Origin of the sequence: Kribbella kalugense, assembly GCF_004365875.1 — a bacterium.
GTDB lineage: Bacteria > Actinomycetota > Actinomycetes > Propionibacteriales > Kribbellaceae > Kribbella > Kribbella kalugense.
In genome coordinates this window covers 1-114,220 of sequence record NZ_SODF01000004.1, presented here as the reverse complement: position 1 = coordinate 114,220, position 114,220 = coordinate 1, and the positions used below count along the sequence as shown (strand labels likewise).

Genomic DNA, 114,220 nt, shown 5'->3' with positions numbered 1-114,220 from the left:
TCCGGAGTGGGCGGTCGGTCCGGGGCAGGTGCCGGGCCGGGTCTTCGGCCATACGACGGGCGCCGAGCTCGACGGCATCGCGTCGTACCTCTCGGGGCTGGTGCAGGCGAATGATCTGCCGGAGAAGGTGTTCGTGTTCCACCAGCTGTCGACGAAGATCGTCAGCAATGAACAGGCTCTGAAGAAGCATCCGGGAGTGGTGACGATCAAGTCCGTGGACGGTATCGGTGCGCGTACCGACAAGCTCAAGACCTGGGCAAAGCTGACGACCAAGCTGCCGCCGGCGGTCCACGCCGGCTTCAAACTCTTCTACACCGAGGACACCCGCCATGGTCCGCTGATGACGCCACCACAGGTGCTGGCGCTGAAACCCCGACCCGAATTCGTGGTGTACGAATGATCTCGATCGCTTTCGCCAACGTCGCGGGTGGCCGCATGGTCGACGACGTCGGCTACGTGGACGCCGACCGTACGGCGGACTTCGGGCAGGCGCTGGCGGGGTTGCGTCCGGATGTGCTGATCGTGACCGAGCTCGATCCCGACGGCGATCAGCTCGAGCGACTCGCGGCGGCGGCGATGCCTGGTCGGAAGGCTCACCTCCTCCGGCACTCGTTCTCGGACTCGCATATCCCCGGAGTGGAGCACCTCGGTGTGGGGATCGCGTCGCAGTACCCGCTGACCGAGCTCGAGCGGATCGACCTGCCGAACCCGCCGATCGACTTCCTGCACTGGCGGACGGGCAAGCCGATGGACGCGCATCCGAAGGGTTTTCTGGTCGCGCGGGGTGACTTCGGGGCGCTCGGCGAGGTCGACATCGTCGGCGGGCAGGTGTGTCCGCTGCACATGTTCCGCAGCGCTTCAGGTGTCCCGTACACGTATCGGGAGGGTCCTGGGCAGGAGTACGGCGAGCAGCTGACGGCCTACCTGCGTCAAGAGCTGGCGGCGCGAGGTGTACGACGGGCCGTCGTCGCGGGCGATCTGAACATGCCGAATCCGCGCGAGGTCTTCGGGAGGCTTGATCTGGTCGACGGGTTCGGCGACCCGCCACCCGCGACGACACCCGACGGTCGCTCGATCGATCGCCTCTTCTCCACCCGCGACCTGGTCACCCGGGAGGTCGAGGTGCTCCAGTTGCCCGGGGCAGACCACTACCCGGTCGTCTGCCGGGTCGCTCGCCGGCAAGCCGACGTACCGGCGATCGGCCGGATCCGCGAGCAGGATCTGGCTAGACCCGGCGGCCAGTTGCGAAGCGGTGGCGGCCGGCGAGGTCCAGCTGGTCGCGGACCTCGGTGAACTGGCCGGTGGCGGTGAAGACGGCGGGGGCGGATTCGCCTTGTACGTCGGCGTGTTCGCAGGCGAACCAGGCGCCGGGTTTGAGCAGTCGGGCTCCGGTCGCGGCGACGACCTTGATCTCGTCGAGGCCGTCGTCACCGGACCACAGGGCGAGGGCCGGGTCGTGGTCGCGGACCTCGGTGGTGACGGATTCCCAAGCAGTCAAAGGGATGTACGGCGGGTTGGAGATCACCGCGTCGACCTGACCGTCGAACTCGGGCAGGCAGCCGTCGATGTCGCCCTCGTGCAGGGTGGCACCGGTGCCGGCCAGGTTGCGCCGGGCCCAGACACAGGCCTCGGGCGAGAGCTCGACGGCGTGGACGGTGCTGTCGGGCCGCTCAGTGGCGATTGCGCCGGCGATGGCGCCTGAGCCGGAGCAGAGGTCTACGACGAGCGGGGCTTTGACCGTGGCGATGCGGTCGAGGATCCAGCCGACCATCACTTCGGTTTCCGGACGCGGTACGAAGACGCCGGGGCCGACCGCGAGTTCGCGGTAGCGGAAGGCGGCGGTGCCGGTGAGGTGCTGCAGGGGTTCGCGGGCAGCACGGCGCGCGATCAACTCGTCGTACCGAAGCCGCTGGTCGGCCGTGGGGTCGGCGAGGTGCAGCCGCGTCGACCCGGTGACGAACGCCAGCAGTTCGGCGGCGTCGTAGTCCGGCGAGGCAACACCCGCCGCAGCCAGCCGAGCAGCCGCCCCGGCGACCAACGCCCGCACTCCCCCAACCCCAGCCGAGCCCTCTTCTACTCCCCCGTCCCCGAGCGAAGCGAGGGGGCGGGGTTCTTCTTTGTTCATTGGGACTCGACGGCCTCGAGGCGGGCGGTGAGGTCGGCGTCGGTCAGGGCCTGGATGACCGGCTCGAGTTCGCCGCTGAGGACCTGGTCGAGGTTGTGGGCCTTGTAGCCGACGCGGTGGTCGGAGAAGCGGTTCTCCGGGAAGTTGTAGGTGCGGACCCGCTCCGACCGGTCGACGGTCCGGATCTGCAGCCGGCGAGCGTCTGACGCCTCCTGATCGGCCGCCTCCTGGGCCGCGGCGAGCAGGCGGGAACGCAGCACCCGCATGGCCTGTTCGCGGTTCTGCAGCTGGGACTTCTCGTTCTGCATCGAGACCACGATGCCGGTCGGGAGGTGGGTGATCCGGACCGCGGAGTCGGTCGTGTTGACGCTCTGACCGCCCGGACCGGACGAGCGGAACACGTCGATCCGCAGGTCGTTCGGGTCGATCTCGACGTCGACGTCCTCGGCCTCCGGCAGCACGAGTACGCCGGCCGCGGAGGTGTGGATCCGGCCCTGCGACTCGGTCACCGGCACCCGCTGGACCCGGTGCACGCCGCCCTCGAACTTCAGCTTCGCGTACGGCGCCTCGCCGGGCTCCGGCGTACCTTTCGCCTTCACCGCGACCGTGATCGACTTGTACCCACCGAGGTCGGACTCGGCCGAGTCGAGGACCTCGGTCTTCCAGTGCTGCGACTCGGCGTACTTCAGGTACATCTTCAGCAGGTCGCCCGCGAACAGCGCGGACTCGTCGCCGCCCTCACCCGCCTTGATCTCGAGGATCGCGTCCTTGTCGTCGTTGGGGTCACGCGGCACCAGCAGCGTCTGGAGCCTCTCGGCCAGCTCATCCCGACGGGCGGTCAGCTTGGTGGCCTCCTCGGCGAACGCCGGGTCCTCGTGCGCCAGCTCGCGCGCGGCCTCGATGTCGCCGGCGGTCTGCAGCCATTCGTCGTACGTGCGCACCACCGGAGCGAGCGCGGCGTACCGCTTGCCGACCCGGCGGGCGTTGGCCTGGTCGGAGTGCAGCTCCGGATCCGACATCTGTCGCTCCAGCTCGGCGTACTCGGCCTTGAGTGTCTCAACTGCCTCGAACATCGTGCACTCCTCCCTTCAAGAACCTGGCTGACAACACAAACCGCGCGCCGGTCGCCGCAAACATGCGGGACCGGCGCGCGGTAGGAAAGCTACTTCTTGGCGTACCGCTTCTCGAAGCGGGCGACCCGGCCACCGGTGTCGAGGATCTTCTGCTTACCGGTGTAGAAGGGGTGGCACTGCGAGCACACGTCGGCGTGAATCACGCCGTTCTCCGCGGTCGAGCGCGTGCTGAACGAGGCGCCACAGGTGCAGGTCACCGTGGTCTCCACGTACGTCGGGTGGATGTCGCTCTTCAAAACAGTCTCCTAGGTTCAGGTGCCCCGGGTCGCCCGCGGGCGCGAACGTGAACCGGAACCGACCAACCAGTTTGCCACCCGAGGGCGGCAAACTGGTAATCGAGGCGTCAGTTGCCGTTGTCGGTGCTGTGGCCGGTGCTGGTCGACGGGGTGGTCTTGTTGACCTGGAGCAGGAACTCGATGTTCGACTTGCTCTCCTTGAGCTTGCCGATCAGCAGTTCGAGCGCCGCCTGGCCGTCCAGGGCGGACAGGACCCGGCGGAGCTTCCACACCACCTGCGTCTCGTCCTTCGACATCAGCAGTTCCTCGCGGCGGGTACCGGAGGCGATCACGTCGATGGCCGGGAAGATCCGGCGGTCGGCGAACTCGCGGCGGAGCCGGAGCTCCATGTTGCCGGTGCCCTTGAACTCCTCGAAGATCACCTCGTCCATCTTCGAGCCGGTTTCGATCAGCGCGGTGGCGAGGATGGTCAGCGAGCCGCCGTCCTCGATGTTCCGGGCCGCACCGAAGAACCGCTTCGGCGGGTACAGCGCGGACGAGTCCACACCACCGGACAGGATCCGGCCGCTGGCCGGCGCCGCGATGTTGTACGCACGGCCCAGCCGGGTGATCGAGTCGAGCAGTACGACGACGTCGTGGCCGAGCTCGACCAGCCGCTTGGCCCGCTCGATCGCCAACTCCGCGACCGTGGTGTGGTCGTCGGCCGGCCGGTCGAACGTCGAGGCGATGACCTCGCCCTTGACCGTCCGCTGCATGTCGGTGACCTCTTCGGGCCGCTCGTCCACCAGCACGACCATCAGGTGTACTTCGGGGTTGTTCGTGGTGATCGCGTTCGCGAGCGCCTGCAGCACCATCGTCTTACCGGCCTTCGGCGGCGAAACAATCAGGCCACGCTGACCCTTGCCGATCGGGCTGACGATGTCGACGATCCGGGTGGTCAGGATCCCCGGCTCGGTCTCCAGCCGGAGCCGCTCGGTCGCGTACAGCGGGGTGAGCTTGTTGAAGTCCTGCCGCTGCTTGGCGATCTCCGGGTCGGCACCGTTCACGGTGTCGATCCGGACCAGCGGGTTGAACTTCTCCTTGCGCTCGCCCTCCTGCGGCTGCTTCACCGCACCGGTGATCGCGTCACCCTTGCGGAGGCCGTACCGCTTCACCATCGACAGGGCGACGTACACGTCGTTCGGGCCGGGCAGGTAGCCGCTGGTCCGGACGAACGCGTAGTTGTCCAGTACGTCGAGGATGCCGGCAGCCGGGACGAGTACGTCGTCCTCGCTGATCGTCGGCTCGGCGTCGAAGCGCTCGCCACGACCGCGGTTGCGGTTGCTGTCCCGGCCACTGTCGCGGCCGTCACGGCCACCGTCACGAACACTGTCACGACCGGTGTCGCGACCGCCGTCGCGGCTGCTGGTCGGGGTGTCCCGGTTGTTACGGTCGCGGTCACGACCCCGGCGACGCCTGCGCCGGCCGTCGCCGTCCTCGCCCCGGTCGCTGTTGCGATCGTTGTTGCGGTCGTTAGTCCGGTCAGCGTTGCGGTCGCTGGCGCGGTCGCCCTGGTCCTGGCGGTTCCGCTGGTCGGCCGGGTTCTCGCGGTTGTTGCGGTCGCGGTTGCCCTGGCCGTCGCGCTGACCGTCCCGGTTGTTGTCCCGGGTCTGGGTGTTGCGGTCGCGGTTCTGGTCGCGGTTGTTGCTGTCCCGGTTCCGCTCCCGGGTCCGGAGCTGGCTGTCGCCACGGTCCTCGGTGGAGCTCTCGGCCCGCTCGGCGACGCCGTTCTGCGCGGCGGCCGGCGCCTCGACGACAGCGGTCGCCGGAGCCGTCACCTCAGGAGCAGCGCCGTTCTGCGACGCGCCGTCCTGCGGCGTTTCGTTCTGAGTGTCTTTCTGGGCCGCGGCGCGGGTCCGGCGGCTGCCGCCCTCGCGCTTGGCCGGCGCCTCTACAGCCTTGTCCGCGGTCTTGGCCGCAGTCTTGGCCACCGGCGCCTCGGCAGCTTCGTCGAGCGTCGGCTGAGTCGCCTTCGCCCGGGAACCGCCGGTCGAGCCGCCCGCGGCTCCGGCGGTGGACCCGCCGGTCTGGGCGGCCTTGATCGCCTCGATCAGCTGGCCCTTGCGCAGAGCGCCGGTGCCTTTGATGCCGAGCGTCCCGGCGAGCTGCTTGAGCTCGGGGAGCAGCATGCCTTCGAGGCCGCCGCCAGCTTTCCGGCGACGCGGCGCGGCGGTGGCCGCGGCGTCTCCGCTGGAGGCTTCAACAGTTTCTGTCACGTGAGGTCCTTCCCACACGGATCGTCGATGTCCGACACGGCTCATCGACCAGTTTCAATCGCCCACGACCGCACAACGGGCACGTGGGGTACGAGAGGCTCTCGCTCGATCTGAGTCCCCCAGGACATCTCCGACGCAGGCGGCGCAAGGTCACATCCACAGGAGGGTCGCCACACAACACAGGGTGCCGGGAGCACAGCCCGGATCGTGACGAGAGTTCACCGATCACCTGGAGGGGATCGGGTGAGTCCGAGACTAGCACCACTATGGGTCGTCCGGATGACTCGAGGGGTACAACGCGTGTCAGAGCCGAACGATTCCCGAAATCAGCCGGATTCCATCGACCAGACCTGTACGCCGACTGGATCGATCGCCAGTTCGTACTTCGTCCAGCCGTCCGGCGGGTCCGGCGTACCCCGGAAGAAAGTGCTCTGACCTGCGCTCTTGCTGTCATGACCACCCAGCACGGCGACCGTCGGACCGGCGCCGCTGACGATCGCGGCCAGCCCGCTCCCCCGCAGTTTGTGCACCAGCGCGAGGCTCTCGGGCATCGCCGGTTCGCGGTACTCCTGGTGCAACCGATCTTCGGTCGCGGTCAGCAGCAACTCGGGCCGGCCGGTCATCGCCGCAACGAGCAACGCGGCCTTGCCTGCGTTCGCCGCCGCATCGATGTGGGAAACAACGCTCGGCAGCAGTCCGCGCGCCTCCTTGGTCAGCACGCGATTGTCCGGTACATAAGCAACCGCAGCCAATCCGTCCGCCGGTTCCAACCGCAGCGCACGGCCCCGCCCTTCAATCGACTCGGCGCCTTCCATCCAAGCGATTGTGAAGCCACCGAGCGCAGCAGCCGCGACGTTGTCGGGATGCCCTTCGAGCTCGTTCGCCAGTACGACGAGGCGCTCCCGATCGATCGGTTCGTCGGCCAACGCGTACGCCGCCGCAAGCCCTCCGACGATCGCAGCAGACGACGAACCGAGCCCACGACCATGCGGAATCCGGTTCTCACACCGCAAGGTGAATCCGGGCACCGGAGCACCCAAAGCCTCGAGGCCGGCCCGGATCGCCTGCACCACCAGATGCGTCTCGTCCAGCGGTACTTCGCCTTCGCCGAATCCGCTCACCTGCACCGTGACGCCCGTCCCGCCAGGCGTCACCACCAGGTCGTCGTACAACGCGAGCGCGAGGCCGAAGGCGTCGAAGCCCGGGCCGAGGTTGGCGCTCGTCGCGGGAACGCGGACCCGGACCTGATCACATGCCTTGTGGTCTCCCATGGCCCGACCCGTCAGGCGAGGCCGGCGACGCGGGCGACGGCGTCGGTATCGGGCGGTGTGACCGGTGACTCATCGACGGTGCTGTGCTCGAGCGCGGTGTCGATGTCCTTCAAGCCGTGGCCGGTGACGGTGATGACGATGGTCGAGCCGCCGGGCAGCCAGCCCTGCGCCTTGGCGTGCAGCAGACCGGCGACCCCAGCAGCCGAGGCCGGCTCGACGAAGACGCCTTCGCGGGCGGCGAGCTCACGCTGTGCGGTCAGGATCTGCTCGTCGGTGACCATCTCGATCCGGCCGCCGGACTCGTCCCGCGCGGCCTCGGCCAGCGTCCAGGACGCCGGGTTCCCGACCCGGATCGCGGTCGCCGCGGTGTCCGGCTTCTCGACGATCGCACCGCGCACGATCGGCGCCGCGCCTTCGGCCTGGAAACCCCACATGTGCGGAGTCCGGGTCGCGAGCTTGTCCTTGGCGTACTCCTGATATCCCTTCCAGTACGCCGCGATGTTGCCCGCGTTGCCGACCGGGAGGACATGCAGATCGGGCGCATCGCCGAGCGCGTCGCACACCTCGAAGGCCGCGGTCTTCTGCCCTTCCAGGCGGACCGGGTTCACCGAGTTCACCAGGGCGACCGGGTAGTGCTTGCCGAGCTCGCGGACGATCCGCAGACAGTCGTCGAACCCGCCGTCGATCTGCACCAGCTTGGCGCCGTGCACGACCGCCTGGGCCAGTTTGCCCTTCGCGATCCGGCCGGCCGGGATCAGCACGAGCGGGGTCAGCCCGGCACGAACGGCGTACGCCGCTGCTGACGCCGAGGTGTTGCCCGTCGAGGCGCAGACGACTGCCTTGTCGCCGGCCTGGGCGGCGAGCGAGATCGCCACCGTCATGCCGCGGTCCTTGAACGAGCCGGTCGGGTTGTTGCCCTCGACCTTGAGCCAGACCTCGCAACCGGTCTGCTCGCTCAGCCACTGCGCGGCCACCAGCGGCGTACCGCCCTCGCCGAGCGTGACGACCGGGGTGTCGGCCGACACCGGCAACCGGTCACGGTATTCCTCGATCACGCCACGCCACTGGTGAACCATTGAATTACTCGCCTTCTACCCGCATCACACTGCTGACTTCCCGAACGGTGTCCATGTCGCGCAGGGACTCCACGGTCGCGGACAACGCGGCGTCGGTCGCGGTGTGGGTGACCACCACCAACTGCGCATCACTGCCACGGCCTTCCTGGCGGACGGTCTGGATCGACACGTCGTGCTCCGCGAAGGCCAAGGCAACCGCCGCCAGCACACCGGCCTTGTCGGCCACGTCCAGCGACACGTGGTAGCGGGTCATCGCGTCGCCCATCGGCCGCACGGCCCGCTGGGTGTACGACGACTCGCCGACCCCCGGCACGCCCTTGAGCCGGTTGCGCGCGGCGGAGACCAGATCCCCGAGGACGGCACTGGCCGTCGGGGCGCCGCCGGCACCACGACCATAGAACATCAGCCGTCCGGCTGCCTTGCTTTCGACGAAAACCGCGTTGTACGCGTCCCGAACACTGGCCAACGGATGCGTGACCGGAATCATCGCCGGATACACCCGGGCGCTGACCGAGTCGGTGGCCTCGTCCAGCTCGCAGATCGCCAGCGACTTCACCACACAGCCCATCTCGCGAGCCGACGCGATGTCGGTCGCGGTCACCTCGGTGATGCCCTCGCGGTGTACGTCGGCGATCGAGACCCGGGTGTGGAATGCCAGGCTGGCCAGCAGCGCGGCCTTCGCGGCCGCGTCGAAACCCTCGATGTCCGCGGTCGGGTCGGCCTCGGCGTACCCGAGGGCCTGAGCCTCCTCGAGCGCCTCGTCGAAGCCGGCGCCGGTGGTGTCCATCTTGTCGAGGATGAAGTTCGTCGTGCCGTTGACGATGCCCATCACCCGGATCACGTCGTCACCGGCGAGCGACTCGCGCAGCGGCCGCAGGATCGGGATCGCGCCGGCCACCGCGGCCTCGAAGTACAGGTCGCGCTCGTACTTCTCCGCGGCCGCGAACAGCGTCGGACCGTCCTCGGCCAGCAACGCCTTGTTCGCCGTGACGACGGAGGCGCCGTGCTCGAGCGCGGTCAGGATCAGGCTGCGGGCAGGCTCGAGGCCGCCGATCACCTCGATCACCAGATCCAGGTCGCCGCGCGAAACCAGCGCCTGCGCGTCGGTCGTGATCAGGGCCGGGTCGACGGCGATGTCGCGCTCCCGGCCGGCCCGTCGTACCGCGATGCCGGCGATCTCCAGCCGGGCGCCGACACGGGCCGCCAGATGGTCCGCCTGCTCGGTCAGGATCCGCACCACCTCGGTGCCGACCACGCCACAACCGAGCAGGCCTACCTTCAGAGGTTTGTCGTCCTTCATTCGTCAACCCCCATGTCCAGTGCCAGCAGGTCGTCCTCGGTCTCGCGGCGTACGACGACGCGCGTCCGACCGTCCTTGACCGCGATCACCGGTGGCCGCGGCACGTGGTTGTAGTTGCTCGCCATCGACCGGCAGTACGCGCCGGTGCCCGGTACGGCGATCAGGTCACCGGGCTGCACGTCGGACGGGAGGAACTCGTCCTTCACGATGATGTCGCCGGCTTCGCAGTGCTTACCGACGACGCGGGCCAGGGTCGGCTCGGTGTCGGAGTACCGGTTGGCGAGCGTGCAGGAGTAGTCGGCGTCGTACAGCGCGGCGCGGATGTTGTCGCTCATGCCGCCGTCGACGGACACGTAGGTCCGGGCGGCGCCGGCGTCCAGCTCGACCTCCTTGACCGTGCCGACCGAGTAGATCGTGCACATCGCCGGGCCGACGATCGCGCGGCCGGGCTCGATCGAGACCTTGGGTACGTCGACCTGGAACGCGCGGCACTCGTGCTCGACGATCTTGCCCATCTCGGTGGCCAGCTGCGCCGGGTCGGACGGATCGTCCTGAGTGGTGTACGCGATCCCGAATCCACCGCCGAGGTCGAGCTCGGGCATGTCCACGCCGAGCTCTTCGGAAACCGTTGCGTGCAAGGCGATCACGCGCTTCGCGGCCACCTCGAACCCGGACGAGTCGAAGATCTGCGAGCCGATATGCGAGTGCAGGCCGAGCAGCTCGAGCTCGGGCGCTTCGTTGACCCGGGCAACGGCTTCGAAGGCCGCGCCGGAGGTGATCGAGAAGCCGAACTTCTGGTCCTCGTGCGCGGTCGCGATATAGGCGTGGGTGTGCGCCTCGACGCCCGCAGTGACCCGGATCATCACCGGCGCCACGACGTTACGCTCGGCCGCGAGCTCGATCAGCCGGCTGATCTCGTACTGCGAGTCGACGACGATCCGGCCGACACCGGCGTCGAGCGCGCGGGCCAGCTCGGACTCGGACTTGTTGTTGCCGTGGAACCCCAATCGCTTCGGGTCCGCGCCGGCCCGCAGCGCGACGGCGAGCTCTCCCCCGCTGCAGATGTCGAGATTCAGGCCCTCCTCCATCACCCAGCGGACGATCGTCGTACTGAGAAAGGCCTTGCCGGCGTAGTAGACGTCGAAGTCCTTGAAGGCGTGCTTGAACGCGCGCGCCCGGATCCGGAAGTCCTCCTCGTCCAGCACGTACGCCGGGCTGCCGTGCTCGGCGACCAGCTCCCGCAGGTCGACACCGCCGACCTCGAGGGCGCCTTCGGCGTTCTTCTTCGCCGTGTGCGACCACAGCGAGGTGACCAGGTCGTTGGGGTCCCGCGGCGCGCGCAGCCACGGCGGAGCCTTGTGGCCGATGTCGGCGTGCAGCGCGCCCGCCTCGTGCGCCCTCACATCCGCTCCGGTGCGGAGACGCCGAGCAGGTCGAGCCCGTTGGCGAGCACGGTCCGGGTCGCGGAGACCAGGGTCAGGCGAGCCTTGTGCACCGGCTCCACCTCCTCGTCGCCGCGCGGCAGCACGCGGCAGCTGTCGTAGAACTTGTGGAACGCGGACGCCGTGTCCTCCAGGTACCGCGCGATCCGGTGCGGCTCGCGCAACTCGGCGGCGGTGGCGACGACCCGCGGGAACTCGGCCAGCGCACGGAGCAGGTCGCCCTCACGCTCGTGGCTGAGCAGACCCGGATCGAACTCGTCCAGCTTGATGCCGAGCTCGTCGGCGTTCCGCAGGATCGAGGCCAGCCGGGCGTGCGCGTACTGGACGTAGTACACCGGGTTCTCACTGGCCTGGCGGGTCATCTCCTCGATGTCCAGCGTCAGCGGGGAGTCGGTCGGGTAGCGGCAGAGCGTGTAGCGCAGCGCGTCGACGCCGCCCTCCTCGACCAGCTCGGCGAGCGTGACGATGGTGCCGGCCCGCTTGGACAGCTTCATCTCCTCGCCGCCCTTGAGGATCTTGACCAGCTGGCCGATCAGGACCTCGATGTTGTGCGCGGGATCGTCACCGGCGCAGGCCGCGATCGCCTTCAGCCGGTTCACGTACCCGTGGTGGTCGGCGCCGAGCATGTAGACACAGGTCTCGAAACCACGGTCGCGCTTGTTCACGTAGTACGCCGCGTCGGAGGCGAAGTACGTCGGCTCGCCGTTCGAGCGGATCAGGACCCGGTCCTTGTCATCGGTGAAGTCCGTCGTCCGCATCCAGAGCGCGTCGTCCGCCTCGTAGAGGTGGCCCTGCTCGCGGAGCTTCTGGATCGCGTGGCCGACGCCGTCCTGCTCGTGCAGGCTGCGCTCGGAGAACCAGACGTCGAACTTGGTCCGGAAGTGCTCCAGCTGGGCCTGCTGCTCCTTGAGCTGACGCTCGTACCCCGCCTCGCGGAACGCGATCGCCTGCTCGTCGTCCGGCAGCTCGGTGATGCCCGGCACCTCGGCGACGATCTGCTTGGCCAGGTCGAGGATGTACTCCCCGTGGTACCCGTCCTCGGGGATCGGCTCGTCGTGCGCCGCGGCCTTCAGGCTGGCGCCGAACTTGTCCATCTGGTTGCCGCGGTCGTTGATGTAGAACTCGCGGGTGACGCTCGCCCCGGCCGCGGTCAGCACCCGGGCCAGCGCGTCGCCGACGGCGGCCCACCGGGTGTGGCCGAGGTGCAGCGGGCCGGTCGGGTTGGCCGAGATGAACTCGACGTTGATCGTCCGGCCCTGCAGGCTGTCGGTGGTGCCGTACTTCGGGCCCGCGTCGAGGATCGACTGGGCGACCTTGCCCTGCGCGTCCGCGGCGACCCGGAGGTTGATGAAACCGGGGCCGGCGATCTCGACGGCGGTGATGGCCTCGTCGTCGCGCAGCTTGGCGGCCAGCAGCTCGGCGAACTGGCGCGGATTCAGCCCGGCGCGCTTGCCGAGCTGCATGGCGACGTTGGTCGCGTAGTCCCCGTGCTCGGGGTTCTTGGGGCGCTCGACCTTCAGCTCGCGCGGCAGCCCGCCCTCGACGGTGATGGCGCCGTCGTCGGCGAGCGCGGCCAGGGCCTGCAGGATCTTCTCAGCGAGCTGTTCCGGGGTCACCGGTTCAGCCTAATGGCCACAGCCCCAAACCCTTGACCCGCTATCCACAGCCCGGTACGCGGTCAGCTCTGCACACTCACCGTGATGTGGCTGTTGCGGACGAGTGGGGTGTTCCAGGGGGCGGGTTGGGTGTTGACGGTGATCTTCAGGTTCTTGCAGGCTCCGGCGAGGCAGTTGGCGTCGTACCGGAGGCCCCAGAGGGTGAAGAACTGGGCCAGCGTCGGGTGTTCGGAGGTGGTTTTGGCCTCGACCCAGATCACGCCGTCGGTGGTGTGGGTGTGTACGGCGGCCTGCTCGGCGCGGAGCTTGTCGATGCCGATGCCGGCCGGGACCTGGACCGGCTTGCCGTCGACCGTGACCGCGAGGTTCACGGTGTACGGCGACTGGCCGGAGAAGTCGAGCGGGAGTCGTTCGAAGCCCGCCTTGTCGATGTACGAGACCGCGTCCCGCGGCGCGGCCCAAGGCGGCGCACCCGTCCGCAACTCGGCGGCCGCGGGCGGCGCGGGACCGACCTGGCAGCCGGCGGCGACAGTGCTTGTGACGAGCAGTGTTGCCGCCGTCACGGCCGCCCGGCGCCACCTACTTGCTCTCATGCACAGCAGGTTGCCACGTGGCGCCACGGCGGCCGACGACCGGGGTCAGCCCTCCGAGGGCATCAGGATCCAGAGGACGATGTAGATCAGGAACTGCGGGCCGGGCAGGAGGCAGCTGACCACGAAGATCAGACGCATCGTGTTCGACGAGATACCGAACCGGCGAGCCAGTCCGGAGCAGACACCGCCGATCCAGCGATCACGTGACGGGCGAACCAGAGAGCTAGCCATGAGTACCGTTTCCTTTCCACAGTTGGACTTACCTCCACTATGACGTCACCACACGTGATGTCGATCCCGCCGCACCGCTGTTCCAGGGTCCGCTCAGGGGTCCCCCGGGCGCCGCTCTCGGTGACGCACCGGACGCCTGCCCCAATTCGGGAAATCCGATGACTTCCTGCTACTGTTCTGCACGTTCCTGAGCCCCCGTAGCTCAGGGGATAGAGCACCGCCCTCCGGAGGCGGGTGCGCAGGTTCGAATCCTGCCGGGGGCGCCTTTCGAAGCCGGACCTGATGGTCCGGCTTTTGTCGTTTCAGAGGCCGGCGGCTGCGCGGCAGTAGTCCCACATCTCAAGGCGGGCGGCTGCTGTTTCCCGGGTGTGGTTCAGGTAATGGGTGGGGCGGATCTTGCGGTCGTGCCAGAACTGGCCGGTCGGAGGTGGCGGCTCGGTCGCGGCCAGCCAGAGCGTCGTGTCGACGCCCTCTTCCGGCGATCTGAGCAGCGGGCGGGTGAGTTTGCTGAAGCCCGGTAGAGAGGTCATCAGGCCGGGCGTTTCCGACCAGCCGGGATGCATGGTGCCCACGAAGGTCGGGGCCAGCTGATCGGCCAGCAGTGGGGTCAGGGAGACCTGGATGCGCTTGGTTCGCGCGTACGCGGTGGCGGCCTTGTAGGGCGCGTCGCGGTACTCGGGGTCGGTCGGGAGGGGCTGGGTGTACATGCCTCCGGAGGCGATGAAGATCACTCGGCCTGTGGGGTGGAGGAGGTCCGTGAGGAGGAGGGGGCCGAGGACGTGGGTGGCGAGGGTGAGTTCGTGGCCTTGGGCGGACTCGGTGCGCTTGGGGGGCATCACGCCGGCGTTGTGGATGAGGGCGTGGACGGGTTCGGTCAGTTGGGTGGCGTAGCGGCGTACGGCGTCCAGGTCGGAGATGTCGCATTCGTCGACGACGAAGGTGCCGTTCGGGAACTCGCCGCGTAGCTCGGCCAGGGCACCTTCGGCCTTGCCCTTGTTGCGGACGACCAGATGGACAGTGGCGCCCAGGCGGGCGAGGCCGGCGGCGGTCGCTTTGCCCAGGCCGCTGCCGGCACCGGTGACGACAGCCGTCTTGCCTGCCAGGGCGTCGGCGCGCGGGTCGCCGGCGGGCCACGATCTCCTCCGGAGCCGGTAGCCGAGTTTCGTGTAACCGGGAACGACGGCGCGGTCGAGGGCAGAGTCCAGGGCGGAGATCATCCGCCGAGCTTCCCCAGAGCATTGCGCAGACCGGCCTCGGCTTCGTCGCCCAGGCGCTCGAACGGCCTGCGCAGGAAGGGTTCCGCGAGCCGAGCCAGACCCTTGAAGCGGAACTCGGCGCGATAGCTGACCTGGGTGAGCTCCCCAGTCCTGCGCAGCGTCATCGTGTCGCGGGCAACGACAGTGCGGTTCTCGCCGCGCAGGACCACGCGGTCGGGACGGGTGAGCTGCTCGGTCACATAGGTCAGCTCGGTCTCGCGCCCGGAGAACCGGGAGCTGTTCTGGTACGTCGTACCCACGCCGCCGTCGCCCGACGTCAAGGTGGTGCGGATCGTTCCGGGGTCCCACTCCTCCGTGGTGCGGAAGTCAGCCAGGTAGTCGAAGACGCGCTCGGGCGTAGCCGCAACGGATACTTCACGTTCGATGACGATCATCAGGTCCTCCTCGGCTTGCTCGGCAGCGTGGCCCAGCGTTCTGCGGCGCTGACCGGGTCGTCGGCGGCGTACTCGGCTCCGACAGCGGTTGCGAGGTCGGCGGACGCGCCTGGACCGGCCAGCGTCAGGGCCTGGCTTCGGGCGAGGGTGACGAGGTCGGGCCGGATCGAGTCGAAGCGTGCCGGGTCGGAGGCGGCGAGCACGACCAGGTCCGGCCCGAGCGCCTCGGCCGCCCGTTCGATGTCGGCCATCGGTGAGTCGGCGCCGAGGAAGACCACTCGGCAGCCCGAGCGTCGCAGTACCAGACCGAACGACAGCAGCGCGATGTCGTGCAGCTCGCCCGGCGGGCAGGCCAGCAGCACCTGCGGACCGCTGCCACCACCCCAACCGGGCGCCAGAGCGGCCAGCCGGGAACGGATCACGTTGCTGGCGAAATGTTCCTGGCCGACGGTCACCTCACCACGACTCCAGCGGTCGCCCAGCTCGTGCAGGTACGGGATCAGGACGTCGCGGATCACCGCCTCCACGCTCAACGCACCGAAAAGCTGATCCAGCACGACATGCGCGGACCGCTCGTCGAGCGCGTCAAGGGCGGCACTGAGGTTGGTGGAACCACCGGCCTGGGCCACCCGCACAGCAGCCGGATCGGGAGCCGTCATCGGGCCGGCGGGCTCGGCCAGCACAGCACGAGCCGCCTCGGCTGCTGACAGCCCTCCGGCGAGATACGTCCGCATCCGCAACACCCGGCGTACGTCGTCATCGGTGTACAGCCGGAAGCCGCCGGACGAGCGCGTCGGGGACAGCAGTCCGTAACGGGTCTCCCAGGCGCGCAGGACGTGCTCACTGACACCGGCCCGCTTGCTCAGCGCACCGATCCGCAGCCCGGCCGGCATCGAAGTCTGCATGACCACACTCTACAGACATTAGACAGACCTTTGACAGAGGCACAACGGTCTGCCTAATCTCTAGACAAACCTTAGACAGCCAGGAGACCGCCCATGACCGAGTCCGTAGCCGTGATCGGTGCCGGCGTGTCCGGCCTGACCGCGGCCTACCTGCTGGCCCGGCGGTACGACGTCACGCTCTTCGAGGCCGAGCCGCGTCTCGGTGGACACGCGCACACCCACGACGTCACGGACCCGGCCGGACGCCGGCTCGCGATCGACACCGGCTTCATCGTCCACAACACCCGCACCTATCCCCTGCTGCGGCGGCTGTTCGGTGAGCTCGGCGTGCGGACCCAGCCGACCGAGATGAGCATGAGCATCAGCGACCCGGCCTCCGGTCTGGAGTTCGCCGGCGGCCGCGGCCTGACCGGGGTCTTCGCCCAGCGCCGCCGGCTCGGCGACCCGCGTTTCCTCCGCCTGCTGACCGAGGTACGCCGTTTTCACCGCCGGGCGGCCGCGTACGTGGCACGGACCGGCGACGACGACGTCGCGACCTTCGGCGAGTTCCTCGAGGCCGAGCGGTTCAGCCCGGCCTTCGTCCGGCTGTACGCCGTACCGGTCGTGTCCTGCGTGTGGTCGTGCGGCGGCGCGTCGGCGTTGACGTATCCGGCCCGCTACCTGTTCCGGTTCCTCGACCACCACGGCATGCTCTCGATCGGCGGCTCGCCGCAGTGGATGACCGTCAGCGGCGGCTCCCGGCAGTACGTCGACGCGATCGCGCAACGCCTCGACGCGATCCGCGCGGGGCTGCCGGTCCGGGCGGTGCAACGACACCCCGACGGCGTCTCCGTGACCGTTGCTGACGGCAACAGCATGGACTTCGACCGGGTGCTGCTGGCGACCCACGCCGACCAGGCGCTGGAGCTGCTCGCGGACGCCTCGCCGGCCGAGAAGGGCGTGCTCGGGCCGTTCGAGTACGGCCGCAACGAGACCGTGCTGCATACCGACGTGTCGTTGCTCCCGACAACGAAGAACGCCCGCGCGTCCTGGAACTACGTCGTACGCCGCGGTGCACCGCTGACGACGTACTGGATGAACCGGTTGCAGGGCCTGGAGACCGAGGAGCCGTACCTGGTCACGCTGAACGGCGCCGAGACGGTCGATCCCGCGAAGGTGATCGCCCGGATGGACTACGAGCACCCGATCTACACCCCCGCGACGGTCGCCGCGCAGAGCAGGCTGGCGACGCTGAACACCGGCCGGGTCGCGTTCGCGGGGGCGTATCACGGCTGGGGCTTCCACGAGGACGGATGCCGGGCCGGCGTCGCGGCGGCCGCATCCTTCGGTGTGCACTGGTGACCGGTCAGCTCCCCGCGCTCCCGGCGATCGTGACCGGCGTCGTCCGGCACGGCCGGTCGATCCCGATCCGGCACGCCTTCCGGCAGCGGGTCTACCAGTGGCTGGTCGACCTCGACGACCTGCCCCGACTGCCGTGGTACCTGCGCCCGCTTGCTCGCTTCGACGTCCGCGACCACCTCGGTGGCCGCGGTCCGACCATCAAGGCCGAGCTGCAGCGCTATCTGTCGAGCCGCGGCATCGACTTCGACGGCCAGGTCCTGATGCTCGCCAACGCGCGCGTGTTCGGCCAGGTCTTCGACCCGATCACCGTCTTCTGGTGCCTCGGCAGCCCGTACGTCGTTGCCGAGGTGCACAACACGTACGGCGAACGTCACGCGTACCTGCTCACGCCGGACGCGAACGGCGCGGCCGAGACCGCCAAGGAGCTGTACGTCTCGCCGTTCAACGACGTGTCCGGTGACTACCGGCTCCGGTTCGCGCTGGACCGCGACCGCGTCCGCGTTCAGGTGAGCCTGTCCCGGGCCGGGCGGACGACGTTCGGCGCGAGCTTCGACGGCGTACCGCGACCGGCTACCCGCCGCGCGGTCCTGACCGCCGCCGTACGGAGGCCGCTGATGCCGCAGCGGGTGTCGGCGCTGATCCGGCTGCACGGAGTGTGGCTGTGGGCGCGCGGACTGCCGGTGGTCAGACGACCTGCACACACACCACAGGAAGGACTCAGATGCGCGTCCGGGCCCGAATCACCCGGCTGATCGTCGACCGGATCCTCGACCAGGTCGCGGTCCGCGCCGTGTACCCGGACAGTACGGTCCGTGGCGGAGGCGGCCGGGACGCGCCGGTACTGCGGATCATCCGGCCGGGCGCGATGTTCGAGCGGCTCGCGCACAACCCGAAGATCGGTCTCGGAGAGGCCTACATGGCAGGCGACTGGGCAGCCGCCGACGGGACCGATCTCGGCGAGCTGCTCACGCCGTTCGCAGCCCAGCTCACTCAGCTCCTGCCGCAGTGGCTGCTGCGCTTCCGTCGGGTCGTCGAAGAGCGCATCCCGGCCCGGCAGCGCAATACGGTCACCGGTGCGCGCGACAACGTCAGTGCGCACTACGACCTCAGCAACGCTTTGTTCGCAGCGTTCCTCGACCCTGGCATGACGTACAGCTCCGCCTTGTTCGACCCCGACGTACCGCTGTCAGGTCAAGATCTCGAAGCGGCACAGACCCGCAAGGTGGAGCGGATCCTCGACCAGGCCGACGTGGGCCCCGGTAGTCGAGTGCTCGAGATCGGAATCGGCTGGGGCACGTTGGCCATCGCTGCGGCTCGCCGCGGCGCCCACGTCACCGGCATCACCCTGTCGACCGAGCAGCTCCAGCTGGCCCGCAGGCGGATCGACGACGCAGGACTGACCGACCGCGTCGACCTGCGGTTGCAGGACTACCGCGCGGTGACCGGCTCGTACGACGCGATCGTCAGCGTCGAGATGGTCGAGGCGGTCGGCGAGGAGTACTGGCCGGACTACTTCCGCAAGTTGGACCAGCTGCTGGCGCCGGGCGGATCGATCGCGATCCAGGCGATCCTGATGGACCACGACCGGATGCGGGCCACCAGGAAGTCGTACGGCTGGATCCAGAAGTACATCTTTCCGGGTGGGCTGATCCCGTCCCGGACCGCGATCGACGAAGGGCTGGCGCAGTACACCTCGTTGACGGTCGACGACGACCACCGGTTCGGTGCGGACTACGCCGAGACGCTGCGCCGGTGGCGACGCCAGTTCGCCGCGAACTGGCAGGTCGTCCGGGCGCAGGGTTTCGACGAGACGTTCCGCCGGACCTGGGAGTACTACCTGGCCTACAGCGAAGCCGGCTTCGCCTCCGGCTACCTAGACGTCGCCCAACTGAGGGTCAGGCCTGGAAAGCCTCACGGAGGAGCGACAGAGCCTTCGCGCATTCCTGGTCGAGGGAACCGTGCCGGTCGGACTGAAGCCAGAAGACGACAGCCACGCGCATCGCGTCGGTGACGGCGTGGGTCAGGACATTCGCGCGCAGTTCCGCGTCCCGGGTTCTGGGTCTGCCGGCCAGGAGTGCCTCGACGAAGTGTTCCTGGCCGCCGCGCCACACCAGTTGGAACATGCGCGCCTGAAGCGCCGGTACTGCCTGGACCAACCGATAGGCGCGCATCGTCCGCGCCGGGTCGCCGGCGGTCAGGCCGGCGAGCATCGCGCGGGCCACGAAGTCCACATCTGTCTCGTCCGGGTGGCGTTCGGCCAGTGCCTGTCGCGTCGCGTCCCCGGCGTTCGGGCCGCCGAGGAGCACGTCCTCCTTCGCCGGGAAGTAGCGGTAGAACGTTCGCGGCGAGACGTCCGCGGCCGCCGCGATGTCCTCGACCAGAACCGCGTCGTACCCCTTCGACTCGAACAGCCGCAGCGCGGCGTCGATGATCGCATCCTCGGTTCGCCTCTTCTTGCGCTCACGCAGGCCGGTCTCGGGATCGCTGGTCACGCTGATCAGGCTAGCTCATGCCGACAGAACTGCCGAACGGCAGGATTGCCAAATGGCAGATCTGCCAATAAGGTCCTGTGCCATGAACCTCGAAGACACCATGAACCAGTACTGGCAGGCCTACAGCCGCCACGACCTCGCAACCGTTCTCGCCTACATGTCCGAGGACGTGGTCATCCAGTTCCCGACGAGCGATCAGCCGAGCCGGGGCAAGGATCACATCCGGCCGGTCTGGTCGATGCTGTTCAGTACGGTGATCCCGGACGTCCACCAAGAGGTCGCGACGACCGTGATCCAAGGCGACACGGCCGCCTGCGAGTTCGTCGAGACCGGCACACTCCACCTTCCGCAAGATGTGGCCGGCCGGCCTTACACGATGGAAATGGCCTCGTTCTTCCACTTCGACGACACCGGCTTCATCGACAGGATCCGTTCGTACTGGGACACCGGGAGCTTCGCCGAACAGATCGGGATCGACATCAGCGTCATCCGCTCCATGCAGTCACGCGCGCACACGACCGCCTGACAGCAAACTCGGAGCGGCTCAGCGTTGGAAGCGGTACGTCTTGCTGTCGAAGGCTATGCAGGCGCTCGGGGACATGATGACGACGCGGAGGGTGGCGTCGGGCTCGTAGTAGTCGATGCCTTCTACCTCGAAGTTGCCGGAGCAGGCGCTCTGTAGCGGGAGTTGGCCGAGTGAGGTGACGTGGCCGGTCACGTCACCGGCGCCTACGGGTACGGATAGATCCACCTGCAGCAGCGGTTTCGTCGTACCGAAGAGGGTGCCGTCCGGGTCGTCGGACGAGCAGAGCAGCTGGGTTGCGGTGACGAAGTCGCAGCCCTGGACGTCGCGGACCTGGTGGTCCAGCCGGATCGCGGAGGCATAGGGCAGGTTCTGGGTCGGGTCCGTCGCGGCGACTCCGGGCATCGGGAAGACCAGGAGCCGGTCCATCGTTCCCCACTCACCGTTGACCAGCCAGTGGGCGTCCGGCGACACGGCGGCGAAGCTGTTGTTGTTGGCCTCCCAGGACTCCAGGGCGTGCGTGTAGTTCGCCCAGGTGCCCGACGGCGACTGCACCCGGAACAGCTTCCCGCCACGGTCGTCACGCTGGTACGGCTCGACGTACCAGCCCTGCCCGGCGCCGGGGTCACCAACGTGGTTCCAGCCGCGGGTCAACAGGTCGGCAGGAATGGTGCCGACACCCGTGTAGCGGTACTGCGTGCTGCCGTCGCGGGTGACGGTCGCGAGTCCTTGGCTTTCGTCGAGCGGACGGGCGTTGTCCGACCCGACGACGTTCCAGCCGGTAACGGCCTGAGCCTGGATGGGTATGAGCAGGGCGGCGAGAGCCACCACGAAGATGATCCCCAGTTTGCGCATTCACTGGTTGTAGCAGGTCAGGAACCCTCTGCCACCACCGGAGAGCTGAAATTTGTTCGATCTTCCCCGGGGGTTCGACCGAAGGCCTTGTGGTACTCGCGGGTGAAATGGGCCGGGCTGGTGTAGCCGACCTGGTACGCGACATCGGCCGCGGTGGTGGCCTGGGTCCGGAGCAGGATCCTGGCCTCCTGGAGGCGGATCTGCTTCTGGAACTGGATCGGGGTCATCGAGGTCGCGGCGCGGAAGTGGCGGTGGAAGGTCGACTCGCTCATGCCCGCCAGTTCAGCCAGGTCGGCCACCCGGACCGGTTCGTTGTGGTGCCGGCGGATCCAGCGGATCGCCTTCGAGATATGGGCCAGCATGCCGTCGGCCAGACCGATCTGCCGGACCAGAGCACCCTGTTCGCCGGTCAGCAGACGCCACAGGATCTCTCGCCGGATCCCGGGCGCCAGCACCCGTACGTCGTCCGGCCGGTCGGCGATCCGCAGCAGTCGTACGACGGGATCCAGCAACTCGGGTGTCGCATCGCTCACCACCAGACCGCCGTACTGCGGTGGCAGGGCCGGCGTCTCGAGCAGGAGTGGCGCGATATCCACCGGATCGAGTCGGAGGCTGACCACGGCGAACGGCTCGTCCCGGCTCGCCTTCAGCGCCTGGCCGATCACCGGAAGATCCAGTGAGCTGACGAGAAACTGCCCGGCGCTGTACTCGTACGCGACACCGTTCAGCAAGGTCCGTTTGACGCCCGAGGCCACGACTGTGACCGCAGGCCGCATCAGGCCGGCGGTGGGCTCACTCGGCTCGTCCGCGCGGCTGATCTGCACCCCGTCGATCAAGCGCTGGGTACGCCCGCGCCGTCCCACGGCGTACCGAATGATCAGGGATTGGAGCTCGTCCAGCAGGTCCACTCCCCCAGTGGACACAGGTCGGCAGGATCGCGCAAGCCGACGCCAGCATCAGGCTCACGCTCCGGCGCCCGGCGGTGCTGTGATCGAAGTACCGACCAGAAAGGCATCAACCCCATGCAACGCAGAATCCTCGGCGCCACCGGCATTTCCGTCAGCGACGTCGCCCTCGGCGCGATGATGTTCGGCGCGATGGGCAACCCGGACCACGAGGACTCGGTCCGGATCATCCACCGCGCCCTCGACGCCGGCATCAACCTGATCGACACGGCCGACGTGTACTCCGCCGGCGAGTCCGAGGAGATCGTCGGTACGGCGATCCGCGGCCGGCGCGACGACGTCGTACTGGCGAGCAAGTTCGGCCTGCCGATGGGTGCGGATCCGAATCAGAGCGGCGCCTCCCGCCGGTGGATCATGCAGTCGGTCGAGAACAGCCTGCGCCGGCTCGGGACCGACCACCTCGATCTGTACCAGCTGCACCGGCCGGACCACGACACCGATCCCGGCGAGACGTTGTCCGCGCTGTCCGATCTCGTGCAGGCGGGGAAGGTCCGGGCGTTCGGCTCGTCGATGTTCCCGGCGGAGACGATCGTCGAGGCGCAACGGGCCGCCGAGCGCCGCGGCACGCACCGGTTCCTGACCGAACAGACCATGTACTCGATCCTGACGCGCCGGCCGGAGGCGTCCGTCTTCCCAGTGACTCAGCGGCACGGCCTCGGCGTGCTGACCTTCAGCCCACTGAACAGCGGTTGGCTGTCCGGCCGGGCGAACCTGGCGTCATCGCATCGGGCGTCGACGCGGCCGGGCCATTACGACCCCTCGACCCCGACCGGTCAGGCCAAGACCGAGGCGGTGGCAAAGCTCACCGCACTGGCTGCGGAAGCCGGGATGACTCTGCCGCACCTGGCAATCGCGTTCGTCCGCGCGCATCCGGCCGTGACGTCCGTGCTGATCGGTCCGCGTACGCAGGAGCAACTCGACAGCCTGTTGCCTGCCGCCGAGCTTGAGCTGTCCGGCGACATCCTCGACCGGATCGACGAGATCGTTGCACCAGGCACCGAACTGGACCCGGCCGACAACTACGCCGCCACGCCACCCGCGATCGCAGACGCCCGCCTCCGTCGCCGCTGACGGCTAGTCGTCAGGTACGGCGATGAAGGAGACGACCACGCGGTCCTTGCCCGGGGCGTCCTGGAGATGGGGTTCGAGTACGGCGTTGACGCCCTGCTGGATGCGGTCCAGGTCGTCGGCGTCGACGTACAGGGCGACCTGGGAGTAGCCGAGCTGGTTGACCCGGGTCTTGAAGTCGCCGCGGTCGACGGCTCGATCGAAGTCGGCGGCCAGGCCGGTGAGCATCATCAGGAAGGCCTGACGGTGCTGCTCCGGCGTCATCGCCCGCGCCTCGCGCTCGTCGATCCGGCCGACCTTGGTCTGGTCCAGGGTGAGCGTGCGTTCCGTCGTACCGCGGACCTTTCGCTCGCGGACCACGGTCAGGTAGCCGGCGTCGATCAGGGCGGCAACGTGCCGGTAGAGCGTGGTGGTGGGGACGTCCGGGAGGTCGCGTTTCAGGTCGGTTGTGGTCACTTCGCGGCCCAGCACGCGCTGGGTGATGCGCCAGCGGATCGGGTGCAACAGGACGTCCAGCACCGGGGTCGGCGACTCCGCCATCGGCTCTCCATCAGGGATCTTTCAGGGTATCCATTGATACCAATGCTGGTAATAATAGCGGCATCGGAAGCATTCCAACTCGAGGAGACGTTGACGTGTCGCTCACCCGTCGTACCGTGCTCAAAGCCGCGGCGGCCGCCGTACCGGTGGCCGCTTTACCCACTCTGCCCGCAACCGCCACCACCTCCCGTGAGCCCGCGTCGATCGGCCGGCTGGCGGACAAGATCGAGGCGGGGATGACGAAGTACGCGATCCCCGGTGTCGGGCTCGGCGTCTGGTACCGCGGCCGTGAATATGTCCGTGGCTTCGGCGTGACGAACGTGGACCAGCCGGCTCCGGTGACCGCCGACACCGTGTTCCGGATCGGCTCGACTACCAAGACCTTCACCGGTACGGCGATCATGCGGCTGGTCGAGCGTGGACTGATCAGTCTGGACCGGCCCGTGCGCGCGTACCTGCCGGACTTCCAGACGAGCGACCCGTCGGTCGCCAAGCGGGTCACCGTCCGCCAGTTGCTGAACCACTCCCCCGGTTGGCTGGGCGACTACCTCCAGGACTTCGGCGACGGCGAGGACGCATTGGCGCAGTACGTCGCCGGGCTGGCCAAGGTCCCGCAACTGACCCCGCTCGGGAAGGTGTTCGCGTACAACAACGCCGCGATCGGCGTGGCCGGCCGGATCGTCGAGGTCGTCACCGGGAAGCCGTACGAGATCGCGGCCCGCGAGCTGGTCGTCGATCCGCTCGGACTGGAGCACAGCCGGTTCTTCCGGAGCGAGCTCGGCGGGTTCAGCGTCGCCGCCTCGCACAACGTCATCGACGGCAAGGCGGTGGTCGAGCCGTCCTTCGACCGGATCCCGCGCAGCCTGGCCTCGATCGGCGGCCTGATCTCGAGCCCTCGCGACCAGCTCCGGTACGCGCGGTACCACCTTGGCCACAAGGGTTTCCCACACCTGCTCAGCGACCGGGCGCGGCTCGCGATGCGGTCCCACCCCGGCCCGGGTGGCACGCTGTTCGTCGAGCTGAACGGTGTCGGCGTCACCTGGCACCTGCGGCCGACGGCGGAGGGCCCGACCGTCGTACAGCACGGCGGCGACTGGTCCGGGCAGCACTCCGGCTTCCTGATGGTTCCGGAGCGGGACTTCGCCATCACCTTGCTGACCAACTCCGAAGGCGGTCCGGCGTTGGTGGCCGAGCTGTTCGCGGACGACTGGGCGCTGCGTGAGTTCGCCGACGTCGGCAACCTGCCCGCCGTACCGCGTCAGCTCCCGCCTCAGCAACTGGCTGCGTACGAGGGCTCCTATGTGTCCCAGCAGATCGGCCTCGACGGTACGTCGGGCGAGTTCGGGCTCGACCTGGTCGCCGAGGACGGCGAGCTGGTCGCCAGCCTGGAGGGCGAGGTCGCGCTCCGTCTGCCCTTTTACCGCAGGGATTACGTCCTCGCCCTCGACCCATCCGGCCGGCCCACCCACACCCGCGCCAACTTCGTCCGCGGCGCCGACGGCCGAGTCGAGTGGTTCCGGTACGGCGGCCGCCTGTTCCGTCACCATCCCGCCGGCAAAACCGTCCGCGCAGCAAACCTGCACCAGCGCTTGCTCTAGGCGGTCTCGATCATCCAGAGGTGGCCGTCGGGGTCGGTGAACGTCGCCATATAGGCCCAGGGTTTGCGGGTCGGCTCGGTGACCAGCTTGGCCCCGGCGGCCACCGCCTTGGTGACCACGGCGCCGACGGCCTCCTCGGTGTCGGCGTGGACGGTGAGGATGCACTCGCTGGTGCCTGGCGGGGCGGCCGGCTGGTCGCCGAGCACCCAGCCGAAGCCGCCGGTCGGAATCAGCATCATGGTGACGCCGTCCGCCAGCGCGAACTGCAGTGGTTCGGGGATGCCGTCGTCGCCCAGCTCGTCCCCTACCGGCGTCAGACCGAGCGCCTCCTGGAAGAAGGCGTACGACCGCGCGCGGTCCTCGATCGGGAGGCTGATGATCATCGGGTCACTCCAGCGGTGAATCGTCCGGCGGCAGCGCCGGACAGGTGGTCGGGTGGGAGGGTGCGATCGCTCAGTACGAGGAGGAGGTCCTGGGCCTTGCCTGTCAGGGGTACGCCGGTCCCGTAGGTCCAATCGAGGTCGGTGGCCTGGAGCTGGATGCCGGTGAGGTCCACGCCGAAGTACTTGAGCTGGCGTGGATTCAGCTTGTCGAGGATGACGTGCAGTCGCTCGGCGGGCACCTGACGATCGATGCCTAGTGCAACGGTCACGTCGAGGCCGTGGATCACGTCGTGGGACAAGGCGCCTTCATACCCGCCGCCCGGTGGCTTCCACGGGTGGTTGACGTTCTGGCGGAGACAGTCGACCAGCTCCACCGAAGACAGTGCTGACGCGTCCAGTCTGGCCTGCCGGTCGGCGTACCGGTCGAACTTGCCGCCGGACCGGATCAGACCGAGCACGAACCGCGGCGGGGAGATCCGGTACGGCATGGTGATGTGGGCAACCAACTCCCGGACCCGCCAGCCGCTACACAGCGTCTCCCGGTCCCAGTCGTCCTCCGACAGCCCGGCCAGCAGGTCCGCCAGCTCGGTCCGCTCGCCTGCCACGGCGCTTCTAATGTCCGTCATACCCCACCGACGAACGCCTCAGCCCCGGACGGACACCTCCTGCAACCTTTTCTCGAGGTACAGGCGCTCGGCGTCGGTGGTGGCCAGGGTGAGGGCTTCTTTGTACGCCGTTGTTGCCTCAGGCCAGCGGGCCAGTCGGCGGAGGAAGTCGGCTCTGGTGGCCGGGAGGAGGTGGTAGTCGGCCAGCGGGCCTTCGGCCAGCTCGTCGACGATGCGTAGGCCGACTGCGGGTCCGTCGGCCATGCCGATGGCTACGGCGCGGTTGAGACTGACAACCGCGGTCTGCGGGAGCTGGGCGTACAGTCCGGCGATCTGCGGCCAGTCCGTGTCCGCAGCGGTCGCGGCGGTCGCGTGGCAGGCGGCGATGGCGGCCTGAACCTGGTACGGGCCTGCACCGCCACTGCTGAGGGCTGAGTCGAGCAAGTCGACGCCCTCGGCGATCTGTTGGTGGTCCCAGCGGCTGCGGTCCTGGTCGTCGAGAGTGACTAGGGCACCGTCGTCAGCGACTCGCGTGTGACGGCGGGCGTCGTGCAGGAGCATCAGCGCGAGCAGTCCGGCGGCCTCCGGCTCGGCTGGCATGAGCTGGACGAGCAGTCGGGCCAGTCTGATCGCTTCACCGCTCAGATTGCTTCGGGCAACGTCGGAGTACCCCTCGTTGAAGAGGAGGTACAGCACCGCGAGTACGGCGGGGGTCCGCTGCGGCAGGAGATGCGCGGGCGGGACGCGGTACGGGATGCCGGCGTGCTGGATCTTCTGCTTGGCCCGGGTCAGCCGCTTCGACATGGTCGTCTCCGGGACCAGAAACGCCCGCGCGATCTCCGCCGTACTCAGACCGGCCAGCGTCCGCAGCGTCAGCGCCACCCGCGCCTCCATCGCCAACGCGGGATGGCAGCAGGTGAACATCAACCGCAGCCGGTCATCAGGTACGTCGTACTGCACATCGGGCTCTTGCCCGATAGCCGCCAGCTCCCTGAGCTTGGCGGCACCGACCGCCTCCCGGCGCAGCCAGTCGATCGCGCGGTTCCGTGCGGTCGTGGTCAGCCAGGCACCCGGTTTGTCCGGTACGCCGTCACTTGGCCACTTCTGCAGGGCCGCGGCGAACGCCTCCTGTGCGCACTCCTCCGCCAGCTCCCAGTCGCCGGTCAGCCGGATCAGTGTGGCGACTACCTGGCCCCACTCCTGCCGGTAGATCTCCTCAAAGGTCAACCGGGGTCTCCAGCAACGGCCGGATCTCGATGGTGCCGTACCCGGCCGCGGGGTGCTTGGCGGCGATCTCGATCGCCTCGTCCAGGTCGGCGCAGTCGATCAGCACGAAACCGCCGATCTGCTCCTTCGTCTCGGCGAACGGCCCGTCGGTGAGCATGAGCTCGTCGTCACGTACCCGGACCGTCGTGGCCTCCGTCGGCGGCCGCAGCCCGGCCCCGCCCTCGACCACACCGCGGCGTTCCATCTCCTCGGACCAGCCGCCGCACCCGTCGTTCGCGTGCGACTCGTCCCCACAGATCATCAGCAGGTACTTCACCCCGCCATCCTCCCAGGTCTAGCGTCGATTGCACGGAAACCTTTGGGGAGGAACTGCGATGACCGGTCGGATTGTGCACTTCGAGGTGCCGTACGACGGGACATCGACGCGGCCTGGAAGACCATCGAGAGCCTCGGCGGCGAGCGCGTCGGCGAGAAGGCGGCGGTCGGCGACATGGGCTTCGCGGCCTACTTCAAGGACACCGAAGGCAACGTTCTCGGCCTCTGGCAATCAGCCTGACGTCCGGACGTTACCGGAGGCTCCTACACTGCGAGGTGTGTTGGCTCCGGTGGCGTCCTCGGGAGGACTGAATGCCTGACCGTACTCAGACCATTGCGTATCCGGCCCCCGGATCGCGGCCGTCGCGACGGGATCCGGAGCCGCTGGCGCCGCACGTGATCGTGCTGTTCGGCGCCACCGGCGACCTGGCCAAGCGCAAGCTGCTGCCGGGGCTGGCCTATCTGCAGCAGTCCCGGTTCGCGCCGGACGTCCGGATCATCGGTACGGCGACCGAGGACCTGACCTCGGACGAGTTCCGGGACCGGGCCAAGAAGGCGGTCGAGAAGTTCGGCACCCACAAGATGAGCGACGAGGAGTGGGCCCAGTTCGCCGAGCGGCTCGAGTACGTGCCGGTGACGGCCGGTCCCGAGGCGCTGGCAGCCGCGGTCAAGGCGGCCGAGGAGCTGCTCGGCCCCGACGCCCGGCGGCTGCACTACCTGTCCGTGCCCCCGAAGGCCGCGCAGGCTGTGATCGCGATGCTGCGCGACGCCGGCCTGGTCGAGCGCGCCCGGGTGGTGATGGAGAAGCCGTTCGGCGACGACCTGGCCAGCGCGATCGAGCTGAACGACTTCGTGCACGAGACCTTCGACGAGGCGCAGATCTTCCGGATCGACCACTTCCTCGGCAAGGAAGCCGCGCTGAACATCCTCGCGTTCCGGTTCGCGAACGGCCTGTTCGAGCCGATCTGGAACCGGAACTTCATCGACCACGTGCAGATCGACATCCCGGAGTCGCTCGGGCTGGACCAGCGGGCCACCTTCTACGAGCCGACCGGCGCGTTCAAGGACATGGTCGTCACGCACCTGATGCAGGTGATGTCGTTCGTCGCGATGGAGCCGCCGACCGCCCTGGAGCCGCGGGCGATCTCGGAGGAGAAGAACAAGGTCTTCCGGTCGATGCTGCCGATCAACCCGGCCGACGCGGTCCGCGGTCAGTACCTCGGCTACCGGCACGAGGAGGGCGTCGCGCCGGACTCCGACACCGAGACGTTCATCGCGCTGAAGGTCGAGATCGACAACTGGCGCTGGGCCGGCGTGCCGTTCTTCCTGCGCACCGGCAAGCGGATGGCCGAGGGGCAGCGGATTATCTCGATCGCCTTCAAGGAGGCGCCGAAGACGATGTTCCCGTCCGGCTCCGGCGTCGGCTCCGAAGGCCCGGACCACCTGACCTTCGACCTGGCCGACTCGTCCCGGGTGTCGCTGTCGTTCTACGGCAAGCGGCCCGGCCCCGGCATGCGGCTGGAGAAGCTCTCGATGCAGTTCTCCACCCAGGAGACCGGCAGCGCGGCCGACGTACTGGAAGCGTACGAGCGGTTGATCCTGGACGCGATGCGCGGTGACCACACCCTGTTCACCACCGCCGAGGGCATCGAATCGCTGTGGGACCGCTCGGCCCCGCTGCTCGAGGACCCGCCGCCCGCGAAGAGCTACCAGCCCGGCACCTGGGGCCCGAACGCGATCCACCAACTGATCGCTCCCCGCGCCTGGCGGCTCCCGTTCGAACGCGAGTGGCGAGAGGCCAAGCAGTAGTGCGCGAGATCGCCGTCATCGGGATCGGCGCGGGTGATCCGGAGCAGGTGACGATGCAGGCTGTGTCGGCGCTTCAGCGGGTCGACGTGTTCTTCGTACTGGACAAGGGCGAGGTCAAGCAGGAGCTGGTCGATCTGCGATCGGAGATCCTGCGGCGGTACGCGGAGGACTACCGGGTGGTCGTCGGCCAGGACCCGGAGCGGGATCGGACCACCACGGCGTACGTCGAAGCTGTCGACGACTGGCGACGCCGCCGGGCCGATGTGATCGCGGCGTTGATCGCGTCGGAATTGGGCGAGGATCAGGTCGGGGGGTTCCTGGTCTGGGGCGATCCGTCGCTGTACGACAGCACGTTGGCGATCCTCGACGACATCCTGGCGCGGGGTGAGCTGGCATTCGAGGTCGAAGTGATCCCGGGGATCAGCAGCGTGTCGACGCTGGCGGCTCGGCATCGGGTCGGTCTCAATCAGGTTGGTCGCCCGATCCAGATCACCACCGGACGACGGCTCGCTGCCGGCTGGCCGGAGGGAGTGGACGACGTGGTCGTGATGCTCGACGCACAGACGGCGTTCACCGAACACCTCGACCAGGACGCAGACATCTACTGGGGCGCGTACCTAGGCACCCCCGACGAAATCCTGATCTCCGGTCCACTGCGCGAGGTCGCCGCCGAAATCGAAAAAGTCCGCGCCGAAGCCCGCGACCGCAAGGGCTGGATCATGGACACGTACTTGCTCCGCAGGAAGCGCTGGGAAGCTTAGTTCCGCGCAGCTAAGGAGCAGAGAACCGAGCGACACAGGTGCCGGGTTTCGTACTCTGTCCCAGGTCGGTGACAGGATTGTCTTCATGGCTGACTCTCTCCTCGATCGCGCGATCTACTCGTATCCGGACGTAGACCGCCTTGTCGGCCTGCGCTCGGGGACCGCCCGGCGCTGGCTGGAGGGGTACGAGCGTGGCGGCCGGTTCTACGAGCCAGTACTGCGTGCGGAGCCGACCGGTGACGACGCTGTGACCTGGGGCGAGATGGTCGAGGCTCGACTTCTCGCGGAGTTCCGCAGCCGAGACGTGCCTGTGCAGCGGCTTCGCCCAGCGATCAACCGGCTCCGCACAGAGTTCGGCCGCTATCCCCTCGCACATGCCCGCCCGTTCCTCGATGTCGACGGCCGCGAGCTGGTACGAATCGTGCAGGAGCAGGTCGGGCTGGAGCGTCAACTACAGCTCGTGGTGGTCCGCAACGGACAACTGGTGCTCGCCGAGTCCGCGGAGCGGTTCAGCACAGCCGTCGAGTACGTCGGCGACATCGTCGGCCGGCTGAAGCCGGACGTCCGCACTCCCGACGTACTGATGGATCCGCGTCGTTCCTTCGGACAGCCCTCCGTCCGCAACGTGCGTACCGAGTCCCTTGCAGAGGACTTCCGGGCCGGCACAACCCGCGAGGAGCTCTCCGATCTCTACGATCTGAGTCCCGAGCAGGTCGACGGGGCCATCCGCTTCGAGCTGATCGCTGGTAGCGAGCGCGCCGCCTGATGAACGCCGGTCTCGGCCCGGTGTACTTCACCGACGAGAACACGCTAGGGCTCGGCAAACTACTCCGTCGCAGTGGACGCGAAGACATCGTCTATCCCGGACACGAGGAGCTTGCCGACATACCGCTCGGCACCCTGGACCTTGACTGGATGCCTGTCGTCGCCCGGCTCAAACTGATTGTGCTGACGCGAGACCGGCGGATTCGTACCCGGCCCGCTGAGTTACGTGCGTACTCGGAGTTGGGCATCCGTTCGGTCTGGATCGGCGCCAAGCAGGATCTCGGTCCTCGCGATCAATTCGACGTGTTCCTGAAGCACGAGGCGCGGCTCCAGCGCGAGATCATCAAGCGAGGGGCCGGCCCCTGGGCGCTCGCGATGAGCGCGTCCGGGGTGAGGCCGCTGTACCTGCGCGGCCAGTCGTGAGCCGTGCGTAGCAGTTAGACCAAAGGTGTAGGCGGCCTGGACTTCGGGCCGAAGCGGGGATGCGGGGAGCTGGGCGACGCTCCTGGCATGAAGAAAATCTTGGTGAGTTTGGCGGCCGCCGTGGCGCCGGTGGGGCTGTTGGTAGGCCTGGCCGGACCTGGTGAGGCGGCGCAGCAGAATGTCGTGCGGACCGACAGCGGGCTGGTGGCGAGCAAGGCGGTTGGGGATGCCTTGGTGTACGACGGGATTCCGTACGCCGCCCCGCCGGTTGGCTCGTTGCGGTGGAAGGCGCCGCAGCCGGCGAAGGCGTGGAGCGGGGTGCGGGAGTCGACGCTGGCCAGCCCATGTCCGCAGCAGGACAACCCGGAGGCGCCGGGCGGATCGTCTACCGAGGACTGTCTGTACGTGAACGTGACGACGCCCGCCAAGCCGTCGGCGGAACCGCGTGCGGTGGTGGTGTGGATTCCCGGCGGCGGGTTCTTCTCCGGTGCCGGCAACAGTTATGAGGCGTCGAAGTTCGCCGGCCGCGGCGATGTGGTCGTGGTGACGGTCAACTACCGCCTCGGCATCTTCGGCTTCTTCGGGTATCCGGGCCTGCCGGGATCGGGCACCTACGGCATCCAGGACCAGCAGGCTGCTCTCCGCTGGGTGCAGCGCAATGCCCGCGCGTTCGGCGGCGATCCGCGCAACGTCACGGTCGCGGGTGAGTCCGCCGGTGGCATGAGCGTCTGCGCGCAGCTGACCTCTCCGACCGCGACCGGCCTGTTCGCGAAGGCGATCATGCAGAGCGGCTCCTGTGCGTTCAACTGGGCCGACAACAGCCAGTACCCCGGTCAGGCTGCGGATTCCCCGTGGATCCCGGCCGGCACGGTCCAGGCCAACGGCAAGGAGTACGCCGACGACAACAAGGCCAAGCTGGCCTGCAAGCCGGGCCAGTCCATGCTCGACTGCCTCCGCGCCGCGAAGTCCGACGTACTCGTCGACGACACGCTGAACTTCACCCAGGTGGGGTACGGCGGGACTGCCGTCGTACCGCTGTCGCCTGCTCGCGCCATGAAGGCCGGACTGTTCCACCGGGTGCCGATCATCTCCGGGAACAACCACGACGAGGCGAACGGCTGGCTGGCCGCGTTCGGCGACATCAAGGACTACCCGCAGCTCGTCAAGAACATGGTCGGCGCGCAGAAGGCCCCGCAGGTGCTGCAGCACTACCCGCAGGCTCGGTATGACTCGCCCGCTGCAGCATGGGGAGCTGTCACCACGGACCGGATCTGGTCGTGCACGCAGGTCGCGACGGACCAGCAGGCGGCCGCGAAGGTGCCGGTGTACTCGTACGAGTTCGCGGACAAGCACTCGCCGATCGCAGCACCCGGACTGGGCGCGGCCCACGCCATGGAGCTGCCGTACCTGTTCCGGCTCGGTGGGTACGACTTCCCGATGTCGGAGACGCAGCAGAAGCTGTCGGACCAGATGATCGACTACTGGACGGCGTTCGCCCGGACCGGTAACCCGAACGGCCCGGACCGGCCGCACTGGTCGCCGACTGGAGCTCAGGCGGTCAAGGGCTTGTCACTGGCTCCGACCGACCAGGGTGGGATCCAGCCGGTCAACCTCACTGCTGAGCATCAGTGTGGGTTCTGGGCTGGTCTGTAGACCGCCCGCCCCACAGCCGCATGACGACAGGCGAGACGAGCAGTAGCAGCAGCGCGTAGAAGCCCACTCCGGGAACGAGGGCTGCCAGCAGAAAGGCAACCAGGGTCAACCCGGTCAGCAGCAGGGAGCCGTTGAGTTCCCGCTGGCTGACCGGGTCGTCCGGTTTCTCGAGCTCCTTGTGTCCGTGGATCATCCAGGTGATCGCGGACTGGCAGACGCTGAGCGCAAGGATCGTGCCGGCGTACAGCCCGGCAGTGAACCGGCCGGTGTCGAAGGCGCCGATGATCTCGGTCGGGAACGGCAGTACGACGATCGTGAGCAGCCAGAGCAGGTTCAGCCGCATCATCGCCGACGTGTACGCGCGGACGTGCTCGAACAGCCGGTGGTGGCCCAGCCAGAAGTTCGCGATCACCACGAAGCTGAGCAGGAACGTGAAGATCTCCTGCCGGTGGTCGGCGATCACACTGACCGCGTCGCCTCCTTCGGCCTTCACCTCCGGCACCAGGTCGACCAACGGCAGCACCAGCAGCGTGATAGCGATCGCGACGACCGCATCGGTAAACAACACCAGCCGGTCAGGATCTCTCGACGTACTCACGGCCGAAAGAGTAGCGGTCACCGGTCCCAGCCAGAACGAATCCCACTCCCACCAGCCACCCACACCGCCCCTACCCGCGCGGATCTCAGGCCCACTTTGTGCACCAGTGCCGCACTGTCAGCGACAAATGGTGCGGCTTTGGTGCACAAAGTGGCGCGGTTCGGGTGGCGCGGCTTGCGCCGCGTGAGCGCGACTTGGCCGCGGTCCTCGGCGGGCCGGTCGACGTACTCGCGGCGTACCAGGCGGAGGCTGGTCCGGTCAGTCCGCGGGCTGCGGCGCTGGAGCTGTTCGACGTCTGGTGGTCGCTGGCCGAGATCGCCGAGTACGTGCAGCTGTTCCGGCAGCCGCACGCGGATTCTCTGGACAGCAAGGAGTCCTGGCAGAACCTGACGGAGTACGTGCCCGGGTAGTACCGATCGCGGAAATACGACGCCTTGCTTGGCCGGTACCGCGGTGTCGCAAAACCGCGAGTCTGAGGTGGTCGCGGGCGGTTGCCTGGTTCTTATGACTCTTCTGGAAACCCGTGCGCCGACCGTCCGGTGGTTCGGCGTGGTCGCGGTGACGCTGGGGATCTTCGTGATCGTGACCACGGAGATCCTTCCGATCGGTCTCCTCACGCCGATCGGTTCCGACTTCGCTCTCACCCCGGGCCGCACCGGCTGGCTGATGACAACGCCCGGCCTGGTCGCCGCGGTCGCCGCACCGGTCGTCACACTCGTCACTGCGCGGCTGGACCGACGCCTGATGCTCTGCGCCCTCATGGTCCTGCTGGCCATCGCCGGCTTCCTCGCAGTGGCCGCACCGGTCTTCTGGCTCGAGCTGGTGGCCAGATTCCTGGTCGGACTGACTATCGGCGGATTCTGGTCGATCGGCGCCGGCCTGGCGGGCCGACTGGTCCCGGACCGCTGGGCACCGCGAGCCACAGCCGTCATCTTCGCCGCAGTCCCACTCGGCTCGGTGCTCGGCGTACCAGCAGGCACGTTCGTTGGTGAGCTCGCCGGCTGGCGTACGTCGTTCGCCGCCCTCGGAGTACTCGCCCTGCTGGCGCTCGCCGCACTGCGCACCACCGTGCCCCCACTCCCGCCACTGAAGGTCACCCGAGCCGCCGTACTCCGAGATGCCCTCCGAGGCAGCCGCAACGCGGTAGTAGTCACCTGTCTGATCGTCACGGCCCAGTTCGCCACCTACACCTACGTGACGCCCTTCCTGCGCGACGTCGTACGCCCGGAGCTGATCGGCCTGTTCCTGCTCGTCTACGGAGTCGCAGGTCTGATCGGCAACCTCATCGCGGGTACGACGGCCGCCCGCAACCTCACCGCGACCTTCGCCACCTGCGCCGCCTTGATCGCCGCCGCGACCCTGCTGATGCCGGTCGTCGGCCGCAGTACGACGGGAGCCTTGCTGCTGCTCGTGGTCTGGGGACTCGGGTACGGCGGCGTGCCGGTGTGCTCGATGAGCATGTTCGCCAAGGCCGCACCGCAGTCGCGAGAGGCGGCGACCGTTTGGTTCACCTCCTCGTTCCAGGCGGTGTTGTCGATCGGCGCGCTGCTCGGCGGGCTCGTGGTGGACGCGTGGTCGGTGCCGGTGGCGATGGTGGCCGGCGGCGGGTGCGCAGTACTGGCAGTCGTGGTGCTGCTGTGGTCCAGAACACAGGAGGTTCCGGGCACGTAGCATCGCGGTTGTGGCGCGGACCGAGACCGATCGATGCCCTGGTGTGCTGGCCGTGCACCAGGCGGCTGACGGCGGTCTCGCACGGGTCCGGCTGCCAGGTGGACGGCTGAGCAGCGCCCAGCTCGACGTACTGCGGGTTGCTGCCGCCGAACTGGGTGATGGCCGGCTGGAACTCACGTCCCGCGGGAACGTGCAGATACGCGGGCTAAAGGCGGACGGGCCGCAGGAGCTGTCGGACCGGTTGTACAGCGCCGGTCTGCTGCCGTCGATCACCCACGAGCGAGTCCGCAACATCCTGGCGTCGCCGCTCTCCGGTCTGGACCAGGAGTCGCGGTACGACGTCCTGCCGGTGGCTGCTGCTCTTGACCGGGCGCTGTGTGGCCGTCCGGCGCTGGCGGAACTGCCGGGGCGGTTTCTGTTCGCGCTGGACGATGGGCGTGGGGATCTGGCGGACGTGCGGGCAGATGTGGCCGTACGGGCGCTGGATGAGCGGAGTGCCGTGCTGAGCCTCGGTGGTCGGGGTGTGCGGGTGGGGTGGGCCGATGTGCCGGAGCTGATGTTGGCCGCGGCTGAGGCGTTCCTGGCGGTGCGTGATCAGGAGTGGCGGATCGCTGAGGTTGGCGCGGACCGCGTGCTTGAGCGGCTCGGGGTGCGGGCGGATGAGGTCGCGGACACCAGCAGTACGAGGATGGCGGCTGGTGTGCATGGGTCGGCGCTGGTGGTCACAGTTCCGTTGGGGAGCGTGACGCAGGATCAGGCAGCTGTGCTGGCGCAGGGTGGCGATGAGGTCCGCATCACGCCGTGGCGGTCAGTCGTGGTGCCGGTCGGAGCAACCGGCCTGGAAGAGGTCGGGCTGGTCACACAGCCGGACTCGGTCTGGGAAGGTGTGACGGCGTGCGCGGGTCAGCCGGGATGCGCGAAGGCGCTGGCGGACGTCCGCACGGACGCAACCCGTCTGAATGTAGTTCGAGGTGGCAGGCGGGTGCATTGGTCGGGGTGTGAGCGGCGGTGCGGGAAGCCGGCCGGTGCGTTTGTCGATGTGGTTGCGGTAGGCAACGGATATCTGGTGGACGGGGAACGGCTGTGAGCTATGAGTACGTGCGCGACGGCGCGGAGATCTACCGGCGGTCGTTCGCGACGATCCGGGCCGAGGCGGAGCTGGACGGACTACCGGCCGACGTGGCGCAGGTCGCCGTACGGATGATCCACGCCTGCGGGATGACCGATCTGGTCGCCGACCTGGCCTGGTCGCCGAACGTGGTCAAGAACGCGCGGGCCGCACTGCAAGGCGGTGCACCGATCCTGTGTGACGCGCAGATGGTCGCGGCCGGCATCACCCGGCGCCGGCTTCCCGCGGACAACGAGGTGATCTGCACGCTGCAGGACCCACGGACCGTCGGGCTCGCGCAGGAGTTGCAGACCACGAGGAGCGCGGCGGCGGTCGAGCTGTGGGGCGAGCGTCTCGACGGAGCGGTTGTTGCTATCGGCAACGCTCCGACGACGTTGTTCCATCTCCTCGACGTGCTTGCCACGGGTGGCCCTCGACCGGCGGCGGTGCTCGGGATCCCGGTCGGGTTCATCGGCGCGGCCGAGTCCAAGGAGGCGCTCGCCGCGAATCAACTGGGCCTGGAGTACATGGTCGTCCGCGGACGACGCGGTGGAAGCGCGATCACCGCAGCCGCGATCAACGCAATCGCCAGCGAGGAGGAGTAAATGCGCGAGCCAGGAGCAGGTGCGGCGGGTGCGGGCAGCGGGCGGTTGTGGGGTGTTGGGTTGGGGCCTGGAGATCCTGAGTTGGTGACTGTGAAGGCGGCGAGGTTGATCGGCGCCGCTGACGTGATCGCGTTCCACAGTGCGCGGCACGGACGGAGCATCGCGCGGTCGGTCGCAGCGCCGTACCTGACCCCAGGACAGCTCGAAGAGCACCTCGTCTACCCGCTCACCACCGAGACGACCGATCACCCCGGCGGCTACCAGGGTGCGATGGACGACTTCTACGCCGACTGCGCCGCCCGGCTCGCCGCGCACCTCGACGCCGGCCGGGACGTCGTCGTACTCGCGGAAGGCGATCCGCTCTTCTACGGCTCCTACATGCACATGCACAAACGGCTGGCGGACAAGTACCTGTGCGAGGTCGTCCCCGGCGTGACATCGGTCAGCGCGGCCGCCGCCGTACTCGGCCGGCCGCTGTGCGAACGCGACGAGATCCTCACTGTCCTCCCCGGCACCCTCCCACCGGACGTGCTCGCGGACCGCCTCCGCTCCACCGACGCGGCCGCCGTGATGAAGCTCGGCCGCACGTTCGCCAACGTGCGAGAGGCCTTCGAGCTCGCAGGCCGCGCCGACGAGGCCTGGTACGTCGAACGCGCGACCACCGAGGCCCAGCGGACGGCCCCGCTCAACGAGGTCGACCCAGACGAGGTCCCGTACTTCTCCCTGGCCCTCCTCCCGAGCCCGATGAACACCACCTTCACTCCCCCAGCGACCAAAACGGCCACCGAAGGCTCCGTCACGGTCGTCGGCCTCGGACCGGCCGGGCCGGAGTGGATGACGCCCGAGGTCCGGGCCGCGATCGCCGGCGCGGACGACGTGATCGGCTACACCACGTACGTCGACCGGCTGCCGGACCGGGCCCGCCAGCGCAAGCACGGGTCGGACAACCGGGTCGAGTCCGAGCGGGCCGCGTTCGCCCTCGACTTAGCCCGTAAGGGCTCGTCAGTGGTCGTCGTCTCCTCCGGTGACCCGGGTGTGTTCGCGATGGCCAGTGCGGTCACGGAGGTCGCCTCCGAGCCGGAGTACGCCGATATCGCCGTACGCGTGCTGCCCGGTATGACTGCCGCCCAGGCCGTGGCCAGCCGGGTCGGAGCGCCGCTCGGGCACGACTACTGCGTCCTGTCGTTGTCGGACCGGCTCAAGCCGTGGGACGTGATCGCTCAGCGGCTGACCGCGGCGGCCACGGCCGATCTGGCGATCGCGATCTACAACCCGGCCTCGAAGTCCCGCACCTGGCAGGTGGCCGCGACCCGCGACCTGCTGCTCGAACACCGCTCCCCGGACACGCCCGTCGTGATCGGCCGAGACGTGGGCGGCCCGGCGGAGACGATCACGGTGACAACACTCGCCGAACTCGACGCCCAAACCGTTGACATGCGGTGCCTGCTCCTGATCGGCTCGTCACAGACGCGTACCGTGTCCCGCCCCGACGGACCACTGGTCTTCACTCCCCGCCGCTACCCGGCGACGGAGAGTGACCCGACTCCAGGAGCCGGTTAAATCCGCGCACCTGCCGTGTCAGGCGCCGTACGAGCGGGTAGGGACGATGCGGAACGCCGACCAGTGAGGAGCCAGCGGACATGAGCCAGCAGTACCCCGGCGACCTAGGCAACACCGCCACCATCACCACGCCCGCCGGCGAGGACACCACCACGCAGCGGTACGAGGAGGCTCGCGCGGCCGCAAGCCGGGCGATGAGCACGATCTCGATCCCGCAGCCGCCCGGTGCGGGTCCCGCGGAGCCTGAGGTCGCCCCGGAGCTCCTGTCGTACCGCGGGTTCAAGTTCGGCGCGGCGTTCTTCGGCTGGCTGATCGCGATCGCGATGTCGGTCCTGCTGCTGGCGGCTGTGTCCGCGGCCGCCTTCGGGACCGCGCAGGTCCTCGACTACACCACCAGCGACGCGAAGGCGCAGCCTGGCGCTGCGTCGATCACCGCAGCCGGGGTCGCCATCCTGATGCTGACGATCGCGTTCTACACCGGCGGGTACGTCGCCGGCCGGCTGGTCCGCTTCGACGGCGGACGGCAGGGCTTCGGGGTGTGGATGATCGCGGTCCTGGTCGGGTTGGTCGCGGGCGGCACCGGCTGGCTGCTGGACAACCAGTACGACGTGCTCAGCGACATCAACCGGCCGGACGTGGCGCTGACCAACAACACGCTCGCACTCGGCGGGATCGTCGCGGCCGCCGCACTACTCCTCCTCACGCTGCTCGCGGCCATCCTGGGCGGCAAGAACGGCCGGCGCTACCACGACCGGATCGACCAGCTGGTCGACTAGGGGTTTTGCTGCCGGGTACCGGATGGCTGCCACGGGGCTGTCTGGTGAGGAGAGAGTGCAATGACCCAGCAGCATGAGGAAGACACGCGTATCGAGCGGCTCGACCCGTCCGAGATGCCACCGAAGCGGGAGCATGTCGAGGCCAAGCACGCCGACGACGTGCGGCGGGAGCAGGTCGACGCGTCGTTCCGCGGGTTCAAGGGCGGAGCGGCCTTCTTCGGCTGGATCGTCGCGATCGGACTGATCGCGCTGCTCACCGGGATCGTCGGCGCCATCGCGGCCGCCGTCGACTACGCCCTCACGATCGACTGGAACAACGAGGCCGGCACGATCGGCATCGCTTCCGCCGCGGTCCTGCTGGCGATCCTGCTGATCGCGTACTACAACGGCGGGTACGTCGCCGGCCGGCTGGCCCGCTTCGACGGTGCCCGGCAGGGGTTCGGTGTCTGGATGATCGGAGTCGTCGTGACCGCGGTGGTCGCGGGTCTCGCGGCGCTCGCCGGTTCGCAGTACGACGTGCTGGATCGGGTCGATCTGCCGTCGGTTCCGCTCGATGACAGGACGCTGACGACGGGCGGGATGGTCACGCTGATCGCGGCTGTGGTGATCACTCTGATCGCCGCACTGATCGGCGGGAAGGCCGGTCAGAGGTACCACAAGCGGGTCGACGCCAGCGCCGGCTGAACGGGTCCTGCTACGGCGCTGTGCTAAAACAGGCAGTAACCAAAGGGGCCCTCGTGGACCAGTTAAAACTCGGCGTCATCGGCCGTTCCCGCAAGGAGAACGAGCATCGTCTGCCGATCCATCCGCACCACTTCGAGCGGATCGACGAGGATCTGCGCCAGCACATCTACCTCGAGACCGGGTACGGCGGACAGTTCGGGATCTCGGACCGGAAGCTGGCCGAATCGGTCGCCGGCGTCGTCGACCGGGACGAGTTGATCGCTGTCGCGGATGTCGTCGTACTGCCCAAGCCGCAGCCCGAGGACCTGGCCGAGCTCCGGACCGGCCAGGTGCTCTGGGGCTGGCCGCACTGCGTCCAGGACGACAAGGTCACCCAGATCGCGATCGACCGGCGGCTCACGTTGATCGCGTTCGAGGCGATGAACCACTGGACCGCTGACGGCCGGTTCAGCCTGCATGTTTTCCACAAGAACAACGAGCTCGCCGGGTACTGCTCCGTGCTGCACGCGCTCGAGCTGATCGGCTCGACCGGCGACTACGGGCGTCGGCTGCGGGCGGTCGTGATCGGGTTCGGCGCGACCGCTCGAGGAGCCGTGACCGCGTTGAACGCGCATGGGATCCACGACGTCGACGTCCTCACGGGCCGTGACGTGGCCGCTGTCGGTTCACCGATCCACTCGGCCCGGATGGTGCAGTACGACCAGGACGAGGTCGAGCCCGGCGCCGCTCTCGATCCGCGCCGCAGCCACGCGCTGCTGGAGGACGGGCGGGTCCCGCTGGCCGGGTTCCTGACCGAGCACGACATCATCGTGAACTGCGTACTGCAGGATCCGGACGCGCCGCTCACCTTCCTGATCGAGGAGGACCTGGCGCTGCTCGAGCCGGGCAGCCTGATCGTCGACGTCTCCTGCGACCTCGGTATGGGGTTCAGCTGGGCCCGACCGACCGGGTTCGACGACCCGACGTTCGTGGTCGGCGACCACATCACGTACTACGGCGTCGACCACACTCCGTCGTTCCTGTGGAACTCGGCGACCTGGGAGCTCAGCGAGGCGCTGCTGCCGTTCATCCGGCCGGTCCTCGAAGGGCCCGCCTCCTGGCACGCCGACGCCACCCTCAAGCGAGCGATCGAGATCGAGGGCGGCACCATCCGCAACCCCGGCATCCTCTCGTTCCAGGGCCGCTCCCCCGACTATCCCCACCTGCGGCTCTAACCGGATCGGTCCGATCCGGACTCCGGGTCAGGGTGGCCGCCAGACCGATCGACCGCCAGGCTGAGCGGTATGACCCGGACCGCGCTCGTCGTCGGAGGCACCAGTGGGATAGGTGCGGCCACGGTACGGCGACTTGCCGCCGACGGGCTGCACGTCGTCGCGGCCGGCCTCGGTGCGGGCGAGTCGGAGGTCGAGCTCGATCTCCGCACCCCGCAGGCTCTCGAGGATCTGATTGGCTCGCTCGACCGGCTCGACGTACTGGTCAATACGGCCGGCATCATCAAGCGCGGCGACGAGCACCGGCCGGAGGTGTTCCGCGAGGTCGTGGAGATCAATCTGACCGGCGCGATGCGGGCAGCCGAGGCGGCGCACGACCTGCTCGCGGCGAGCCGGGGCTGCATCGTCAACGTGGCGTCGATGCTGAGCTACTTCGGTGGTCCGCTCGTTCCGGCGTACAGCGCGTCCAAAGGCGGGATCGTCCAGCTGACGAAGTCGCTGGCGGTCGCGTGGGCAGCGGACGGCATCCGGGTGAACGCGGTCGCACCCGGCTGGATCGCCACCGACCTGACCGCGGCACTGCAAGCCGATCCGGCAGCCTCCGAGCGGATTCTCTCCCGTACGCCGATGGCCCGCTGGGGCACGCCTGACGAGGTCGCCGGCGTGATCGCCTTCCTGGCCGGCCCGGACGCGGGCTTCGTCACCGGCACCGTCGTACCCGTCGACGGCGGCTACCTGAGCATGTAAGGAGAACTCGATGATCCCGGTTTCGGCAGGTGTGCCCGCGGAGATCGCCGTCCAGGCGGTCCCGGACGACGACCGGTTGTGGGTACAGCAGGCGCCGGACGTGTGGTTCCGGCCGCTGATGCTGAACACGGTCACCGGCCAGTGGTGCAACCTGCTCAAGGTGACCCGGTCCGGCATCGTGTCGCGGCACCGGCATCCGAGCGCGGTCTTCGGCTATGTGATCAAGGGCAAATGGCAGTACGACGAACACGGGTGGGTCGCGGAGGCCGGGTCGTTCGTGTACGAGCCGCCCGGCGAGATCCACACCCTCCGCGTCCCGGAGGACTGCACCGAGATGATCACGTTCTTCAACATCTCCGGCGCGATGATCTACGTCGACGAGGCCGGCAACCAGATCGGCTACGAAGACACCTTCACCAAGATCCAACTCTGCCGAGACCACTACGCCGCCAACGGACTGGGCGCCGACTACGTGGATCAGTTCATCCGCTGACTTGCCGCACCGCTTCGATCACCTGCTCCAACGACGGCGAGTGGCCGCGATCGCGGCGGGTGAACAGGCCGACCTGACGATCAACCCCGGCGTCGTGAATTGGGACGAGCTTCACCCCTTCGAGGTTGGCGGTGGTGACCGCCAGCTGGTTGGTCACGCCGACCCCGAGGCCGTGGCGGACCAGGGAGAGCAGGGTCTGCGGCTGGTTGGTGCGGAAGGCGGACTCAGGGTTGAGACCGGCTGACGCGAAGGCCAGATGGGACTCGAACTGGCGCGGACCGTCGGCCTCGCCGATGGAGATCAGCGGGAGCTCGGCGAGCTGTTCGAGACCGACGGACCCGGCGCCGGCCAGCGGATGCTTGTCCGGGAAGACGGCAACGAGCGGTTCGCGCCAGAGCACCTCGTGGACCAGGGACTCGTCCGTCACGAGTGGGTGGACCGGGCGGATCGCGAGGTCGATGTCGCCGCGGACCAGCGCGCTCTCGAGGTCGACACTCGGCCCCTCCACGAGCAGGAGTCTGATGTCGTCCGGGAGCCGGCGTACGACGCGAGGGAACAGCCACGCGGCCGCGCTCGGGTAGACGCCGAACCGGACCTCTCCCCCGGCGTTCAGGCTCTGCACAGTCCGCAGGATCTCCTCGGCACGCGGGAGCAGCGCGCGACCTTCCGGGGTCAGGCTGGTGGTTTGGCCGCGGTCGAAGAGTTGTACGCCGAGAGCGCGCTCCAGCTCGGCCACGTGCTCGCTGATCCGCGACTGCCCCCGGTATACGGACTTGCCTGCCGCCGAGAACCCGCCGTACCGGGCGACGGCGACGAAGCTGACGATCCAGTCCATCCTGAAGCCGTACGCCGCGGTGAGGTCCATGGACGTCACGGTAGCGGGAAGAGTCGGGCCGGGGTTGGCGTTGTTGGTGGTGTGCTCGAGGTAGCGGTGATCGGTGCGGGACAGGCGGGGTTGTCGGCTGCGTACCACCTGGTGCGGCTCGGATTCACGCCGTACGACGAGGTCGTCGTACTGGACCGGAACCCGGCGCCGGGTGGGGCCTGGCAGCATCGGTGGGACTCGTTGACGATGCACGATGTGCATGGAATCGCGAACCTGCCTGGAGTCCCGGTGCCGTCCAGCGCGGGCGCCGAGCAGGCTAATGACTTCGTCCCGGCATACTTCGCGGACTACGAGAAGCGGTTCGAATTGCCGGTCGTGCGGCCGGTGTCCGTCGAGAGCGTTCATCAGATCGACGAGGGTTTCGAGCTGCAGACGTCGGCCGGCGTGTACTCCGCGGCTGCGTTGGTGAACGCCACCGGGACCTGGGACCGGCCGTTCATCCCCTGGTATCCGGGGATCGAGACTTTCAAGGGCCGGCAACTGCACACCGCCGAGTACCGCGGCGCCGCTGAGCTCGCCGGACAGCACGTGCTCGTCGTCGGCGGAGGTGCGTCAGCGGTGCAACTGCTGGCCGAGATCTCCGCTGTCGCGACGACGACGTGGGTGACCCGGCGGCCGCCGGAATGGCGGACGGACGAGGACTTCACCCCGGAGTACGGACGGCAGGTCGTGGCTCGCGTCGAGGAGCGGGTCCGGGCCGGACTGCCACCGCGGAGCGTGGTCAGCGTGACCGGCCTCCATCTGCGTCCGCAAGAGCAGGCCGCTGCCGAGCGCGGCGTCTACACCCGCCACCCGATGTTCTCCCGGATCACCCCTGACGGCGTCGAGTGGCCGGACGGCCGGCATGAACACTTCGACGCCATCCTCTGGGCGACCGGCTTCCGCGCCGACCTCGCTCATCTGGCCCCGCTCCACCTGCGCGAATCCTCCGGCGGCATCCGTATGAACGGCACCGCCACCGCGGCCGACGACCGGATCCACCTGGTCGGCTACGGCCCCTCCGCCAGCACCATCGGCGCCAACCGGGCCGGGTTCACCGCTGCCCGGGCGCTGCGTGATCTCCTCAATCCCGTGGCGGCCTGAGTACGGTGGACCCCATCAGCATCAGCGGCTTCGGATCTGTGGAGGTAGCGATGACTCAGGAACCGTTCGACACGTCGGAGGAGTCCCACCGGGATCGCCGCGAGCACGGTGGCGGCGACGCGCTGCGCCCCGACGACGACGCGCTCGCCCGCCGCACCGAAGAGGAGCGGGTCGAGGCCGGTATCGACGCTTACGACCCCGACGAGGTCCCGCCGGCCACCGACGTACCGGCTTCGGACGACGTGACCGACACCGAGGAGTACCGGGAGGAAGAGGCGGAGATCAAGCGCCAGACGGAGGAGAGCGAGCTCTACCCGCTGACCGATCGCCACCCGTTCCCACCGTCCCACTACGACAAGTCCTGATCAGCGCAGGACGAGGGTCAGCAGCTCGGTGCCCAGGGTCGTCAGGACGTCGTTGTTGAGACGGTAGGCAACGAAGCGGCCCTGGCGTTCGGCGGTGACCAGACCGGCTCGGGTCAGGGCGCGGAGGTGGCGGGTGACCTGCGTGGGGTGAAGGCCCCAGAGTGCGGCGATCTCACCGGCGGTGCGGGGCTCGCTGGCCACGGCTCGGCAGACCTGGAGGCGGTCGGGCGACGCGAGTGCGTCGAGACGGGCGCGGATCTGCTGGGCCGTGGGTACGGCGGCGGCGCGGCCGGCGACGGGATAGATGATCGTGATCGGCTCGCCGGGGATCTCGCCGACGAACAGGTGCGGCGCGATGTAGTTGCTCGGGACAAGCAACAGCGACCGGGTGCTGATGTCGATCCGCTTGCTCTGCACCTTCTGTACGACGATGCTGTCCGCGTCGCGTTGGTCGATCGAGCTGTCCAACGAGCGCAGCATCGCCCCGGCACCGTCACGGATCGCCAGGTCGCGGTCGTGTCGACCACGGGCGGCCAGCGCGTCACGTGACGACTCCCAGACCACGCTGAACCACTCCTGCCAGCAGGCGTCCAGCAGGTCGGCAAAACGACGTACCGGGTCGGCAGGGTCTGTTAGCAGTGATTCGACCAGTGCGGCGACGGACCGGCCGCGACTGCGTGCCCAGTGCAGTACGGCGTCCTTGTCGACGGATCGGCTGTTCAGCGGACGACCGTGCAACGGGCGGACGAGCTCGGCGGCCACATCCTCCGGCGGGCGTGATCGGAGTACCGCCAGCTCGTCTGACCACGACGGCATGCCAGTCGAGGCGGTCGTCGCGAAGAAGCGTGCCCGGACCGCACGTACGGTCCAGGACCACTGCGCGAGCTCCGAACGCAGGTCAGCCGACAGCGGCACGGAAGCTGCCCAGTCGACCCGGTCATGGTGCGCCGGCTCGGCCAGTACGTGTAGGGCCGAGCCGAGCTCGATCAGTGGCGACGCCACATGCCGGATCCGCTCCGGCTCAAGCCGACCGACCCCGGCAAGGACAGTCGGCATTCAGTCCTTCAGTTTGAATTGGAGGTCGGTGTCCCAGTCATTCATGTCGGGGACCTCGCGGGGGTCGGACAGGTAGATCTCGAGTCGCGCGGTCCAGTGGTCGCCGTTGGCATCCCACTCGACGCCCTGCTGCTTACCCCAGTCCAGCAGCGCGCCGGTGGCAGCCATCAGGCCGTCGGGGTGACCGTGGTGGTGGGCGATCGCGTACCGGCCGGCCGGGAGTACGCCGGTGACGATCTCGCCCTCGCCGGAGTGCAGGTCGTCGACCGGGAACCCGATCTCCATCACCAGCTCGCCCTCCATGTCGATCACGTCGTACTTGAAGAACGGCGCGTCGTTCGGGGCGATCTCCTTGGCGGCGAGCCAGTCGATCACCTCCCGCATCCGGTCCGCGAACGCGCCGATCCCGCTCATCGGCACCTTGCCCCGCAGCGCGACGTACGGACGTTCGCCAATCTCCACGATCTCCGGCATCGATCCTCCCAAGTCGGTGTTGGGGCTCAACTTACCTTCAGGACTGGCGCGGGCGGTCGGCTGAGCGTGTACTGAGAGTAGGGGGTGGCGGTCATGCTGAAGGTTCTCGTCGGGGCTCTTGCACTCATGGTCATCGGTACGTCGGCCCACGCGGAGCCGACGACGCCGATCACCTACAACGCCGGGACCACCGCGACCCGGTTCACCGGTCTGGCGTTCGACACGTGTACGGCGCCGACGCTGGCCCAGATGACCGCCTGGAAGGCATCGCCGTACAAGGCGGTCGGCATCTACTTCGGTGGCGTGAACCGGACCTGCGCCCAGCCGCAGCTGACCCCGGCCTGGGTCAACGCCGTCACCGCGATGGGGTGGCGACTCGTCCCGATCTATCTAGGTCTGCAAGCCCCCTGCGGCACGCGGAAGTACAGAATGTCCACGACAGCGTCCAACCGGGAAGCGGTGCGGGAGGCGGACGACGCGGTTGCCAAGGCGAAGGCACTCGGTCTCCTCCCGGGCAGTGGGCTCTACAACGACATGGAGAACTACGACAACACCAACGCCGTCTGCCGTTCCGCCGTACTGCACTACCTGTCCGCGTGGACCAAGGAGCTGCACCTGCAGCGCTACCTGTCCGGTGTGTACGCAAACCTGAGCTCAGGGGCACCTGACCTCGCGGCGGCTTACAACTCCCCGTCGTACGCACGGCCGGATGCACTGTGGATCGCGCGCTGGGACAACAGCAGCGTGCTCACCGGGTGGGCTGGTGTCCCCAACACGTTCTGGGCGGTCGGGCAGCGCGGCAAGCAGTACAGGGGCGACCACACCGAGACGTACGGCGGCGTGACGCTCAACATCGACAACGACCGCTTCGACGCACCGGTCGCGTCCGTGGCCTACAGCTACACGGTCCGTACGACGATCCATTCGTACAGCGGCCCGTCGACGGCGTACCCGGTCCGGTCGACCATCGCCGCCAACGCCGGCGTCCGCCTTGTCTGCCAGACGTTCGGACCGAAGATCGGCACCTCGGCGGTCTGGGACAAGCTGATCGACGGCACGTACGTCACCGACTACTACGTGCGTACCCCGAGCAAGCCCGGGTACAGCGCGCCTCTTCCGGGGTGCAGTTTCCCCTTCCAGACAACGATTAGCGGCCTGAGTCGGCGACACGGTCCGGGTGCGTCCTATGCGGCGTACCCGAGCACGTTGCCGGCCGGCTCGCTGGCCTGGGTTACCTGCCAGCAAGCCGGCTCGAAGGTCGGCACAACCGCGGTCTGGGACCGGCTGAGTGACGGCAGCTACGTCACCGACTACTACGTCGCCACCGCGAGCAATACGACGTACACCGCACCGATCCGCCGCTGCTGACGACTACTGCGCCCAAGGCGGCTGTACTGCGGTCCCGTCCGCCATGTAACCCGTGAAGCCAGCCGTGATGGCCACGTGCAGCTCCGCCTTGCCCTCGCCGAGGTTGGTCAGCGAGATCGGCTCACCAGCCTGCACGACGACCGCGTCGCCCGGGCCGAGCTTCTCGCCGTCCGGAGTGATCTGCACAGAGCCGCTGAGCACCATGAACACCTCGTCCCGGTCGAGCGTGTGCGGCGCGTCGCCGCCGTGACCGGGGTCGACCGTGAGCTTCCACGTGCACAGCCCGGCCGAACCCCGGCTCGGCGCGGCCATCCCGGTGAACTCGACCCCGGGCAGCTGGAACCGCGGCGCGTCGGCCGCGTGAATGACCTGCATCTCGTCCCCCACTCATTTAGACAAGCTGACTTGACCAAGTCAGCTTGTCTATCATGACTGTCATGACGCGATCGGGCAAGCCGGATATCGGGATCCTGTTACTGCTGGCGGACCAGGAGTTCGTCCGCGACCTGCGCGAGCACATCGCCGCACTGGGGTACGCCGACCAGGGCCGGTCGGACGGATTCGTACTGCGGACGCTCGGCGCCGGACCGACCACGATCACCGGACTCGCCGAGCGGCTCGAGATCACCAAGCAGGGCGCCGCTCAGATCGTCGACGACATGGAGCGCCGAGGGTACGTCGAACGTCGCCCCGACCCCACCGACGCACGGGCCCGCCTACTGCACCTGACCGCCCAGGGCACGGCCGCACTCTCCGCAGCGCGCAGATTCCATCAGGCCTACGAACGCCGCCTGCGCAAACGATTCGGCGACGAGGCGATCGACACCCTGCGCGACGTACTGACCCACATGGCCGGCGAAGCCCAGGTCAGCACGCCGCACTTCCGGGCGCTGATGTTCTAGTGCCGGCGAGTGGCCGACAGGATCGGGCTGGGGAGGATCGTGTACCCGATTTGGGCAGAAATCCGCCCCAACCTCGCCCCGCCGAGGTGCTGGAGCGTCGCGGCGTACCGCCAGGCCATCACAACCGCCTCCAGCCAGTCACGGCCCCGCCTGGCCAGCTCCCAAGCACTGCATTGTGGTGGCCTGCACGTCCGCATCCAGCCTTCACGTGATGGGAGCTCGCCAGATCGCTGGTCGGTTCCGTGCGTTTCGCACCCCTCTGCTCTGTACCAGTTCTAGTCAGCAGGGGGTGGAGGTGAGGCGGACTCGGTAGACCGGGGTCAGGTTGATCCAGTGGTGCTGGCCGTCGGCCGGGACGCATCCGAGTTGGTTGCCGCCGGCGTTGTCGTACCGCGCTGCCGCGCCGCCGGTCTGCCTGTTGAGGAACGCACCGGTGCCGACCCAGTTGCTCACCGTGTAGGTGCGGTAGGCAATGAATTTGAAGACGTAGTACCCGGCGCCGTAAGGCACGCTGACACAGGCGTACTGCGACGGGCAGGGTGTGGCCGCGCCCCCTGGCACATACACATACTCGACGGTCGGCGACGTGGTCGGCACAGCAGCCGCAGCGCGCGGCTGGGCCGTGGGAACCGGCCCAGCCGACGCCGCGGGAGCGACGCCGATGCACAGCGCCAGTAGTGCCGGCACTGCACCGGCCGCCGCCAGGATCTTGCGTGTCATTCGTTCCTCCTCGATTGGTGTACGAGCGGTAGGAGCCCGCCTCGAGGACGAAAGGTTGCTTTCTAGCTGAAGTACTGGGGGAAGAGGTCGTTCGTCGGGTAGGTCTTCACGCCGTTGGCGGCCGTCCACAGCGCTGCGTCGATGTCGCCGTAGGACTTGCCGCTGGCGTCGTCGCGGCGGTTGAACAGAGCCGCCCAGCTCATCCCGCCGGCGGTCCGGACCACGATGGTGAAGGTGCCGGGCAGGCTGCCGGTGTGCCAGGTGTTGCGGCCGGTGCCGCCGGTGACCGGGCGGACCTGCCAGCCGAGGCCGTAGTACCAGCCGTCGGAGTTCACGCCGGTCGAGGGCTTCGACCAGAACTTGCTCAGCGAGGTGCTGTTCAGCACGCTCGTCGGTGCGTCGAACATCTTCGCCCAGCGGACCAGGTCCGGCGCGCTGGAGATCCAGCCGCCGTTCGCGTCGTGCAGCCGCATGCTGAACGAGCCGTACGGCGCGGCGACGGTCTTCCCCGACATGTCCAGCACGGTCGGCGCGGTGTACTGCGACTCGTACGACGTCTCACCGGAGTGCTTCGCGATCGTGTAGCCCTGCGTCATCCGGGTGATCTTCAACGGAGCGAGCAGCTTCTGCTGCACGTACGTGGCGTACGGCAGACCGGTGACCTTCTCGATCACGCGGCCGGCCAGCAGGTAGCCGAAGTTCGAGTAGGCAACCTTGGTGCCCGGGTTGAAGTCCAGCTTCTGCCCGGCCATGTACTTGATCACGTCGGCGTGCTGCAGCTCCATCGGTACGCCGAGGGTCCGGGAGATGGTCGCGTCCTTGGCGAGCGGGTCGCCGGAGACGTCGCGATCCCAGCCGCCGAGGTGCTGCAACACCTTCCACAGCGTGATCGTCGACCAGCGCGCGTCCCGGGTCAGACCGGTCGCCGGGGTGATGTCGATGATGTCGGCGACCGGTGTCGACAGGCTGAGCTTGCCGTCCTGCACCAGCTTCACGATCGCGGCCGCGGTGAACGACTTGGTCAGGCTAGCGATCCGGAACAGCGAGGTCGGCTGGACGGTCAGCGCGGTCGACGTACTGTAGCCGCGGGCAAGCACCAGGCGACCCTTGTAGGTGACGGCGAGCTGACCGGCGGTCACGCCGCGGGCCTGCATGAAGGCCTTCATCTGGTTGTCGAAACCGGCGAGCGCGGGGACCGTGGTGCCGGTGGTCTTCCAGGTGGCGGCGGCATCGGCCGAGCGGCCCAGGACAGTCCCGACCCCGGTTCCGACGGCCGCGACCCCTCCGGTCGCGATGGCAAGCTTGCCGAGATTCCGGCGCGACAGCTCCACGAACGTTTTCTCCTTCAGCAAACAACTTCTGGGCAGGGGTTTACAACGAAGGAGAGTCTTGCACCCGAAGAGGTCTACTCGACCACGGATGCGTACGAGATCACGCCGCGACGGATCTGGTCGACGACGGAGCGCGCCGTCTTGCGCAGCGGAGTGGCGCCGGCCGCGTCCGCGATCTGCTCGGTCAGGTCGATGAGCTGCTTGACCCAGCGAACGAAGTCACCCGCGGCCAGGTCCGACTCGTAGAGCACCTCCGCCAGCGATGCACCCGACGCCCAGCGGAACGCGGGCCAGCAGAAGTTCAGGTCCATCGACCGCAGGAAGTCGACCCGCATGTCCCGCTCCAGCGCCGACAGATCCCGCCAGATCACACCCATCCGCTCCAGCGCTTCCCGTACGTCGCCACGCGGCAACCGCGGTGACGTCGGCTCGTCCTTCGACCGCGACTCGTAGACCAATGCGGCCAGGCAAGCAGCCAGCTCGGGCACCGTCAGCTCGTCGAAAACTCCTTGCCGCAGGCACTCAGCTGCGACCAGGTCGAGCTCGGTATAGATCCGGGCCAACTTGTCGCCGGCCTCGGTCGTCTTGTCGCCGTCCAGGTAGTGCAGCGCGTCCAGCACCTGGCAGACCCGGTCGAACTGGCGGGCGATCGTATTCGTCCGCTGCTCGATCTTCCGCTGCACGTCCCGGTTCTCCCGGTCGAGCCGGAAGTACCGCTCGGCCCAGCGGGCGTGGTCCTCGCGGTCCGAACAGCCGTGGCACGGGTGCGCGCGCAACTGCGCCCGCATCTCCTGCAGCTCGGGATCGTCCGCATGGCTGATGACGTCCTTGCCGCGAGTCCACGACGGCGGGCCGTCCTCGCCGAGCAGGTCGGTCCGGTTCCGCAGTACCTGGGCCAGCTCGCGGCGCTGCTGCGGGTTGCGCGGGTTGAACTTGCGCGGGATCCGCAGCGAGCCGATCGCCTCGACCGGGGTCGGGAAGTCGACCATCGACAGCTTCCGCACCTGCCGGTCCAGCGTCAGCACGGTCGGCCGCGGACCTTCGCGCTCCGACCGCATGCCCGGGTCGAGCACCAGCGCCCAGCCCGCGCTCCGGCCGGCCGGGATCCGGATGATGTCCCCGGTCTTGAGCTTCTCGATCGACTCCTGCGCCTCGACCCGGCGGTCCAGCTTGCGCCGCTTCGAACCGGAGGACTCCCGGTCACTGATCCGCCGGCGCAGGGCGGCGTACTCGAGGAAGTCGCCGAGGTGGCACTCGATCGACTCCTTGTACCCCTCCAGCGCCTCGGTGTTGCGCTGCACCTGCCGCGCCAGCCCGACCACGGCCTGGTCGGACTGGAACTGCGCGAACGACAGCTCGAGCATGTCCCGCGCCCTGGTCCGCCCGACCTGGCGGACCAGGTTGACGGCCATGTTGTACGACGGGGAGAACGACGACCGCAGCGGATAGGTCCGAGTGCTGGCCAGGCCGGCGACCTCGCGCGGATCGAAACCGGGCTGCCAGAGCACGACCGCGTGCCCCTCGACGTCGATGCCGCGCCGCCCGGCCCGGCCTGTCAGCTGGGTGTACTCCCCCGGCGTGATGTCGACGTGCGCCTCGCCGTTCCACTTGGACAACTTCTCCAGCACGACCGTGCGGGCCGGCATGTTGATGCCCAAGGCAAGCGTCTCGGTGGCGAACACGACCTTGATCAGGCCGCGCGCGAACAGCTCCTCGACGACCTCCTTGAACGCGGCCAGCATGCCCGCGTGGTGCGCCGCGATCCCCCGACTCAGCGCCTCGGCGAAGTCGTGGTACCCGAGCACGCCCAGGTCCTCGTCCGGCAGGTCCGCGGTCCGCTCGGCGACCACCCGCTTGATCTCGTCCCGCTCGGACGGCTTGGTCAGCCGCAGACCGGACCGCAGGCACTGCACGACCGCGTCCTCACAGCCCTTGCGGGAGAAGATGAAGAAGATTGCCGGCAGCAACGCACCGGCGTCCAGCTCCTCGACCACATCCGAGCGGTACGGCGTGAAGTGGGACCGCGACGGCCGTCCCTTCGGCAGATCGCGTCGCCGCCGGGGTTTGCGCGAGTCGTCCCGGAAGATCCGGTTGTCGTCCCGCGCGATCCGGACCAACTGCGGGTTGACCAGGTCCTTGACGTCGGCCTTGACCGGTCCGTTGGCCTTGGCCGGGTTGCCTGATTTGGTAGGGGCACCGACACGTGCGGTCGGCGCCTCGCCGGCGAACAGGTCGTGCAGCCGCTTGCCCACCATCACGTGCTGGAACAGCGGCACCGGCCGCTTCTCCTCCAGCACGACGACGGTGTTGCCGCGGACCGTCTCCAGCCAGTCGCCGAACTCCTCGGCGTTGCTCACGGTCGCCGACAGCGAGACGACCGAGACCGAGTCCGCCAGGTGGATCAGCACCTCTTCCCAGACCGCGCCCCGGGCCCGGTCCGCGAGGTAGTGCACCTCGTCCATCACGACGTACGAAAGGCCGAGCAGCGTCTGCGATCCGGCGTACAGCATGTTCCGGAGGACCTCGGTGGTCATCACCACGATCGGGGCCTCGGAGTTGACCGAGTTGTCGCCGGTGAGCAAGCCGACCTTGTCCGCGCCGTACCGGCTGACCAGGTCGCCGTACTTCTGGTTGCTCAGCGCCTTGATCGGCGTGGTGTAGAAGCACTTCTGGCCGCGCTGCAGGGCCAGGTGGACGGCGAACTCGCCGACCAGCGTCTTCCCGGAGCCGGTAGGCGCGGCGACCAGCACCTGGTGCCCGTCCTCGAGGGCGGCACAAGCGCGCAACTGGAAGTCGTCCAGCTCGAAGTCGTAGAGCCCGCGGAATTCCTTGACGGCGGGGTGCTCTCCATCCGAGCGGAACACGGCGTATCTCTCGGACGGGGTACTCATACACCACAGGCTATGCGACGCCACCTACAAACTTTGTGCCGACCAGCGGATACCAAAGATTGATCCGACGGAAGGATTGCCTTCCTAGAGTCGCAGCGTGACCACTTGTCGTGTTCGAAGCTTGGGTACCTCTTCGACTTCGGTACGACGATGAACCCGGCGCAGACCACGCTGTCGCACCAGATGCTGCAGTACTGGACGAACGCAGGTCAGTCTCAGCCGGCTGCACCACTGCGGGTTTTGGCCGCAGCTAACCGGGTCTTGATGAACGTCGCCGCGTGATCGAGTGCTTCGTCGGCCTCGGGCAGGAGACCGGCGAAGTACTGGTACACGTGCGGTGCCCCGGCGACCACGTCGAGGCTGACGTCCACGTCCTGCTCGGCCGCCCGTGCGACCAACCGGAGCGAGTCGTCGAGCAGGACCTCCGCCGTACCGACCTGGACGAGCAGCGGCGGCAGGCCCTTCAGGTTCGCGAGGACCGGGCTGGCCAGCTCGTTCCTCGGGTCCGCGCCACCCATGTAGTGCTCCGCCGACTCGGCCATGTTGGCGCGACTGAACAGCGGGTCGTCGTCGCCGCGCCCGTCCATACTCGGACTGGTCAGCGCGAGGTCGGTCCAGGGCGACAACAGGACCGCCCCGGCCGGTTGCGGCAGCCCTTCGGCCCTGGCCGCGACCATCGTCGCCACTCCGAGCCCACCACCCGCCGAATCACCAGCGATGACAACGTTCTGGCCACTCTCGACCAGCTCTTTGTACGCCGCCAACGCGTCGTGGACCGCGGCCGGGAAGCGATGCTCAGGCGCCAGCCGATAGTCGAGCGAGATCGCCGGAACGCCACTGCGGCGGGACAGCGGCGCGGCCAGGTTGGCCCCGGTCCGGGCGGACCCGACGACGTACGAACCGCCGTGCAGATAGAGGATGACCCCCTCTGCGTCTGCACCCTTGACGCGCACGTCCAGGGCCGGCACGCCGCCCAGCGTCCGATCCGCGAGCGTCACATCGTCCCCGAGCGGGCGACTCGCGAACAGCTCGTCGAAGCCGGCGCGCTGCTCCTGCGGCGTCCGCCCGAGCTCGGCCTTCTGCATCATGCCGCGAACGGCGGCACGTTCTTCAGCGCTCATGGTTGGGTCTCCTGGTGATAGATTCCGAGGAATATAGTTCTCTCCAACTACATTCCGAGGAATCTAATTCCGTGACTGATCTCACAGCATTGTTCACGGACCTGGTCCGGTTGGAAACCCGGCTCTACAACGTTCTCGACGCCCGGCTGAAGGCGGAGCACGAGCTCCCGCTCGGTCAGTTCGAGTTTCTGAGGTTCATCGAGGCGCACGGCACCACCCGGGTCTTCGACCTGGCCCGGGCGATGGCGATCACCGTCGGCGCGACCAGCAAGGCCGTCGACCGACTCGAGTCCGCCGGCCGAGTACGCCGTACCGCAAACCCCGACGACCGCCGCTCGTCGCTGGTCGCACTCACTCCGGACGGCGAGCACGCGTTGACCGCGGCCAAGCCGACCGTCGAGGCTGAGCTGAACACCTGGGTCGGATCGATCCTCCCAACCGAAGTCCTCGACCAACTAGCCACGAGCCTGTCGATGCTCAGACAGCGCGCGGAGTCCGACTCGCGCACTGACCGCCGCGAGGTGTTCAAGACATGACGCAGCCGGGCTCTCTTTCCTGGTGGTCCGAGAGAGCCCGGCTGCGTGTCCGGTGCTGACTAGCTGATGTGGTACGGGTCGCCGTACACCTTCCAGTCCAGCGGTGTGTTCAGGTTGAGGTTGCCGTTGCGGACGAAGACCCGCTGCGCGGTGTCGACGCGGCTGGTGTCGCTGTGCGCCTCCTCCTGCTTCATCGCCCAGACCCGGGCGTCGAGGAAGGCGTTCAGGTAGGTGGTCTCGTTGCCGCCCTGCGCCGGCGGCTTGGCGTGGGTCAGGGCCCGCTTGCGGATCCCGCCGAAGCTGGTGGAGTCGTTGCCGGGGCCGTGCATGACGATCGCGTCGTAGTAGCAGAACTGGCCCAGCGTGCCGATGCCGTCGGACTTGCCCTGGGCCACCGCCGGGTTGAAGTAGACGCGGTCGCGCTCGTCGTTCTGGCAACCCTGGAAGACGGTGTCCTTGGCGGCGGTCTTCCAGTCCTTGGTGTAGTTCGGGTCGAGGCCGTCGTGCGAGTCGCTGCCGTTCACGTCGCGCAGCGCCGGCAGGTACTTCTGCAGCACGTTGCCCGGCTTGCGGTCGGCGTACAGCTCGACCAGCTCGAGCATGTCGCCGGTGCCGGAGCAGAACCCGATGATGCCGGCTGTGTAGCCACGACCGTCGTCGATGTCCTCGATGTACTTGTACTGCGCCTTCCAGTCCAGCGACGAGTTCTCCGCGCTGCAGACGATCTCCATCGCGATCTCCTTCTTCGCGGGATCGTCCAGACCGGTCGCCTGGACGGCGGCGTCGGCGTGCGGGGCGTAGCGGGAAACGGCGATGCCGGTCGGGACGGCTGCGAGCGACAGTCCGAGCAGCAGTGCGGTCCGGCGGGTGGGGCGATTCTCCATGACTCCTCCGAGGGGCGTCCGAGGAAACTAACTGTTAGGAAGCTTTCCTATCAGAGGGAGAGCGGAAAAGAGAATAGCTCGGACGTTAATGTTTCTCAGCCGAAGACGGTCAGCGCACCGGGCGCGATGCCGATGTCGACCGGGAGCAGTCCGAGCGGCTCACCATCGGCGTACGCCGTGATGCCGGGCGACTCGATCCGGACCGAGCGGCCGCGCAGCGTCCGCACCGCCGGGTGACCCACGTGGGTGCCCTTGGCGAGCTTCGGGAACATCTGCAGCAGGGTCAGCCGGGACACCGGCTGGATGATCGTCACGTCCAGCAGCCCGTCGTCGAGCTCGGCGCCGGCGCAGATCTGCAGTCCCCCGCCGTACATCGGGCCGGTGCCGACCGCGACCAGCATGGCGCTGGTCTCGATCTGGTCGCCGTCGACGGTCACGACGTACTCCAGTGGCTGGAAGGTGCGCAGCTCGGCCAGGGTCGCGACCGTGTAGCGGGCGTTGCCCTTCGGCCAGGTCATCGCGTTGGCGCGCTTGTTGACGAGCGAGTCGAAGCCACCGGCCACGACCGTGGTGATGAACTCGTCCTTCGCGGTGGCGAGGTCGATCGTGCGGGTCCGGCCGGCAATGACGAGGTCGGCTGCGGCGGCCGGGTCCTTCAGCGGTACGCCGAGACCGCGGGCGAAGTCGTTACCGGTGCCGGCCGGGATCACGCCGAACGGCATCCCGGAGTTCGCCAGCGCCTGGGCGCCGAGGTGGATCGTGCCGTCGCCGCCGATCAGCGTGACCGCGTCCGCACCGGACGCGACCACCTCGGTCGAGATCCGCCCGACGTCCTCGGCGCAGGTTGTCTCGTACACGTCGACGGTCAGCCCGGCGTCGGTCAGCCGTTGGCGGACCGCCGGCGCGATCCGGGCACCAAGGCCCCGGCCGGAGGTCGGATTCACCACCAGCGCGATGCGTCTACTCAAAACTCAGTCCGCCAGCAGCTCTTCGTTGTTCCGCGAACGACGCTTGTCGTTGATCCGCGCGATCACTTCGGCGGCGAAGAACAGCAGGCACATCGGGATCGCGAGCAGGCACATCGTGAACGGATCACCGGACGGCGTCGCGACCGCGGCGAACACGAAGATCACCAAGATGATGTACGGCCGGAACTTGGCCAGGGCTTTGGCCGGCACGACGCCGACCATGTTCAGCAGGACGACGACCAGCGGGATCAGGAACGCGATGCCGAACACCAGCATCGTGCGGATCACGAAGTCCAGGTACGTCGGCAGTTCGATCAGGTTCTGGATGTCGAGCGGGGTGAAGCTGATCAGGATCGCGATGCCCTTCGGCAGCGTCCAGTACGCCACCGCCATACCGGTGGCGAACAGCGGGGCCGCGATCGCGGAGAAGATGTACGCCCACTTCCGCTCGTTGCGGTGCAGACCCGGCGCGACGAAGGCCCAGAGCTGGTAGAGCCAGACCGGGCTGGCCAGCACCAGGCCGAAGAGCGCGGAGATCTTGATCCGGAAGGTGAGCGCGTCACCGACACCCGGGAAGGTCAGGATCGGCTCCTTGCCCTGCTGCCGGGCCAGGTCACCGACACTGGTGTGGAACGGCTGGGTGAGGAACTTGAACGCGTCGTTGTACAAGATCCAGCCGAGCACAGTGCACACCACGATCGCGAGCACGGCGATGAGCAACCGGTTACGGAGCTCGACAATGTGCTCACGCAGGGTCATCCGACCCTCGGGGTCTTTCGGGCGGCGGTCCTCTTTGTCCTTCCGTCGCCCGAACTTCACCATCGACACAGGTCGGCGGTTCGGCTCAGTTGGCCGTGTGCGTCGGCGGCAGGCCGTCGCCCGGCGCCTGGCCGTTCACCTGGTTCGGCTGGGCGGCCTGCGGGGCCGGCTGCTGTGCCGGGGGCTGCGAGGCCTCCTGGGACAGCTCGCCGTCCTTCTTCTTCGGGCCGACCTCTTCTTCCCAGATCTTCTTCGACTTGCCGAGCTGCTTCACCAGCGCCGGCAGCTTGGCCGATCCGAACAGCAGCACGACGATCGCGAGGATGACGAGCCACTCTGCGCCTTGGGGCATACCGAGGAGCGGTGCTGCCATGTCGATCTCCCTTTCCAACATCAAACACTGCCAACATCAACTCGGGGCTCGAGTCTGAGTTCGTGGCCGAATACTACGCCGGAGCGTGCGCATCCTCACGGGCCTGTCCGGACCCGGCCTGGGACTGCGCTGCGTCCAGCTTGGACTGGGCGGCGACCAACTCACGCGTCAGTGCCTTGCCCTGGCCCCACAACTTCTTCGCGAGCAGGGCGAGGACGAGCAGCCACACCGCCACCACCGCGAGGAAGAGCAGGAACCAGTACATACCCAGGAGCCTAACCGCTTCCCGGCTATGACCCACGCCTGCGGTGCGTCTCGATGGACAACGCTGCCGGAACGTGATGGTAAAACCGAGTGTCCCGCAGGCGCGGTGCAGCGCGGGGACGCTAACGGATTGGGGTCAGGGATGGTGCGGATCGGGGTCGAGGAGCGGCGGGCACGGCTCGGGCGGCGGCATCGGCTCGGGACCGGCTGCCAGGCGGCCGACCCGGTCGAAGCGGCCGCGTCGATGGTCGCGCTGCACGCCACCGATCCGGCCACGGTCCACCTGAGTGTTGCCGCGAGGGTACCAGGGAGTGACGTTGCGGGCACAGAGCGTGCTCTGTACGACGATCGTTCTTTGATCCGGATGCTGGGCATGCGGCGGACGGTTTTCGTCGTACCCACGCCGTTTGCGCCGGTTGTGCAGGCTGCGTGTACGGATGACATTGCGGTGAAGCAGCGGAGGCTGTTGGTCAAGCACCTGACCGAGGCCGGGGTCGCGGAGGACGCGGAGGCGTGCGGGCAGTGGCTGGCGGCGGTCGAGGAGTCGACGGCGACCGCGCTGGCGTTGCGGGGCTCGGCGACGGCGCAGGAGCTGTCCGCTGACGAGCCACGACTACGGACGCGGCTGAGTATGGCGGTCGGGAAGACGTACGCCGCTCAGCCTTACGTAACGAGCCGCGTGCTGTTCCAGCTGTCCGCTGAGGGACGGATTGTGCGCGGGCGGCCGCTCGGCACGTGGTTGAGCGGCCAGCACCAATGGTCGCCTTCGGTGGACTGGCTGCCCGGTGGGCTCGGTGACAGGCCGGTGGCGGACGAGGCGCGGGTAACGCTCGCGCGGGCCTGGTTGTCGTCGTTCGGTCCGGGTACGGCGGCTGACCTGCAGTGGTGGGCCGGGTGGACGGCTGGCCAGACGAAGAAGGCGCTGGCGGCAGTCGAAGCGGTCGCGGTCGACCTGGACGGACAGGTGGGCTACGTACTGCCTGGCGACGAAGCACCCGAAGTCCCTGTCGAGCCGTGGGTCGCGTTCCTGCCCGGCCTCGACCCGACGCCGATGGGCTGGAAGGAACGCGACTGGTTCCTCGGTCCGCACAAGTCCAAGGTCTTCGACAACACCGGCAACATCGGCCCAACTATCTGGGCGGACGGCCGCATCATCGGCGGCTGGGGCCAACCCGAGTCCGGCGAGGTTCGCTACCAACTCCTCGAAGACGTAGGCAGCGACACCACAGCCCTGGTCGACTCCGAAGCAGCCCGCTGGACCACCTGGCTAGCCGGCGTCCGCGTCACCCCCCGCTTCCGCTCCCCCTTGGAGAAGCAGCTCAGCCAGGGCTAAACGTCGTACGCCGACAGTGCTTCGCGCGCTGTGGCAGCGATTTGGGTGGTGAGGTTGGGGGGATCGAGGACTGTGGCGGCGCCGCCTAGGCGGAGGACCAGGCGTTGGAGCCAGGAGGTGTCGGCGACGCGGAGCTTGACGATCAGGGAGCCCTCGGGGCCTTCTTCGACGGACTCGTTGGGGTAGTACTCGGCTACCCAGCGGGCTGGCGGGGCGAGCCTCAGGGTGGCCAGGAGGTCTCGCTCGGAGGGCTGGAACATGCCGTTCGACAGGTCTCGCGGCGTGGCCTCGGGCGGGGGCTCGCTGGGCAGTTCCAGGAGTTTGACGGCGGCGATGCGGTCCAGGCGGAAGAGGCGGACGTCCTCGGCCAGGCGGCACCAGGCCTCGAGGTAGCTGCGGCCGTCGGACACGACCAGCCGCATCGGGTCCACGTCGCGCTCGGTGGTCTCGTCGCGCGACGGTACGTCGTACGTCAGGTGGAGCCGCCGCTTCGTGGCCAGACCGCGGTTGACGGTCTCGGCGATCTCCGGTGCGGCCGGCTCTACGTGGACGTGTGCGGCAGCACCCTCGCTCGCCGCCGCGGCCTCCCCCGCTGCCTGCTCCAGCTTGGCGATCGCCCGGTCGACCGCGTCCCGGTCCTGACCGCCCGTCACTTCGCGCAGCGTGCGCAGCGCGGTCAGCAGTGCCAGCGCTTCGGCAGCCGCCAGCCGCAGCGGTCGCGCCAGGTAGTCCGCGTTGTTGATGTGGATGACGCCGTCGCCCTCGGCCGCCTCGATGTCGATCTCGATCAGATCGCCCATCTGCGCACCGGGCAGCCCGCAGAACCACAGCACCTTCAGGTCCGCGATGATCTGCTTCGGCCGTACGCCGAACTCCTTGGCCACATCGTCGACCCGCGCACCGTCGTTCTCCCGCAGGTACGGCACCAGGGCGAGCAGCCGCTGCACCTGATCACGCGCGTTACTCATCCGGCCACCGTTCGCAACCGCCAGAGCACTCCGTCCAGCACGTCCCCTGGACCTTCGACCACGGCATCCGGGCCGTACGAAGCGATCTCCTCGGCAAGCACCGACGAGTCGGCGTACGGGACGTGCAACAGGTCCCAGCCGTCCTCGTAGGGCTCGATCGCGTTCGCCCGCCGACGCAGGCTGACACACGACCCGGTCCGCGCCCGCACCTTCGCCTCGGACGTCGGCCGCGGCGGCGCCAGCTCGGTCACGAGCGACCGAAGGTCCGTCCCGACCGGCACCGTGAACGCGGCCGGTTCCCCGATCGTCCGTACGTCGCCACCGATCCGCGACATCCGGAACATCCTGGTTGCCTGACGGTCCCTGTCCCGGCCGACGACGTACCAACGGCCGTGCCAGGAGACGATGCCCCACGGCTCGAGTGTCCGGTTGGTCGGCTCCGACGCGCCACTGCGGACGTGCTGGAACCGGACCGCCTGCCGCGCTACCACAGCCGACCAGAGTGGGTCGAAGGCCGGCTCCGACGCCCCGACGTGCGGCTCGATCGCGCTTAGTGCGGACTGGTCGGTCTGGATCCCGGCCGCCTTCAGCTTCAGCACCGCCGACGTGGTCGCCTCGGACAGACCCGCGTGCTGCCAGACCCGGGCGGCGACGCCGAGCACGGCAGCTTCGTCCGGCTCCAGGTGTACTTCGGGCAGCTCGAAGACGTCCCGGCGGATCCGGTACCCGACCTCGTCGGAGAAGAACTTGTCGATCGTGCCCATCTCGATCGGGATGCCGAGGTCGCGCAGCTCGTCCTTGTCCCGCTCGAACATCTTCTCGAAGGCGTCGTCGGTCTGGCCCGCGTACCCCTCGACGACCTCGCGGATGCGTTCCTTCGTCACATAGGTGCGCGCGACCAGCAGGCAGATGACCACATTGAGCAGTCGCTCACTCTTCCGCGCCGACACCCGACCACCTTACGGCCTCAGGGCGTCAAAACCCGCCTTACCGCACCGAAACTTCGAACACGGGTTCGACGCGCTAAGGTCGCTGCGTGATTCGCTGGCGGGACGGTGTGGTGGCGCAGGTCGGGCGGAGCTGGGCCGGCGCGGTTGAGCTGAGTGTGACGGTCGGTGCGCAGACTGTGCGCGCCCTGGCCTACCCAGACCTGGTTGGTACGCCGGTTGTCGGCGACCGCGTGCTGCTCAACGTCGGCGCGCTGGACCGCGGCCTGGGCACAGGTGGGTACGCGTTGGTGATCGCCGTACCGGACCGGCTGCCGGAGGACCCACCGGAGCGCGGGCACCTGGTGAAAGCCCGGTACACCCCGCTGCAGGCGATGGTGCTCGGTGCGGACGAGCAGGACTCCCCCGACCACGACGTACTACGGGACGCGGACGACCTGTTCGGGACGCCAGTGGTCGTTGCGGATCTGCACTCTGCACTGCCGGCTGTGCTGGCGGGCATTTACGAGGCCCGGCCGACCACGCGGGTCGTTTACGTGATGACGGACGGCGGTGCTTTGCCGCTGGCGTTCTCGCGGAGTGTGGCGACGCTGCGGGACGCTGGTTGGCTTGGCGGCACAGTGACCGTCGGCCAGGCGTACGGCGGGGACCGCGAGGCAGTAACCGTCCACACCGGGTTGTTGACGGCTGTCCAGGTCCTGGCGGCGGAGGTGGTCGTCATTACCCAAGGGCCGGGCAATCTGGGTACGGGAACCCGCTGGGGCTTCTCTGGCGTGCAGTCAGGTGAGGCGGTCAACGCGATCGGCACCCTGGGCGGCCGGGCCGTCGCGTCGCTCCGGATCTCCGAGGCCGACCCGCGACCGCGCCACCGCGGCATCTCGCACCACAGCCTGACCGCGTACGGCCGGGTGGCGCTCCAGCCGGCCGATGTCGTCGTACCGGATCTGCCGGGCGACTTCGGTGACGCCGTACGCGATGCGGCCGAGCCGCTGAAGGCTCGGCACCGGGTGGTGCGCGTCGGCGTGGACGGGTTGTACGACGCGATGCGGGCAGCGCCGGTCAAGCTGTCGACGATGGGGCGCGGTCTGGACGAGGACCGCGCGTACTTCGAGGCTGCGGCCGCGGCGGGCCGGCACGCGGCGGGTCTGGTGGATGTACCACCACCCGGAGTGGGGACGCAGTACTCCTGATCCAGCGGCTCTTCGCGGCCACGCTGGAAGCATGAGAACGATTAGTCGGGTCGAAGCACCGCTGACTGCCCGGTCGGCGACGATGTTGTGGTTGCTGGCGGTGGGCGCCGGGGTCGTGGAGACCGTGGTCCAGGTCGGGCTCGCGCTGGCGAACGACGCCTCGACGTCCGCGATCGCCGGGCAGATAGCAGTTCGCGCGGTGATCTACGGCGCGCTGTTCGTGATCATCGACCGGTACTTCCGGCGCGGCGTGCGCTGGTCGCGCTACCTGCTGGCCGGCGTACTCGGAACAGTCGGCGTGGTCTCGCTCGTCACCGAACCGATCGGCTGGCTGATCGACAACGGCGACTTCACCACGATCGACTGGTCGGTCAGCTTCGTCACCATCGCCGTACTCCGCACCGTGCACCTCACCGCGGTGATCAGCGCGGTGTACTTCACCTTCCACCGCGACACGGCCCGCTGGTTCAACGCCGAAGGCCGGTCTCCCAGGTAAGAGAGACCGGCCTTCGATGCGGAGCTGTGACTACTGGCCCGTCTGCTTCGGGGCCGGGAAGGAGTTCAGGATGTCGATGACGGCGAAGGCGTTGACCGTCTTGCCGGCCTGGTCCTTCGACGCCGGGAGCTCGACCAGGACGCGGCTGCCGACCGGGATACCGGCGAGGCCGTCGAGCGCGCCGGTCTGGCCGGTCGAGCTCGGACCCACCTGGAGCTGGTCGGTCGGGGCGGCGGGCTGCGCCGGGCTCTGCGCCGTGGCGGGCTGGCCCTCCCACGTGCTGGCCTGCTTCTTGCCGGTGTAGTCGTAGACGACGTACCGGCCGATCAGCTGGCTGGCCTTCTCGATCGGCTTGCCCTTGCCGAGTGCGAACACGACCGGCTTGCCCGGCTTCGCCGGCGGCTTGGTGCCGGCCGCGACCGTTACCTTCGGCTCGGCGTTCAGCGCGCCGCTGACGGTGATCTTGGTCGGCGTCGACGGGGTGACCGGGTTCGCGTCCAGCGGGGTGTCGTTGGCGGCCTCGCCGACCAGGTCGACGACGAAGATCAGCGTGTCGTCGCCCTTGATGCCGGCGTCGGTGTTGCCCTGCTCCTTGTAGCCCTTGTCGGACGGGACCGAGAGCAGCACGCGGCTGCCGATCTTCTTGCCGACCAGGCCCTCGTCCCAGCCGCCGATGACGCTGCCGACCCCGATCGGGAACGACGACGGCGCACCGCGGTCGTAGGAGTTGTCGAAGACCTTGCCGTCGCGCCAGATCTGGCCGAGGTAGTTCGCGGTGAGCAGCTCACCCTTCTTCACCTCGGGCCCGTCGCCCTCCTTGAGGACCTCGGTCACCAGCTGCTTCTCCGGGTCACCGTCGCGGTGGGTGACGGTCGGCTTCTGACCGAAGTCGGCGGTCACCTTGACACCGGCGGCCCCGAACTCGGGCTTCTTCTCGGAGCCACAGGCCACCAGGGAGAACCCCAGGGCCGCGACAACGCCCAGACTCAACAACTTGCGCACGAAACCAGCACCTCGAACATCCCGGCGCGGGTCGGCGCCGATCGACTCCGGTCAACAACTCGGCCAACCCTAGCTTGCGGGTTCAAAGGTGAGGCCGGCTGGCTGCGTCACCGTTGAATCACACCACGTACAGTCACGGCGCTCAGAACCCGACGGCGTTGTGCGGCTGGCGATCCGTTCGCAGGAGCGCATCCAGCCGAGACGCTGCACCGGACTGGTGCTCTGCGATCCGTCCGGCGTACGCCAGCTCACTTGCCCGGACACCGCCCAGGTAGAGCGATCCCAGCTCACCGATGCCGAGGCTGACGTCCGCCTGCTGATCGACTGCAGTGCAGGTGGCTCCGTCGGGTCCTGCGTCCAGCCGCCAGCGACCGGAACCGAACAGGTCGTCCGACACGTCCAGCACGAGCGAATCGGTCGCTGCGTACGTGCGGGCCTCCAGAGCACGCGGTACGTCGAGGATCCGCAGCCAAAGGTTGTCCCGGGTGCGCGTGAGCTTCAGCGCCCGCGGATTGGTCAGCATCCACCGCAACGGCTCGTCGACCGGCCGCCGTGCAGCAACGACTCGCTTGGTGAGGTCGAAGTCCAGCAGCAACCCCCACAACGCCCGGTAGGCATCGGACGTCAGCGCTTCAAACGCCTCCACCTGCAGTACGCCGGCCTGCTCCGGATCGGGCGACCAAGGCAACCGGAAGATCGCGGCACCGTCCACCGCACCCGCAGCGTCGCGATGCACCAGGTGATGCGCCGGCCCCGACCCGTCCGCCGGCAACCCACCGGACGCGAGACCGTCCCACTTGCCTGGCAACGGACTGATCTCTCCCACTCGCTCGGCCCGCACCTGCTCATGCAGCACCGGCCAGACCTCCGCCGCGACCGCACCGTCCACCAACTCGAGCTCTCCCGGATCGGTGAACTCGGACCGGAAGGAGACGTCGGTACGGCGAACTTCCCACCGGTGCTGGAACGTCGCGGGCGAGAACCCGTACCGCCCGTAGATCGTCCCCTCGCTCGCACTCAACCCGACCAGGAACTCACCCCGTTCCCGGCAGTCGGTCAGCATCGCGGACATGATCTTCCGCAGCAGTCCACGCCGGCGGTACGTCGGTAGTACTGCCGTGGACGTGACTCCGCCCAGCGCCAACTGACGTCCGCCCGGCACGGTGACCTGCACGGACACGATCGCCGATCCGCCGGCGATCTTGCCGTCCACGAACGCCGCCTGCGGCCGGAACCAGTCCGCTTGCAACTCCTCGGCGTACCGCTGGAGGTCGGTGGCTGCCGGCGGTACCTGCGGTGGCCAGGCGGCCGTACCGGCGTACCAGGCCGACGGCTCGGGCTCCTCCTGCAGAAAGCCGTTCACATACGGCAGGACGCGCAGGTACTCCTGGGACTCAGCCGCGGTGATCGGCCGGATTTCAATTGCCATGCGCCCTTTCTAAGCAGCGCACAGCAACCAGGCACCTGATTTAGCCAGGAACTACATGCTGGCGATGAGCTTCTCTACTCGCTCGTCATGCGACTTGAACGGGTCTTTGCAGAGGACAGTCCGCTGAGCCTGGTCGTTGAGCTTCAGGTGGACCCAGTCGACGGTGAAGTCGCGGCGGCGCTCCTGCGCCCGCTTGATGAACTCGCCGCGCAGCCGCGCCCGCGTGGTCTGCGGCGGCACCGACTTGGCCTCGAAGACCCGCAGGTCGTCGACGACCCGGGTGACCGCACCCCGGCGCTCGAGCAAGTAATACAGCCCGCGCGGCCGGTGGATGTCGTGGTACGCGAGGTCGAGCTGCGCCACTCGCGGGCTGGCCAGACCGAGGTTGTTCTGCGACCGGTAGCGCTCGATCAGCCGGTACTTGATCACCCAGTCGATCTCGCGCTCGATCCCGGTCAGGTCACCGGACTCGATCGCCTTCAGCGTCCGCTCCCACAGCGACAGCGCCCGCTCGACAGCCGGCGTACCGAGCTCGCGGCGGTCGACGAAGTCGCGGGCCTTGTTCAGATACTCACCCTGGATGTCGAGGGCGCTCGCCTCGCGGCCGTTCGCCAACCGGACCTCGCGGCGGCCGGTCATGTCGTGGCTGATCTCGCGGATCGCCCGGATCGGGTTGTCCAGGGTCAGGTCGCGCATCACGATGCCGGCCTCGATCATCCGCAGGACCAGATCGGTGCTGGCCACCTTCAGCAGCATCGTGGTCTCGGACATGTTCGAGTCGCCGACGATCACGTGCAGCCGGCGGAACCGCTCGGCGTCCGCGTGCGGCTCGTCGCGGGTGTTGATGATCGGCCGGGACCGCGTCGTCGCGCTGGAGACGCCCTCCCAGATGTGCTCGGCCCGCTGCGACACGGAGTACACCGCGCCGCGCGGCGTCTGCAGCACCTTGCCGGCGCCGCAGATCAGCTGGCGGGTGACCAGGAACGGGATCAGTACGTCGGCCAGCTTGGCGAAGTCGCCGTGCCGCGAGACCAGGTAGTTCTCGTGGCAGCCGTAGCTGTTGCCGGCCGAGTCGGTGTTGTTCTTGAACAGGTAGACGTCGCCGAAGATGCCTTCGTCGTGCAGGCGCTTCTGCGCGTCGACCAGCAGTCCCTCGAGGATCCGCTCACCGGCCTTGTCGTGTGCGATCAGGTCGGTGACCGAGTCGCACTCGCCGGTCGCATACTCCGGGTGGGAGCCAACGTCGAGGTAGAGCCGGGCCCCGTTGCGGAGGAAGACGTTGCTGCTCCGCCCCCAGGACACGACCCGCCGAAACAGGTACCGCGCCACCTCGTCCGGGGTCAGTCGCCGCTGCCCGCGGAACGTACAGGTCACGCCGTACTCGTTCTCCAGACCGAAGATTCGCCGGTTCACATCTCCCACACTACGGCGCGGTTCCGACAAGCGGGCCAGATCTCAGGCGCGCCGTATCGCGGCGTTATCCCTTTGATGCACCTACGCGGCGCAACAATCGAGTCTCCGCCCGCATCGATCCAGTGGAGGCAACGGCCTCCGACGACGCGAGAAGGGCACACCAGATGACCAAGAACAGGCGAGCGCTGGGCGCGATCGCCGTCGGGGCGCTCGCGGCGGGCACGCTGGTCAGCGCACCCGCGGGGGCGGCTCCGGCGAGCACGACCAGCCAGTCCGCGGCCTGCTCTCTGCGACTGGGCTCGATCACGCCCGGTGGCGACCTCACCCAGCAGAAGATCACCGCGACCCCGTCGGCCGGTGCCCGGCAGGTCGGCCCGAAAGACCTGTATGCGGACGGTCGGGCCCACCTGCCCACCGCCGTACGCACCGAACTCGTCGTACCGGCCGGCGAGGAACGCACCGGTCTGGCGGTCGTCGGTGTGCGGATGTACGGCACCAGCTACATCACCGACGGCACCGGGACGGAAATCAACGCCGGGACTCTCAAGCAGACCCTGATCGGCGGCGGCTGGGACGACCTGCACAAGTACGTCGAGCTCAGCCGGTACTCCGCTTCGGGCGTCAGCCGATCGAACGTCTACTCGTTGATCAACCAGTTCACCGACGGCCTGATCGCTCGCTGGACGGTCACTCCGAGCGGCTGGAAGTACTACACGACGTTCAGCGGGTTCAAGGCCGTGAATACGATGGTGCTGATCGGTCAGGGCAAGGCGTACGACACGTTCCTGGCCACCACCAACGGCGGCGCGCTGTACACGGTCCAGGTGCCCACGGGCTCCGGGAAGCCGGTGGTGACGAAGGTACGCACGTCGACCTGGCAGAGCTTCGAGACCCTGATCGCGGAGAAGTGCGGTAACAACGGCACCCTGCTGCTCGGCATCGACAAGAACACCGGCGCGGGCTACCTGTACGCCGTCGGCCACGCTGCCGGCGCTGCCACGGTCATCAAGGGCCTCGGCAAGGTCCCGACCACCTTCCCGGCCACCGACTCGTACTTCCGCTACTACGACGCCGGCACCCACCTCACCGGCGCCTGATACTGGTCTACCAGGTCTTTCGAGAAGCCCTAGCCTTTCGGCCATGAAGAGACTTCGGATCGCGGCGGGCACGGTTTGCGCCGCGATGGTGGCAGCGGCCGTAGTGCCCGGAACGGCGCACGCCGCACTCGTCCAGGCGAGTGCGGCCTGCAGCCTCACCCTGGGCACGGTGACTGTGCAGGGCGACCACAAGTTCCAGACGATCACCGCGACGTCACCGGTGACGGCCGGCCAGCCGGTCGTGAGGCCGAAGGGGCTGTTCCCGGTGGACCAGGTGCGGCTGGCGAGTTCGTTGGGTTGGGAGCCGGACCCGCCGGCGGCCATGATCAGCCGCGGCTACGTGACGATCGTGAACGACCTCTACAGCTTCAGCTACGCCATCGACAACAGCACCGGTGAGCTGGACCCCGGGTCGTACCAGAAGACGAAGGTGGGCGGTGGCTGGATCCACCAGACCTATCTGGAGCAGTCGACGTTCTACGGGCCCAACCGAACCCGCACCAACACCTATGCCCTGCAGGGTGACGTCGTCACGCGCTGGACCGTGGAGGGATCGGCCTGGCGCAACAAGGCGACGTACAGCGGGTTCTCGGCGGTGAAGACGATGGTGCTGATCAGCCAGACCGCCGGCTACGACACCTTCTTGGCCAACACCCGGGGCGGGGCGCTCTACACGATCCGGATCCCGGTGACGGGGGCGCCGGTGGTCAAGAAGGTCCGCACGTCTACCTGGCAGACGTTCGAGACGCTGATCGCCGACAGGTGCGGCAAGCAGAGCACCCTGCTCCTCGGCATCGACAAGGACACCCGAACCGCCTACCTGTACGCCGTCAGCCACGCCAACGGAACGGCAACAGTCATCAAGGGCCTCGGCAAGGTGGGCAACCAGCTCGTCGCGCCCGAGGACAAAACGTACTTCCGATACTTCGCCGGCAGCTCCGAGGCCGACGACCTTCTCTACGGGGAGTGAACAGAATGAAGAAACGTGCAGCTGGGCTGCTGGGGGTAGTGATGGCTGCCGGGGCGCTGGTTCAGGCCGCACCGGCGCATGCCGGGACTACGGACGTGCCGTTCTGTCAGATGGTGCTGGGCTCGACCACAGCTGGTGGCGACCTCATCCTTCGCGGACTGTACGGCGTGGTGCCCCCGGGTGCCAGCACGAGCACCTGGGGTGGCAAGGACCTGATGCCGGACAACCAGCTCCGGGTGGCAAGTGGGATCGGTATCCAGGTCAACGCCGCGCAGACCGCGGAGAGCCGGCGGCAGTACGTCGTACTGAACTCCACCCTGAACCTGCTGACGTACGACGTGAAGGACCTCAGCGGCGACGTCGATCCGGCGTCGGTGAAGCGGACTCCGGTCGGTGGCGGCTGGGGCGACGTACGGTACCTGGAGAACTCCCGGTACAACGTCGGCAACAAGCTCGTCCGCAACAGCGCGTACGCCGTACTCGGTGACACCATCCTGCGCTGGACCGTCGACGGCACCTCGTTCACCCGGAAGGCGACGTACACCGGCTTCAGTGCGGTCAAGACGATGGCGCTGATCAGCCAGACCGCCACCTACGACACCTTCCTCGCCAACACCCGCGCCGGAGCGCTCTACACGATCCGCATCCCGGTGACCGGCAAGCCGGTGGTCAAGGTGGTACGGCGGTCCACCTGGCAGGGGTTCGAGGCGCTGGTCGCCAACCAGTGCCACGGCACCGGAACGATCCTGCTGGGCATCGACAAGGAGACCGGAGCGCCGTACCTGTACACGCTCAGCCACGCCAATGGAGAGGCGACCGTGATCACGGCTCTCGGCAAGGTGCCGCGCACGTTCGCCGAGGTCGCCTACTCGCGGTTCTACGAGGACACCGCCGACTACGAGCAGCTGTCCGGCGAGTGAGCCCGATTGTCTGGTGAATTTCCGGTGACACACTGGATGGACCAGGAGATCGAAGGGTAGGACGTGAGCCGGACCCGAGTGGCTATCGCGGACGACGACGTCCTGCTGCGCGAGGGTCTGGCCAGCCTGCTCGACCGGTCCGGGTTCGCCGTGCTCGGTACGGCGGGCAACGGACCGGACCTGCTCGAGCTGGTACGCCGCGAGGTGCCGGATCTCGTCATCGTCGACATCCGGATGCCGCCCGGCGAGTCGACCGAGGGCCTGGACGCGGCCGACATCATCCGCCGGGAGCACCCGGAGACCGCCGTACTGTTGCTGTCGGCCCATGTCGAGGTGGAGCACGCTCTCCAGCTCATGGCCGCCGGCCAGGGCGTGGGCTATCTGCTCAAGAGCCGGGTGACGGACGTCGACGAGTTCCTCGAGAGTCTGCGCCGGGTCGCCCGCGGCGGATCGGTGGTCGACCCGGGCCTGGTCCGGGAGCTGGTCGACGCCCGGCGCCGGCACGACCCGCTGGCCGCCCTCAGCGAACGCGAACGCGAGGTTCTGTCGCTGGTCGCCGAGGGCCGGTCGAACGCCGGTGTGGCCCGGCGGCTGTGGGTCGCCGAGGGAACCGTCGAGAAGCACGTCCGCAGCATTCTGAGCAAGCTCGACCTGCCGGAGACCGACGACGACCATCGCCGCGTGCTTGCCGTCCTCACTTACCTGGACGGCGCGCGACGGCCAGCGACATGATCGGCGGAGTCGCCCGGCGAGTAGTACTCGCAAGTGGGCTGCTGATGGTGCTGGTCGGCTCCGGATTCGTGGTCCTGCTCTTCTCAGTGCAAGGTCTGCGTACGTCGGAACACCAGGGCCAGCACACGGCCGCCGTGCTCACCAGTGCGCACCAGGTGGAGCGTCTGGTCGCCGACCTGGCCACAGGTCAGCGCGACTTCGTCATCACCGGTCAGGAGAAGTTCCTGCAGCCGTGGCAGACGGCGCAGGCACAACTGCCGGTCCAGACCAACGCATTGCAGCAACTGGTTGCCAGCAGCCCCGACGAGCTCACCCGGGCCGAGGCGGTCAGCCAGAGCGTCACGTCGTACCTGCACGACTACTCGATGCCGGAGATCCGGGCTGCGCGTAGCGACCCGGACTCGGCTCGATCCGAGGCGGCCGTTGCGGAAGGCGCCCAGCGGGTCACCCAGATCCGCTCTGTGCTCGACCAGCTGATCAGTTCGGAGCAACAGTTGTCGGTGACCGAGCAGCGGCACTCGGACTCGGTCGCCGATCAGGCAGTCGTAGCGGCGACGACCGGGCTCGCTGGTTCGGTGATTCTCGTGCTGGGCTTCACGATCTACCTGACCCGCTCGATCGTCCGGCCGGTGCGGAAGACGGCTGAGATGGCGAATCGGCTGGCCGCCGGCGACCTCGACGTACGCGTGCCGGAGACGGCGGTCGGCGAGATTCGCACGCTGGAGCGGACGTTCAACACGATGGCGGCGTCGCTTGGTGCGGCCAGTGCCGACGTGGCCGCATCCAGGGCGCGCATCGTGCGGTCGGCGGACGAGACGCGTCGCCGGATCGAACGCGATCTGCACGACGGGATCCAGCAACGGCTCGTCTCACTCGCTCTCGACGTACGGGCGTTCCAGGCGACCCCGAACGCCCCCGCCGAGGAGCTGGACAAGGTGACCGACGGACTGTCGGCAACGCTGGACGAACTGCGAGAGATTGCCCGAGGCATCCATCCCGCGATCCTGTCGGAGGGCGGCATCGGCCCGGCGCTCAGGATGCTGGCCCGCCGGTCCACGGTCCCGGCAGAGGTGGAGGTCAGCTTCACCACCCGGCTCCCGGCGCCGATCGAAGCCGCGACGTACTACGTGGTGTCCGAGGCGCTGACCAATGCCGCGAAGCATTCCGGTGCGTCGGTCGTGGTCGTCGACGCGGACATCGCGGACGGCCGGCTGCGGTTGTCCGTTCGCGACGACGGTCGTGGTGGCGCCGACCCGGCGGGCGGTTCCGGGCTGATCGGACTCGACGACCGGGTCCAGGCACTCGGCGGCACGTTGGTTGTCGAAAGCCCGGCCGACGCAGGTACGACGCTCTCCGTGTCGCTCCCAATCTCCTTGTAGTACAGGCAGCAGGCATGCGAGCGACCTCGGACGCCTGCCATGCTTGACCCATGCGGTGCCTGATCGTCGACGACAGCCGGCGCTTCCTCGAGGCGGCGCGTGGCCTGCTGCTACGCGAGGGCGTCAACGTCGTCGGTACGGCGTCCTCGGCCACCGAAGCCGCTGCTCTGATCAAGGAACTGCGGCCGGACGTCGTACTCGTCGACATCGACCTCGGTGGCGAGAGTGGCTTCGAGTTGATCGCACAGCTGCGGTCCGCCGGCTCGCCGCCGCCGATGATCCTGATCTCCACGCACGCCGAACAGGACTACGCCGATCTGATCGCCGAAAGCCCCGCCATCGGATTCGTTCCGAAGACGGGGCTCTCGGCGGCTGCGATCCAGACCCTGCTGGACCGGGTTTGATCAGGTTGAGCGTCCGTGCCGGACCACGGCGTCGAAGCCGGCGGCCAGCAACAACACTGCTCCGGTGACGACCCATTCGTAGCCGGACGAGTTCGAGCCCTGGATCAGGTCGCTCATGCCGTTGATGATCACCGCGACCACGAGTCCCCCGAGTACGGCGTCGATCATCCGGCCGCGTCCGCCGAACAACGACGTACCGCCGATGACTGCCGCGCCGACGGCCAGCAGCAGCGTGTTTCCGGCGCCCGCGTTCGACTGCACCGACTGCAGCAGCGACGCGGCGACGACACCGGAGATGGCTGCCATACCGGAACAGATGACGAACACCGAGATCCGGATCCGCGAGACGACGACGCCGGCTCGACGGGCGGCCTCCTCGTTGCCACCAACGGCGTACACATGCCGTCCGTAGCGGGTGCGGCTGAGGGTGAAGTGCCAGATCACGAACAGCAGAACGAGCAGGACGACTGCCCACGGCTCGCCCTGTGCCTTGCTGCTGAAGAAGGCGTTGGTGATCAGGTTGCGGTTGAGACCCATCTCGTAGGTGAACGCGCTGCCGAGCAGGGCGACCCCGATCACCTTCGCCACGATCACGGCGATCGGCGTCGCGGCCAGGCCACTCTGCTGTCGTCCGCGCGCGTCGATCAGCTTGATCGCGGCGTACCCGGCGACGAAGATCCCGAGCAGGGTCCAGCCCAGCCACAGCGGTACGAAGCTGTTCTCCAAGGAAATCAACGGCGAACCGGTCGGCAGGATGACCGAACCCTGACCACCGATCAGGATCAGCGTCAGCCCCTGGAACGCCAGGAACGTCGCCAGCGTGATCACGAACGACGGAATGCCGGCCCGCGCCCGCAGCCAGCCCATCACGAACCCGATCACCAGCCCGGCCACGAGGCCGCCGAGTACGCCGACCCACCAGGACTGCCCGTGTCGCAGCAACAGCACGGCCATGATCGCCGAGCAGAGTCCACCGGTCGTCCCGGCGGACAGGTCGATCTCGCCGAGTAGCAGAACGAAGACCAGCCCCATCGCCATCACGATGATCGGAGCGGCCTGGATCACCAGCGCCTCGAGGTTGTAGGCGCTCAGGAAGCCCTGGTGCACAATCGCGAAGAAGGCGGTGATCACCACCAGGCCGACGATCGCCGGCGCTGATCCGAGTTCACCGCCTCGCAGCCTCGCCACGTACTCGCGGATGTAGACGCGCAACGCGCCCGGCCCCCGCACCGGTGTCTCTTCGGCGACGGCCGGTTCAGTCTTCGCGGTCACTGTGCCGCTCCCCTCGACTCGGCCGGCAGACCCAGCGCTCCGGACCGGCCGCTGGTGATCAGCTCGACGACCTGCGTCTGGCTCACGTCCTGCCGCCGTACCTGCGCGGCCATCCGGCCCAGGAACAGGACGGCGATCGAGTCGGCGACCTGCATGACGTCGTTCATGTTGTGGGAGACCAGTACGACGGCCACGCCGCGATCGGCAAGCCGCCGTACCAGGTCCAGCACCTGCTCGGTCTGCGCGACGCCGAGGGCCGCTGTCGGCTCGTCGAGGATGACGATCTTCGAGCTCCACAGCACCGACTTCGCGATCGCGACGGTCTGCCGCTGGCCGCCGGACAGGTTGGCGACCCGTTGCCGGACCGACCGAACCGTCCGGACCCCCAACGAACTCAGGGTCTGCGCGGCCAGCTTCTCCATCGTGTTCTCGTCCAGCGTACGCAGCCGGTTGACCCGCTCACGGCCGAGGAACATGTTGCCGACGACATCGAGATTGTCGGCCAGGGCCAGATCCTGGTGGACGATCTCGATGCCGAGCCGGGCCGCGTCCCGCGGTTCGTGCAGCTGCTGCGGCGTACCGTCTACGAGGATCTCGCCGGTGTCGACGCGGTGGATCCCACCGATGCATTTGACCAGGGTGGACTTGCCCGCCCCGTTGTCGCCGACGAGGGCAGTCACGTCGCCGGCCTCGGCGCTGAAGTCCACCCCCGACAGCGCCACGACCGGACCGAACGACTTGCCGACGTCCTTCAGTTCAAGGGTTTTCACGGGGTCTTGATGCCGTTCTCGCTACACAGCTTCACCAGCGCCGGCGTCGGGCACACTGAGGCAGCGGTCTCGTACCCGTCCGTCACCGGCAGCGCCACGTTCTTCTTGGTAATGACGGTCGGATCCGCCAGGTACGACGGAACCTCGCGAGCGTTGGTCGGGTCCTTGATCGTTGCCGGGGCGGTCGGCTTCTGACCGGACAGGATCTGGCCGGCCAGCTTGATCGCGACATCGGCCTCACCGGCGACCGGCTTGTAGATCGTGAAGCACTGGGTGCCGGCCATCACGTTGTCCAGACCGCCTGCGGTCGCGTCCTGTCCGGACACTGCGACCTTGCCGGCCAGGCTCTGCGACTTCAGCACGTTGATGACGGACTGCGCCATGGTGTCGTTGGCAACCATCACCGCGTTCAGGTTCGGGTGCCGGCCGAGCATCGTGGTGAACACGGTCTGCGCGGTCGCCGGGTCCCAGTTGCCGGTCTGCTCGCCGAGCTTCGTCCAGCCTGCCTGCTTCGACAGCACCGAGTTGTAGCCCTGGGCAAACAACGTCGCGTTGTTGTCCGTCGGCGCGCCGTCGATGTCGACGTACCCGACGGCGCTCTTGCCCGCCACCTGCGGACAGGCGGCCAACGCGGTGCCCTGGTCCTCGCCGACCTTGACGTTGTCGTACGAGACGTAGTACTCCGCCGTACCGCCCGTGGTCAGCCGGTCGTAGTCGATCGTGACCACGTTGTGCTGCTTGGCCAGCGACTCGATCGCCTTGCCGGAACCGGAGTCGAGGTTCGTCACCAGGAGTACCCCGACACCTTGGTTGATCAGCGCCTGCGCCTGTGACTCCATCGTCGTCGCGCTGGCGTTGGCGTTGTCGATGTAGCAGGTGAGCTTGTTCGCCGCGCATTGCTTGCGCAGCTCGTTGGGATCGGCCGAGACCCAGCGAGGCGAGGACGCCGTGTCCGGGAGCAGCACGCCGACCTTCGTGTTCGCCGGCGGCGCACTGCTGCTCGCCGAGGATTTGTTGTTGTTGCCACAGGCAACAAGGCTGGCCAGCAGGGTCAACGTGACTCCGGTCAGCGCGACAGCTTTTGATGGTGTTCGCATCGTGCGTCCTTAGGATCGCCGCAGGGATTCTCTCTTGCCAGCATGCGATCCGGGCCGCTCCACGTCGTCGCAGCAGGCACCCAACTCGGTTGCCTGCCAGTGGGTACCCCGACTACCGGCTGGCTGGGGGTCCGGACGGCGGACAGCTTCACTGGATCACGAGACCGGGGCGGGCCATGGTTTTGGGTATGGCCACATCTGCAGCAGTACCCTCCGCACGGCAGAGCCGGCCGGGCCTGAAGCGCGACATCGGCTTCGTCGGCCTGATCTGGGCCTCGGAGGGATCGATCATCGGCTCCGGCTGGTTGTTCGGCGCCCAAGGCGCCCTGTCCGTCGCCGGCCCCGCGGCGATCATCTCCTGGGTCATCGGCGGCGTCGCGATCCTGATCCTGGCGCTGGTGCACGCCGAACTGGGTGCGATGTACCCGGTCTCCGGCGGCACCGCCCGCTTCCCGCACTACGCGTTCGGCGGCGCTGCCGGTGCGTCGTTCGGCTGGTTCTCCTGGCTGCAGGCGGCCACCGTGGCACCGATCGAGGTGCTGGCGATGATCACCTACGGCCAGCACTACTCGTTCGCCAGCGGCTGGCTGAAGACCAAGAACGGCCAGCACATCCTCACCACGAGCGGGATCGTGGTGGCGGTCCTGCTGATGGCCGCGGTCACCGCGATCAACTTCCTCAGCATCCGGCTGCTCGCCCGGACCAACAGCGCGGCGACCTGGTGGAAGGTCGGCATCCCGCTGTTCACGATTTTCGCGCTCGCGATCGTGCAGTTCCACGGCAGCAACTTCACCGCGGCGAACGGCTTCAACCCGTACGGCGCCAAGGGCATCCTGTCCGCGGTCTCGACCAGCGGCATCATCTTCGCGCTACTCGGATTCGAACAGGCCGACCAGCTGGCCGGCGAGAGCAGCAACCCCCGGCGCGACATCCCGCGGGCGGTGATCGGGTCGATCGTGATCGGCGCGATCATCTACATCCTGCTGCAGATCGCGTTCATCGCAGCGCTGCCCAAAGACCAGATCCAGGGCACGTGGGCGAACGCGGCGTACACGACGATGACCGGACCGTTCGCGCAGGTCGCGACGTTGCTGAGTATGGGGTGGCTGGCAACGATCCTGTACATCGACGCGGTGGTCTCGCCTGCCGGGACAGGCCTGATCTACATCACCGGCAGCTCACGGGTGTCGTACGGGCTGAGCCGCAACGGCTATGTGCCGTCGGTGTTCGAGAAGACCAACCACCGCGGCGTACCGTGGGTCGGGCTGATCACCGCGTTCATCATCGGGTGCATCTGCTTCCTGCCGTTCCCGAGCTGGCGTTCGCTGGTCGGGTTGATCACCAGCGCCAGCGTGCTGATGTACGCCGGTGCGCCGTTGTCGCTCGGGGTGTTCCGCCGACGGCTGCCGGACGCGCACCGCCCGTACCGGTTGCCCGGGGCAACTTGGCTGTCACCGCTCGCGTTCGTGGTCGCGAACCTGCTGATCCTGTGGTCCGGGTGGATGACGGACTGGAAGCTCGGCATCGCGATCCTGATCGGGTACGTGATCCTGATCGGCAACCGGGTCTTCAAACTGAACCCGATCATGCCGCAGCTCGACCTACGGGCTGCGCAGTGGCTGCCGGTGTACCTGGTCGGGATGGGCCTGATCGTCTACCTGAGCGACTTCGGCCCGCTGAAGCACCCGTGGTTCCCACTCTGGTGGGACATCCTCGTCGTCGCAGTCTTCAGCCTGGCCATCTACTTCTGGGCACTAGCGGTCGCCCTACCAACCGAACAGATCCAACGCATGGTCGACCAGGTCGTAGTACCAGAAGAAGCCAACCTGGGCTGAGGATGTGTACCGAAGAACGGGTAGTAGTGGTCGTCAGCGGACTGCGCTGAGCGTTGAGTCAGCCGGCGGACCGGACCTCTACCCGTTCGTCGGTACGGGTTAGAGCTCCACCAGATCCAGGAGTTGGCCGAGTTCTTTGGGGTTGAGGTCGCGGACTTCGCCGGTGTGGAGGTTGCCGCGGCGGACCGGGCCGACGGCGGTGCGGGTCAGGCGCTTGACCGGGTGACCGACCGCGTCGAACATCCGGCGGACGATGCGGTTGCGGCCCTCGTGCAGGCTCATCTCGACCAGCGTGCGGCCGGGGACGGTGGAAACGATCTTCACCGTGTCCGCCTGCGCGGGGCCGTCCTCGAGACGGACTCCGTCGAGAAGGTTGCGCAGTACCCCTGGTTTGACGTTGCCTTCGACCTCGGCGACGTACGTCTTGGAGACCTCGTACGACGGATGCGCCAGCCGGTGGGCGAACTCACCGTCGTTGGTGAGCAGCAACAACCCTTCGGTGTCGGTGTCGAGCCGGCCGATGTGGAACAGCCGCTCCGACCGGTCCTGCACGTAGTCGGTGATGCACGGCCGCCCTTCCGGGTCGGACATCGTGCTCACCACGCCGCGCGGTTTGTTGAGGACGAGGTACACGTTCGCACTCACCGGCGGGATCCGCTCCCCGTCGACCCGGATGACCGCGGTCTCCGGATCCACGCGTACGCCGAACTCCGTCACCACCCGCCCGTCGACCTCGACCCGCCCCTCCTCGATCAGCAACTCGGCATTCCGCCGAGAAGCCACCCCCGCCCGAGCCAAGACCTTCTGCAACCGAACCCCACCGTCATCCCCCATCCCGCACCCCACCCAACCGAACGTCCTCCACGCCAACCCCGTCCTCCATCAACCCACCCACATCAACCGCCGAGGACGCACCACCAGAAGCCTCCGAGACAGACACCCCATCCGCCTCACCGTCCTCGACTTCCTCGACGTCCTCCGCCGACCCTGCGTCCTCTGCCAGCTCGGCGGTCTCCGCCGACCCGAAGTCCTCCGCGTCTTCGGCGTCTTCGGCGTCCTCCGCCGACCCGACGTCCTCTGCCGACTCGGTCGTCTCCGCGAACTCGTCGTACTCCGCAGCCCCAGCCGCCTCCGTCGATCCGGAGTACTCGACCGCGTCCGCGGACTCAGCAACTTCCGCCGACCCGCTGTCCGCCGCGTCTCCTGCGTGCTCCGCGGTAGACACGTCCAACTCGGCGTCCTCCACGTCCTCCGCCGACTCGGCACTCTCCGCGACCTCGTCGTACTCCGCAGCCCCGGCCGTCTCCGCGGATCCGGCGTACTCCACCGCGTCCCCGGACTCAGCCGCTTCCGCGGATCCGCTGTCGTCCACATCCTCCGCCGACTCGGCGCGCACCGCGAACCCGCTGACGTCAGCGTCCTCCGCGACGTCCTCTGCGTCGTCCGCGGTTGATGCAGTGGACTCGGCGCGCTCCGCGAACTCGCTGTCGTCAGCGTCCTCTGCGTCGTCCGCGGTTGATGCGGCGGGCTCGGCGTACCCCGCCTCGTCTGCCGTGTTTGCCGGCTCGGCGTCTTTGGGGGTTTCTGGGGAGGGGGTGTCGTCTGTGGGGGTGGTTGCGGGTGGGAGGGTTTGGGCGGCTAGTTCCTCTTCGACGTCGTCCATGTCGGGGAGGTACGGGGCCAGCTCAGGAAGGTCGTCGAGCGACTGCATGCCCATGCGTTCCAGGAAGTACGTCGTGGTGCGGTACAGCGTCGCTTGCGAGTCGGTGTCAGCGCCGGCCTCCTCCACCAGTCCTCGCGCGACCAGCGTGCGTACGACGCCATCGACGTTCACCCCGCGGATCGCGGAGACGCGCGCTCGGCTGACCGGCTGCTTGTACGCGACCACCGCCAGCGTCTCCAACGCCGCCTGAGTAAGCCTTGCCTGCTGTCCGTCGAGTACGAAGCGTTCGACGTACGGCGCTGCCTCGGCGCGGGTGTAGTACCGCCAACCCCCGCCCACCTCGCGCAGGTCGAACCCGCGCCCCTGCTCGGTGTACTCCGCCGCCAGCAGCCCGAGCGTCTCCGCCACATCCCCCGTCGGCCGCCCCACCGCCCGCGCCAACGTCAGCACCGGCAACGGCTCGTCCGTCACCATCAGAATCGCCTCGAGCGCCCGCCGCATCGTCTCGTCGTCAACAACAACCTCATCCCCCACCGGCACCGAAGTCTGCCCCGGCGGCAAATGATCCTCATCCCCCACCTCAACCGCGCCGGCCCCAACAGCCTCATCCGCGGCAGACCCATCTCCAACTGCCTCAACCGGCTCCACCCCGTCGGCCTCGCCTCCGGTGGGCTCGCCCGACTCCGCCGCGACGGCGTCGACCGATCCGCTGGTCTCGCCAGACTCAACCCCGGCTGCCTCAACCGACTCGCTCGCGCTGACCTCGCCGGACTCGACTCCGTCGGTCCCGACTCCAGCGGGCTCGCCCGACTCAACCCCGTCGGACCCAACGCCCTCGCCCGACTCAACCCCGTCGGACCCAACGCCCTCGCCCGGCTCAACCCCGTCGGAGTCGACGGCCTCTTCGGCGGCGCCGTTCACGTCGGAATCACCTGTGTGGGGAGGATTTCCGGCCGATTCGGGCACAATATCCTCCCCAGGCTCATCGGAAGGGGTAGTCGGCGTGGGTTCGGTCACTGGGTCACCGTCTCGGTTGGTGCGGGGGGTTCTGCGTCGGGTTCGGTTGTGGCGGGTACGCCGGGTTCGAGGAAGTCGGGATCGTCGACGACCGGCGCTTCCCCCTCCTCGCTGTCGGGTTTGAGCTCCTCGTCGAACTCGTCGCTGACGTCGATCTCGCCCTCATCAGTCCCAGTCCAGCGGATCGTCAGTTCGCCCAACGGCGTCACCTGGTCAAACGTGACCGCCGCTTCACGGAACAACTCCAGCAACGCCAAAAACCGGCAAACCGTAGTAACCGTGTCCGGCGAATCCGACACCAAAGCACGGAACGTCGTACTGCGTTGCCGCCGCAACCGATCCACGATCACAATCGCCTGCTCGCGAACCGTCACCGCGGGCGCATGCAAATGAGCGAGCGAAACCCCTTCCGGCACATTGTCCTTCGGAGCCATCGCCCGAGCCGCAAGCGCCGCCAACCCAGCCGGATCAAGACCCAGCAACACCTCAGGCAGCAGCTCAGCGAACCGAGGCTCCACCCCCACCGACCGCGGGAACCGCTTGGCCTCAACCGCCATCCGGTCCTGCACCAGCGCCGCGATCTGCTTGAACGCCCGGTACTGCAAAAGTCGCGCGAACAACAGATCCCGAGCCTCCAGCAGCGCGAGATCCTCGTCGTCCTCGACCTCGCCCTTCGGCAGCAACCGCGCCGCCTTCAGGTCGAGCAGCGTCGCCGCGATCAGCAGGAACTCCGACGTCTGATCGAGATCCCACTCCGACCCCAGCGCCTTGATATGCGCGATGAAGTCGTCCGTGATCACCGACAACGCGATCTCGGTGATGTCCAGCTTGTGCTTCGAAATCAGCTGCAGCAGCAGGTCGAACGGACCCTCGAAGTTGACCAGATGGACACTGAAACCCTTGCCCTCGGCAACAGCCGGGGCTTCGTCAGGTCCGAGATCCAACGGTAACGAGTCCGAGGACACCGTCACTCCGAACCCTTGAGCTCCGCGGCCCCGTCCTCGGACGCGCGCAGCCGACGTACCAGCACCGAGTCCGGCCCGTGGTCGACGAAGTCGGCCAGCAGGACGTCGATCGCCTCCCGGACGATCCGGCCGCGGTCGGCCATCAGGCCGTGCTCCGCGCGCAGCGCGAGTCTGGTCTGTTCCAGGCCGAGCAGCTCCTCCTCCGTCACGTACACGGTGATCTTCGTGTCGTGACGGATCCGACCACTCGACTTCCGGTCGTCGACGACCGTCGTACGGGACCGCACAGAGGCAGGTCCGTCAGTGGTGGTGCGCTTCTCGGGTCTGGTCTGCTTCGGTGCCGCACCCCCGAAGAGTTCACTGGCACCTGGCAGGCTCACCCGGCGGGACAACGCGCCAGCACCTCCTTGGCAAGGTCGCGGTACTGCGTAGCCGCTTGGGACGAAGGCGCGTACGTCGTGATCGGCTCCCCGACGACCGTGGTCTCGGGGAACTTGACGGTACGCCGGATGACGGTGTGGAAGACGCGTTCGTCGAAGGCCTGGACCACCCGGTCGAGGACCTCCCGGGCGTGCGTCGTACGCCCGTCGAACATGGTGCCGAGGATCCCGACGATCTCCAGCTTCGGGTTCAGCCGGTCCTGGACCTTCGCGATCGTGTCGGTCAGCATCGCCAGGCCGCGGAGCGCGAAGAACTCACACTCCAGCGGTACGACGATGCCGTTCGACGCGGTCAGCGCGTTGACGGTGAGCAGACCGAGCGACGGAGCGCAGTCGATCAGGATCACGTCGTAGTTCGGCAGGATCGGCTCGAGCACCCGCTGCAGCGTGTACTCGCGGGCGACCTCCTGGACCAGCTGCACCTCGGCCGCGGACAGGTCGATGTTGGCCGGCAGCAGGTCGAGATTCTCCACCCGGGTCGGCTGGATCACCTCTTCCGGGGTGATGTCGCGCTGCATCAGCAGGTTGTAGACCGACAGCTCCAGGTCGTGCGGCTGGACGCCGAGGCCGATCGAGGCGGACCCCTGCGGGTCGAAGTCGATCAGCAGCACCTTGCGGCCGGTCTCGGCGATCGCCGCGCCGAGGTTGATCGTGGTCGTCGTCTTGCCGACGCCACCCTTCTGGTTACACATCGCAATGACCTGCGCCGGGCCGGTCTTCGTCGGCGGTTTCGGCTCCGGCAGGTCCGGCAACGGCCGGCCCGTCGGCCCGATCTTGTTCCTCGGGCCGTGCGCGTCATTCACAGGTGAAAGGTCCTCCGCGGTCAGCTTGGCCGTCGGCCTCGGCATCTCCGCATAGTTCTCGGGTGGGGTCAGGCTGCGCTGCGGTGTCGCCGGGCGGGGCGGGGTGCTGGGCGGCAAGCTGGGCGGGGCGCTGATCGGTTGGGCCGGTTCCGGCACCGGAAGGTGGCCCGGAATCTGTCCCGAAAGGTGTTCGGTGCCCGGGAATGTCGACTCGTTCATGACTCGTCAAACCTTTCAACCGATACGGGCGATCCCAGCGACTGTAAGCGTGCATTCAAGCACTCTCAACCAGCCACTCCGCACCGGGGTGGGGCTGTTTGTCGACAAAGCTCCGAACTCGTCCGATCATCCACTCCGAGTGACCGGCCGTGACCAGATGATCGCACACCGTCCGGAACCCTCGGGAACCGGGTCTAGGTTTTCACCAGCCGGTTGTAGCTGTAGAACCAGCTCGGTACGACGGCCGCCACGATCGCCAGCGACCACGCCGACAGCGGACGGCCCAGCGCCGCGACCAGGACCGAGACGAGCAGGCAGGGAATCTGCCAGCCGAGGAACCAGCGCAGCCGCACCTTGCCGATCACACCGGCCACCCCGCTGATCGCGAAGTACAGCGCGAGCCCGCCGAACACGTACCAGCGCTCCTTGGTCTGCAGGTGCTCCCCGGCCTCCGGGATCAGTCCGCCCAGCCCTGCCGCCAGCGCGACGATCGCGCCGGTGACACCGAGGTGGGCGAGCAAGGCGGCCCACGGCTCGAGCGGAGTGGTACTGCGGGGTGCCGGGGTGAACCCGTACAACGTCGTCAGCTGCCAGAGCTGGACCAGCAGCCAGAACGCAGCGAATGAGGTCAGCCCGACCTGCCAGTTCCAGTCCAGCTCGGTGTTCGCGGCGACGACCTGCGCGAGCGCCTCGCCGAGCACGATGATCACGAACAGCCCCAGCCGCTCGTCCAGGTGCCCACGCTCGACGCGGGCCACCGTGATCAGCGGCGGCTTCGCCGGCACGTCATCGTGGCGCCCGAACGACAGCCGCTCGAAGAACCGTGCCCGGCGCTGCTCGGTCTCCTGCTCGTGCCGGATACTCTTCGCCCGCTGCTCCATCGCCTTCGGGTTCCGGGCGCCCATCACCGAGAACAGCAGGTCGGCCACGATCCCACCGAACCAGAGCCAGTGCGCCGTCTCCTCCTGGACGAACAAGGCGACGATCCAGGGTGCGGACATGACGCCCTGCGTGGCCGGCCAGAAGCCGATCACCTTCCCGTCCTTGCTGGCCGACCGCGCGGCGAGACCGCGGCACAGGACGAACGCGACAGTGAACGCGATGGTCCGGCTACCGGCGTGTTCCGCCTCACCGTGATCAGGCAGCAGCTCCGGAAACACGCCTGGGACGGACGCGGCCATCACACCGATGCCCAGCATGGTCCGCAGGACCGCCCGCTGCCTGGTCCGCTCCCCTGCGACGTTCGCGTAGACACTGGTCGCCGTCCAGACGCTCCAGACCGCGTAGAACATCGCCGCACATGCGGCGACCTGCCCGATCGTCTCGGCGCCGTGCAGCCGGTGCGAGATCTGCGCGGCCGCGGCGACCACGGTCAGGTCGAAGAACAGTTCCAGCCAACTCGCGTGCCGCTCCTCGGCCGCCACTGTCTGCTCAGTCACGCGAGGAGCCTAGAGGTGTACGGCGTCTCAACCGAGACCGCCACCGATCTGGTTGCCGCGCGCCGCCCCACGCCCGGCAGAGCCGCCCGGGCGCTGCCCGTGGAGGTCCTCCCGGGCCGACGGGCGCTGGCCGCTCGACGGCGGCAGCCCAGCAGCTTTCATCGCCGCATCGAGGTCTGCGTCATGCTCGATCGCCGAAGCCGGGCCGACGCCGAGGTTCTCCGCGGTCTGGGCGCCTTCCGCGGCCATCCGGGCACCGACTTCCTCGGGCGAGATGCTCGGCTCCCGATCGGGGGTACCGTAATGGCGCTTGAGCTCCTCGCGCATGGCGTCGACAACGAGCCAGCGGGCATACGGCGGGTCGACGTGCTGAACCCGTGCCAGCGACGCCTCCGGAGCCAGGAACTGGCGAGCGGCGTGCCACTGGTCGTGGTCCCGCGCGTCCGGCCCGCCCGCCGCGCACATCACGTCCAGCACCTCCTGCGCCGACCGGCCGGTCCGCTCGCCGATCGCCGCGGCCAGTCCGTCCACCATCCGGCCCTCGAACCGCTCCGGGACCGCCAAGGCCGGATCGCCGAGCACCCTTTCCTCTCCGAGCGCCCCTGCCTCTTCGAACACTCGGCCGAGCTCGAGCCGGGCACCGCGCGCCCAGGCGACCGCGACGCCGTCCCGCAGCGTCGGCTCCGACTCACGAGTGTTCGATCTGGGTTCGTACTGAGCATCGCCCGCAGCTCGCCGCAGGACCCGGTCGACCTCGGTCACGAAACGCTGCCGGTCGGCGTCGTCGTGACCAGGAGCGCTGAGTCGCTCCGACTCCGTCAGCCACCGGCCCACTGTCTCGGCGGACGGTGATTGGCCCGCTGGCAGCGCCGCCAACGGGTCCAGCCCGGCAGCGATCCGCGCCGAGTGTTGAAGCTCGAGAGCTCGCGGTACTTCGATGCCCACCGCAACCGGGTCAGCCACCCGGAGGGCCTCGGCGAACGTCTGCTCGGCGTCCTCGCGTGCACCCTGCTGCTGCAGAACCGCAGTACCGACCGGCTCTCGCCGTACCCGTGCGACCTGAACGCGCATGGCGTCCAGCAACCGCCGGCGGACGCTCTGGTACTCGTTCAGGTAGGCCGGGTTGCCCTGGTCCTCGACGTGGTCCCGCATGTCGTTGAGCATGAGTTCGGTGATCCGCGACGGTAGGTCGTCGCCCGCGTACTGGACCGCCGCCCGGACGGCCGCGAGGTCACCACCGCTGTAGTCGGCCAGGCGCTGGGCGAGAACCTTCACGTACTCCTGCGGCAGAGTCGTCACGTCCACCGAGTATGTCGGCGCCGCAGGTCACCTACGACGACAGTGCGCGCGGGTGCGACGTCGCGTAGACCTCGCGAAGTTTGTCGACCGTGACGAGCGTGTAGACCTGCGTGGTGGTGACGGAGGCGTGGCCGAGGAGTTCCTGGACCACACGGACGTCGGCGCCGCCGTCCAGCAGGTGGGTGGCGTACGAGTGCCGCAGTGTGTGCGGGGAAATCTCCTTCGCGATCCCGGCCCGCTGTGCGGCTCTGCGCAGTACCGTCCACGCACTTTGACGAGAAAGACGACCACCGCGGGCGTTCAGGAAGAGCGCGTGGGTGCCACGACCGCGGGACACCAGGTCAGGGCGGCCACGGACCTGGTACGCCGACAGTGCGTCGCGGGCGTACGACCCGACGGGTACTACCCGCTCCTTGCTGCCCTTGCCTCGCAGGAGGACCGCACCGGCGTCCAGGTCGATGTCGTCGACATCGAGACCGACTGCTTCCGAAATACGCGCACCTGTGCCGTAGAGGAACTCCAGCAACGCCGCGTCGCGCGTGGCGAGCACAGCGGGCTCTGCCTCGGCACCTGCGGCCGCTGCGAGGATTCGTGTCACCTCGTCGACAGACAGTGCCTTGGGCAGCCGCTGCGGCGGTACGGGCGGCTTCACGGCCGCAGCTGGGTCCACTGCGGTCAGGCCCTCCCGCACGCAGAACCGGTGGAACCCGCGCACCGCGACCACGGTCCGGCCCGCGCTGGATGCGGTCAGGGGTGGATGGTCGGCGTCCCCTTCGCGCAATCGCATCAGGAAGTCACTGACCACGGCCTCCGTGATCCGGCCGAGGTCGTCGATCCCCGAGTCCGCGAGGTAACCGCCGTACCGGCGCAAGTCACGCCGGTACGACGCCAGAGTGTTGGCTGCCAGGCCACGCTCCACCGTGAGGTGGTCCAAGTAGGTGCCAACTGCTCTGGTGATGCTCAGACCAGCACCTCGTCCAGCTTCCGCTGCTGCAGGTCGTGCGCGTCGGCAACGGGACCGTAGGTGATGTGGCCGTCGTACGTGTTCAGACCGAGCGCCAGGCTGTGGTCCTGCTTCAGCGCCTCCTGCCAACCCAGGTTCGCCAGCTCGATCGCGTACGGCAGGGTCACGTTGGTGAGCGCGTACGTCGACGTGTTCGGAACCGCGCCGGGCATATTGGCGACGCAGTAGAACAGCGAGTTGTGCACTCGGTACACGGGGTCGGCGTGCGTGGTCGGACGCGAGTCCTCGAAGCAACCACCCTGGTCGATCGCGATGTCGACCAGCACGCTGCCGGGCTTCATCCGGCTGACCATGTCGTTGGTGACCAGCTTCGGCGCCTTCGCACCGACCACCAGCACCGCACCGATGACCAGGTCCGCCTCCAGCACCGCGCGCTCGATCTCGTACGCGTTCGAGGCGATCGTCAGCAGGTGACCCTGGTAGACCGAGTCGGCCTGCCGCAGCCGGGCGATGTTGCGGTCGAACAGCTGCACCTGCGCCTGCATGCCGAGCGCGATCGCGGCCGCGTTCATCCCGGAGACACCGGCACCGAGGACAACCACGCGGGCCGGGTGTACGCCGGACACGCCACCGAGCAGCACGCCTCGGCCGCCGCCCTGCGCCATCAGGTGGTACGCACCGGACTGCGGCGCAAGCCGGCCGGCCACCTCGCTCATCGGCGCCAGCAGCGGCAGCGTCCCGTCCGGGAGCTGGACCGTCTCGTAGGCGATACCGGTGATACCGGACTTCAGCAGCGCGTCGGTGGTGTCGCGGCTCGCGGCCAGGTGCAGGTATGTGAACAGCACGTGGTCCTTGCGCATCCGGTGGTACTCCTCCTCCACCGGCTCCTTCACCTTGAGCACCAGCTCGGCGTCACCCCAGACCTCGTCCGCGGTCGGCACGATGCGTGCCCCGGCGGCGACGAACTCTTCGTCCGGGATGAGCGAACCGTTGCCCGCCCCCTGCTCGATCAGAACCTGGTGCCCGCTGCGCACGAACTCGTGCACACCGGACGGCGTGATCGCCACCCGGTACTCGTGGTTCTTGACTTCCTTCGGTACTCCGACCTTCACAACTCGCCCTTCTTTCCCGTTCCAGGTATGCGGCTCACGTCGTTGTGTCCGCGGCCCGGCGGTTGAGGGGTGTGCCGCTAGGTCGCTGCCGAGTGTAAGCCCGCAGGGTTCATACCAGCCGACCGGATGGTCTGATCGTCACGCGACACTCTGCGGGTACCCCGGCGTTAATCCAATGGAAGCATTCCAGCAAAAATTCACCGCGCGCCTACGCCACTGTCTGTGAATCGGAGCACACGGAGCGCCGCCTCGAGGACCGCCGATCACCCTTGACGGGGCAACCATTGTTGACGGCCATTCGTTGGCGTCAGGGATGCTGGGAACAGCACCCGTCCGCCCCGGGTTGCACGTTGAGGTGTGTCGACGAGAGGAGCACGGCGTGGCGGTCGAACTGGGACGGTACGGGGTCTGGCACGGACCCCAGCACTTCGGCCCCGAACTGGCGGCAGGACTGGAACAAGCGGGGTACGGCGCTTTGTGGCTGGGCGCCTCGCCGGACACCGGCCTGCGCGACGCCGAGGTGTTGCTCGCTGCAACGACTTCGGTTGCCGTCGGCACCAGCATCGTGAACATGTGGAAATCGCCGGCGGCCGACGTCGCGGCGTCGTACCACCGGCTCGAGGACGAGCACCCGGGACGGTTCCTGCTCGGCGTCGGGATCGGTCACCGGGAGCGGAACGACGACTACCGGTCGCCGTACGAGACGATCGTCAGCTACCTCGACGAGCTCGATGACGCGAAGGTGCCGACCGACCGGCGGGCGCTGGCCGCGCTCGGTCCGAAGGTGCTGCAGCTGGCCGGCACGCGGACCGCCGGGGCGCTGCCCTACCTGACCACGCCGGAGCACACCCGGGAAGCGCGCCGGATCCTCGGCGGCGGAGTGCTGCTCGCGCCGGAGCAGATGATCGTGCTGGAGACCGACCCGGAGATCGCCCGCGCGACGGCCCGTGACCGGTTGGCGTCGTACCTGCAGCTGAGCAACTACACGTCGAACTTCAAGCGGTTCGGGTTCACCGACGACGACCTCGCCGACGGTGGCAGCGACCGACTGGTCGACGCGATGGTGCTGCACGGCTCCGCGGTCGAGGTCGCCGAGGGTCTGAAGGCGCATCTGGACGCCGGTGCGGACCATGTCGCGATCCAGCAGCTGGGGCACGAAGAGATCGATCTGCTTCCCGGATACGAGGCCCTGGCAACCGTCCTCGCCTAGCTAGCGCATCGTGAAGTCGGCGAAGTCGAAGCCGGGAGACACGATGCAGGACACGAGTACCGGCTCGGCGCCGGCGGGCCGAGCCGCCTGCCAGGCGCCGGCCGGGATGACCACCTGCGGCTGTTGTCCCGCCCGGACGTCCGGTCCGAGGGTGACCGCGTGGTCGTCGTACTCCAGCGTCAGCGGACCACCGGAGTGCCACAACCAGATCTCCGCCGAACGCACCCGATGCAGCCGCGACTCCTCCCCCGGCGACAACAGGAAGTAGATCGCGGTCGCACTGGCGCGAGCCCCGTCGTACCCCTCCGGCTCGAACTCGACCCCCGACCGCCACGTCTCCCGATACCACCCACCCTCCGGATGCGGCTCAAGCCCCAACAACAACGCCAACTCCGGCTTCTCCATAACCCAATTCTCCGGCAGAGTGCGGGCCATGAGCGAACTACCGTCCGAGTACCACACCAGGTTGCCGTACGGCGAACGCATGTCGACCGAGCCGTTGGAGGGGCAGCGGTTCTTTCCGTTCGAGGGTGACTTCCAGGTGGAGCCGCTGGCTGATCCGGTGCTTCCGGAACCGCCGCGGGCCGGCGAGCCTGGCGGGAAGCCCTGCCCTAAATGCGCCGACCCGGACGGGTCTGTGATCTGGCAGGACGAGCAGTGGTCGCTGAAGTCTTTCGAGGCGACTGGACTGCCGTTCGTGGCGATCCTCGAGCCGCGCGAGCACTACCGGCTCGACAACCTGCCGCCCGAGTTGACCGCCACGCTCGGCCCCGTCATCCAGCGGGTGGCGAAGGCGATTCAGGGGATCGACAGCGTCGGCCGGACGCATTTCAACCGGTGGGGTGACGGGAGCGAGCACTTCCATCTGTGGTTCCTCGCGCGGCCGCTCGGGATGATGCAGTTGCGTGGAGCAATGATCGCGGCCTGGGACGACCTGCTGCCGAAGATTCCCGAGTCGGAGCACACCGCCAACGCACGCCAGGTCGCCGCCGCCCTGGCCGAGGACGGCGGCGAAGTGGTGATCAGCTGACCTTTCGGGAGTTACCAGGTGCCCAGCGAGCGGGCGACGAGGATGTCGGTCTTCCGGGCGGGCGGTCCGTCGACGGGGGCCGGGTCGTCGGGCGTCGGCGCGATCCCGGCTGCGGCCACGCGGTCGAGGACAGCCAGACCGAGCCGGTCGACCGAGCCGAAGATCGTGTAGTCCGGGCGCAGCCGCGAGTCGCCGAACACCAGGAAGAACTGCGACCCGTTGGTGTCCGGGCCGGCGTTCGCCATCGCGAGCGTGCCCCGCGCGTAGACCTTGCTCGCACCCGTCGGGTCGGTCGGCCAGTTCGGCAGGTCGGTCGGCAGCTCGTCCTTGTACGAGTAGCCCGGGCCACCTTCGCCCGTACCGCTCGGGTCGCCGCACTGCAGCACCTTCAGCGTCGTGTACAGCGTGAGCCGATGGCACGTGGTGAAGTCGTAGAACCGGCTCTTCGCCAGGTGCAGGAAGCTCTGGACCGTACAGGGCGCCTTCGCCCGATCCAGCGACAGCAGCATCGGCCCCTGGTTGGTCGCCACCAGGACCTTGACGATCCCCTTGTCCGGCGTGTGCTTCGGATCCGGCGGCAGCGACACCGGACGCGCCGGCGGATCGTCCGGAGTCGCCGTGTAGCCGCACGGGCCTTTGGTACTCACCGGCGTAACAGCCGCGTCGGCCGGTGCAGTGGTCACCAGCAGCCCGGCCACTGTCACCGCGGCACATGCGATCGCACTTGTCAGTCTCATCAGCAGTCCCCTCCGATTCAGCCCGCTGCCACGGTGAAGAGCCGTAGATCGCGGTTCTTGGGCAGCGTGATACTCACCGGGGTCTGGGTCAAGGTCACAGGCGCGGTGGAGAACATGTGCGTGGTGACGTTGTCCTTCCCGCCGCCGGATTCGTTGCGGTACGGCGTGGTGGCAACGATCACGTTGCCGTAGTGCAGCGTGTCGCCGCCACCACCGAGGGTCCAGTCGCTGAACGACAGGTCGATCGGGGACGTGGTCCCATCGGCGTAGTTGAGAGTGGCCGTCGTCTCCTGGTTGCCGTTGACTGCGCTGCCGATGAAGGACAGCTTCGTCGTACCGGCTGGCAGGTTCAGGTTGAGCAGCTGACCATCAGCCGGCACGTTGTCGGGGTCGCCTACAAGTACGTCGGGCCAGGTGAAGGTGAGTCCCTGAACGGTGGCTGTGCCGCCAGGGGTGAGCCCAGCTGCCGCTAGCGCCTGGCGTGAGTAGCTGACGCCACCGCCGTCGTAGTCCGCTTCGGTGTGGTCAGTGTTGTCGTCAGAGATGCCGACGCCTTCGCGTAGTACGAAGAACGAGTTCGGCTGGCCGACGACCACAGTGAAACCGACCTGCGGTAGCGCAGTACCGTCAGCTGCCTTCATCGACACCGTGACCGGGTAGCGGCCATCCGGCGTACCAGCCGCCGCAGTGATCGTCACTGAAGCGCTGCCGACCTTGTCCACGTGGAACGTGCCAGTAGTAGGTGCCGCAATGAGGCCAGCGGGTGCGTTGATCGTGTAGGTGACGTCCTGTGCAGTCCCGCTGAGGCGGTGCGCCTGCACAGCGATCGGTGCACTGGTGGTGCCTGGCGCAACGACGACCCGGCTCGTGTCAGTGGAGGTCTGGAACGGGATCTCACCGGTCCGCCACGACGGCGGTGCGTCGCTAACTGCCGACCCCCACGAGATGTTGGGCGTCGTACCGAGCTTGAAGTCCAGCGTCCCGCCGTGCTGGACGAACGACTCCGGCAGCCACGGCTTGGTCGACGACTTCCCGTTGACCTTCAACGACTGGATGTACGGCGCATCCGCGCCCGGAGCGTTGATCCGAATGGTCTTGCCGTCCCGGTGGATCACCGCCCGCGAGAACAGCGGCGCGGCGACCTGCAGCTCGGCCCGGCTCGGCACGTCCGGGTACAGGCCGAGCGCGGTCCACACGTACCAGGACGACATCGCACCGAGGTCGTCGTTCCCCGGAATCCCACCAGTGGTGGTGTTCCACAGCTGGTTCATTGCCTGCCGCAACGTCTCCTGCGTCTGGTACGGCCGGCCCGTGTAGTTGTAGATCCACGGCGTGTTGATGGACGGCTCGTTGTCCATCTCGGCGTGCAGCTCACCCGCACCGGTCAGCGCCCACGTCCCGTCCGGGTTCTTGAAGAACGCGTCCAGTCGCTGGTTCGTCGCGTCCACTCCGCCCATCGCGTCGACCAGACCGGCCCGGTTGTGCGGAATCATCCAGGTGTACTGCGCACTACTGCCTTCTGCGAACCCGTCGCCGGTCGACGGAGTGAACGCGGGCCAGGCACCGTTGTCGTCCCGGTTCTGGACGTAGCCGCCGTTGTCCGGGTTGAACACGTTCTGCCAGTACTGCGACCTGGTGAGGAACTTCTGGTACGTCGACTTGTCGCCGGTCCGCTGCGCCAACTGAGCAAGAGCAAAGTCATCGGTGACGTCCTCGAGTGTCTCGACCGCACCGCCCCAGGAGTTGGACTTGGTCGGGATGTAGTGCAGAGCCAGGTACTTGTCCAGCGACGGCCGCTGTCCGATCGACATGACCGGCTTGCCGGCCGAGCTAAGGTCCTTCGCGGTCGGTACGGTCGCTGCCTTCACCAGTGAGCGCAGTGCGCCGTGAGCGTCGAAGTTGGTGCCACCGAACGCGTAGATGCCCGCCACTGCCGGCGCGGACGGGTCACCTGTCATCACCGACGTACTGCCGGACGCATGAGTCCAGCGGTCCCAGATGCCGCCGTTCTGCGTGGCCTGGTTGAGCAACGACTGCGCGATGTCTCCGGCGCGGTCCGGCTGGAGCAATGTAACTAGTTGCAGTTGCGACCGGTACACATCCCAACCAGAGAAGGTCGCGTACTGCGCCTGTTGTCCACGGGACAGGTTGTGCGGCTTCTGGTCGAAACCCCAGTACTGCCGGTTGACGTCGCTGAACACGTTCGGGTGCAGCGATGCGTGGTACAGCGCGGTGTAGAACGTGGTGCGCTGATCCGTCGTACCGCCGGTCACCTCGATCCGGTTGAGCTGCTGTCGCCACGCCTGCTTGGCTTTCGCGGCCGTCACGGCGACCGACGTACCGCGTGGGTTCTCGGCATGCAGGTTCGCCAACGCGTTGGCGGTGCTGACGTAGGAGATGCCGATCCGCATCGTCACCTTGTCCGATTTGTCATGGGCGAAACCGACGTACCCACCGGAGCCCTTGTTCGGCGGCATCCAGCCGTCGGTGCCGTACGTCGTACCGCCGCTCGCCTGAGTGCTTCCCGGCGTGACCGTGGTGTCGGTCCAGGTGCCCTGGTTCTTGAATGGCTGGTCGAACTCGGCGACGAAATGCAGCGTGTAGTAGCTGCGCTGCCCGACGCTGGCCAGGTAGCCGCAGAAGTTCCCGCTCGTCACCGAGCCACTCACAGTGCGGTGCGCCGGGTCGATGCTGACGGTGGCGTCGCTCGATCCGACCTCGGAGTTCGACGTACGGAACATCAGCGTCTTGGCCTTGTCGGCCGGGAACGTGAACGCCGCCGACCCGGTCCGCGTCGTCGCGGCCAACTCAGCCGTCACGCCGGAGTCGAGCCCGACCTTGTAGTACCCGGGTTTCGCGACCTCCTGAGCGTGGCTGAACGTCGACGCGTAGACCTCGTCCTTCGCATCACTCTGCGGCGAGCTCGTGACGTCACCAGCGAGCGGGAAGATCGGGATATCGCCCGAACCGCCGGCACACCCGGTCCCACTCATGTGCGTCAGGCTGAACCCGCGGATCTTGGTCGCGTCGTACAGATACCCGCCGGGCGCAGCGGTCCGGTACGCGTTCCCCCGACTCGTCTCCGGGCTGAACGAGAACATCCCGAACGGCAACACCGCCCCCGGAAACACGTTGCCGGCATTGGACGTCCCAACCAACGGATCCACCTGCTCACTCGGATCCGAAGAACTACTGGTGATCCGAGTACTCCCGACCGCCTCAGGCCCCCGCAGCCCAGCAACAGCCGGATCAGCTGGCGTAGCGGTCGTCGGCTGAGCGACCGCACCTCCCCCAGGCGACGGCGTGGGTACGGCGTGAGCCGCCGGAGCGACTGCTGCGATCAGAGCACCGGCGATCAACAAGCGCGCAGGGCGAAACAGGGCGGAACGACGCATGGGCGGAACCAACCTTCAAGGGGGCGGTGACTCAAGGGCGGTGGCTTCAAGGTGCGGTGACATCGTTGTCAGCAACAAATACCCGCACCCACCGCACCCGGTCAAGGGCTCCGCGTAGTTCCGCAACCGCCGAGGCACATCTCAGAGTTCGCCCAGACCCTTGACCAGGCCGAGCACCACCGTGGCGAACGCACCGGCCGTGACGGCGAACTTCGCCAACCCCGCGATGTGAGCCGGCAGCCACCTGTCGATCCGTCCTGGGAGCAGGCTGGGCGCCTGGCTCCAGCCTCGATGATCAGTCAACGCCCGGATCTGGAGGCCGTTCGACCTCACACCCGGAATCTCGGCCAACAAGGCCAGCCGGATCGCCAGTCGAGTCTCCGTTCCAGGCAGGACCGCTGATCCGCTCGCCGCCACCCGCTGCAGGTCGGCGAACACCGGAGCGACCAGTGCGTGCACGCTGTCTTCCTGCCAGGCTGGGTGGCGCCTCAAGAGCGACTGCACAGCACGATGCAGAGCTGGCAGGGAAGCCTCCAACATCTCGGCCCCAGTGCCTCGACCGCGCGCCTGGTGCTCGACCAAGGTGTTGGAAATGCGCACGCCGGACTGACTGACTTGTGCCGACCGAATCGCCTGGCCGATCCTCTCCAAGAACTCCGCGACCGGGTACGCCATGTCAACGATTCGCAGCACGAGGAGCGCTGTCGCCATCCCCAGAACGACGATTGCAGCAGCGATCTGCAAGTTGGTGGCTGCGCGACCAGCGGTCGCGAAATACACTGCGCCCGCGATCGCGGACTCCAGGCCGATTGTCACGGCGTACCAGCGCCAGCGGCGCCTCACCGCAACTTCCCGCGCGCCGACAATGACATCCTCGTCGCGAAGCTCGGAGCCGAACGCCCAACTGTCCGTCGCACCGCGATGCGCGACTATGACGTCCTTGAGGCAGAGGTAGGCCAAGGGACCGTAGGTGACTGTTGCAGACATCGTCAGCCCAGCCCCGGTCGCCACGTCCCCCACAGTCATCATCAGTACGCCGGAAACATAGAAACCAAGAAAGACTCCGCCGATAAGCACGCCAGCCCCCGCCAGCGCGAGTCGGTGCTGCCAGCCCTGCCCATCCTGGATGCGAGCAACCTGAGCTCGATTGACGAGTGGGTTCGCAAAACCAATCACGAAGGCTCGAAGAGAAGCAGGCAGCAGGATCATCCAGGTGATCAGCTCGAACGCGTAATGCAACGACAAGGTAGACCTCCACAGCACACTAGCGATGGAGATACTCAATCTGCCGCCACCGACAGTTATGGAGCGGTAACGCGACTCAGAGGTCTTTGGCCGGCCAGGGGGAGTCGGCTGGGCGGAGGGTGTCGAAGCCGGGGCCGTTGAGGGCGGTCCAGGTGGCTAGGGCGCCCATGATCAGGATGGGGTTCTGGAGGTGGCCGGCCAGGGCTGCGCCGACCACGTCGATCAGTGGGGCCCAGACGGTTTCCATGTCGGCCTCCTCGTGGAGGCGTTCGAAGGACTCGTCGGCTGGTGACAGGTCGCGGGCCAGGAAGATCCGGACCGCCTCGTTGGTCAGTCCGGGCGAGGTGAAGGCGTCGACCAGGATCCGCCAGTCGGCGGCCTTGGTCGCGGTCTCCTCCCACAGTTCGCGCTCGGCGCCGAGGCGGTACTGCTCCCCCTGGACGTCGAGCAGCCCGGCCGGCGGCTCGAGCAGCTTGAACCCGACCGGGTGCCGGTACTGACGCACCAGCAGCATCCGGTTGTTCTCGTCGAGCGCGACCACGCCGACGGCGCCGGGATGTACGACGACATCCCGCACGAACGACTCCCCGACGGGCGGGTCGATGGTGTCCCGGCGTACCGAGATCACCCGGCCGGTCTGGTGCACCACCTCGGACGACGAGACCGGCCAGTGCTCGGGCTGGTCCGCCAGCCCGGCACCGAACCGCAGCTCGGGATGATCCGTCATCGGGTCTTGACCGGAGTCTTCTTGGCAGCCACCGGCTTCGGCTCCTCCTCGACCGGCAGCCGCGACTCGCGCTGGCGGTCCAGGGCGGCCGCGACCAGGCCGGAGAACAGCGGGTGCGGCTTGGTCGGCCGCGACCGCAACTCCGGGTGCGCCTGCGTAGCCACAAAGTACGGGTGCTGCGAACGGTCCAGCTCGATGAACTCGACCAGCTCGTTGTCCGGCGACAGTCCGCTGAACACCAGCCCGGCAGTCTCCAGCTTGTCCCGGTACGCGTTGTTGACCTCGTAGCGGTGCCGGTGCCGCTCCTGCACCGACGGAGCGCCGTACAGGCCGCGGACGATCGAGCCGTCGGCCAGGTTCGCCGGGTAGAGACCGAGCCGCATCGTGCCGCCGAGGTCGCCGGAGCCGGAGACGATGTCCTTCTGCTCCTCCATCGTCGCGATCACCGGCTGCTCGGCGTCCGGGTCGAACTCGCTGGAGTTCGCGTCCACCAGACCGGCCAGGTCACGCGCGACCTCGATCACCATGCACTGCAGGCCGAGGCACAGCCCGAGGATCGGGATGCCCTGCTCGCGGGCGTACCGGATCGCGCCGATCTTGCCCTCGATCCCGCGTACGCCGAAGCCGCCCGGGATGCAGATCGCGTCGACGTCACCCAGCAGCCGGGCCGCAGCCTCAGGCGTCGCGCACTCGTCCGAGGCGATCCAGCGCAGGTTCACCCGGGCGTCGTTGTCGAACCCGCCCGCGCGCAGCGCCTCGGCGACCGACAGGTACGCGTCGGGCAGATCGATGTACTTGCCGACCAGCGCGACCGTGACCTCGTCCTTCGGGTGGTGCACGACCCGCAGCAACTCGTCCCAGCGGGTCCAGTCGACGTCGCGGAACTGCAGGTTCAGCCGGCGAACGACGTACGCGTCCAGACCCTCGGCGTGCACGACCTTCGGGATGTCGTAGATCGAAGGCGCGTCCACCGCGGCCACCACGGCCTCGACGTCGACGTCGCACATCAGCGAGATCTTGCGCTTCACGTTGTCCGGGATCGGCCGGTCCGCCCGGCAGACGATCGCGTCCGGCTGGATACCGATCGAGCGCAGCGCGGCGACCGAGTGCTGCGTCGGCTTGGTCTTGAGCTCACCGCTGGGCGCCATGTACGGCACCAGCGAGATGTGCAGGAAGAACACGTTGTCGCGGCCGACGTCGTGCCGGACCTGTCGCGCGGCCTCCAGGAACGGCAGCGACTCGATGTCGCCGACGGTGCCGCCGATCTCGTGCAGTACGACGTCGACGTCCGGGCCGGCCATCGCCAGCATCCGTTCCTTGATCTCGTTGGTGATGTGCGGGATCACCTGGACGGTGTCGCCCAGGTACTCACCGCGGCGTTCCTTGGCGATCACCGACGAGTAGACCTGCCCGGTGGTCACGTTCGCGACCTGGGAGAGGTCCCGGTCGAGGAAGCGCTCGTAGTGCCCGATGTCCAGGTCGGTCTCGGCGCCGTCGTTGGTGACGAACACCTCGCCGTGCTGGAACGGGTTCATGGTGCCGGGATCCACGTTGAGGTACGGATCCAGCTTCTGCATAGTCACGCGGATACCCCGTGCGGTCAGCAGACTGCCGAGGCTGGAAGCTGTCAGTCCCTTACCGAGACTGGAGGCCACGCCACCGGTGACGAATACGTGCTTGGTCTGCTGGGAATTCAAAGCCCTGTCCACGGGCCTTCAGCCTACCTCTTGTCAAGCATCGGTCGCGACGAGACCCGCGTAGATGTCGAGCAGATTCTTTGCCACCGCGTCTTCGTCCATCCACCGGGCGGACAACTCCAGGCCCCGTGTCCGCATAGCGTTCGCCGTCTCCGGCTCCGCGAGTACCGCCCGGACACCGTCGGCCAACCCGTCCGCGTCCCCGGGAAACGCCAGTACGGCGCTGTCCCCGACCAGCTCGGGTACGCCGCCGACCGCAGTCGCCACCACCGGTACGCCGACCTGCATGGCCTCCTGCAGCACCAGAGCACGCGCCTCCCAGTGCGACGTGAGCAAGAACACATCGGCCGCGCCGAGCAGGTCAGCCACGTCGTTGCGGTGACCCAGCAGCCGGACCGGCAACTGCTCAGCGTCGATCCGCGCCTGCAGGTTGTCGCGCAACGGCCCGTCACCGACGACCACGAACACCGCGTGCGGAGTGGACTCGTGAACCCGCGTGGCGACCGACAGCAGGGTCGGGTAGTCCTTCTGCGGAGCCAGCCGGCCCACGGTGAGGACCATGGGCTGCTGTTCGCTCAGACCGAGGGCGGCACGGACGTCTGCGCGCGGTGTGCGGATCCGGGGCATCGCAGGAGCCGCCACCGGGGCCAACTGGGCGTTACGAGCACCAAGGCTCTTCGCCAGCTCCACCAAGTCGCTGGAGGCCCCCAGAGTCAGATCGGCGCCCCTAGCAACCAGCCGCTGCCCCATCCGCATCATCAGGCCACGTGGCCCGGGCGCGATCACTGCGTTGTGCCAGGTGACGATCAGTGGGCGCAGTCGCGACCGGTCGCGCAGCGCGGTCATGCCGGCGCGGTAGCCGTGTGCGTGGATCACGTCGGAGCCCCGCAGCCCGGCGGCCTGCGTGACGACGGTCGCCGGACCGAACTCGAAGTGCTCGGCCGTGCCCGGAGGGGCGCAGACCACCACCTCGTGTCCCGCACTGACGAACCGCGGCACCAACGAGGCAACATGCTGCCCGATGCCGCCTCGCGACTCCGCGAGCAGCAGCCCGATCCTCATTGCGTCGTCTCCTCTGCAGATCCGCGTCGTAGTAGAGCACGGGTGTCGGTCCGGTCGAGGGCCACGGCGATTCCGGCGTACACGATGACGACGGCCAGGCCGGAGAGGACCGCGAACACGAGTGCTTTGCCCACACCGCCGTTGCCGGCCGGCAGGGCGACCGCCCAGCCCGCTGCGCCGGCCAGTACGGCGCCGGCCAATGCCGCAAGGGTCGCACGGCCGGATCCCGCGAGTACACCTGGCCCTGCCTCACGACGCAGTACGCCGAGCAGCACCACCGCGCCAACGACCATGCCGACCGACATCGCGGCCGCCAGCGCCGGTACGGCGTCCCAGTGCGCCGTCAGGACCACACCGGCGAGTGCGACGAGGATCCAGGCCGCCGACGTCACCACGGCCACCTCACGACCGCAGTGCCGCGCGTAGAGCACCCGACCGACATGCATGAGTACTGCGAACCCGATGGCCGCTGGAGCGAACGCGATCAAACCGTTGGCCAGTGAGGTCGCCTGAGTCTCCTGCACCGCGCCGTCGTTGTACGCGAAGATCCTGGCGACCGGGACCGCCGTACCGACCAGCAGGGCGGCTCCAGCACCTCCGGCCAGCATCACCGCCCGCGTGGACGCGGCGGCGTACCGGTCGAAGCCCTCCCCTGCGTCGAAAGCTGCAGCGAGACGCGGGAAGACCGCAGTCGTGATCGGCACCGCCAGTACTGCGTATGGCAGCAGGTAGACGGCGTTGGCCCAGGTGTAGACCGCAATGCTGCCCGCAACGCCACGGTGGTTGGCCAGGTAGGTGGTGACGACGAATGTGAGTTGCTGCGCGACCAGCACCGCCAAACCGGCGAACGCCAGCTTCCGGAGGATCGGACCGACGCCCGGGTCCAGCCTCAGCGTGGGTTTGATCGGCAGCCGCAGGAACAGCATCGGGACCAGGACGGTCAGGGCCAGGGCGAGCACGCCGGCGGTCGTGCCCCAGGCGAGCAGGTTGGTGGCGCCACGGGAGGCCGCGTCGGCATCGGGAGCGGTAGCCGCGAACACCAGGTAGGTGGCAACGACTACGAGACTCGAGATCAGCGGTGCCCACGCACCGGGCGCGAAACGCTTGTGGGATTGGAGAACCGCGGTCGCGACCACCGCGACGGCGTACCCGAACACCTGTGGAACGAAGATCGCGAGCATCCGCGTCGCGGTCGCCGTCGTACCGCCGCAGTCGGCGCCGGGGTCGAGCATCGCGTCGGTGTAGCGACCAGCCAGAACCCAAGCCAGCAAGGCGATCGGCGCCAGCAACACGAACGACCACGAGAGCAGCGCGCCGATGATCCGGCCCTGCGCAGCCCGGTCCCCGCGCGCGACCGGCCCGGCGAGCACCGGGATCACGGCACCAGCCAACGCCCCACCAGCTACAACTTCGAAGAGGATGTTGGGCAGCTGATTGGCCGTCGTGTAGGCCTCAGCCAAGCACCCGGCTCCGACAGTCTTCGAGAACACCAGCCAGCGGGCGAACCCGACCAGCCGTGCCAGCACGGTAACTGCCGCAACAAGCAGCGCGGCGCGGGCGACACGACCGCCCGTACTCACCTGGGTCGTCGGCCCCACTGGTCGATCTTGTCGAGGATCGGGGTGTCGGCGATGACCTTGGTGAAGCTGACCTTCTCGCTGGCCAGGTTCAGGCCGACGACGGCCGCGAGGACGAGCGTCTTGAGCGGGCGCGGCAGGGACGCGGCCAGCGCCGTACCGGTGATGGCGCCGAGGCCGTTCGCGCCGCAGTCGCCGAGCATCGAACGCTCACCGAGGTCGGACGGTGCGGAGGCCGCGGCAGCGCCGACGACCGCGCCGGCCGGCCCGTTGACGGCGGCCAGCGGTGCGTTCAGCGCGGCAACGGCCTTGAGCGCGCGTCCCGGCCGCAGGTCGAGGAGGTTGGTGAGGTTCGCCGTACCGGCGATCAAGGCGCCGTCGGCAACTACTCCGGCAACGGCCTTCACGCCACGGGACTTGCGCGGCAACAGTGCGGCGGCCGCGAGACCGGCCGCCCCGACGCCGAGGATCTTGACCGCACCGCTCGTCACCTCGCCGCGCTTCAACGCGCTGAGGTGGCCACGGAATCCCTTGGCCTGCGTGGTCCCGCGCAGATCGTCGTACGCGCCGACCGCACCCGACACCGCTCCGGCAACCAGCGCGGCCGCCTTCACCTTGCCGTTGCCGCGCGAGGCCGCGACACCGACCAGCGCACCGAGCACCGCGACCGGACCCTCGAGCAGCGTCACCGGCTCACCACGGTGATTGGTCCGCTCGAACGGCTCCCGGTTCTCCTTCGGCAGCTTCTCCGCCGCCCGCTCGAGGCCGGCGGTGGCAGCCGCCGCGACGGCAGCGCTCAGAATTCCCACGTCAGTTGTCCTTAATTTGTACGGCCGACGGCGCGACGCCGTTCTTCGCGTTGATCGCGCCGTACTGCCCCGCCTTGCCGCCGGCCTGCTCGACCAGCGCGAAGACAACCGTCATCTGGCCGGCGGGGAGATCGGCCACGTCCACCGAGGAAACGATCTTGGTGGCCTCGGAGTCACTCCGCAAGGCCTTGATCAATCCACCGTCGGCCGCGCTGTCCGGCGTACCCGCGACCACGACGCCGCCGCTGCCGGTGTCCAGACCCTTGATGAAGTCCAGCGCGTCGTTGAACGTCGCATTGTCCGGCGGCGTCGTCGGCGGCTTCGCGGCGATCACCACGATCAGGCTGGCCCGGTCCTTGACCTGCGACGGCTTCAGCGACAGCAGCTTCGCGCCGGTCAGCCCGCTGACGATCCGGGTCGAGTCCGCATCGCCGATCTTCCCTTCTTCCTTCGCCGCGATCCCGCGGGCCAGCAGCAGCCCGGCCCGCTGGTACGTCGTACTGTCCTTGGGAACGTCGATGTCCGCGGTCACGAGTTGCTGGACCAGCGACTCGACCAGCTGACGCTGACCGGTGTCGAACAGCTTCGCGTCCAGCGCCACCTTGGTGGTCACCACGCCGCCGGCCTTCTCCAGCTCGGCCTGGACGCCGTCGCTCAGGTCGCTGTCGGCGCTCGGCATCGTCACGATCGCGATCTTCTTGTTCGCCAGCTTGCCGTTGGTCAGGCCCGCGGTGACCTTCGCGACGTAGTCGTCGCGGTACTTGTCCAGGGCCTTCAGCTGGGTCAGCTCGTCCCGCGCGTCGGACAGCTGCTGGCGGTCCTTCTCGGCCTGGCTCGCCACGACTTCGCTGGCGGTGCCCTTCAATGGGCCTGCGCCCAGCACCACACCGGCGCCCAGAGCGAAGAAGATCGCCACGATAGAGACGATGTGGTAGCGAAAGTCGATCACGTGAACAGCTCCCGGATCCAATAGACGAAGTCGCTCCAGCGCGCCCGCAGGATCGACCAGAGCACGTCGTCGGCGCCGATCGCGACCAGCGCCATGCCGAGTGCGAACAGGCCGGCCACGGCGAGCGCGACGACCTGGAGAGTGGACACCCGGCTGCGGTACAGCCGGCCGACGCCCTTGGCGTCCACCAGCTTCGCACCGACCCGCAGTCGGGTGATGAATGTGCTCGCCATCCCGGAGCGGCCCTTGTCCAGGAACTCCACCAGCGAGTTGTGGGTGCCGACCGCGACGATCAGCGAGGCGCCCTTGGAATCGGCCAGCAGCATCGCGACGTCCTCGCTGGTGCCGGTGGCCGGGAACTCGATCGACTCGATACCGAGCCGCTCCAGCCGCTCGGCCCCGGGCGCGCGACCGTCGCGGTACGCGTGCACGACCACCTCGGCGCCGCTCTTCAGCGTCTCGTCCTTGACCGAGTCCATGTCGCCGACGATCAGGTCCGGGACGTACCCGTTCTCGACCAGGGCGTCCGCGCCGCCGTCGACACCGATCAGCACCGGCCGGTACTCGCGGATGTACGACCTCAACGCGACCAGGTCGTCGCGGTAGTCGTACCCGCGGACCACGATCAGGACGTGCTTGCCGTCCATCGGCGTGTGGATCTCGGGTACGCCGACGCCGTCGAGCAAGAGGTCCTTCTCGCGGCGCAGGTACTCCAGCGTGTTCGCGGTGAACGCCTCGAGCTGCGTGGACAGCCCGGCCCGGGCATCATCCATCTGCTCGGCGACCGTCTTGCTGTCCTGGGCGATGCCCTTCGCGACCGCCTCCGTGCCGCGGTACAGCGTGCCGTCGTCGAGCCGGACCTGCTCGCCCTCGTGCAGGATCGAGAACACCTCACGGCCGACACCGTCGACCAGCGGGATGCCGGCCTCGACCAGGATCTCCGGGCCGAGGTTCGGGTACCGGCCGCTGATCGAGTCGGCCACGTTCACCACGCCGGCGACCTTGCAGTCGACCAGGGCCTCGGCGCTGACCCGGTCCAGATCGACATGGTCGATGACCGCGATCTCGCCGGCCTTGAGGCGTTTGGTCAGATTCTTGGTACGGCGATCCAGCCGGACCACTCCGGTGACGCCGGGCAGTTCAGTGGGTCGCGCTCTCCGCAGGCTGGGCAGTTTCATCGCCCTCTCATCCTGCCATGTCAAGAGCCCCTTCCCTGCTCATTTACCCGGCAGGCCCTCGTTCACGCAATGAAATTACCGTTACAATGCGTGTTTTCATCCTTTGGAACGAGCCTTTTTCCGCGGTTTGTGCCGCTCGGCCGCCAGTGCGAGCAATTCCTCGGCGTGCGCCTGCGCGGCATCGGAGTTCTCCAGGCCGGCCATCATCCGGGACAGTTCCTTCAACCGGGCGTCATCGTCGAGGGCCACCAATCCACTGGTGGTGACCGAACCGTCGTCGCTCTTCAGCACCACGGCGTGACGGTCCGCGAACGCCGCGACCTGCGGCAGGTGGGTGACCACGATCACCTGGGTCTTCTCGGCCAGCCGGGCCAGCCGCTTGCCGACCTCGACCGCGGCGCGCCCGCCGATCCCGGCGTCGATCTCGTCGAACACCAATGTCGGCACGGGATGCGTGTCGGACAGGATCACCTCGAGGGCGAGCATCACGCGCGACAACTCACCGCCGGACGCGGCCTTCTGCAGCGGGCGCGACGGGCTGCCCGGGTTCGCCGCGAAGCAGAACTCGACCTCGTCGATCCCGAACGGACCGGCCGTGGTCTCGTGCACCTCGACCGACAGCGTCGCGTGCGGCATCGCCAGCCCGGACAGCTCCTCGGACACCAGCACGCCTAGCCGTTCGGCCGCTTCGATCCGGGCTTCCCTCATCTGTTGGCCGAGGTCGGCGAGCTTCGCATCCAGCTCCGCCACTTCTGCCGTCAACTGCTCGACCCGCTCGTCGCTGCCGTCGAGTTCGGCCAGCCGCGCCGTCGAACGCTTCGTCCAATCGAGGACCTCATCTACGGTGCCCTGCTCGGCGCCGTACTTGCGGATCAGATTGGTGAGCAGCGAACGCCGCTCGCTCACCACGGCCAGCCGGGCCGGATCGGTGTCGACATCAGCGGCGTACGACGACAACTCACCGGCGAGATCGGCGGCGAGATAGCCGAGTTCGCCCGCCCGGTCCGCCAGCTCGGCGAGCTTGGGGTCGTGCTCGCGTTCGCCGTCCAGCATCTGCTTGGTCAGCGCGAGCAATCCGAGTACGTCGTTGGGCCGGGTGGAGTCGAGGTCCTCGGAGGCGAGTGCGTCGCCCGCGGTCGTCGCCGCCGTACGCAAACCGTCGGCGTACGCGAGCCGCTCCTCCTCGGCGGCGAGCTCGGTGTCCTCGCCGGACAGCGGCTCGGCCTTGGCGACCTCGTTCAATCCGAACCGCAGCAGGTCGGCCTCGGCCAGCCGATCACGCTCGCGGGTGGTCAGCTCGATCAGCTCGGCCTCGACCTCACGGTGCCGTTTGTAGGCGGCGGCGTACTCCTGCAGCGGGACGAGAACCGCCTTGCCTGCAAAGGTATCCAGGGTTTCGCGCTGCCGCGCCGGCTGGAGCAACCGCCACTGATCGGCCTGCCCGTGAATCGCAACCAGATCGCCGGACACCTCGCCCAGCACGGACACCGGCACCGACGCACCGCCGAGAAACGCCCGCGAACGACCCTCGGACGAAAGCTCCCGCGCGATCAGCAGCTCGTCGTCGTCGAGCTCGCCGCCGCGGTCCTCGGCCTGCTGCACGATCGACTTCGGCACATTGCTGGCCCGACCCTCGACCCGCGCCCGCCGCGTCCCGTGCCGCACCAGACCGCTATCGGCGCGGCCGCCGAGCAACATGTTCACCCCGGTCACGACCATCGTCTTACCGGCCCCGGTCTCCCCCGTGACGGCGGTGAATCCCGGGTCGAGGTCCAACGTCGCGTCCTCGATCACGCCCAGCCCGGTGATGCGGATCTCCGAGAGCATGTCAGTGTCCCGTCAATGATGTAGAGCGAACGATAGCGGTGTTCAGGTGCGTGCATCGGGGTGCTTGGTCAGTGGCCTCGATGCGGAGCATCGTGGGCGCTGGGCAAGTGCCGCGAGGTGCGTGCCTGGGCGCCGATAGCGTCGCTCTACATCGTTGACGGGACACTATGTCTCCTGTTGTCCGTTGCCGTTGCGTTTGCGCTCGGCGGCTCCACGCCAGCCGAGCACCGGGAGATCGAACTTCGCCACCAGCCGATCGGTGAACGGCGCCTCGTGCGCCCGGGCCAGCCGGACCGGTGTCATGCCCCGCCGGACCGAGATCTCGGCGCCGGGTGGCACCTCGACCATCCGCCGGCCGTCGCACCACAGCACACCACGTCCGCGCCAGGACGGGACCAGCTGGATCGACAGCCGAGAGGTCGGCGCCACCACGATCGGCCGGGAGAAGAGCGCGTGCGCGCTCAGCGGCACCATCAGGATCGCCTCGACCTCCGGCCAGACGATCGGTCCGCCCGCGGAGAAGGAGTACGCCGTACTGCCGGTCGGCGTCGCCACCACGACGCCGTCGCAGCCGTAGCGGGACAGCGGTCGGTCGTCGACCTCGACCAGGACCTCGAGCATCTTCTCGCGGGCGGCCTTCTCGACGCTCGCCTCGTTCAGCGCCCAGGTCTCGAAGATCAGGTCGTCGTCCAGCCGGACATCAACGGCCAGAGTCATCCGCTCCTCGACCGTGTATGTGCGGTCGACCACCACCTGGACGATCCGCTCCAGGTCGTCGACCTCGGCCTCGGCCAGGAACCCGACATGACCGAGGTTCACCCCGAGCACCGGCGTACCGTGCGGGCGGGCCAGCTCGGCGCCGCGAAGGATCGAGCCGTCGCCGCCGAGCACCATGATCAGCTCGACGTCGTTCGCGGCCTTCTCCGGGTCGTCGACGACCTCGACCGGGTCGAACTTGAGCTCCTCCGCCTCACCGCTGAGCAGCCGGACCAGCATCCCGGCGTCGGTGAGCAACCGGTGCGCCTCGCGTGCGACCTCGACCGCCTGTTCCCGGCCGGTGTGCGTCACCAGCAGCACGCGCCGCGGCTCGTGCTCAACCACACTGCCTCCTACTCACTGCGGTCCACGCTCGATAGCTGCCAGCAGCATCGTCTCATCGAGAACCGGCGCTTCCCGGCGTATCCACAGGAAGTATTCGACATTTCCTGACGGACCAGGCAACGGGCTGGCCGCCACCCCTTCGATTCCCCACCCGAGCTCATGAGCCTTCGCTGCCACCGAGCGTACGGCGTCCGCGCGAAGCTCCGGATCGCGAACCACGCCACCCTTGCCGAGCCGCTCCTTGCCGACCTCGAACTGCGGTTTCACCATCAGCACCAGATCGCCGTCCGGCTTCACGACACCGATCAGGGCCGGAAGGACCAGCGTGAGCGAGATGAAGCTGAGATCGCTGACGACGAGATCAACCGGTTCAGCACCGATGTCGTCCAGAGTCAGCGTCCGGACGTTGGTCCGGTCCATCACCGTGACCCGCTCGTCGGTCTGCAACGCCCACACCAACTGGCCATACCCGACATCGACGGCGATCACGTGAGCTGCTTCGTTGCGCAGCAGTACGTCGGTGAAGCCGCCGGTGGACGCGCCTGCGTCGAGAATACGGCGGTCTTTGACCTGGACACCTGGAAATGCTTCGAGGGCGCCGATCAGCTTGTGCGCGCCGCGGCTCGCGTAGCCGGGGTCCTCGTGCTCGGACGTGTCGACCAGGATCGGGGCGTCGGCGCCGACCCCGGTCGCGGGCTTGCCGGCCACGGTCCCGGACACCTTCACCTTGCCGGCCGCGATCAGCTCGCTCGCGTGCTCACGCGACCGGGCCAGACCACGTCGTACCAGCTCGGCGTCGAGCCGCGATCGTTTGACTCCCTTGGCCACCCCGACAGGCTAGCCTCGGTCGCCCTGCTCGGCGTCGGCCTCGACCAAGGCGGTCTGCAGCCGCTCGTGCAGGTCGGCGTACACCTCGCCGTGCTCACTCACCGGCCGGTCCCGCAACTCCTCGAGCCGCGCCATCGTCTCCTCGACCAGCGGATGACCACCTTCACCCAAGTCGTGAGCTTCCTCGGCTACCTCGCCTAGGTCCTCGGCTTCCTCGCCCGGATCCTGGGCGGACTCGGCCTCGAAGGAGTGCTCGTGCTCCTCGCCCGGGGCGCGCGCGAACTCCGGCCCGAACTCGACCGCGGCCGGGTCCACGTGCTCGGCCGTGTCCTGGGCACCGGGCTCGGTGTCGTAGTCCGGGTGGGCGGGCGTTTCCTCGGCCTGGTACGGGTCGAAGCCGGGCTCGACATCCGGGTCCACGTCCGGCGGGAACTGCTCGCCAGGATGCTCGGTCACGTCAGGCCTTCTTCGCCGTCTTCTTCGCCGCGACCTTCTTCGCGGCCGCCTTCTTCGCAACCGCCTTCTTGGCGGGCGCGGCCTTCTTCGCAGCAGCCTTCTTGGCTGCCACCTTCTTGGCCGCGGCCTTCTTCGCCGGCACGTCCTCGCCCCACCCGTCATCGACCGGCGCGGTCACGGACGACGAGGCCGCGGCGTCGTGCGCCTCCTCGAGCTCGGTCTCCAGCGCCTTCACCCTGCGGGTGAGCGCGGCGACCTCCTCGGCACGGACGAACCCGAGCCGCGCGACCGCACCCTCGACCTCGTTCGCCACGATCGCCTGCAGCAGCTGGCGGTTGCTCTTGCTGGTGGCAACGATCTCGTCGGCCAGGTCACTCACCTTGGTGGTCAGCACGTCGGCCCCGGTCTGCTGCAGCAGCGCTTTCGCCGCCGCCTGGGCCCGCTGCTTGGTGACCTCGGTCAACCCGTTCGCCAGTTGTACGTAGCCGCGCACTGCGTCCATCACCATGACTGTCTCCTCGCCTCGTTCCCAGCAACGGTATCGCCTCAGTCCCGCAATACCACCTACAGAGGCTAGGTGTTGAGGCCGACGCGGTGCAGTGCGGCGTCGATCGCGATCGAATCGGCGGTCGGCGCGGGCTTCGGACGGGGGCGACGACTACGGCCGGCGGCCTTCGCCGGCTTGGCCGGTTCGGCCGGTTCGGCCGGTCCGTCGATCGCGGTCCAGACCGCGGAGAGGATCGCGCGAAGTCCGTCGTACGGCTCGCCCTCGCCCTTGATCGCGACGGCGTTGTTGACGACTTCGGCGGTCCAGCCCGCACAGGTGTGCTTGCCGCCCTCGACGGTCACGCCAGGCTGCTTCTCGGCGAGCGCCCCGAGCCCGGCGGCGATGTACGTCGGGCGCTGGTTCTTCGGCGCCCGGGCCAGGTCGTACGCGTCGTTCACACCGGTCGCGACCCACAGACTCGCGATCCCGACCGCGTTCGCACCCTGGATGTCGGAGTCCAGCCGGTCCCCGATCATCAACGGGCGCTTGGCTTTCAGCCGTTCGATACTGGTCTCCAGCAACGGGGGCTCGGGCTTCCCGGCGACGACCGGATCCACGTCGACCGCGGCCCGGACGGCCTGCACCAGCGTGCCGTTGCCCGGCGCCTTGCCGGCCGCGGTGGGGATGGTCAGGTCGAGGTTGGTCGCGAACCACTTCGCGCCCTCGTGGATCGCGTGCGCGCCGTCCGCGAGCATCACCCAGTTCACATCCGGGTGGAAGCCTTGTACGACGGCCACCGGGTGCGCGTCGCTGCTCCGGACCGGCGTCAGTCCGTATTCCTCCAGGGCGACGTACAGCCCCTCGCCACCGACCACGAGGACCGGCGACCCCTTCGGGAACTCGGACGCGATCAGCTTCGCCGCCGCCTGAGCGGACGTGACCACGTCCTCGGCGATCACCTCCAGCCCGAACGATGCGAGGTGCTCGGCAACAACTCCCGCCGGCCGGCTCGCGTTGTTCGTGATGAACCCGATCCGCATGCCTTCCTTGGCAGCTTTACGCAGGTTCTCCGGGGCGTCCGGCACCGGGTCCGGGCCGACGTACACAACCCCGTCGAGGTCCAGTAGCGCTACGTCGTACCGGCTCGCGAGCGGTTCCTCACACGCCGAGAGCGGTTCGGGCGCTTCTCTCATGCTTCACCCCGTACGATTCCGCGCATGCCGGATGCAAGGGGGAGCGTGCTGAGACTCGACCCACTGCGCGCCTGGCGGTTCGTGGCGGGCAAGGTGAGCGGGCTCGGCGCGGTCACGTCACCGCCGTACGACGTGCTGGAACCCGCCATCGTCCGGCGGCTGACTGACTCTGATCTGCACAACATGGTGAGGCTCATCCTTCCACGCGACCCGGACCTCGGCCCGGCGCGGTACGACGAACCCGCGCAGCGGCTCGCCCGGTGGCAGCAGGACGGTGTCGTGATTCAGGACGACCGCCCCGCGATGTACGTGTACGAGCAGCAACTGGGCAACGCCGTACTGTGCGGCCTGGTCGGCTCGCTCCAGCTGGACCCAGAACGACGCGTGGTGCTGCCGCACGAGGAAGTGATGCAGCACTGGGTCGACGACCGGCTCCGGCTGATGGAGGCGACCGACGCGGACCTGGAGCCGATCCTGCTCGCGTACGCCGATGGTGGCGCGGCCAGCGATGCCGTCGACAACGCCCGCGCCGGCGAACCATGGGTCGTGGCTGACACCTACAACGGTGCACATCACCAGATCTGGCGGATCGACGACCCCACCACTCTGGCGCTGATCGCCGACGAGCTCTCCAAGCACGAGGCCGTGATCGCGGACGGCCACCACCGCTATGCGGCGTACCTGGAACGTCAGCGGCGTGAACCAGGCCGTCCGGGCGCAGCGGTCGGTCTGGCGATGCTGGTCGACTACATCCGCCACCCACTCACGCTGGACCCGATCCACCGCGTCGTACCCGGTCTGAGCCTTCAGACCGTGCAGACGCATACGCCGCCCGGCTGGCAGATGCAGCCTGGTCGGATAGAAGGCGATCCGGACCGCATCTCCATCACGGATGGTGCGAGCTGGCTGACGCTTCACTCGGCTACTGAGACCCCGACAGTCGCGCAGCTGCACGAGCTGCTCCTGCCGGCGTGGGGTGTCGTGCAGGAAGACATCAGCTTCCATCACACGCTTGCGGACGCACTGGCGTTGGCAGGCCCTCAGCAGGTGGCTGTGGAGCTCGCAGCGCCCCGCATGGACCAGGTACTACGGTCTGCCGCGCAGGGCGTCGTACTGCCGCAGAAGGCCACTTCGTTCGGACCCAAGCCTCGAGTGGGACTGCTGTTCCGGACGCTGTGAGTCGGGTCGGTGATACAGGCTTGAGTCAGGGCCGGTGGTACAGGCTGAGGAACTGCTCGCGCAGGGGCCTGCGAGCCGCACGGTGGCGCTCTGTGAGGCGGCCGAGGGTGAACGAGAGCTCCGGGTCATCCTGAGCGGCCGCGTCTGCTGCCATGGCAGTCAGGGCGTCTGCGGCGGCGCAGTGGTCCTGGTGCTGGCCTAGGAGCTCTTGGTAGGTGGCTGCTTGGGCGGCGGTGGCTTTTGCTTCGTCACCGAACACAGAGGCGCTGGTGTCGGCGGCGTACCGGACTCGCTTCGCCAGCAGGCGGACCTCGTGCCAGTCGTCGTCGGGGCTCCAGGGCTTGAGCTTGTCGGCTTGCTGGGTGAACTTGGCGGTGGCCGACTGCAGGAGTTCCGGCAGGACCTCACTGCACGGCTTGTCTGCCTTGGGCTTGAGATCCGGGGCCGCGGCGATCGACTCCAGGGTGGTGAGCAGTTCCTGAGTCGCCTCCCCCAGCACGACCTCGGCGGAGCCTGAGGCCGCGCGGTCCAGCCCGAACGTCAGCGTGGTGAGGATCGTGTCGACGTGTTCCTCGTTGTCCTCACTGGTGGCGCCCTCGCGGACGAGGGCGGCGATCACTTCCAGATCGCGCGCCTCGCCGCAGGCCTGAGCCAGCGCGGCCAGATCGGCGCGGAGCTCTGTCGCCCAGTCGCCGGCCAGGAGCTTGCGGAACAACTTCAGATCGCTCCGCAACCGCCGGCACGACACCCGGACCTGATGGATCGCGTCGTCCTCGCTTCGTTCCACCATGCCAACAGAACGCTGCAGCCTGGCCGCACCCTTGGTGAGGGCGCTGCCGATGAGTACGCCCACCGGAGTCTCAGGCGCCAGGCCCCCGCCAGCCACCGCCCTACTCCTCGACGCCCTTGGACAACTCCCCGCCAACGACGCCGTCCCCAGCCCCGCCCTTCACGTCCACGTCCCCACTCGAGTCCGCCGCCCCCTCAGCCAACTCAAGCCCGTCCACGTCCTCGACCTCGTCAACACCGTCGCCGGCCTCGTCCACCGAGTCGTCGTCGACAGCTTCTTCGTCGGCCTGGTCTACTGCGTCGTCGACGCTGTCCTCGTCCACCTCGTCAACGCTGTCGTCGTCCGCGTCATCCGCCTCGTCGGCGGATCCGTCGAGGTCGACTTCCTGGTCGGCCGACTCGTCGTCGGTGTCGTCCTGGTCGTCGGACTCGTCGGTCGTGTCCTCGTCGTCGAAGTACTCGTCGTCCAGGACGGCGTCGTCATCGTCGAGGTCGGTGAACTCGAGGCCCTCGAGCTCAGCCGCGCGCTCAGCCGCACCGGTAACACCATCGCCGTCAACGCCGGCCGCCCGGTGGAACCAGACCAGCGCCTCATCCGTACGCCCAGCTTCCTGAAGCGCATCGGCGTACGCGTACCGCAGCCGCGGCAACCACTCAGCCCGCGTCCGCTTGGTCAATTCCGGCACATCCAGCGTCTGGATCGCCGCCGCTGTCTGCCCCATGTCGCGCCGAGCCCCGGCCGCCACGATCAGCAGCTCCATCTGCGTCGGCTCCGACAGCTCGCTGACGTGCTTGTCCTTGGTCAGCGCCAACGCCTTCTCCGGCCGTCCGAGCGCCCGCTCGCAGTCAGCCATCATCGCGATGACCTCGTGGTTCCCCGACATCCGCCGTACCGCGCGGAACTCGGTCAGCGCCTCGTCGTAATGCTCAGCCAAGTACGCCGTGATCGCCACAGCCTCCCGTACTCCACCAAGCCGCGACGCCAGCCGCCGCGCGGTCCGCGCATGCTGGTATGCGAGCTCCGGGTCGTCGTCGATGAACCGGCCCGACGCCACCAGATGCTGCGCAACCAGGTCCGCCAACGTCCGCGGCAACGACCGAAGCTCGGCCTTCACCCCGCGATCGAGCTCAGCACCGGTGATCCCTTCCGGAATCTTCGGATCGTCCCGCCGAGGCGCAGCCTTCTCGTCCCGGTCCTCCCGCCGAGGTCCGGTACGCCGATCATCCCGGCCTCCCGCCCCCCGCGAATTCCGACCACCGCGGTCCCCACCGGGTCCACGCCCACGAGAGTCACCACTCGGCCCACGAGAGCCACGCTCATCCCGCCGCGCCGAACCCTGGAACCCACCACGATCCCCACCGGCCCGCTCAGCCGACCGATACCCACCACGATCGCCGGACTGCTCATTCCGCTGGGAACCACCGCGATCGCCACCCGACCGGTCATCGCGCCGGTATCCGCCACGATCTGCGCTGGGCCGCTCATCGCGCTGATGTCCGCCGCGGTCACCACCGGACCGCTCGTCACGGCGGAACCCGCCACGATCTCCGCCCGAGCGGTCATCGCGCTGATACCCACCGCGATCTCCGCCGGACTGCTCGTTCCGCTGGTATCCACTGCGGTCACCACTCGACCGCTCGTCCCGCCGGAACCCGCCACGATCGCCACCGGACCGGTCATCGCGCTGATAGCCACCGCGGTCACCACCGGAGCGGTCGTCGCGCTGGTAGCCGCCACGGTCTCCGCCGGACCGGTCGTCCGGGCGGTAGCCACCGCGGTTCGATCCGCGGTCGTCTCGTCCGGACGCACCGCGAGTGTCGCCACCACGGTCGTCCCGCTTGAATGCTCCACGCTCCCCACGCGGCGGTCCGCCGGCCCGAGGAGTACCCCGGCCACGCGAGTCACCACCGCGCTCGTCCCGCCGGAACCCACCGCGATCACCGCCGGACCGCTCATCACGCCGGAACCCACCGCGGTCGCCAGCCGACCGGTCATCGCGCTGATAGCCACCGCGATCTCCGCCGGACCGGTCGTCCGGTCGGTAGCCACCACGGTTCGACCCGCGGTCGTCTCGCCCGGCCGGACCACGGCTGTCGCCACTGCGGTCATCCCGCCGAGGCCCACCGCGATCATCACGCGAGTACCCACCGCGACCACCGGACCGGTCATCGCGAGGACCGTCGCGTCGGTCATCCTTGCGGTCGTCTCGTCGGTCGTCACGGCGGAAGCCGCCGGACCGGTCGCCGCGTCCGGCACCGCGATCGCCGTCACCGGACAGCTGACCACGGAACGGATCCCGCTGAGTCTTGTCATCGCTCCGAGATCCGGCGTACCCACGCCTGTTCTCGGACGAGTTCTCGTCCCGATCCCGATATGAGGAGCCACCAGAACGTGGCCCACCGCCGGACCGCCCGGCTACACCGTCCGAACGCCCGCCGGCAATCCCACCACGACGGTTCGGACCGCCACCAGACCCGGCAGGACCGCCAGCCCCTCGCGGACCGCCACCAGAACCCCCGCGGCTACCGCCAGAACCCGACCGACCAGCACCCGAGCTCGAGCGACCCGCTCCAGAGCCCGTGCCGCCACCGCTGTAGTTGGAGCCACCGCCTGAGTTCGAGCGACCCGCTCCTGAACCTGAGCGGCCGGCTCCAGAACCTGAGCGACCTGCGCCGGAGTCCGGGCGTCCACCTCCGGCACGGCCGGAACGGCCGGCGCCCCCGGAGGAACCGCGGCGGTCCCCAGAACCGGACCGGGGATTGCGAGGTGGCGTAGCCACGATGACTCCTAACGATGCTGAAGAGCAGTAATCGGACAAACGTTACCGCGTCCGCAACGGTGCTGAGGTCGCGGCCGTCGGGCAGACGCCCGGGCCGCAACATATGTTAAGGGCCACCCCGGATGGGGTGGCCCTTAACAGTGTGAATGTCCGGCGGCGTCCTACTCTCCCACGACCTCCCGGTCGCAGTACCATCGG

General features: G+C 68.2%; 116 protein-coding genes and 1 tRNA gene (1 of these 117 cut by a window edge). 43 read left to right on the top strand and 74 right to left on the bottom strand.

Annotation, left to right across the window (positions count from 1 at the left end):
- Positions 1–400 carry the final stretch of a hypothetical protein gene (locus EV650_RS37880; RefSeq protein WP_134124064.1) on the top strand. Its footprint begins 521 nt before the window's first position, so 400 of the gene's 921 nt are visible here — the last part of the coding sequence; the start codon falls outside the window, past its left edge; the stop codon is at positions 398–400.
- Positions 397–1,293: an endonuclease/exonuclease/phosphatase family protein gene (locus EV650_RS37875; RefSeq protein WP_134124063.1), complete on the top strand. Its 897-nt coding sequence runs from the start codon at positions 397–399 to the stop codon at positions 1,291–1,293. The genes EV650_RS37880 and EV650_RS37875 overlap by 4 nt, the downstream gene beginning before the upstream one ends.
- On the opposite strand, the gene prmC is transcribed toward EV650_RS37875, so the two are convergent.
- The 11 genes from prmC to EV650_RS37820 form a co-directional block, all read right to left on the bottom strand.
- Positions 1,226–2,125 (bottom strand): peptide chain release factor N(5)-glutamine methyltransferase, encoded by a 900-nt coding sequence (gene prmC / locus EV650_RS37870; protein WP_134124062.1) that lies wholly within the window; start codon positions 2,123–2,125, stop codon positions 1,226–1,228. The genes EV650_RS37875 and prmC overlap by 68 nt on opposite strands.
- Positions 2,122–3,198, bottom strand: coding sequence for a peptide chain release factor 1 (prfA, locus tag EV650_RS37865; RefSeq protein WP_134124061.1), 1,077 nt, complete (start codon positions 3,196–3,198; stop codon positions 2,122–2,124). Before prfA ends, prmC begins: the two co-directional genes overlap by 4 nt.
- Before the next feature lie 89 nt (positions 3,199–3,287).
- Complete coding sequence (gene rpmE / locus EV650_RS37860; protein ID WP_134124060.1) at positions 3,288–3,494, bottom strand: 50S ribosomal protein L31; 207 nt, start codon at positions 3,492–3,494, stop codon at positions 3,288–3,290.
- Between the two features lie 107 nt (positions 3,495–3,601).
- Positions 3,602–5,749, bottom strand: coding sequence for a transcription termination factor Rho (gene rho / locus EV650_RS37855; protein ID WP_134124059.1), 2,148 nt, complete (start codon positions 5,747–5,749; stop codon positions 3,602–3,604).
- Positions 5,750–6,075: 326 nt separating this feature from the next.
- A complete protein-coding gene (thrB, locus tag EV650_RS37850) occupies positions 6,076–7,020 on the bottom strand; it encodes a homoserine kinase (protein ID WP_134124058.1) in 945 nt (314 codons plus the stop codon).
- Positions 7,021–7,031: 11 nt separating this feature from the next.
- A complete protein-coding gene (gene thrC / locus EV650_RS37845; RefSeq protein ID WP_134124057.1) occupies positions 7,032–8,096 on the bottom strand; it encodes a threonine synthase in 1,065 nt (354 codons plus the stop codon).
- A gap of 4 nt (positions 8,097–8,100) precedes the next feature.
- Positions 8,101–9,396, bottom strand: a complete 1,296-nt coding sequence (locus EV650_RS37840; protein ID WP_134124056.1) for a homoserine dehydrogenase — start codon at positions 9,394–9,396, stop codon at positions 8,101–8,103.
- Positions 9,393–10,799 carry a diaminopimelate decarboxylase gene (gene lysA, locus EV650_RS37835; RefSeq protein ID WP_134124055.1) on the bottom strand — a complete coding sequence of 469 codons (1,407 nt, stop codon included), beginning with the start codon at positions 10,797–10,799 and terminating at the stop codon, positions 9,393–9,395. Before lysA ends, EV650_RS37840 begins: the two co-directional genes overlap by 4 nt.
- Positions 10,796–12,454, bottom strand: coding sequence for an arginine--tRNA ligase (gene argS, locus EV650_RS37830; RefSeq protein ID WP_134124054.1), 1,659 nt, complete (start codon positions 12,452–12,454; stop codon positions 10,796–10,798). The genes lysA and argS overlap by 4 nt, the downstream gene beginning before the upstream one ends.
- Before the next feature lie 62 nt (positions 12,455–12,516).
- Positions 12,517–13,047, bottom strand: coding sequence for a hypothetical protein (locus EV650_RS37825; RefSeq protein WP_238174742.1), 531 nt, complete (start codon positions 13,045–13,047; stop codon positions 12,517–12,519).
- A gap of 45 nt (positions 13,048–13,092) precedes the next feature.
- Positions 13,093–13,278, bottom strand: coding sequence for a PspC domain-containing protein (locus EV650_RS37820; protein ID WP_134124053.1), 186 nt, complete (start codon positions 13,276–13,278; stop codon positions 13,093–13,095).
- A gap of 191 nt (positions 13,279–13,469) precedes the next feature.
- Between EV650_RS37820 and EV650_RS37815 the strand changes: the two genes are divergently transcribed.
- Positions 13,470–13,541: transfer RNA gene (locus EV650_RS37815), tRNA-Arg, on the top strand.
- 39 nt (positions 13,542–13,580) lie between these two features.
- Here EV650_RS37815 and EV650_RS37810 read toward each other — a convergent pair.
- The 3 genes from EV650_RS37810 to EV650_RS37800 are packed head-to-tail and all read right to left on the bottom strand — an operon-like array spanning position 13,581 to position 15,834.
- Complete coding sequence (locus EV650_RS37810) at positions 13,581–14,495, bottom strand: SDR family NAD(P)-dependent oxidoreductase (protein ID WP_134124052.1); 915 nt, start codon at positions 14,493–14,495, stop codon at positions 13,581–13,583.
- Entirely contained in the window at positions 14,492–14,929 is a 438-nt protein-coding gene (locus tag EV650_RS37805; RefSeq protein ID WP_134124051.1) for an SRPBCC family protein, read from the bottom strand. Before EV650_RS37805 ends, EV650_RS37810 begins: the two co-directional genes overlap by 4 nt.
- Positions 14,929–15,834, bottom strand: a complete 906-nt coding sequence (locus EV650_RS37800) for a MerR family transcriptional regulator (protein WP_134124050.1) — start codon at positions 15,832–15,834, stop codon at positions 14,929–14,931. The genes EV650_RS37805 and EV650_RS37800 overlap by 1 nt, the downstream gene beginning before the upstream one ends.
- A 93-nt stretch (positions 15,835–15,927) precedes the next feature.
- Here EV650_RS37800 and EV650_RS37795 point away from each other — a divergent pair, with 93 nt between their 5' ends.
- From EV650_RS37795 to EV650_RS37785, 3 genes are read left to right on the top strand one after another with little or no spacing between them, the layout of a single operon-like run.
- Positions 15,928–17,175: an NAD(P)/FAD-dependent oxidoreductase gene (locus EV650_RS37795; protein WP_134124049.1), complete on the top strand. Its 1,248-nt coding sequence runs from the start codon at positions 15,928–15,930 to the stop codon at positions 17,173–17,175.
- On the top strand, positions 17,172–17,927 hold the full coding sequence (locus tag EV650_RS37790) for a DUF1365 domain-containing protein (protein WP_238174741.1): 756 nt from the start codon (positions 17,172–17,174) through the stop codon (positions 17,925–17,927). Before EV650_RS37795 ends, EV650_RS37790 begins: the two co-directional genes overlap by 4 nt.
- Positions 17,897–19,186, top strand: coding sequence for an SAM-dependent methyltransferase (locus EV650_RS37785; protein ID WP_134124047.1), 1,290 nt, complete (start codon positions 17,897–17,899; stop codon positions 19,184–19,186). Before EV650_RS37790 ends, EV650_RS37785 begins: the two co-directional genes overlap by 31 nt.
- Here the strand turns inward: EV650_RS37785 and EV650_RS37780 are convergent.
- On the bottom strand, positions 19,071–19,667 hold the full coding sequence (locus tag EV650_RS37780; protein WP_166678419.1) for a TetR family transcriptional regulator: 597 nt from the start codon (positions 19,665–19,667) through the stop codon (positions 19,071–19,073). The two genes, EV650_RS37785 and EV650_RS37780, sit on opposite strands and share 116 nt — an antisense overlap.
- A gap of 82 nt (positions 19,668–19,749) precedes the next feature.
- On the opposite strand from EV650_RS37780, the gene EV650_RS37775 reads away from it, so the two are divergent.
- Positions 19,750–20,193 carry a nuclear transport factor 2 family protein gene (locus tag EV650_RS37775; RefSeq protein WP_166678418.1) on the top strand — a complete coding sequence of 148 codons (444 nt, stop codon included), beginning with the start codon at positions 19,750–19,752 and terminating at the stop codon, positions 20,191–20,193.
- A gap of 18 nt (positions 20,194–20,211) precedes the next feature.
- Here EV650_RS37775 and EV650_RS37770 read toward each other — a convergent pair whose 3' ends face one another.
- Both EV650_RS37770 and EV650_RS37765 read right to left on the bottom strand, forming a co-directional pair.
- Entirely contained in the window at positions 20,212–21,045 is an 834-nt protein-coding gene (locus EV650_RS37770; RefSeq protein ID WP_166678417.1) for a hypothetical protein, read from the bottom strand.
- A 17-nt stretch (positions 21,046–21,062) separates the two neighbouring features.
- Positions 21,063–21,968, bottom strand: a complete 906-nt coding sequence (locus EV650_RS37765; protein ID WP_202875298.1) for an AraC family transcriptional regulator — start codon at positions 21,966–21,968, stop codon at positions 21,063–21,065.
- A 99-nt stretch (positions 21,969–22,067) separates the two neighbouring features.
- On the opposite strand from EV650_RS37765, the gene EV650_RS37760 reads away from it, so the two are divergent.
- On the top strand, positions 22,068–23,081 hold the full coding sequence (locus tag EV650_RS37760) for an aldo/keto reductase (RefSeq protein WP_134124044.1): 1,014 nt from the start codon (positions 22,068–22,070) through the stop codon (positions 23,079–23,081).
- Positions 23,082–23,084: 3 nt separating this feature from the next.
- Here the strand turns inward: EV650_RS37760 and EV650_RS37755 are convergent, their stop codons facing one another.
- The gene (locus EV650_RS37755; protein WP_134124043.1) at positions 23,085–23,618 is read right to left on the bottom strand and encodes a helix-turn-helix domain-containing protein; all 534 of its coding nucleotides are present in this window, start codon (positions 23,616–23,618) and stop codon (positions 23,085–23,087) included.
- A 95-nt stretch (positions 23,619–23,713) separates the two neighbouring features.
- On the opposite strand from EV650_RS37755, the gene EV650_RS37750 reads away from it, so the two are divergent.
- Positions 23,714–25,216, top strand: coding sequence for a serine hydrolase domain-containing protein (locus EV650_RS37750; protein WP_202875296.1), 1,503 nt, complete (start codon positions 23,714–23,716; stop codon positions 25,214–25,216).
- Here the strand turns inward: EV650_RS37750 and EV650_RS37745 are convergent.
- The 4 genes from EV650_RS37745 to EV650_RS37730 are packed head-to-tail and all read right to left on the bottom strand — an operon-like array spanning position 25,213 to position 27,747.
- Positions 25,213–25,599: a VOC family protein gene (locus tag EV650_RS37745; RefSeq protein ID WP_134124041.1), complete on the bottom strand. Its 387-nt coding sequence runs from the start codon at positions 25,597–25,599 to the stop codon at positions 25,213–25,215. The genes EV650_RS37750 and EV650_RS37745 overlap by 4 nt on opposite strands.
- The gene (locus EV650_RS37740) at positions 25,596–26,225 is read right to left on the bottom strand and encodes a maleylpyruvate isomerase family mycothiol-dependent enzyme (protein WP_134124040.1); all 630 of its coding nucleotides are present in this window, start codon (positions 26,223–26,225) and stop codon (positions 25,596–25,598) included. Before EV650_RS37740 ends, EV650_RS37745 begins: the two co-directional genes overlap by 4 nt.
- An 18-nt stretch (positions 26,226–26,243) precedes the next feature.
- On the bottom strand, positions 26,244–27,431 hold the full coding sequence (locus EV650_RS37735) for an RNA polymerase sigma factor (protein ID WP_134124039.1): 1,188 nt from the start codon (positions 27,429–27,431) through the stop codon (positions 26,244–26,246).
- Positions 27,421–27,747, bottom strand: a complete 327-nt coding sequence (locus tag EV650_RS37730) for a YciI family protein (RefSeq protein ID WP_134124038.1) — start codon at positions 27,745–27,747, stop codon at positions 27,421–27,423. Before EV650_RS37730 ends, EV650_RS37735 begins: the two co-directional genes overlap by 11 nt.
- 42 nt (positions 27,748–27,789) lie before the next feature.
- On the opposite strand from EV650_RS37730, the gene EV650_RS40800 reads away from it, so the two are divergent.
- The 6 genes from EV650_RS40800 to EV650_RS37700 all read left to right on the top strand — a co-directional run bounded on the left by EV650_RS40800 (position 27,790) and on the right by EV650_RS37700 (position 33,157).
- Positions 27,790–27,987 (top strand): VOC family protein, encoded by a 198-nt coding sequence (locus EV650_RS40800; protein WP_202875294.1) that lies wholly within the window; start codon positions 27,790–27,792, stop codon positions 27,985–27,987.
- 71 nt (positions 27,988–28,058) lie between these two features.
- Complete coding sequence (gene zwf, locus EV650_RS37720; RefSeq protein WP_134124037.1) at positions 28,059–29,555, top strand: glucose-6-phosphate dehydrogenase; 1,497 nt, start codon at positions 28,059–28,061, stop codon at positions 29,553–29,555.
- 8 nt (positions 29,556–29,563) lie between these two features.
- The gene (cobF, locus tag EV650_RS37715) at positions 29,564–30,316 is read left to right on the top strand and encodes a precorrin-6A synthase (deacetylating) (RefSeq protein WP_134124479.1); all 753 of its coding nucleotides are present in this window, start codon (positions 29,564–29,566) and stop codon (positions 30,314–30,316) included.
- A gap of 85 nt (positions 30,317–30,401) precedes the next feature.
- A complete protein-coding gene (locus EV650_RS37710) occupies positions 30,402–31,082 on the top strand; it encodes a DUF433 domain-containing protein (protein WP_134124036.1) in 681 nt (226 codons plus the stop codon).
- Entirely contained in the window at positions 31,082–31,504 is a 423-nt protein-coding gene (locus tag EV650_RS37705; RefSeq protein ID WP_134124035.1) for a PIN-like domain-containing protein, read from the top strand. Before EV650_RS37710 ends, EV650_RS37705 begins: the two co-directional genes overlap by 1 nt.
- Before the next feature lie 87 nt (positions 31,505–31,591).
- Positions 31,592–33,157, top strand: coding sequence for a carboxylesterase/lipase family protein (locus tag EV650_RS37700; protein ID WP_134124034.1), 1,566 nt, complete (start codon positions 31,592–31,594; stop codon positions 33,155–33,157).
- Here the strand turns inward: EV650_RS37700 and EV650_RS37695 are convergent.
- A complete protein-coding gene (locus tag EV650_RS37695) occupies positions 33,117–33,755 on the bottom strand; it encodes a TMEM175 family protein (protein WP_166678415.1) in 639 nt (212 codons plus the stop codon). The two genes, EV650_RS37700 and EV650_RS37695, sit on opposite strands and share 41 nt — an antisense overlap.
- 164 nt (positions 33,756–33,919) lie before the next feature.
- Here EV650_RS37695 and EV650_RS37690 point away from each other — a divergent pair, with 164 nt between their 5' ends.
- The 10 genes from EV650_RS37690 to EV650_RS37645 all read left to right on the top strand — a co-directional run bounded on the left by EV650_RS37690 (position 33,920) and on the right by EV650_RS37645 (position 42,610).
- The gene (locus tag EV650_RS37690; protein WP_134124032.1) at positions 33,920–34,165 is read left to right on the top strand and encodes a hypothetical protein; all 246 of its coding nucleotides are present in this window, start codon (positions 33,920–33,922) and stop codon (positions 34,163–34,165) included.
- A 94-nt stretch (positions 34,166–34,259) separates the two neighbouring features.
- Positions 34,260–35,426, top strand: a complete 1,167-nt coding sequence (locus EV650_RS37685; RefSeq protein WP_134124031.1) for an MFS transporter — start codon at positions 34,260–34,262, stop codon at positions 35,424–35,426.
- Between the two features lie 10 nt (positions 35,427–35,436).
- Positions 35,437–36,513, top strand: coding sequence for a ferredoxin-like domain-containing protein (locus EV650_RS37680; protein ID WP_238174740.1), 1,077 nt, complete (start codon positions 35,437–35,439; stop codon positions 36,511–36,513).
- Positions 36,510–37,139, top strand: coding sequence for a precorrin-8X methylmutase (locus EV650_RS37675; protein WP_202875292.1), 630 nt, complete (start codon positions 36,510–36,512; stop codon positions 37,137–37,139). The genes EV650_RS37680 and EV650_RS37675 overlap by 4 nt, the downstream gene beginning before the upstream one ends.
- Complete coding sequence (gene cobJ / locus EV650_RS37670; RefSeq protein WP_134124029.1) at positions 37,140–38,699, top strand: precorrin-3B C(17)-methyltransferase; 1,560 nt, start codon at positions 37,140–37,142, stop codon at positions 38,697–38,699. It begins immediately after the preceding gene.
- Positions 38,700–38,779: 80 nt separating this feature from the next.
- Complete coding sequence (locus EV650_RS37665) at positions 38,780–39,475, top strand: hypothetical protein (RefSeq protein WP_134124028.1); 696 nt, start codon at positions 38,780–38,782, stop codon at positions 39,473–39,475.
- 60 nt (positions 39,476–39,535) lie between these two features.
- Complete coding sequence (locus tag EV650_RS37660; RefSeq protein ID WP_134124027.1) at positions 39,536–40,159, top strand: hypothetical protein; 624 nt, start codon at positions 39,536–39,538, stop codon at positions 40,157–40,159.
- A 53-nt stretch (positions 40,160–40,212) separates the two neighbouring features.
- The gene (locus tag EV650_RS37655) at positions 40,213–41,373 is read left to right on the top strand and encodes a N(5)-(carboxyethyl)ornithine synthase (protein WP_134124026.1); all 1,161 of its coding nucleotides are present in this window, start codon (positions 40,213–40,215) and stop codon (positions 41,371–41,373) included.
- Positions 41,374–41,442: 69 nt separating this feature from the next.
- Positions 41,443–42,117, top strand: a complete 675-nt coding sequence (locus tag EV650_RS37650) for an SDR family NAD(P)-dependent oxidoreductase (RefSeq protein WP_134124025.1) — start codon at positions 41,443–41,445, stop codon at positions 42,115–42,117.
- 10 nt (positions 42,118–42,127) lie between these two features.
- Positions 42,128–42,610 carry a 2,4'-dihydroxyacetophenone dioxygenase family protein gene (locus EV650_RS37645; RefSeq protein WP_134124024.1) on the top strand — a complete coding sequence of 161 codons (483 nt, stop codon included), beginning with the start codon at positions 42,128–42,130 and terminating at the stop codon, positions 42,608–42,610.
- Here EV650_RS37645 and EV650_RS37640 read toward each other — a convergent pair.
- The gene (locus EV650_RS37640) at positions 42,600–43,475 is read right to left on the bottom strand and encodes a LysR family transcriptional regulator (protein ID WP_134124023.1); all 876 of its coding nucleotides are present in this window, start codon (positions 43,473–43,475) and stop codon (positions 42,600–42,602) included. The two genes, EV650_RS37645 and EV650_RS37640, sit on opposite strands and share 11 nt — an antisense overlap.
- A 51-nt stretch (positions 43,476–43,526) precedes the next feature.
- Between EV650_RS37640 and EV650_RS37635 the strand changes: the two genes are divergently transcribed.
- Together EV650_RS37635 and EV650_RS37630 are read left to right on the top strand one after the other, a co-directional pair.
- Positions 43,527–44,579, top strand: a complete 1,053-nt coding sequence (locus tag EV650_RS37635) for an FAD-dependent oxidoreductase (protein WP_134124022.1) — start codon at positions 43,527–43,529, stop codon at positions 44,577–44,579.
- Between the two features lie 50 nt (positions 44,580–44,629).
- Complete coding sequence (locus EV650_RS37630) at positions 44,630–44,944, top strand: DEAD/DEAH box helicase (RefSeq protein ID WP_134124021.1); 315 nt, start codon at positions 44,630–44,632, stop codon at positions 44,942–44,944.
- On the opposite strand, the gene EV650_RS37625 is transcribed toward EV650_RS37630, so the two are convergent.
- Complete coding sequence (locus EV650_RS37625) at positions 44,945–46,000, bottom strand: ArsR/SmtB family transcription factor (RefSeq protein WP_134124020.1); 1,056 nt, start codon at positions 45,998–46,000, stop codon at positions 44,945–44,947. It lies immediately after the preceding gene.
- Positions 46,001–46,474, bottom strand: coding sequence for a GyrI-like domain-containing protein (locus tag EV650_RS37620; protein ID WP_134124019.1), 474 nt, complete (start codon positions 46,472–46,474; stop codon positions 46,001–46,003).
- A gap of 93 nt (positions 46,475–46,567) precedes the next feature.
- Between EV650_RS37620 and EV650_RS37615 the strand changes: the two genes are divergently transcribed.
- The gene (locus EV650_RS37615) at positions 46,568–47,842 is read left to right on the top strand and encodes a glycoside hydrolase domain-containing protein (protein WP_166678414.1); all 1,275 of its coding nucleotides are present in this window, start codon (positions 46,568–46,570) and stop codon (positions 47,840–47,842) included.
- 3 nt (positions 47,843–47,845) lie between these two features.
- Here the strand turns inward: EV650_RS37615 and EV650_RS37610 are convergent, their stop codons facing one another.
- Entirely contained in the window at positions 47,846–48,229 is a 384-nt protein-coding gene (locus EV650_RS37610; protein ID WP_134124017.1) for a cupin domain-containing protein, read from the bottom strand.
- Between the two features lie 50 nt (positions 48,230–48,279).
- Between EV650_RS37610 and EV650_RS37605 the strand changes: the two genes are divergently transcribed.
- Positions 48,280–48,744 (top strand): MarR family winged helix-turn-helix transcriptional regulator, encoded by a 465-nt coding sequence (locus EV650_RS37605; protein WP_134124016.1) that lies wholly within the window; start codon positions 48,280–48,282, stop codon positions 48,742–48,744.
- Positions 48,745–49,023: 279 nt separating this feature from the next.
- Here the strand turns inward: EV650_RS37605 and EV650_RS37600 are convergent, their stop codons facing one another.
- The 4 genes from EV650_RS37600 to EV650_RS37585 form a co-directional block, all read right to left on the bottom strand.
- Positions 49,024–49,464 (bottom strand): hypothetical protein, encoded by a 441-nt coding sequence (locus EV650_RS37600; RefSeq protein ID WP_134124015.1) that lies wholly within the window; start codon positions 49,462–49,464, stop codon positions 49,024–49,026.
- 62 nt (positions 49,465–49,526) lie between these two features.
- The gene (locus EV650_RS37595) at positions 49,527–50,795 is read right to left on the bottom strand and encodes a serine hydrolase domain-containing protein (RefSeq protein ID WP_134124014.1); all 1,269 of its coding nucleotides are present in this window, start codon (positions 50,793–50,795) and stop codon (positions 49,527–49,529) included.
- Positions 50,796–50,869: 74 nt separating this feature from the next.
- Positions 50,870–53,686, bottom strand: a complete 2,817-nt coding sequence (locus EV650_RS37590) for a DEAD/DEAH box helicase (RefSeq protein WP_134124013.1) — start codon at positions 53,684–53,686, stop codon at positions 50,870–50,872.
- Positions 53,687–53,901: 215 nt separating this feature from the next.
- Entirely contained in the window at positions 53,902–54,807 is a 906-nt protein-coding gene (locus EV650_RS37585) for an alpha/beta hydrolase (protein ID WP_134124012.1), read from the bottom strand.
- Between the two features lie 71 nt (positions 54,808–54,878).
- Here EV650_RS37585 and EV650_RS37580 point away from each other — a divergent pair, with 71 nt between their 5' ends.
- Positions 54,879–55,343: a MarR family winged helix-turn-helix transcriptional regulator gene (locus EV650_RS37580; RefSeq protein WP_134124011.1), complete on the top strand. Its 465-nt coding sequence runs from the start codon at positions 54,879–54,881 to the stop codon at positions 55,341–55,343.
- A gap of 59 nt (positions 55,344–55,402) precedes the next feature.
- Here EV650_RS37580 and EV650_RS37575 read toward each other — a convergent pair whose 3' ends face one another.
- From EV650_RS37575 to EV650_RS37555, 5 genes are all read right to left on the bottom strand, one after another.
- The gene (locus EV650_RS37575; protein WP_134124010.1) at positions 55,403–56,227 is read right to left on the bottom strand and encodes a chitosanase; all 825 of its coding nucleotides are present in this window, start codon (positions 56,225–56,227) and stop codon (positions 55,403–55,405) included.
- A 95-nt stretch (positions 56,228–56,322) separates the two neighbouring features.
- Complete coding sequence (locus EV650_RS37570; protein ID WP_134124009.1) at positions 56,323–57,195, bottom strand: diacylglycerol/lipid kinase family protein; 873 nt, start codon at positions 57,193–57,195, stop codon at positions 56,323–56,325.
- Between the two features lie 3 nt (positions 57,196–57,198).
- Positions 57,199–58,017, bottom strand: a complete 819-nt coding sequence (tatC, locus tag EV650_RS37565) for a twin-arginine translocase subunit TatC (RefSeq protein WP_238174739.1) — start codon at positions 58,015–58,017, stop codon at positions 57,199–57,201.
- A gap of 22 nt (positions 58,018–58,039) precedes the next feature.
- Positions 58,040–58,327 (bottom strand): twin-arginine translocase TatA/TatE family subunit, encoded by a 288-nt coding sequence (locus EV650_RS37560; RefSeq protein ID WP_134124008.1) that lies wholly within the window; start codon positions 58,325–58,327, stop codon positions 58,040–58,042.
- A 73-nt stretch (positions 58,328–58,400) separates the two neighbouring features.
- A complete protein-coding gene (locus EV650_RS37555; RefSeq protein ID WP_134124007.1) occupies positions 58,401–58,592 on the bottom strand; it encodes a hypothetical protein in 192 nt (63 codons plus the stop codon).
- Between the two features lie 141 nt (positions 58,593–58,733).
- Between EV650_RS37555 and EV650_RS37550 the strand changes: the two genes are divergently transcribed.
- Entirely contained in the window at positions 58,734–59,924 is a 1,191-nt protein-coding gene (locus tag EV650_RS37550; protein WP_134124006.1) for a winged helix DNA-binding domain-containing protein, read from the top strand.
- Here EV650_RS37550 and EV650_RS37545 read toward each other — a convergent pair.
- Both EV650_RS37545 and EV650_RS37540 read right to left on the bottom strand, forming a co-directional pair.
- The gene (locus tag EV650_RS37545) at positions 59,921–60,892 is read right to left on the bottom strand and encodes a helix-turn-helix transcriptional regulator (RefSeq protein ID WP_134124005.1); all 972 of its coding nucleotides are present in this window, start codon (positions 60,890–60,892) and stop codon (positions 59,921–59,923) included. The genes EV650_RS37550 and EV650_RS37545 overlap by 4 nt on opposite strands.
- Positions 60,889–61,842 carry a helix-turn-helix transcriptional regulator gene (locus EV650_RS37540; RefSeq protein ID WP_134124004.1) on the bottom strand — a complete coding sequence of 318 codons (954 nt, stop codon included), beginning with the start codon at positions 61,840–61,842 and terminating at the stop codon, positions 60,889–60,891. Before EV650_RS37540 ends, EV650_RS37545 begins: the two co-directional genes overlap by 4 nt.
- An 86-nt stretch (positions 61,843–61,928) precedes the next feature.
- On the opposite strand from EV650_RS37540, the gene EV650_RS37535 reads away from it, so the two are divergent.
- Together EV650_RS37535 and EV650_RS37530 are read left to right on the top strand one after the other, a co-directional pair.
- Positions 61,929–63,029 carry a DUF3866 family protein gene (locus tag EV650_RS37535; RefSeq protein ID WP_134124003.1) on the top strand — a complete coding sequence of 367 codons (1,101 nt, stop codon included), beginning with the start codon at positions 61,929–61,931 and terminating at the stop codon, positions 63,027–63,029.
- Between the two features lie 31 nt (positions 63,030–63,060).
- Positions 63,061–63,525: a hypothetical protein gene (locus EV650_RS37530; RefSeq protein WP_134124002.1), complete on the top strand. Its 465-nt coding sequence runs from the start codon at positions 63,061–63,063 to the stop codon at positions 63,523–63,525.
- 30 nt (positions 63,526–63,555) lie between these two features.
- Here EV650_RS37530 and EV650_RS37525 read toward each other — a convergent pair whose 3' ends face one another.
- The 3 genes from EV650_RS37525 to pafA all read right to left on the bottom strand — a co-directional run bounded on the left by EV650_RS37525 (position 63,556) and on the right by pafA (position 67,369).
- Complete coding sequence (locus EV650_RS37525; protein ID WP_134124001.1) at positions 63,556–64,527, bottom strand: FKBP-type peptidyl-prolyl cis-trans isomerase; 972 nt, start codon at positions 64,525–64,527, stop codon at positions 63,556–63,558.
- Between the two features lie 142 nt (positions 64,528–64,669).
- The gene (locus tag EV650_RS37520; protein WP_134124000.1) at positions 64,670–65,956 is read right to left on the bottom strand and encodes a GNAT family N-acetyltransferase; all 1,287 of its coding nucleotides are present in this window, start codon (positions 65,954–65,956) and stop codon (positions 64,670–64,672) included.
- A gap of 51 nt (positions 65,957–66,007) precedes the next feature.
- Entirely contained in the window at positions 66,008–67,369 is a 1,362-nt protein-coding gene (gene pafA / locus EV650_RS37515; protein WP_134123999.1) for a Pup--protein ligase, read from the bottom strand.
- A gap of 164 nt (positions 67,370–67,533) precedes the next feature.
- Here pafA and EV650_RS37510 point away from each other — a divergent pair, with 164 nt between their 5' ends.
- The 6 genes from EV650_RS37510 (at position 67,534) to EV650_RS37485 (ending at position 72,871) form a co-directional block, all read left to right on the top strand.
- Complete coding sequence (locus tag EV650_RS37510; protein WP_238174738.1) at positions 67,534–68,466, top strand: hypothetical protein; 933 nt, start codon at positions 67,534–67,536, stop codon at positions 68,464–68,466.
- Between the two features lie 43 nt (positions 68,467–68,509).
- Positions 68,510–69,436 carry a hypothetical protein gene (locus EV650_RS37505; RefSeq protein WP_134123998.1) on the top strand — a complete coding sequence of 309 codons (927 nt, stop codon included), beginning with the start codon at positions 68,510–68,512 and terminating at the stop codon, positions 69,434–69,436.
- A 5-nt stretch (positions 69,437–69,441) separates the two neighbouring features.
- Positions 69,442–70,356 (top strand): hypothetical protein, encoded by a 915-nt coding sequence (locus EV650_RS37500; RefSeq protein WP_134123997.1) that lies wholly within the window; start codon positions 69,442–69,444, stop codon positions 70,354–70,356.
- A gap of 63 nt (positions 70,357–70,419) precedes the next feature.
- Positions 70,420–71,088 carry a response regulator gene (locus tag EV650_RS37495; RefSeq protein WP_134123996.1) on the top strand — a complete coding sequence of 223 codons (669 nt, stop codon included), beginning with the start codon at positions 70,420–70,422 and terminating at the stop codon, positions 71,086–71,088.
- The gene (locus EV650_RS37490) at positions 71,085–72,467 is read left to right on the top strand and encodes a sensor histidine kinase (RefSeq protein ID WP_134123995.1); all 1,383 of its coding nucleotides are present in this window, start codon (positions 71,085–71,087) and stop codon (positions 72,465–72,467) included. Before EV650_RS37495 ends, EV650_RS37490 begins: the two co-directional genes overlap by 4 nt.
- Positions 72,468–72,517: 50 nt before the next feature.
- Positions 72,518–72,871, top strand: coding sequence for a response regulator (locus EV650_RS37485; protein WP_134123994.1), 354 nt, complete (start codon positions 72,518–72,520; stop codon positions 72,869–72,871).
- Here EV650_RS37485 and EV650_RS37480 read toward each other — a convergent pair whose 3' ends face one another.
- Genes EV650_RS37480 through EV650_RS37470 form a run of 3 tightly spaced genes read right to left on the bottom strand, consistent with a single transcriptional unit; the run spans position 72,872 to position 76,010 of the window.
- Entirely contained in the window at positions 72,872–74,143 is a 1,272-nt protein-coding gene (locus EV650_RS37480; protein ID WP_202875290.1) for a sugar ABC transporter permease, read from the bottom strand. It abuts the gene before it with no gap.
- Positions 74,140–74,913 carry an ATP-binding cassette domain-containing protein gene (locus EV650_RS37475; protein ID WP_202875288.1) on the bottom strand — a complete coding sequence of 258 codons (774 nt, stop codon included), beginning with the start codon at positions 74,911–74,913 and terminating at the stop codon, positions 74,140–74,142. The genes EV650_RS37480 and EV650_RS37475 overlap by 4 nt, the downstream gene beginning before the upstream one ends.
- On the bottom strand, positions 74,910–76,010 hold the full coding sequence (locus EV650_RS37470) for a sugar ABC transporter substrate-binding protein (RefSeq protein ID WP_134123993.1): 1,101 nt from the start codon (positions 76,008–76,010) through the stop codon (positions 74,910–74,912). The genes EV650_RS37475 and EV650_RS37470 overlap by 4 nt, the downstream gene beginning before the upstream one ends.
- A 188-nt stretch (positions 76,011–76,198) precedes the next feature.
- Here EV650_RS37470 and EV650_RS37465 point away from each other — a divergent pair, with 188 nt between their 5' ends.
- The gene (locus tag EV650_RS37465) at positions 76,199–77,845 is read left to right on the top strand and encodes an APC family permease (RefSeq protein WP_134123992.1); all 1,647 of its coding nucleotides are present in this window, start codon (positions 76,199–76,201) and stop codon (positions 77,843–77,845) included.
- A 99-nt stretch (positions 77,846–77,944) separates the two neighbouring features.
- On the opposite strand, the gene EV650_RS37460 is transcribed toward EV650_RS37465, so the two are convergent.
- The 9 genes from EV650_RS37460 to ald form a co-directional block, all read right to left on the bottom strand.
- On the bottom strand, positions 77,945–78,679 hold the full coding sequence (locus tag EV650_RS37460; RefSeq protein WP_134123991.1) for a pseudouridine synthase: 735 nt from the start codon (positions 78,677–78,679) through the stop codon (positions 77,945–77,947).
- Positions 78,669–80,525 carry an SMC-Scp complex subunit ScpB gene (scpB, locus tag EV650_RS41545; RefSeq protein ID WP_369409981.1) on the bottom strand — a complete coding sequence of 619 codons (1,857 nt, stop codon included), beginning with the start codon at positions 80,523–80,525 and terminating at the stop codon, positions 78,669–78,671. Before scpB ends, EV650_RS37460 begins: the two co-directional genes overlap by 11 nt.
- On the bottom strand, positions 80,522–81,490 hold the full coding sequence (locus EV650_RS37450; protein ID WP_439648842.1) for a segregation and condensation protein A: 969 nt from the start codon (positions 81,488–81,490) through the stop codon (positions 80,522–80,524). The genes scpB and EV650_RS37450 overlap by 4 nt, the downstream gene beginning before the upstream one ends.
- A 2-nt stretch (positions 81,491–81,492) precedes the next feature.
- Positions 81,493–81,777 carry a hypothetical protein gene (locus EV650_RS37445; protein ID WP_369409980.1) on the bottom strand — a complete coding sequence of 95 codons (285 nt, stop codon included), beginning with the start codon at positions 81,775–81,777 and terminating at the stop codon, positions 81,493–81,495.
- Positions 81,778–81,866: 89 nt separating this feature from the next.
- A complete protein-coding gene (locus EV650_RS37440; RefSeq protein ID WP_134123988.1) occupies positions 81,867–82,778 on the bottom strand; it encodes a ParA family protein in 912 nt (303 codons plus the stop codon).
- Between the two features lie 368 nt (positions 82,779–83,146).
- A complete protein-coding gene (locus EV650_RS37435; protein ID WP_134123987.1) occupies positions 83,147–84,391 on the bottom strand; it encodes a low temperature requirement protein A in 1,245 nt (414 codons plus the stop codon).
- Between the two features lie 27 nt (positions 84,392–84,418).
- Complete coding sequence (locus tag EV650_RS37430; RefSeq protein ID WP_134123986.1) at positions 84,419–85,690, bottom strand: hypothetical protein; 1,272 nt, start codon at positions 85,688–85,690, stop codon at positions 84,419–84,421.
- A 31-nt stretch (positions 85,691–85,721) separates the two neighbouring features.
- Positions 85,722–86,648, bottom strand: coding sequence for a site-specific tyrosine recombinase XerD (xerD, locus tag EV650_RS37425; RefSeq protein WP_439648841.1), 927 nt, complete (start codon positions 86,646–86,648; stop codon positions 85,722–85,724).
- A 2-nt stretch (positions 86,649–86,650) separates the two neighbouring features.
- On the bottom strand, positions 86,651–87,766 hold the full coding sequence (ald, locus tag EV650_RS37420; RefSeq protein WP_134123985.1) for an alanine dehydrogenase: 1,116 nt from the start codon (positions 87,764–87,766) through the stop codon (positions 86,651–86,653).
- Positions 87,767–88,145: 379 nt separating this feature from the next.
- Between ald and EV650_RS37415 the strand changes: the two genes are divergently transcribed.
- Positions 88,146–88,976 carry an LLM class F420-dependent oxidoreductase gene (locus EV650_RS37415; protein ID WP_134123984.1) on the top strand — a complete coding sequence of 277 codons (831 nt, stop codon included), beginning with the start codon at positions 88,146–88,148 and terminating at the stop codon, positions 88,974–88,976.
- Here EV650_RS37415 and EV650_RS37410 read toward each other — a convergent pair whose 3' ends face one another.
- Entirely contained in the window at positions 88,977–89,381 is a 405-nt protein-coding gene (locus EV650_RS37410) for a cupin domain-containing protein (protein ID WP_134123983.1), read from the bottom strand.
- Positions 89,382–89,409: 28 nt separating this feature from the next.
- On the opposite strand from EV650_RS37410, the gene EV650_RS37405 reads away from it, so the two are divergent.
- Positions 89,410–90,006 carry an HIT family protein gene (locus EV650_RS37405; protein WP_134123982.1) on the top strand — a complete coding sequence of 199 codons (597 nt, stop codon included), beginning with the start codon at positions 89,410–89,412 and terminating at the stop codon, positions 90,004–90,006.
- Positions 90,007–90,017: 11 nt separating this feature from the next.
- Here the strand turns inward: EV650_RS37405 and EV650_RS37400 are convergent, their stop codons facing one another.
- The 16 genes from EV650_RS37400 to EV650_RS37325 form a co-directional block, all read right to left on the bottom strand.
- Positions 90,018–90,743, bottom strand: a complete 726-nt coding sequence (locus EV650_RS37400; RefSeq protein WP_134123981.1) for a peptidylprolyl isomerase — start codon at positions 90,741–90,743, stop codon at positions 90,018–90,020.
- A gap of 17 nt (positions 90,744–90,760) precedes the next feature.
- Positions 90,761–94,138: a GH92 family glycosyl hydrolase gene (locus EV650_RS37395; protein ID WP_134123980.1), complete on the bottom strand. Its 3,378-nt coding sequence runs from the start codon at positions 94,136–94,138 to the stop codon at positions 90,761–90,763.
- A 141-nt stretch (positions 94,139–94,279) separates the two neighbouring features.
- A complete protein-coding gene (locus EV650_RS37390; protein WP_134123979.1) occupies positions 94,280–95,383 on the bottom strand; it encodes a hypothetical protein in 1,104 nt (367 codons plus the stop codon).
- 76 nt (positions 95,384–95,459) lie between these two features.
- On the bottom strand, positions 95,460–96,110 hold the full coding sequence (locus EV650_RS37385; protein WP_134123978.1) for an NUDIX domain-containing protein: 651 nt from the start codon (positions 96,108–96,110) through the stop codon (positions 95,460–95,462).
- Positions 96,107–97,819, bottom strand: a complete 1,713-nt coding sequence (gene pyrG, locus EV650_RS37380; protein WP_134123977.1) for a CTP synthase — start codon at positions 97,817–97,819, stop codon at positions 96,107–96,109. Before pyrG ends, EV650_RS37385 begins: the two co-directional genes overlap by 4 nt.
- Positions 97,820–97,840: 21 nt before the next feature.
- A complete protein-coding gene (locus EV650_RS37375; RefSeq protein WP_134123976.1) occupies positions 97,841–98,869 on the bottom strand; it encodes a glycosyltransferase family 4 protein in 1,029 nt (342 codons plus the stop codon).
- Positions 98,866–100,467 (bottom strand): murein biosynthesis integral membrane protein MurJ, encoded by a 1,602-nt coding sequence (murJ, locus tag EV650_RS37370; protein WP_238174736.1) that lies wholly within the window; start codon positions 100,465–100,467, stop codon positions 98,866–98,868. The genes EV650_RS37375 and murJ overlap by 4 nt, the downstream gene beginning before the upstream one ends.
- Positions 100,446–101,255, bottom strand: coding sequence for a hypothetical protein (locus EV650_RS37365; protein ID WP_134123975.1), 810 nt, complete (start codon positions 101,253–101,255; stop codon positions 100,446–100,448). Before EV650_RS37365 ends, murJ begins: the two co-directional genes overlap by 22 nt.
- 1 nt (position 101,256) lies before the next feature.
- Entirely contained in the window at positions 101,257–102,204 is a 948-nt protein-coding gene (locus EV650_RS37360) for a copper transporter (RefSeq protein WP_134123974.1), read from the bottom strand.
- Entirely contained in the window at positions 102,201–103,382 is a 1,182-nt protein-coding gene (steA, locus tag EV650_RS37355; protein WP_134123973.1) for a putative cytokinetic ring protein SteA, read from the bottom strand. The genes EV650_RS37360 and steA overlap by 4 nt, the downstream gene beginning before the upstream one ends.
- A 96-nt stretch (positions 103,383–103,478) precedes the next feature.
- Complete coding sequence (gene recN / locus EV650_RS37350; RefSeq protein ID WP_134123972.1) at positions 103,479–105,209, bottom strand: DNA repair protein RecN; 1,731 nt, start codon at positions 105,207–105,209, stop codon at positions 103,479–103,481.
- A gap of 165 nt (positions 105,210–105,374) precedes the next feature.
- Entirely contained in the window at positions 105,375–106,310 is a 936-nt protein-coding gene (locus EV650_RS37345) for an NAD kinase (RefSeq protein WP_134123971.1), read from the bottom strand.
- A gap of 12 nt (positions 106,311–106,322) precedes the next feature.
- Positions 106,323–107,138 (bottom strand): TlyA family RNA methyltransferase, encoded by an 816-nt coding sequence (locus EV650_RS37340; RefSeq protein WP_134123970.1) that lies wholly within the window; start codon positions 107,136–107,138, stop codon positions 106,323–106,325.
- A 9-nt stretch (positions 107,139–107,147) separates the two neighbouring features.
- The gene (locus tag EV650_RS37335) at positions 107,148–107,594 is read right to left on the bottom strand and encodes a hypothetical protein (protein ID WP_134123969.1); all 447 of its coding nucleotides are present in this window, start codon (positions 107,592–107,594) and stop codon (positions 107,148–107,150) included.
- A gap of 1 nt (position 107,595) precedes the next feature.
- Positions 107,596–108,102: a phasin family protein gene (locus EV650_RS37330; protein WP_134123968.1), complete on the bottom strand. Its 507-nt coding sequence runs from the start codon at positions 108,100–108,102 to the stop codon at positions 107,596–107,598.
- Between the two features lie 65 nt (positions 108,103–108,167).
- The gene (locus EV650_RS37325) at positions 108,168–109,274 is read right to left on the bottom strand and encodes an HAD-IIA family hydrolase (protein WP_134123967.1); all 1,107 of its coding nucleotides are present in this window, start codon (positions 109,272–109,274) and stop codon (positions 108,168–108,170) included.
- Between the two features lie 24 nt (positions 109,275–109,298).
- Between EV650_RS37325 and EV650_RS37320 the strand changes: the two genes are divergently transcribed.
- Complete coding sequence (locus EV650_RS37320) at positions 109,299–110,453, top strand: DUF1015 family protein (RefSeq protein WP_134123966.1); 1,155 nt, start codon at positions 109,299–109,301, stop codon at positions 110,451–110,453.
- A gap of 25 nt (positions 110,454–110,478) precedes the next feature.
- On the opposite strand, the gene EV650_RS37315 is transcribed toward EV650_RS37320, so the two are convergent.
- The 4 genes from EV650_RS37315 to EV650_RS40575 all read right to left on the bottom strand — a co-directional run bounded on the left by EV650_RS37315 (position 110,479) and on the right by EV650_RS40575 (position 113,832).
- Positions 110,479–111,339, bottom strand: coding sequence for a CHAD domain-containing protein (locus tag EV650_RS37315; RefSeq protein WP_134123965.1), 861 nt, complete (start codon positions 111,337–111,339; stop codon positions 110,479–110,481).
- Between the two features lie 4 nt (positions 111,340–111,343).
- Complete coding sequence (locus tag EV650_RS37310) at positions 111,344–112,357, bottom strand: tetratricopeptide repeat protein (protein WP_238174735.1); 1,014 nt, start codon at positions 112,355–112,357, stop codon at positions 111,344–111,346.
- On the bottom strand, positions 112,354–113,556 hold the full coding sequence (locus EV650_RS37305; protein WP_134123964.1) for a hypothetical protein: 1,203 nt from the start codon (positions 113,554–113,556) through the stop codon (positions 112,354–112,356). Before EV650_RS37305 ends, EV650_RS37310 begins: the two co-directional genes overlap by 4 nt.
- Positions 113,557–113,658: 102 nt before the next feature.
- Positions 113,659–113,832 carry a hypothetical protein gene (locus EV650_RS40575; RefSeq protein ID WP_166678413.1) on the bottom strand — a complete coding sequence of 58 codons (174 nt, stop codon included), beginning with the start codon at positions 113,830–113,832 and terminating at the stop codon, positions 113,659–113,661.
- Positions 113,833–114,220: the final 388 nt, after the last annotated feature.

Bases quoted from the DNA above. Each gene is read 5' to 3' on its own strand.
- EV650_RS37875 (WP_134124063.1), top strand. From the start codon at position 397: ATGATCTCGATCGCTTTCGCCAACGTCGCGGGTGGCCGCATGGTCGAC.
- prmC (WP_134124062.1), bottom strand. From the start codon at position 2,125: ATGAACAAAGAAGAACCCCGCCCCCTCGCTTCGCTCGGGGACGGGGGA.
- prfA (WP_134124061.1), bottom strand. From the start codon at position 3,198: ATGTTCGAGGCAGTTGAGACACTCAAGGCCGAGTACGCCGAGCTGGAG.
- thrB (WP_134124058.1), bottom strand. From the start codon at position 7,020: ATGGGAGACCACAAGGCATGTGATCAGGTCCGGGTCCGCGTTCCCGCG.
- thrC (WP_134124057.1), bottom strand. From the start codon at position 8,096: ATGGTTCACCAGTGGCGTGGCGTGATCGAGGAATACCGTGACCGGTTG.
- EV650_RS37840 (WP_134124056.1), bottom strand. From the start codon at position 9,396: ATGAAGGACGACAAACCTCTGAAGGTAGGCCTGCTCGGTTGTGGCGTG.
- EV650_RS37825 (WP_238174742.1), bottom strand. From the start codon at position 13,047: ATGAGAGCAAGTAGGTGGCGCCGGGCGGCCGTGACGGCGGCAACACTG.
- EV650_RS37820 (WP_134124053.1), bottom strand. From the start codon at position 13,278: ATGGCTAGCTCTCTGGTTCGCCCGTCACGTGATCGCTGGATCGGCGGT.
- EV650_RS37810 (WP_134124052.1), bottom strand. From the start codon at position 14,495: ATGATCTCCGCCCTGGACTCTGCCCTCGACCGCGCCGTCGTTCCCGGT.
- EV650_RS37805 (WP_134124051.1), bottom strand. From the start codon at position 14,929: ATGATCGTCATCGAACGTGAAGTATCCGTTGCGGCTACGCCCGAGCGC.
- EV650_RS37800 (WP_134124050.1), bottom strand. From the start codon at position 15,834: ATGCAGACTTCGATGCCGGCCGGGCTGCGGATCGGTGCGCTGAGCAAG.
- EV650_RS37795 (WP_134124049.1), top strand. From the start codon at position 15,928: ATGACCGAGTCCGTAGCCGTGATCGGTGCCGGCGTGTCCGGCCTGACC.
- EV650_RS37785 (WP_134124047.1), top strand. From the start codon at position 17,897: ATGCGCGTCCGGGCCCGAATCACCCGGCTGATCGTCGACCGGATCCTC.
- EV650_RS37775 (WP_166678418.1), top strand. From the start codon at position 19,750: ATGAACCTCGAAGACACCATGAACCAGTACTGGCAGGCCTACAGCCGC.
- EV650_RS37770 (WP_166678417.1), bottom strand. From the start codon at position 21,045: ATGCGCAAACTGGGGATCATCTTCGTGGTGGCTCTCGCCGCCCTGCTC.
- EV650_RS37760 (WP_134124044.1), top strand. From the start codon at position 22,068: ATGCAACGCAGAATCCTCGGCGCCACCGGCATTTCCGTCAGCGACGTC.
- EV650_RS37755 (WP_134124043.1), bottom strand. From the start codon at position 23,618: ATGGCGGAGTCGCCGACCCCGGTGCTGGACGTCCTGTTGCACCCGATC.
- EV650_RS37745 (WP_134124041.1), bottom strand. From the start codon at position 25,599: ATGATCATCAGCCTCCCGATCGAGGACCGCGCGCGGTCGTACGCCTTC.
- EV650_RS37740 (WP_134124040.1), bottom strand. From the start codon at position 26,225: ATGACGGACATTAGAAGCGCCGTGGCAGGCGAGCGGACCGAGCTGGCG.
- zwf (WP_134124037.1), top strand. From the start codon at position 28,059: ATGCCTGACCGTACTCAGACCATTGCGTATCCGGCCCCCGGATCGCGG.
- EV650_RS37710 (WP_134124036.1), top strand. From the start codon at position 30,402: ATGGCTGACTCTCTCCTCGATCGCGCGATCTACTCGTATCCGGACGTA.
- EV650_RS37705 (WP_134124035.1), top strand. From the start codon at position 31,082: ATGAACGCCGGTCTCGGCCCGGTGTACTTCACCGACGAGAACACGCTA.
- EV650_RS37700 (WP_134124034.1), top strand. From the start codon at position 31,592: ATGAAGAAAATCTTGGTGAGTTTGGCGGCCGCCGTGGCGCCGGTGGGG.
- EV650_RS37685 (WP_134124031.1), top strand. From the start codon at position 34,260: ATGACTCTTCTGGAAACCCGTGCGCCGACCGTCCGGTGGTTCGGCGTG.
- cobJ (WP_134124029.1), top strand. From the start codon at position 37,140: ATGCGCGAGCCAGGAGCAGGTGCGGCGGGTGCGGGCAGCGGGCGGTTG.
- EV650_RS37665 (WP_134124028.1), top strand. From the start codon at position 38,780: ATGAGCCAGCAGTACCCCGGCGACCTAGGCAACACCGCCACCATCACC.
- EV650_RS37660 (WP_134124027.1), top strand. From the start codon at position 39,536: ATGACCCAGCAGCATGAGGAAGACACGCGTATCGAGCGGCTCGACCCG.
- EV650_RS37650 (WP_134124025.1), top strand. From the start codon at position 41,443: ATGACCCGGACCGCGCTCGTCGTCGGAGGCACCAGTGGGATAGGTGCG.
- EV650_RS37645 (WP_134124024.1), top strand. From the start codon at position 42,128: ATGATCCCGGTTTCGGCAGGTGTGCCCGCGGAGATCGCCGTCCAGGCG.
- EV650_RS37640 (WP_134124023.1), bottom strand. From the start codon at position 43,475: ATGGACCTCACCGCGGCGTACGGCTTCAGGATGGACTGGATCGTCAGC.
- EV650_RS37630 (WP_134124021.1), top strand. From the start codon at position 44,630: ATGACTCAGGAACCGTTCGACACGTCGGAGGAGTCCCACCGGGATCGC.
- EV650_RS37625 (WP_134124020.1), bottom strand. From the start codon at position 46,000: ATGCCGACTGTCCTTGCCGGGGTCGGTCGGCTTGAGCCGGAGCGGATC.
- EV650_RS37620 (WP_134124019.1), bottom strand. From the start codon at position 46,474: ATGCCGGAGATCGTGGAGATTGGCGAACGTCCGTACGTCGCGCTGCGG.
- EV650_RS37615 (WP_166678414.1), top strand. From the start codon at position 46,568: ATGCTGAAGGTTCTCGTCGGGGCTCTTGCACTCATGGTCATCGGTACG.
- EV650_RS37605 (WP_134124016.1), top strand. From the start codon at position 48,280: ATGACGCGATCGGGCAAGCCGGATATCGGGATCCTGTTACTGCTGGCG.
- EV650_RS37600 (WP_134124015.1), bottom strand. From the start codon at position 49,464: ATGACACGCAAGATCCTGGCGGCGGCCGGTGCAGTGCCGGCACTACTG.
- EV650_RS37590 (WP_134124013.1), bottom strand. From the start codon at position 53,686: ATGAGTACCCCGTCCGAGAGATACGCCGTGTTCCGCTCGGATGGAGAG.
- EV650_RS37585 (WP_134124012.1), bottom strand. From the start codon at position 54,807: ATGAGCGCTGAAGAACGTGCCGCCGTTCGCGGCATGATGCAGAAGGCC.
- EV650_RS37575 (WP_134124010.1), bottom strand. From the start codon at position 56,227: ATGGAGAATCGCCCCACCCGCCGGACCGCACTGCTGCTCGGACTGTCG.
- tatC (WP_238174739.1), bottom strand. From the start codon at position 58,017: ATGGTGAAGTTCGGGCGACGGAAGGACAAAGAGGACCGCCGCCCGAAA.
- EV650_RS37560 (WP_134124008.1), bottom strand. From the start codon at position 58,327: ATGGCAGCACCGCTCCTCGGTATGCCCCAAGGCGCAGAGTGGCTCGTC.
- EV650_RS37555 (WP_134124007.1), bottom strand. From the start codon at position 58,592: ATGTACTGGTTCCTGCTCTTCCTCGCGGTGGTGGCGGTGTGGCTGCTC.
- EV650_RS37550 (WP_134124006.1), top strand. From the start codon at position 58,734: ATGGTGCGGATCGGGGTCGAGGAGCGGCGGGCACGGCTCGGGCGGCGG.
- EV650_RS37545 (WP_134124005.1), bottom strand. From the start codon at position 60,892: ATGAGTAACGCGCGTGATCAGGTGCAGCGGCTGCTCGCCCTGGTGCCG.
- EV650_RS37530 (WP_134124002.1), top strand. From the start codon at position 63,061: ATGAGAACGATTAGTCGGGTCGAAGCACCGCTGACTGCCCGGTCGGCG.
- EV650_RS37520 (WP_134124000.1), bottom strand. From the start codon at position 65,956: ATGGCAATTGAAATCCGGCCGATCACCGCGGCTGAGTCCCAGGAGTAC.
- EV650_RS37510 (WP_238174738.1), top strand. From the start codon at position 67,534: ATGACCAAGAACAGGCGAGCGCTGGGCGCGATCGCCGTCGGGGCGCTC.
- EV650_RS37505 (WP_134123998.1), top strand. From the start codon at position 68,510: ATGAAGAGACTTCGGATCGCGGCGGGCACGGTTTGCGCCGCGATGGTG.
- EV650_RS37500 (WP_134123997.1), top strand. From the start codon at position 69,442: ATGAAGAAACGTGCAGCTGGGCTGCTGGGGGTAGTGATGGCTGCCGGG.
- EV650_RS37490 (WP_134123995.1), top strand. From the start codon at position 71,085: ATGATCGGCGGAGTCGCCCGGCGAGTAGTACTCGCAAGTGGGCTGCTG.
- EV650_RS37485 (WP_134123994.1), top strand. From the start codon at position 72,518: ATGCGGTGCCTGATCGTCGACGACAGCCGGCGCTTCCTCGAGGCGGCG.
- EV650_RS37470 (WP_134123993.1), bottom strand. From the start codon at position 76,010: ATGCGAACACCATCAAAAGCTGTCGCGCTGACCGGAGTCACGTTGACC.
- EV650_RS37465 (WP_134123992.1), top strand. From the start codon at position 76,199: ATGGCCACATCTGCAGCAGTACCCTCCGCACGGCAGAGCCGGCCGGGC.
- EV650_RS37460 (WP_134123991.1), bottom strand. From the start codon at position 78,679: ATGGGGGATGACGGTGGGGTTCGGTTGCAGAAGGTCTTGGCTCGGGCG.
- EV650_RS37440 (WP_134123988.1), bottom strand. From the start codon at position 82,778: ATGCCGAGGCCGACGGCCAAGCTGACCGCGGAGGACCTTTCACCTGTG.
- EV650_RS37410 (WP_134123983.1), bottom strand. From the start codon at position 89,381: ATGGAGAAGCCGGAGTTGGCGTTGTTGTTGGGGCTTGAGCCGCATCCG.
- EV650_RS37405 (WP_134123982.1), top strand. From the start codon at position 89,410: ATGAGCGAACTACCGTCCGAGTACCACACCAGGTTGCCGTACGGCGAA.
- EV650_RS37400 (WP_134123981.1), bottom strand. From the start codon at position 90,743: ATGAGACTGACAAGTGCGATCGCATGTGCCGCGGTGACAGTGGCCGGG.
- EV650_RS37395 (WP_134123980.1), bottom strand. From the start codon at position 94,138: ATGCGTCGTTCCGCCCTGTTTCGCCCTGCGCGCTTGTTGATCGCCGGT.
- EV650_RS37385 (WP_134123978.1), bottom strand. From the start codon at position 96,110: ATGACGGATCATCCCGAGCTGCGGTTCGGTGCCGGGCTGGCGGACCAG.
- EV650_RS37375 (WP_134123976.1), bottom strand. From the start codon at position 98,869: ATGAGGATCGGGCTGCTGCTCGCGGAGTCGCGAGGCGGCATCGGGCAG.
- steA (WP_134123973.1), bottom strand. From the start codon at position 103,382: ATGAAACTGCCCAGCCTGCGGAGAGCGCGACCCACTGAACTGCCCGGC.
- recN (WP_134123972.1), bottom strand. From the start codon at position 105,209: ATGCTCTCGGAGATCCGCATCACCGGGCTGGGCGTGATCGAGGACGCG.
- EV650_RS37330 (WP_134123968.1), bottom strand. From the start codon at position 108,102: ATGGTGATGGACGCAGTGCGCGGCTACGTACAACTGGCGAACGGGTTG.
- EV650_RS37325 (WP_134123967.1), bottom strand. From the start codon at position 109,274: ATGAGAGAAGCGCCCGAACCGCTCTCGGCGTGTGAGGAACCGCTCGCG.
- EV650_RS37320 (WP_134123966.1), top strand. From the start codon at position 109,299: ATGCCGGATGCAAGGGGGAGCGTGCTGAGACTCGACCCACTGCGCGCC.
- EV650_RS37305 (WP_134123964.1), bottom strand. From the start codon at position 113,556: ATGACAAGACTCAGCGGGATCCGTTCCGTGGTCAGCTGTCCGGTGACG.